This is a genomic window from Streptomyces sp. NPDC001663 (assembly GCF_042893105.1).
Taxonomy (GTDB): domain Bacteria; phylum Actinomycetota; class Actinomycetes; order Streptomycetales; family Streptomycetaceae; genus Streptomyces.
In genome coordinates, this window is sequence record NZ_JBIAUR010000008.1 from 1 (window position 1) to 102,387 (window position 102,387).

Annotated in this window: 96 protein-coding genes and 1 tRNA gene; 41 read left to right on the top strand and 56 right to left on the bottom strand. The window is 70.4% G+C overall.

Annotated elements, in window-relative coordinates; all coding sequences use genetic code 11:
* Positions 1-145 precede the first annotated feature (145 nt).
* A complete protein-coding gene (gene aroQ, locus ACFY1L_RS25150; protein ID WP_266585494.1) occupies positions 146-619 on the bottom strand; it encodes a type II 3-dehydroquinate dehydratase in 474 nt (157 codons plus the stop codon).
* A gap of 102 nt (positions 620-721) precedes the next feature.
* Between aroQ and ACFY1L_RS25155 the strand changes: the two genes are divergently transcribed.
* Both ACFY1L_RS25155 and ACFY1L_RS25160 read left to right on the top strand, forming a co-directional pair.
* Positions 722-1,768, top strand: coding sequence for a S66 peptidase family protein (locus tag ACFY1L_RS25155; protein WP_388828432.1), 1,047 nt, complete (start codon positions 722-724; stop codon positions 1,766-1,768).
* A 62-nt stretch (positions 1,769-1,830) separates the two neighbouring features.
* Positions 1,831-3,135, top strand: coding sequence for an MFS transporter (locus tag ACFY1L_RS25160; protein WP_388828435.1), 1,305 nt, complete (start codon positions 1,831-1,833; stop codon positions 3,133-3,135).
* Here the strand turns inward: ACFY1L_RS25160 and ACFY1L_RS25165 are convergent.
* The 7 genes from ACFY1L_RS25165 to ACFY1L_RS25195 all read right to left on the bottom strand — a co-directional run bounded on the left by ACFY1L_RS25165 (position 3,125) and on the right by ACFY1L_RS25195 (position 11,837).
* Positions 3,125-4,225, bottom strand: a complete 1,101-nt coding sequence (locus ACFY1L_RS25165) for a calcium:proton antiporter (RefSeq protein ID WP_388828438.1) — start codon at positions 4,223-4,225, stop codon at positions 3,125-3,127. The two genes, ACFY1L_RS25160 and ACFY1L_RS25165, sit on opposite strands and share 11 nt — an antisense overlap.
* 61 nt (positions 4,226-4,286) lie before the next feature.
* Positions 4,287-4,589: a hypothetical protein gene (locus ACFY1L_RS25170; RefSeq protein ID WP_388829835.1), complete on the bottom strand. Its 303-nt coding sequence runs from the start codon at positions 4,587-4,589 to the stop codon at positions 4,287-4,289.
* A 140-nt stretch (positions 4,590-4,729) separates the two neighbouring features.
* Positions 4,730-5,731 (bottom strand): TerC/Alx family metal homeostasis membrane protein, encoded by a 1,002-nt coding sequence (locus tag ACFY1L_RS25175; protein ID WP_388828441.1) that lies wholly within the window; start codon positions 5,729-5,731, stop codon positions 4,730-4,732.
* 225 nt (positions 5,732-5,956) lie between these two features.
* Complete coding sequence (locus ACFY1L_RS25180; RefSeq protein WP_388828444.1) at positions 5,957-7,972, bottom strand: TerD family protein; 2,016 nt, start codon at positions 7,970-7,972, stop codon at positions 5,957-5,959.
* A gap of 82 nt (positions 7,973-8,054) precedes the next feature.
* Positions 8,055-8,633 carry a TerD family protein gene (locus ACFY1L_RS25185; RefSeq protein WP_361277645.1) on the bottom strand — a complete coding sequence of 193 codons (579 nt, stop codon included), beginning with the start codon at positions 8,631-8,633 and terminating at the stop codon, positions 8,055-8,057.
* A gap of 161 nt (positions 8,634-8,794) precedes the next feature.
* Entirely contained in the window at positions 8,795-10,930 is a 2,136-nt protein-coding gene (uvrB, locus tag ACFY1L_RS25190; protein WP_388828448.1) for an excinuclease ABC subunit UvrB, read from the bottom strand.
* 40 nt (positions 10,931-10,970) lie between these two features.
* Entirely contained in the window at positions 10,971-11,837 is an 867-nt protein-coding gene (locus tag ACFY1L_RS25195; protein WP_388828451.1) for an MHYT domain-containing protein, read from the bottom strand.
* Between the two features lie 281 nt (positions 11,838-12,118).
* Between ACFY1L_RS25195 and ACFY1L_RS25200 the strand changes: the two genes are divergently transcribed.
* From ACFY1L_RS25200 to fdhA, 3 genes are all read left to right on the top strand, one after another.
* Complete coding sequence (locus tag ACFY1L_RS25200; RefSeq protein WP_388828454.1) at positions 12,119-12,997, top strand: glycerophosphodiester phosphodiesterase; 879 nt, start codon at positions 12,119-12,121, stop codon at positions 12,995-12,997.
* Between the two features lie 46 nt (positions 12,998-13,043).
* Positions 13,044-13,598: a methylated-DNA--[protein]-cysteine S-methyltransferase gene (locus tag ACFY1L_RS25205; RefSeq protein ID WP_388828457.1), complete on the top strand. Its 555-nt coding sequence runs from the start codon at positions 13,044-13,046 to the stop codon at positions 13,596-13,598.
* Positions 13,599-13,710: 112 nt separating this feature from the next.
* Positions 13,711-14,937, top strand: coding sequence for a formaldehyde dehydrogenase, glutathione-independent (fdhA, locus tag ACFY1L_RS25210; protein ID WP_388828460.1), 1,227 nt, complete (start codon positions 13,711-13,713; stop codon positions 14,935-14,937).
* A gap of 109 nt (positions 14,938-15,046) precedes the next feature.
* On the opposite strand, the gene ACFY1L_RS25215 is transcribed toward fdhA, so the two are convergent.
* The gene (locus ACFY1L_RS25215; RefSeq protein ID WP_388828463.1) at positions 15,047-15,475 is read right to left on the bottom strand and encodes a VOC family protein; all 429 of its coding nucleotides are present in this window, start codon (positions 15,473-15,475) and stop codon (positions 15,047-15,049) included.
* Positions 15,476-15,539: 64 nt separating this feature from the next.
* On the bottom strand, positions 15,540-16,334 hold the full coding sequence (locus tag ACFY1L_RS25220) for a methyltransferase (RefSeq protein WP_388828466.1): 795 nt from the start codon (positions 16,332-16,334) through the stop codon (positions 15,540-15,542).
* A gap of 253 nt (positions 16,335-16,587) precedes the next feature.
* Between ACFY1L_RS25220 and ACFY1L_RS25225 the strand changes: the two genes are divergently transcribed.
* Positions 16,588-17,715 (top strand): magnesium and cobalt transport protein CorA, encoded by a 1,128-nt coding sequence (locus tag ACFY1L_RS25225; RefSeq protein ID WP_388828469.1) that lies wholly within the window; start codon positions 16,588-16,590, stop codon positions 17,713-17,715.
* Positions 17,716-17,733: 18 nt separating this feature from the next.
* Here ACFY1L_RS25225 and ACFY1L_RS25230 read toward each other — a convergent pair whose 3' ends face one another.
* From ACFY1L_RS25230 to ACFY1L_RS25240, 3 genes are all read right to left on the bottom strand, one after another.
* Positions 17,734-18,162, bottom strand: a complete 429-nt coding sequence (locus ACFY1L_RS25230) for a CBS domain-containing protein (protein WP_388828472.1) — start codon at positions 18,160-18,162, stop codon at positions 17,734-17,736.
* A gap of 152 nt (positions 18,163-18,314) precedes the next feature.
* Positions 18,315-18,746: a PPOX class F420-dependent oxidoreductase gene (locus ACFY1L_RS25235; RefSeq protein WP_388828475.1), complete on the bottom strand. Its 432-nt coding sequence runs from the start codon at positions 18,744-18,746 to the stop codon at positions 18,315-18,317.
* A 47-nt stretch (positions 18,747-18,793) separates the two neighbouring features.
* The gene (locus ACFY1L_RS25240; protein WP_388828478.1) at positions 18,794-19,435 is read right to left on the bottom strand and encodes a uridine kinase; all 642 of its coding nucleotides are present in this window, start codon (positions 19,433-19,435) and stop codon (positions 18,794-18,796) included.
* Between the two features lie 132 nt (positions 19,436-19,567).
* Here ACFY1L_RS25240 and ACFY1L_RS25245 point away from each other — a divergent pair, with 132 nt between their 5' ends.
* From ACFY1L_RS25245 to ACFY1L_RS25255, 3 genes are all read left to right on the top strand, one after another.
* Entirely contained in the window at positions 19,568-20,263 is a 696-nt protein-coding gene (locus ACFY1L_RS25245; RefSeq protein ID WP_388828481.1) for a DUF2293 domain-containing protein, read from the top strand.
* 270 nt (positions 20,264-20,533) lie between these two features.
* Positions 20,534-21,013, top strand: coding sequence for a DUF1772 domain-containing protein (locus ACFY1L_RS25250; protein ID WP_388828484.1), 480 nt, complete (start codon positions 20,534-20,536; stop codon positions 21,011-21,013).
* Between the two features lie 166 nt (positions 21,014-21,179).
* Complete coding sequence (locus ACFY1L_RS25255; RefSeq protein WP_388828487.1) at positions 21,180-22,667, top strand: glutamate synthase subunit beta; 1,488 nt, start codon at positions 21,180-21,182, stop codon at positions 22,665-22,667.
* A gap of 38 nt (positions 22,668-22,705) precedes the next feature.
* Here ACFY1L_RS25255 and ACFY1L_RS25260 read toward each other — a convergent pair whose 3' ends face one another.
* Complete coding sequence (locus ACFY1L_RS25260) at positions 22,706-23,209, bottom strand: carboxymuconolactone decarboxylase family protein (protein ID WP_388828490.1); 504 nt, start codon at positions 23,207-23,209, stop codon at positions 22,706-22,708.
* A gap of 47 nt (positions 23,210-23,256) precedes the next feature.
* Here ACFY1L_RS25260 and ACFY1L_RS25265 point away from each other — a divergent pair, with 47 nt between their 5' ends.
* On the top strand, positions 23,257-24,696 hold the full coding sequence (locus ACFY1L_RS25265) for a PLP-dependent aminotransferase family protein (protein ID WP_388828493.1): 1,440 nt from the start codon (positions 23,257-23,259) through the stop codon (positions 24,694-24,696).
* Positions 24,697-24,890: 194 nt separating this feature from the next.
* On the opposite strand, the gene ACFY1L_RS25270 is transcribed toward ACFY1L_RS25265, so the two are convergent.
* The 3 genes from ACFY1L_RS25270 to ACFY1L_RS25280 form a co-directional block, all read right to left on the bottom strand.
* Positions 24,891-25,679 (bottom strand): SAM-dependent methyltransferase, encoded by a 789-nt coding sequence (locus tag ACFY1L_RS25270; protein ID WP_388828496.1) that lies wholly within the window; start codon positions 25,677-25,679, stop codon positions 24,891-24,893.
* Between the two features lie 63 nt (positions 25,680-25,742).
* Entirely contained in the window at positions 25,743-25,997 is a 255-nt protein-coding gene (locus tag ACFY1L_RS25275; protein WP_361255959.1) for a DUF397 domain-containing protein, read from the bottom strand.
* Positions 25,998-26,858, bottom strand: a complete 861-nt coding sequence (locus ACFY1L_RS25280) for a helix-turn-helix transcriptional regulator (RefSeq protein ID WP_388828500.1) — start codon at positions 26,856-26,858, stop codon at positions 25,998-26,000. It abuts the gene before it with no gap.
* Between the two features lie 219 nt (positions 26,859-27,077).
* Between ACFY1L_RS25280 and ACFY1L_RS25285 the strand changes: the two genes are divergently transcribed.
* The 3 genes from ACFY1L_RS25285 to ACFY1L_RS25295 all read left to right on the top strand — a co-directional run bounded on the left by ACFY1L_RS25285 (position 27,078) and on the right by ACFY1L_RS25295 (position 30,301).
* Entirely contained in the window at positions 27,078-27,713 is a 636-nt protein-coding gene (locus ACFY1L_RS25285; RefSeq protein WP_388828503.1) for an ATP-binding protein, read from the top strand.
* Positions 27,710-28,144 carry a hypothetical protein gene (locus ACFY1L_RS25290; protein ID WP_388828506.1) on the top strand — a complete coding sequence of 145 codons (435 nt, stop codon included), beginning with the start codon at positions 27,710-27,712 and terminating at the stop codon, positions 28,142-28,144. Before ACFY1L_RS25285 ends, ACFY1L_RS25290 begins: the two co-directional genes overlap by 4 nt.
* A 300-nt stretch (positions 28,145-28,444) precedes the next feature.
* Complete coding sequence (locus ACFY1L_RS25295) at positions 28,445-30,301, top strand: ABC transporter ATP-binding protein (protein WP_388829837.1); 1,857 nt, start codon at positions 28,445-28,447, stop codon at positions 30,299-30,301.
* Positions 30,302-30,340: 39 nt separating this feature from the next.
* Here ACFY1L_RS25295 and ACFY1L_RS25300 read toward each other — a convergent pair whose 3' ends face one another.
* From ACFY1L_RS25300 to ACFY1L_RS25315, 4 genes are all read right to left on the bottom strand, one after another.
* Positions 30,341-30,526: a hypothetical protein gene (locus ACFY1L_RS25300; protein WP_388828509.1), complete on the bottom strand. Its 186-nt coding sequence runs from the start codon at positions 30,524-30,526 to the stop codon at positions 30,341-30,343.
* 206 nt (positions 30,527-30,732) lie between these two features.
* Complete coding sequence (locus tag ACFY1L_RS25305; protein WP_388828512.1) at positions 30,733-31,914, bottom strand: cytochrome P450; 1,182 nt, start codon at positions 31,912-31,914, stop codon at positions 30,733-30,735.
* 15 nt (positions 31,915-31,929) lie between these two features.
* Positions 31,930-32,145: a hypothetical protein gene (locus tag ACFY1L_RS25310; RefSeq protein ID WP_388828515.1), complete on the bottom strand. Its 216-nt coding sequence runs from the start codon at positions 32,143-32,145 to the stop codon at positions 31,930-31,932.
* A gap of 116 nt (positions 32,146-32,261) precedes the next feature.
* Positions 32,262-33,629 (bottom strand): amidohydrolase, encoded by a 1,368-nt coding sequence (locus ACFY1L_RS25315; RefSeq protein ID WP_388828518.1) that lies wholly within the window; start codon positions 33,627-33,629, stop codon positions 32,262-32,264.
* Positions 33,630-33,755: 126 nt separating this feature from the next.
* Between ACFY1L_RS25315 and ACFY1L_RS25320 the strand changes: the two genes are divergently transcribed.
* On the top strand, positions 33,756-34,709 hold the full coding sequence (locus tag ACFY1L_RS25320) for an endonuclease/exonuclease/phosphatase family protein (RefSeq protein ID WP_388828521.1): 954 nt from the start codon (positions 33,756-33,758) through the stop codon (positions 34,707-34,709).
* A gap of 11 nt (positions 34,710-34,720) precedes the next feature.
* Here the strand turns inward: ACFY1L_RS25320 and ACFY1L_RS25325 are convergent, their stop codons facing one another.
* The gene (locus ACFY1L_RS25325) at positions 34,721-35,494 is read right to left on the bottom strand and encodes a class I SAM-dependent methyltransferase (protein ID WP_388828524.1); all 774 of its coding nucleotides are present in this window, start codon (positions 35,492-35,494) and stop codon (positions 34,721-34,723) included.
* Positions 35,495-35,661: 167 nt separating this feature from the next.
* Here ACFY1L_RS25325 and ACFY1L_RS25330 point away from each other — a divergent pair, with 167 nt between their 5' ends.
* Together ACFY1L_RS25330 and ACFY1L_RS25335 are read left to right on the top strand one after the other, a co-directional pair.
* Entirely contained in the window at positions 35,662-36,867 is a 1,206-nt protein-coding gene (locus ACFY1L_RS25330; RefSeq protein WP_388828527.1) for a sensor histidine kinase, read from the top strand.
* Complete coding sequence (locus ACFY1L_RS25335; protein ID WP_388828530.1) at positions 36,864-37,493, top strand: response regulator; 630 nt, start codon at positions 36,864-36,866, stop codon at positions 37,491-37,493. The genes ACFY1L_RS25330 and ACFY1L_RS25335 overlap by 4 nt, the downstream gene beginning before the upstream one ends.
* A gap of 82 nt (positions 37,494-37,575) precedes the next feature.
* Here ACFY1L_RS25335 and ACFY1L_RS25340 read toward each other — a convergent pair whose 3' ends face one another.
* The 5 genes from ACFY1L_RS25340 to ACFY1L_RS25360 form a co-directional block, all read right to left on the bottom strand.
* The gene (locus ACFY1L_RS25340; RefSeq protein ID WP_388828533.1) at positions 37,576-39,444 is read right to left on the bottom strand and encodes an FUSC family protein; all 1,869 of its coding nucleotides are present in this window, start codon (positions 39,442-39,444) and stop codon (positions 37,576-37,578) included.
* A gap of 602 nt (positions 39,445-40,046) precedes the next feature.
* On the bottom strand, positions 40,047-40,778 hold the full coding sequence (locus tag ACFY1L_RS25345) for a hypothetical protein (RefSeq protein ID WP_388828536.1): 732 nt from the start codon (positions 40,776-40,778) through the stop codon (positions 40,047-40,049).
* 41 nt (positions 40,779-40,819) lie between these two features.
* The gene (locus tag ACFY1L_RS25350; protein WP_388828539.1) at positions 40,820-41,608 is read right to left on the bottom strand and encodes a nucleotidyltransferase domain-containing protein; all 789 of its coding nucleotides are present in this window, start codon (positions 41,606-41,608) and stop codon (positions 40,820-40,822) included.
* 49 nt (positions 41,609-41,657) lie between these two features.
* Positions 41,658-42,053 (bottom strand): hypothetical protein, encoded by a 396-nt coding sequence (locus ACFY1L_RS25355; protein WP_388828542.1) that lies wholly within the window; start codon positions 42,051-42,053, stop codon positions 41,658-41,660.
* Positions 42,054-42,056: 3 nt separating this feature from the next.
* Positions 42,057-42,440 (bottom strand): hypothetical protein, encoded by a 384-nt coding sequence (locus ACFY1L_RS25360; RefSeq protein WP_388828545.1) that lies wholly within the window; start codon positions 42,438-42,440, stop codon positions 42,057-42,059.
* 234 nt (positions 42,441-42,674) lie between these two features.
* Here ACFY1L_RS25360 and ACFY1L_RS25365 point away from each other — a divergent pair, with 234 nt between their 5' ends.
* From ACFY1L_RS25365 to ACFY1L_RS25375, 3 genes are all read left to right on the top strand, one after another.
* Positions 42,675-42,947 carry a hypothetical protein gene (locus ACFY1L_RS25365; protein ID WP_388828548.1) on the top strand — a complete coding sequence of 91 codons (273 nt, stop codon included), beginning with the start codon at positions 42,675-42,677 and terminating at the stop codon, positions 42,945-42,947.
* A gap of 100 nt (positions 42,948-43,047) precedes the next feature.
* Positions 43,048-43,455, top strand: a complete 408-nt coding sequence (locus ACFY1L_RS25370) for a RidA family protein (protein WP_388828551.1) — start codon at positions 43,048-43,050, stop codon at positions 43,453-43,455.
* Between the two features lie 60 nt (positions 43,456-43,515).
* Positions 43,516-44,115 carry a gamma carbonic anhydrase family protein gene (locus tag ACFY1L_RS25375; protein WP_388828554.1) on the top strand — a complete coding sequence of 200 codons (600 nt, stop codon included), beginning with the start codon at positions 43,516-43,518 and terminating at the stop codon, positions 44,113-44,115.
* A gap of 58 nt (positions 44,116-44,173) precedes the next feature.
* On the opposite strand, the gene ACFY1L_RS25380 is transcribed toward ACFY1L_RS25375, so the two are convergent.
* Complete coding sequence (locus ACFY1L_RS25380) at positions 44,174-46,843, bottom strand: hypothetical protein (RefSeq protein WP_388828557.1); 2,670 nt, start codon at positions 46,841-46,843, stop codon at positions 44,174-44,176.
* Positions 46,840-48,426, bottom strand: a complete 1,587-nt coding sequence (locus ACFY1L_RS25385) for a hypothetical protein (RefSeq protein ID WP_388828560.1) — start codon at positions 48,424-48,426, stop codon at positions 46,840-46,842. The genes ACFY1L_RS25380 and ACFY1L_RS25385 overlap by 4 nt, the downstream gene beginning before the upstream one ends.
* Before the next feature lie 320 nt (positions 48,427-48,746).
* Between ACFY1L_RS25385 and ACFY1L_RS25390 the strand changes: the two genes are divergently transcribed.
* Positions 48,747-49,160, top strand: coding sequence for a RidA family protein (locus ACFY1L_RS25390; RefSeq protein ID WP_388828563.1), 414 nt, complete (start codon positions 48,747-48,749; stop codon positions 49,158-49,160).
* Positions 49,157-49,633 carry a GNAT family N-acetyltransferase gene (locus ACFY1L_RS25395; RefSeq protein ID WP_388828566.1) on the top strand — a complete coding sequence of 159 codons (477 nt, stop codon included), beginning with the start codon at positions 49,157-49,159 and terminating at the stop codon, positions 49,631-49,633. The genes ACFY1L_RS25390 and ACFY1L_RS25395 overlap by 4 nt, the downstream gene beginning before the upstream one ends.
* On the opposite strand, the gene ACFY1L_RS25400 is transcribed toward ACFY1L_RS25395, so the two are convergent.
* Genes ACFY1L_RS25400 through ACFY1L_RS25410 form a run of 3 tightly spaced genes read right to left on the bottom strand, consistent with a single transcriptional unit; the run spans position 49,630 to position 52,900 of the window.
* Positions 49,630-50,652: an MBL fold metallo-hydrolase gene (locus ACFY1L_RS25400; RefSeq protein ID WP_388828569.1), complete on the bottom strand. Its 1,023-nt coding sequence runs from the start codon at positions 50,650-50,652 to the stop codon at positions 49,630-49,632. The genes ACFY1L_RS25395 and ACFY1L_RS25400 overlap by 4 nt on opposite strands.
* 5 nt (positions 50,653-50,657) lie before the next feature.
* A complete protein-coding gene (locus ACFY1L_RS25405) occupies positions 50,658-51,434 on the bottom strand; it encodes an aspartate/glutamate racemase family protein (protein WP_388828572.1) in 777 nt (258 codons plus the stop codon).
* A gap of 5 nt (positions 51,435-51,439) precedes the next feature.
* Positions 51,440-52,900, bottom strand: a complete 1,461-nt coding sequence (locus ACFY1L_RS25410) for an NCS1 family nucleobase:cation symporter-1 (protein WP_388828575.1) — start codon at positions 52,898-52,900, stop codon at positions 51,440-51,442.
* Between the two features lie 182 nt (positions 52,901-53,082).
* On the opposite strand from ACFY1L_RS25410, the gene ACFY1L_RS25415 reads away from it, so the two are divergent.
* Positions 53,083-53,745, top strand: coding sequence for a GntR family transcriptional regulator (locus ACFY1L_RS25415; RefSeq protein ID WP_388828578.1), 663 nt, complete (start codon positions 53,083-53,085; stop codon positions 53,743-53,745).
* Between the two features lie 14 nt (positions 53,746-53,759).
* Positions 53,760-55,103 (top strand): LamG domain-containing protein, encoded by a 1,344-nt coding sequence (locus tag ACFY1L_RS25420; protein ID WP_388828581.1) that lies wholly within the window; start codon positions 53,760-53,762, stop codon positions 55,101-55,103.
* Positions 55,104-55,131: 28 nt separating this feature from the next.
* Here the strand turns inward: ACFY1L_RS25420 and pip are convergent, their stop codons facing one another.
* A complete protein-coding gene (gene pip, locus ACFY1L_RS25425; protein WP_388828584.1) occupies positions 55,132-56,094 on the bottom strand; it encodes a prolyl aminopeptidase in 963 nt (320 codons plus the stop codon).
* A 37-nt stretch (positions 56,095-56,131) separates the two neighbouring features.
* Positions 56,132-56,836, bottom strand: a complete 705-nt coding sequence (locus tag ACFY1L_RS25430; protein WP_388828587.1) for a uracil-DNA glycosylase — start codon at positions 56,834-56,836, stop codon at positions 56,132-56,134.
* A gap of 38 nt (positions 56,837-56,874) precedes the next feature.
* Between ACFY1L_RS25430 and ACFY1L_RS25435 the strand changes: the two genes are divergently transcribed.
* On the top strand, positions 56,875-57,408 hold the full coding sequence (locus ACFY1L_RS25435) for an RNA-binding S4 domain-containing protein (RefSeq protein ID WP_388828590.1): 534 nt from the start codon (positions 56,875-56,877) through the stop codon (positions 57,406-57,408).
* A gap of 66 nt (positions 57,409-57,474) precedes the next feature.
* On the opposite strand, the gene ACFY1L_RS25440 is transcribed toward ACFY1L_RS25435, so the two are convergent.
* Both ACFY1L_RS25440 and ACFY1L_RS25445 read right to left on the bottom strand, forming a co-directional pair.
* Entirely contained in the window at positions 57,475-57,909 is a 435-nt protein-coding gene (locus ACFY1L_RS25440; RefSeq protein ID WP_388828593.1) for a DoxX family protein, read from the bottom strand.
* A 113-nt stretch (positions 57,910-58,022) separates the two neighbouring features.
* Entirely contained in the window at positions 58,023-58,922 is a 900-nt protein-coding gene (locus ACFY1L_RS25445) for an acyltransferase domain-containing protein (RefSeq protein ID WP_388828596.1), read from the bottom strand.
* A gap of 77 nt (positions 58,923-58,999) precedes the next feature.
* On the opposite strand from ACFY1L_RS25445, the gene ACFY1L_RS25450 reads away from it, so the two are divergent.
* Positions 59,000-59,266, top strand: coding sequence for a DUF6343 family protein (locus ACFY1L_RS25450; protein WP_388828599.1), 267 nt, complete (start codon positions 59,000-59,002; stop codon positions 59,264-59,266).
* 7 nt (positions 59,267-59,273) lie between these two features.
* On the opposite strand, the gene ACFY1L_RS25455 is transcribed toward ACFY1L_RS25450, so the two are convergent.
* The 4 genes from ACFY1L_RS25455 to rpsA all read right to left on the bottom strand — a co-directional run bounded on the left by ACFY1L_RS25455 (position 59,274) and on the right by rpsA (position 62,986).
* Entirely contained in the window at positions 59,274-59,654 is a 381-nt protein-coding gene (locus ACFY1L_RS25455; RefSeq protein ID WP_361256049.1) for a tetratricopeptide repeat protein, read from the bottom strand.
* A gap of 50 nt (positions 59,655-59,704) precedes the next feature.
* Entirely contained in the window at positions 59,705-60,334 is a 630-nt protein-coding gene (coaE, locus tag ACFY1L_RS25460; protein ID WP_388828602.1) for a dephospho-CoA kinase, read from the bottom strand.
* A gap of 45 nt (positions 60,335-60,379) precedes the next feature.
* The gene (locus ACFY1L_RS25465) at positions 60,380-61,318 is read right to left on the bottom strand and encodes a PAC2 family protein (RefSeq protein WP_388828603.1); all 939 of its coding nucleotides are present in this window, start codon (positions 61,316-61,318) and stop codon (positions 60,380-60,382) included.
* Between the two features lie 171 nt (positions 61,319-61,489).
* On the bottom strand, positions 61,490-62,986 hold the full coding sequence (gene rpsA / locus ACFY1L_RS25470; protein WP_388828605.1) for a 30S ribosomal protein S1: 1,497 nt from the start codon (positions 62,984-62,986) through the stop codon (positions 61,490-61,492).
* Positions 62,987-63,369: 383 nt separating this feature from the next.
* Here rpsA and ACFY1L_RS25475 point away from each other — a divergent pair, with 383 nt between their 5' ends.
* Positions 63,370-64,182: a class I SAM-dependent methyltransferase gene (locus ACFY1L_RS25475; RefSeq protein ID WP_388829840.1), complete on the top strand. Its 813-nt coding sequence runs from the start codon at positions 63,370-63,372 to the stop codon at positions 64,180-64,182.
* 4 nt (positions 64,183-64,186) lie between these two features.
* Entirely contained in the window at positions 64,187-66,664 is a 2,478-nt protein-coding gene (gene hrpB / locus ACFY1L_RS25480; protein WP_388828608.1) for an ATP-dependent helicase HrpB, read from the top strand.
* On the opposite strand, the gene ACFY1L_RS25485 is transcribed toward hrpB, so the two are convergent.
* From ACFY1L_RS25485 to ACFY1L_RS25495, 3 genes are all read right to left on the bottom strand, one after another.
* Positions 66,654-67,646, bottom strand: a complete 993-nt coding sequence (locus tag ACFY1L_RS25485; protein WP_388828611.1) for a DUF3068 domain-containing protein — start codon at positions 67,644-67,646, stop codon at positions 66,654-66,656. The two genes, hrpB and ACFY1L_RS25485, sit on opposite strands and share 11 nt — an antisense overlap.
* A gap of 21 nt (positions 67,647-67,667) precedes the next feature.
* A complete protein-coding gene (locus ACFY1L_RS25490; protein WP_361256064.1) occupies positions 67,668-67,802 on the bottom strand; it encodes an SPW_0924 family protein in 135 nt (44 codons plus the stop codon).
* Between the two features lie 159 nt (positions 67,803-67,961).
* On the bottom strand, positions 67,962-69,668 hold the full coding sequence (locus tag ACFY1L_RS25495; protein WP_388828615.1) for a lytic transglycosylase domain-containing protein: 1,707 nt from the start codon (positions 69,666-69,668) through the stop codon (positions 67,962-67,964).
* A gap of 321 nt (positions 69,669-69,989) precedes the next feature.
* Here ACFY1L_RS25495 and ACFY1L_RS25500 point away from each other — a divergent pair, with 321 nt between their 5' ends.
* Complete coding sequence (locus ACFY1L_RS25500; protein ID WP_388828618.1) at positions 69,990-70,847, top strand: DUF4184 family protein; 858 nt, start codon at positions 69,990-69,992, stop codon at positions 70,845-70,847.
* Here ACFY1L_RS25500 and ACFY1L_RS25505 read toward each other — a convergent pair.
* Together ACFY1L_RS25505 and polA are read right to left on the bottom strand one after the other, a co-directional pair.
* On the bottom strand, positions 70,813-71,160 hold the full coding sequence (locus tag ACFY1L_RS25505) for a hypothetical protein (RefSeq protein ID WP_388828621.1): 348 nt from the start codon (positions 71,158-71,160) through the stop codon (positions 70,813-70,815). The two genes, ACFY1L_RS25500 and ACFY1L_RS25505, sit on opposite strands and share 35 nt — an antisense overlap.
* Before the next feature lie 148 nt (positions 71,161-71,308).
* Positions 71,309-74,035: a DNA polymerase I gene (gene polA / locus ACFY1L_RS25510; RefSeq protein WP_388828624.1), complete on the bottom strand. Its 2,727-nt coding sequence runs from the start codon at positions 74,033-74,035 to the stop codon at positions 71,309-71,311.
* 135 nt (positions 74,036-74,170) lie between these two features.
* Here polA and ACFY1L_RS25515 point away from each other — a divergent pair, with 135 nt between their 5' ends.
* The 8 genes from ACFY1L_RS25515 (at position 74,171) to ACFY1L_RS25550 (ending at position 83,751) form a co-directional block, all read left to right on the top strand.
* On the top strand, positions 74,171-76,450 hold the full coding sequence (locus ACFY1L_RS25515) for an FdhF/YdeP family oxidoreductase (RefSeq protein WP_388828627.1): 2,280 nt from the start codon (positions 74,171-74,173) through the stop codon (positions 76,448-76,450).
* A gap of 49 nt (positions 76,451-76,499) precedes the next feature.
* Positions 76,500-76,988, top strand: coding sequence for a PaaI family thioesterase (locus tag ACFY1L_RS25520; RefSeq protein ID WP_388828630.1), 489 nt, complete (start codon positions 76,500-76,502; stop codon positions 76,986-76,988).
* Between the two features lie 175 nt (positions 76,989-77,163).
* Entirely contained in the window at positions 77,164-77,841 is a 678-nt protein-coding gene (locus ACFY1L_RS25525) for a hypothetical protein (RefSeq protein ID WP_388828633.1), read from the top strand.
* A 227-nt stretch (positions 77,842-78,068) separates the two neighbouring features.
* On the top strand, positions 78,069-79,292 hold the full coding sequence (locus tag ACFY1L_RS25530; RefSeq protein ID WP_388829843.1) for a branched-chain amino acid ABC transporter substrate-binding protein: 1,224 nt from the start codon (positions 78,069-78,071) through the stop codon (positions 79,290-79,292).
* A 148-nt stretch (positions 79,293-79,440) separates the two neighbouring features.
* Positions 79,441-80,370, top strand: coding sequence for a branched-chain amino acid ABC transporter permease (locus ACFY1L_RS25535; RefSeq protein WP_388828636.1), 930 nt, complete (start codon positions 79,441-79,443; stop codon positions 80,368-80,370).
* A 5-nt stretch (positions 80,371-80,375) separates the two neighbouring features.
* A complete protein-coding gene (locus ACFY1L_RS25540) occupies positions 80,376-82,187 on the top strand; it encodes a branched-chain amino acid ABC transporter permease (protein WP_388828639.1) in 1,812 nt (603 codons plus the stop codon).
* Between the two features lie 5 nt (positions 82,188-82,192).
* A complete protein-coding gene (locus ACFY1L_RS25545) occupies positions 82,193-83,038 on the top strand; it encodes an ABC transporter ATP-binding protein (RefSeq protein ID WP_388828642.1) in 846 nt (281 codons plus the stop codon).
* The gene (locus ACFY1L_RS25550; protein WP_388828645.1) at positions 83,035-83,751 is read left to right on the top strand and encodes an ABC transporter ATP-binding protein; all 717 of its coding nucleotides are present in this window, start codon (positions 83,035-83,037) and stop codon (positions 83,749-83,751) included. Before ACFY1L_RS25545 ends, ACFY1L_RS25550 begins: the two co-directional genes overlap by 4 nt.
* An 84-nt stretch (positions 83,752-83,835) precedes the next feature.
* Here the strand turns inward: ACFY1L_RS25550 and ACFY1L_RS25555 are convergent, their stop codons facing one another.
* Entirely contained in the window at positions 83,836-84,492 is a 657-nt protein-coding gene (locus ACFY1L_RS25555) for a response regulator (protein ID WP_344403975.1), read from the bottom strand.
* 98 nt (positions 84,493-84,590) lie between these two features.
* Here ACFY1L_RS25555 and ACFY1L_RS25560 point away from each other — a divergent pair.
* Positions 84,591-84,665, top strand: a tRNA-Leu gene (locus ACFY1L_RS25560).
* Positions 84,666-84,771: 106 nt separating this feature from the next.
* Positions 84,772-85,560, top strand: coding sequence for a helix-turn-helix domain-containing protein (locus tag ACFY1L_RS25565; protein ID WP_388828649.1), 789 nt, complete (start codon positions 84,772-84,774; stop codon positions 85,558-85,560).
* Between the two features lie 16 nt (positions 85,561-85,576).
* Here ACFY1L_RS25565 and pyk read toward each other — a convergent pair whose 3' ends face one another.
* Positions 85,577-87,013, bottom strand: coding sequence for a pyruvate kinase (pyk, locus tag ACFY1L_RS25570; RefSeq protein ID WP_388828652.1), 1,437 nt, complete (start codon positions 87,011-87,013; stop codon positions 85,577-85,579).
* 122 nt (positions 87,014-87,135) lie between these two features.
* The gene (locus ACFY1L_RS25575) at positions 87,136-87,852 is read right to left on the bottom strand and encodes an SIMPL domain-containing protein (RefSeq protein ID WP_388828655.1); all 717 of its coding nucleotides are present in this window, start codon (positions 87,850-87,852) and stop codon (positions 87,136-87,138) included.
* A 149-nt stretch (positions 87,853-88,001) separates the two neighbouring features.
* On the opposite strand from ACFY1L_RS25575, the gene ACFY1L_RS25580 reads away from it, so the two are divergent.
* Complete coding sequence (locus tag ACFY1L_RS25580) at positions 88,002-89,807, top strand: bifunctional metallophosphatase/5'-nucleotidase (protein WP_388828658.1); 1,806 nt, start codon at positions 88,002-88,004, stop codon at positions 89,805-89,807.
* On the opposite strand, the gene ACFY1L_RS25585 is transcribed toward ACFY1L_RS25580, so the two are convergent.
* The 7 genes from ACFY1L_RS25585 to ACFY1L_RS25615 form a co-directional block, all read right to left on the bottom strand.
* Positions 89,804-90,955: a GDSL-type esterase/lipase family protein gene (locus ACFY1L_RS25585; RefSeq protein ID WP_388828661.1), complete on the bottom strand. Its 1,152-nt coding sequence runs from the start codon at positions 90,953-90,955 to the stop codon at positions 89,804-89,806. The genes ACFY1L_RS25580 and ACFY1L_RS25585 overlap by 4 nt on opposite strands.
* A 64-nt stretch (positions 90,956-91,019) precedes the next feature.
* Complete coding sequence (locus ACFY1L_RS25590; RefSeq protein WP_388828664.1) at positions 91,020-92,453, bottom strand: lysine N(6)-hydroxylase/L-ornithine N(5)-oxygenase family protein; 1,434 nt, start codon at positions 92,451-92,453, stop codon at positions 91,020-91,022.
* Positions 92,450-93,907: a pyridoxal phosphate-dependent decarboxylase family protein gene (locus tag ACFY1L_RS25595; RefSeq protein ID WP_388828667.1), complete on the bottom strand. Its 1,458-nt coding sequence runs from the start codon at positions 93,905-93,907 to the stop codon at positions 92,450-92,452. Before ACFY1L_RS25595 ends, ACFY1L_RS25590 begins: the two co-directional genes overlap by 4 nt.
* Before the next feature lie 177 nt (positions 93,908-94,084).
* On the bottom strand, positions 94,085-96,571 hold the full coding sequence (pepN, locus tag ACFY1L_RS25600) for an aminopeptidase N (RefSeq protein WP_388828670.1): 2,487 nt from the start codon (positions 96,569-96,571) through the stop codon (positions 94,085-94,087).
* Between the two features lie 56 nt (positions 96,572-96,627).
* Complete coding sequence (locus ACFY1L_RS25605; protein WP_388828673.1) at positions 96,628-97,161, bottom strand: two-component system response regulator; 534 nt, start codon at positions 97,159-97,161, stop codon at positions 96,628-96,630.
* Between the two features lie 142 nt (positions 97,162-97,303).
* Entirely contained in the window at positions 97,304-97,654 is a 351-nt protein-coding gene (locus ACFY1L_RS25610; RefSeq protein WP_388828676.1) for a chorismate mutase, read from the bottom strand.
* A gap of 11 nt (positions 97,655-97,665) precedes the next feature.
* Positions 97,666-98,556 (bottom strand): helix-turn-helix domain-containing protein, encoded by an 891-nt coding sequence (locus ACFY1L_RS25615; protein WP_388828679.1) that lies wholly within the window; start codon positions 98,554-98,556, stop codon positions 97,666-97,668.
* A gap of 104 nt (positions 98,557-98,660) precedes the next feature.
* Here ACFY1L_RS25615 and ACFY1L_RS25620 point away from each other — a divergent pair, with 104 nt between their 5' ends.
* Positions 98,661-100,418: a beta-galactosidase family protein gene (locus ACFY1L_RS25620; protein ID WP_388828682.1), complete on the top strand. Its 1,758-nt coding sequence runs from the start codon at positions 98,661-98,663 to the stop codon at positions 100,416-100,418.
* A 7-nt stretch (positions 100,419-100,425) separates the two neighbouring features.
* On the opposite strand, the gene ACFY1L_RS25625 is transcribed toward ACFY1L_RS25620, so the two are convergent.
* On the bottom strand, positions 100,426-101,220 hold the full coding sequence (locus ACFY1L_RS25625) for a S1 family peptidase (RefSeq protein ID WP_388828685.1): 795 nt from the start codon (positions 101,218-101,220) through the stop codon (positions 100,426-100,428).
* A gap of 165 nt (positions 101,221-101,385) precedes the next feature.
* Between ACFY1L_RS25625 and ACFY1L_RS25630 the strand changes: the two genes are divergently transcribed.
* Positions 101,386-102,279 carry a hypothetical protein gene (locus tag ACFY1L_RS25630; protein WP_388828688.1) on the top strand — a complete coding sequence of 298 codons (894 nt, stop codon included), beginning with the start codon at positions 101,386-101,388 and terminating at the stop codon, positions 102,277-102,279.
* The last annotated feature ends 108 nt before the right edge of the window (positions 102,280-102,387 follow it).

Here is a 102,387-nt window from a genome sequence, read left to right on the forward strand (position 1 = left end):
GCAAAAACGTCCCCTCTGACGTGCACGTCACAGCAGCCTTGAGATGCACTCATCCCCGGCGTGAACGCCGGGGCTTTCTGCAAGAGTCCCGGTAAGAGTCGCGCGCCTGGTCATCGGGGCTTACACACCGCCCCGTCCGCCGGCCCTACGCGTCGGCCTGGGCTGCCCCCGCCAGAGCCGCGACCCGCTCCACGCCGAACACGTACCCCTGCACACCGCACCCCGCGATGACCCCGTCGGCCCGCAAGGAGACGTACGAGTGGTGCCGGAAGGACTCGCGCTGGTGGATGTTGGAGATGTGGACCTCCAACACGGGCAGTCCGTCACAGGTGTTGAGCGCGTCCAGAATCGCGACTGACGTGTGCGAGTAGGCACCGGGGTTGATCACGATCCCGCAGTGGTTCAGCCGCGCCTCGTGGATCCAGTCGACCAACTCGCCCTCGTGGTTGGACTGACGGAAGTCCACCGTGCCCCCGTGCGCGGCAGCCGCCTTGGCGCACAGCGCCTCGACGTCGGCCAGCGTGTCCTTGCCGTAGATCTCCGGCTGACGCTGGCCGAGGAGGTTCAGGTTGGGGCCGTTGAGGATCATGATCGGGGCGTTGGCCAGGGTGCGGGGCACGGTTCCTCCGGTCCGTTCGGGTGGCGCGATCCGTACAGGACCGCTGTTCAGACCCGGTTTATCACGGTGCGCCGAGAGCGCGGCGGCCCGTACCCTCCCGGCATGACGACGATCTCGTACCCGCCCAAGCCGTCGCCCGGGGACCGTATGGCCGTGATCTCGCCCGCGTCCGGCCTGCCCGGGCTCTTCCCGCGCCCCCACGAACTGGGACTGGAGCGCCTGCGCAAGGAGTTCGGCCTCGAACCGGTCGAGTACCCGGCGACCCGCAAGATGGGCGCGACTGCGCAGGAGCGCGCCGACGACATCCACGCCGCGTTCGCCGACCCGGACGTCAAGGCCGTCATGGCGTCGATCGGCGGCGACGACCAGATCACCGTCCTGCCGCTGCTGGACCGGGAGTTGATCCGGGCCAACCCGAAGCCGTTCTTCGGGATGAGCGACAACACGAACCTGCTCATGTATCTGCGCAACACGGGAATCGTCGGCTACCACGGCGCGACCGTGATGACCGCACTGGGCCGCCCGGTCGCCATGCATGAGCTGACCGTCGAGTCCCTGCGGGCTGCGCTGTTCACCTCCGGCGAGTACGAGCTGAAGCCCGCCGAGCGCTGGGGCGACGTCAACCGCGACTGGGCCGACCCGACGACGTTCGACGAGGAGCCGGAGACCAGGCCCGGCAGCGGATGGACGTGGGTGAACCCCGACCGGGTCGTCGAGGGGCGCAGTTGGGGCGGCTGTCTGGAGATCTTGGGCTGGCTCCTGATGGCCGACCGGGAGATCTCGCACGATCTGTCGGAGTACGACGGCTCAGTGCTGCTGCTGGAGACCTCCGAGGAGATGCCCAGCGCCACGGAGGTCTTCCGAATGCTCCGGAACATGGGTGAGCGCGGGCTCCTGCAGCGTTTCTCCGCGTTGCTGATGGGCCGGGCCAAGACCTGGTCCTTCGAGCAGCCCAACAGCCCGGAGGAGGGCGCGCGTTACGCCGCCGAGCAACGCGAGGCCGTACTGCGCGCGATGCGGACGTACGCCCCCGGCACCATGATCGTCTTCGACGTGGACTTCGGGCACACCGATCCGCAACTGGTCATCCCCTACGGCGGCCTCGTCCGCGTCGACGGCCCCGCCCGGCGCATCAGCGTCACGTACTGACGAGACCCGACCGCGCTCACGCGCCCCCGTAACCCGCGGTCACCGTGGGTAGTTGACGCGGCATGCACGACGTACGCACCGTAAGGGCGCCCTCCATGCTGCGGCTCGCGGCCGCCTCGCTCGCCGGGACGGCCATCGAGTTCTACGACTTCTTCGTCTACGGGACCGCGGCAGCGCTGATCCTGGGGCCGCTGTTCTTCCCGACGTTCTCGCCGGTGGCCGGGACGCTGGCCGCCTTCGCGACGTTCGGCGTGGGGTTCGTGGCGCGGCCGCTGGGTTCGGTGCTGTTCGGGCACATCGGGGACCGGCGGGGGCGCCGGCCGGTCCTCGTCGGCTCGTTGCTGCTGACCGGCGCCTCGACGATCGCGGTCGGCTGTGTGCCGACGTACGACTCGATCGGTGTGGTCGCCCCCGTGCTGCTTCTGGTCCTGCGTTTTCTGCAGGGCCTGGGGCTCGGTGGGGAGTGGGGCGGGGCCGTGCTGCTGACCGCGGAGCATGCGCCCGCCGAGCGGCGTGCGCTGTGGTCGAGCTTCCCGCAGGTCGGGCCTGCGCTGGGGTTCCTGCTCGCCAACGGTGTGGTGCTGGCGCTGTCGGCGACGCTGTCCGACGCGCAGTTCGCGCAGTGGGGTTGGCGGGTGCCGTTCTGGTTCGCGGGGGTGCTGGCCGCTGTCGGACTGTGGTTGCGGTCGTCGCTCGCCGAGAGCCCCAGCTTCCTCGAAATCGACGACCACGCGCGCGTGCCGCTGGCCGAGGTCGCACGCGACCACTGGCGCCTCGTCCTGCTGACGGCGGGCGCCCTCTCCATCGGGTATGCGATCTTCTACGCCGTGACGACCTGGTCCCTCGCATACGCGACGGAGCGGCTGGGGGTGAGCCGTACCGTCATGCTGACCTGCATCATGGCGGCCGTGGCGGTGAAGGGCTCGCTGACGCCGTTGGCCGCGCTGCTGGGGGACCGATACGGGCGGCGGCCGATGTGCCTTGCCGGGTGTACTGCCGCGGTCGTGTGGATGCTTCCGACAGTGGCGCTCCTCGCGACCGGTCAGCCGCTGCTGATGTTCGTGGGTTTCCTGGGCGCGCTGCTCGCGTTCGTCACGATGTTCGGGGTGATCGCCGCGTATCTGCCCGAGTTGTACGAGCCTCGGGTGCGCTGTACGGGCGCGGCGGTCGGCTACAACCTCGGCGGGGTCCTCGGGGGTGCGCTCACACCGATCGTGGCGACGGCCCTCGCCGAGCACGGCGGCCGGGTGCCGTGGGGGGTGGGCGTCTATCTGACCGGGATCGCGCTGCTGAGCCTCGGGTGCTTCGCGATGCTGCCCGAGACCCGGCCGGTGACGGTGGTGGTCGCGGAGCCGGTCATGGATTGATCGCCAGCTCCAAGTAGGCCGCGAACAGCACCAGATGGACCCCTCCTTGCAGCGGCGTGGCCCTGCCCGGCACCACGGTCAGGGAGGCCACCACCACGGTCAGCGCGAGCAGCACCATGTGCACCGAGCCGAGTCCGAGGACGAGCGGGCCGGAGAGCCAGATCGAGGCCAGGGCGACCGCGGGGATGGTGAGGCCGATGCTGGCCATGGCGGAGCCGAGGGCGAGGTTCAGGCTGGTCTGCACCCGGTCCCGGCGGGCGGAGCGCAATGCGGCGATGGTCTCCGGGAGCAGCACCAGCAGGGCGATGATCACGCCGACGACGGCGTGAGGCAGTCCGGCGGCCTCCACACCGGACTCGATCGTGGGGGAGACGCCCTTCGCCAGCCCGACCACGCCGATGAGGGCGACGAGGAGCAGACCCAGGCTGATCCGGGCGGTGCGGGCGGTCGGCGCGTCCGCGTGGTCGTCCGCGGCGATGACCTCGCCCTGGCGGGTGATGGGCAGGAAGTAGTCGCGGTGCCGCACGGTCTGGGTCGCGACGAACAGGCCGTAGAGGATCAGCGAGGAGACCGCGGCGAAGGTGAGCTGTACGCCGGAGAACTCCGGGCCCGGCTTGCTCGTCGTGAACGTCGGCAGTACCAGGCTGAGTGTGGCCAGCGTGGCGACCGTCGCGAGGGCGGCGCCGGTGCCTTCGGGGTTGAAGACCGCGAGGCCGTGGCGCAGGGAGGCGACGAGGAGACAGAGGCCGACGATGCCGTTGCAGGTGATCATCACGGCCGCGAAGACGGTGTCCCGGGCCAGGGTCGAGCTCTTGTCCCCGCCGTCTGCCATCAGCGTGACGATCAGGGCGACTTCGATGATCGTGACGGCGACGGCGAGGACGAGCGAGCCGAAGGGCTCGCCGACCCGGTGGGCGACCACCTCGGCATGATGCACGGCGGACAGAACGGCTCCCGCGAGAACCAGTGTCACCAGCGCGACGACCGCCGCGGGCAGGTCTCGTCCCCAGGTGAAGGCCAGCAGGACGAGCGCGAGCACCGGCACGAGGTACGTCCACCGGGTGGTGAGCGACCTGAGCCGAGCGATCATGGAGCGATCCTCGCAGAGGGGTTCGGGCCCCGCACTCCGGCGGCGCGGGGCCCGCGGCGCCTCACTTCAACTCGGTCATCGCCTCTACGTCGCAGTCGACGAAGGACGGCGGCTTTGTACACAGCGCTGCCATCCGCTCGGCGAACTTCGTTGTCTCGGGGTCGTTGCTGTTGGCCATGGCCTCCTCGTAGGAGTTGAACTCGATCACCACGAGGTATCGGTTCGGCTGATTCCTGTCCTTGAGGACGAGACGGTGCGTGGGGCCGCCGCTGCGGCCCGCGAGGCGCTGGTCCGTCTCCTCGGACAGCTGCCGCATCTCGTCGATGCGATCGGTCTCGAAGTCGATGATCTGCACGAACTTCATCGGTGCGTCCACGGATTCCTCCACCCGGCCGTGGCGCTCCCGGGCCGGGAGCGCTCAGCACCCAACGAAGCACCGGGAGCGGGGGGCTGCAATTCATCGTGGGGCACTCCCGGTGCTGGTTGTTTCTACGTCGGTCGCGGTCAGGCCTGGATGCTGTCCTTCGGAGCGCCTTCGCTCTCCGCCTGCGCCGCCTCGGCCTCCGCCTGCTTCTTGGACGCCCTCAGGCTGGTGATGGTGGTGACGATCAGGACCGCGCAGATCACGCCGAGGGAGACCGGGATGGAGATCTCCGGGACGTGCACGCCGGACTCGTGCAACGCGTGCAGCACGAGCTTGACGCCGATGAAGCCCAGGATGATCGACAGGCCGTAGCTGAGGTGGACCAGCTTCTTGAGCAGTCCGCCGATCAGGAAGTACAGCTGGCGAAGACCCATGAGGGCGAAGGCGTTCGCGGTGAACACGATGTACGGGTCCTGGGTCAGGCCGAAGATCGCGGGGATCGAGTCGAGCGCGAACAGGACGTCCGTGGTGCCGATCGCCAGCATCACGACCAGCATCGGGGTCATGACCCGCTTGCCGTTCTGCTGGATCCACAGCTTGGTGCCGTGGTAGCGGTCGGCGACGCCGAAGCGGCGCTCGGCGGCCTTGAGCAGCTTGTTCTCCTCGAACTCCTCGTCCTCCTCGTCGGCCCGGGCCTCCTGGATGAGCTTCCAGGCGGTCCAGATCAGGAACGCGCCGAAGAGGTAGAAGACCCACGCGAAGCTGGCGAGGATCGCGGCGCCCGCGGCGATGAAGATCGCCCGCAGGACCAGGGCTATGAGGACGCCGACGAGCAGCACCCGCTGCTGGTACTGCGAGGGGACCGCGAACTTCGCCATGATCAGGACGAAGACGAAGAGGTTGTCGACGCTCAGTGACTTCTCGGTGATGAAGCCCGCGAAGAACTCGCCGCCGGCCTGGCCGCTTCCGAAGAGGAGCAGCCCGAGCCCGAAGAGCCCGGCGAGGGCGATCCAGACGACCGTCCAGATCCCGGCTTCCTTGATCGAGACGTCGTGCGGCTTGCGGCCGATGAAGAAGTCGACCGCGATCAGGGCGGCAAGGCCCACAATGGTCAGGACCCACAGGGTCGGGGAAACATCCACTGCGCCTCCGGCAGTCGTAACGGCAATGACCAGCGTCGTCGCGCTGCCGGAGGTCTCTTCCACCCACGGTGGGCCGACGCCCCGGGATCAGATCCGATCCGTATTGACGGGCACGCCGCAGTCGACAGGGAGTACTCCCCTCCGTGGGAACAACAGTACCCCAACCACCAAGGAACGGTAAAGCGATTGGCAAAGAAAAGGTCAAAATAGCTGGTCAGAGATGCTTTACCAATGCTTGGTACGGGCTGCTGCCACCTGGGTGAGCACCTGCTGGAGGACCTGACTGCCGGGCGGCACGAGTGACGGCTCGTACGTCCAGGCGTGGCCGACCCACGGATCGGCGAGGTGATCGTCGGGCAGCGGGGTCAGCCGCAGCAGAGAACGCCACAGGGGGTCGAGCAACGGCCCGTAACCGGCGGCCTCCTCGCGGTCCGCGACCATCATCAGGTGCACGCCGACAGCCGGGCCCTCGTCCGCGAGGTAGCGCAGCTGGGTCACGGCCCGGTCGTCGAAGCCGTGCGGGAAGTCGTTGACGATCAGCAGCTGCTCGGCCGTGTCGAGGCCGGGTGGGAGCGCGTCGGCGGCGCCGCCGCGCACCGCCATCTGCACCAGGTCGACGCGCTGGGTGAGCCGGGTCAGGACGTCCGTCACTCCTGCGGCGCCCAGGGCGGGCGGCGTCGCGAGGACGCCGGTCTGCACCAGCGGCGCGAGCGCCTGCACCCCGGAGCCGGCCGGGTCGATGACGTGCACGCTGAACTCGCCCGCCGGATAGACCGCGAGCAGCCGGGCCGCGATCGCCACGGCCGTCGCCATCGCGAGCTGCCCCAGTTCGTGGGCGTCGGCGAACGACTCGTCGACGCTTCCGGTGCGTCCGCTGTCGATCCACAGACCGCGCTCGAGCGGCAGGCGGACCAGCATCGGGATGCGCAGCAGTTCGCTCTCGGGCAGGTAGAGGTCGCCCAGGCGCAGGGCCATCGGGATCTCCATCGGCACCCGGTAGCCGTGCCAGACGGGGTTGTCCCAGCGGGCGTACGCGGGCGGAAGCGCGGGCTCGACGACGTCGGCCTCGGCGGCGAGCTGGGCGAGATCCCGGTCGAGGGCCTCCCTGGCCTGGTCGACGAGCTGTGTGTGCTTGGCGCGGGCCGTCTCGCGCGCGGTGTCGCCCTGCCCGCCGATCCTGCTGCGCGGGTCGGAGAGGACCTGGTCGAGCTCCTTCTCCATGCGCGAGTCGGCGAAGTCGACGGCGCTGCGGTACGCGGACGTGGTGCGGGCCAGGTCCTCGAACATGCCCCAGACCTGGTTGTAGAGCCGCTCCTCCATGGACCAGCCGGTCGCGTCACCCGCGACGGGCCGCGCGGGCTGCCCGGGCGGGGCGGGGGGCGCGGTCGGCGGGGGCGGCGGCGGAGCGGCGTTCTGCCGCCTCGGGTGGCTGTAGTCGATCGGGCCGCCGGCGGTGGACGCGGACGGCTGGGTGACGGCGGAGGGGTCCGCGGGCGCGGGACCTGCGGGGTATCCGGGCTGCGGCAGGCCGGTCCCCGGGGTTCCGTACGGGGAGCCGGGCGGCGGGGACACGGGCCCGGGGCCGCCGTGCGGCGCGGGGCCGCCCTGGTCGGGGCCGGGCGCCGGTGCGGCCGTCTGGCGGGTACGGTCGCCGTCCGCCGTGCGCTGCGGGGGTGCCGGGACCGAGCGGGACAGGCCCTGGGACACCGCCTCGTTGATGCTGCCCGCGAGGTGGTGTGCCTCGGGCAGGCCCTGGTCGGTGAAGAGCTCGGCGAGACCGCCGGCGTACCCCTGGCCGACGGCGCGCACCTTCCAGGCGTCCTGTCGGCGGTAGAGCTCCAGGGCGACGACGGCCGACTCGGCGTCCAGTCCGGTGATCGTGTAGCTGGCGACCTCGGTTCCGTCGAGGCCGGTGACGGCGACGAAGGGGGCGGCCACGGCGCCGAAGCGGACCGGACCCGTCCCCGTGGGCAGGGCGAGCAGCACATTGACGCGGTGCACGGCCTCGGGCATGGCATCGAGGTCCACGGCGAGACGGTGGTCGGCGGCCGCCTGCTTGGAGACCTCGAGCCCGGGCAGGCTGGGCGCGCCGGCGTGGGCCACCCATTCGACGCCGCGGGCCCTGCCGTGCTCGTCGCTGAGCGTGGCCGAGGCCACGATCGGCGTGCCGGCCGAAACCCTGATCTCCAGACGGGCCTGGGAGAGCGGGTGGTTCTGCCCCCGCACCAGCTCGGCCGTCATCGCCCTCGTCCCCCTGTGTCGCCGGTGTGTCGTGTCATGTGCGGCCAGGGCCCGCTTCCGGACGGGCCCCGGCCCGGTTGTCCTACAGGTGCGGCAGGATCGCCGGCATCAGGTCCTGGAAGGTGCGGCCGTTGGCCGGGGTGCCGAGGGCCGTCATCGTCCAGCCAGGGCCCGAGCGGTGCACCTTCGCCATGATCTGGGCCGTGTACTGTCCGCCACCCGCCAGCGTGTAGCGGGCGAGCTCCTGGCCGTTGGTCTCGTCGACCAGGCGACAGAACGCGTTCTGCACCTCCTGGAACGTCTGGCCCGTGAAGGAGTTCACGGTGAAGACGATCTGGTCGATGTGGACCGGGATGCGCGCCAGGTCGACGAGGATCGCCTCGTCGTCGCCACCCTGGCCGACACCGCCGACGAGGTTGTCACCGGTGTGGCGCACGGAGCCGTCGTCGCTCACCAGGTGGCGGAAGAAGACGACGTCGACCGGCTGCTTGTCCGCGAACAGGACGGCGGAGGCATCCAGGTCGATCTCCCGGGTGCGCGAGCCGAACAGGCCGCGCCGGGGAGCCGCCTGCCAGCCGAGACCCATGCGCACCGCCGTCAGGCTGCCTCCGTCGTTCTTCTGCAGACTGATGGCCTGACCCTTGGTCATGTTGACGGTCACGCGCTGATTCCCCTCTCGAACTGTCCCCTGTTGCCGCGGAACCCGCGGTTGACCAGAACCCTACGCAGGGCCACTGACAGTGCCGTACCCCGGCTCGTGCTTTGTGTCGGTCTTGCAACACAGTGCGCATCTGCCGAGGTACGACGGCCGGCCGACAGGGGTCAGGCCAGGCCCGCCTCCCGCATCTGGCGCAGTTCCTTCTTCATCTCGGAGACCTCGTCGCGCAGCCGCGCCGCGATCTCGAACTGGAGGTCCGCGGCGGCGGCGCGCATACGCGCCGTCATCTCCTCGATCTGTTCGGCGAGTTCGGCCGCGGGCCGGTCGGTCGGAACCGTCTCCTTGGCCTTGCCCTTGGCCTTGGCACCGCCGGCCGCCTTTCCGCCGAGGGCGGGCACGGGTGCCTTGGCGCCCTTGCCGTCCTTCAGCTTGCGGTAGCCCGAGCCGAGCAGCTGCTCCGTGTCGACGTCCTCGCGGGCGATCTGCGCGACGATGTCGTTGATCTTCTTGCGGAGCGGCTGGGGGTCGATGCCGTTCGCGGTGTTGTACGCGACCTGCTTCTCCCGGCGGCGGTTGGTCTCCTCGATGGCCTTCTCCATCGCCGGAGTGATCTTGTCGGCGTACATGTGGACCTGGCCGGAGACGTTGCGCGCCGCGCGGCCGATGGTCTGGATCAGGGAGGTGCCGGAGCGCAGGAAGCCCTCCTTGTCGGCGTCGAGGATGGCCACCAGGGACACCTCGGGCAGGTCGAGGCCCTCGCGGAGGAGGTTGATGCCGACGAGGACGTCGAACTCGCCGGAGCGCAGTTCGCGCAGCAACTCGACGCGGCGCAGGGTGTCGACGTCGCTGTGCAGATAGCGGACCTGGATGCCGAGCTCCAGGAAGTAGTCCGTGAGGTCCTCGGCCATCTTCTTGGTGAGCGTGGTGACCAGGACGCGCTCGTCCTTCTCGGTGCGCGTGCGGATCTCGTGCACCAGGTCGTCGATCTGGCCTTCGGTGGGCTTGACCACGACCTCCGGGTCGATCAGGCCGGTGGGACGGATGATCTGCTCCACGGCGCCGTCCGCGCGCGAGAGCTCGTACTTGCCGGGGGTCGCCGACAGATAGACCGTCTGCCCGATGCGCTCCTGGAACTCCTCCCACTTCAGGGGCCGGTTGTCGAGGGCTGAGGGCAGCCGGAAGCCGTGGTCGACGAGGGTGCGCTTGCGGGAGGCGTCGCCCTCGTACATGGCGCCGATCTGCGGGACGGTGTTGTGGGACTCGTCGATGACCAGCAGGAAGTCGTCCGGGAAGTAGTCCAGCAGGGTGTTGGGCGGGGAGCCGGGCGCGCGGCCGTCGAAGTGCATCGAGTAGTTCTCGACGCCGGAGCAGGAGCCGATCTGGCGGAGCATCTCGAGGTCGTACGTCGTGCGCATCCTGAGGCGCTGGGCCTCCAGGAGCTTGCCCTGCTTCTCCAGCTCGGCCAGGCGCTCGCCGAGCTCCTTCTCGATGTCGTTGACGGCCCGCTCCATGCGCTCGGGGCCCGCGACGTAGTGGGAGGCCGGGAAGACGTACAGCTGCTCGTCGTCGCTGATGATCTCGCCGGTGACCGGGTGGAGCGTCGAGAGCGCCTCGATCTCGTCGCCGAACATCTCGATGCGGACGGCGAGTTCCTCGTAGACCGGGAAGATCTCGATGGTGTCGCCGCGGACCCGGAAGGTTCCCCGGGTGAAGGCCAGGTCGTTGCGCGTGTACTGGATGTCGACGAAACGGCGCAGCAGCTGGTCGCGGTCGATCTCGTCGCCGATCTTGAGGGGGACCATGCGGTCCACGTACTCCTGCGGCGTACCGAGGCCGTAGATGCAGGAGACCGAGGCGACCACCACGACGTCGCGGCGGGTGAGCAGCGAGTTGGTCGCGGAGTGGCGCAGGCGCTCGACCTCCTCGTTGATCGAGGAGTCCTTCTCGATGTAGGTGTCCGACTGCGGGACGTAGGCCTCGGGCTGGTAGTAGTCGTAGTACGAGACGAAGTACTCGACCGCGTTGTTCGGCAGCAGCTCGCGGAACTCGTTCGCCAGCTGGGCGGCCAGGGTCTTGTTCGGCGCCATCACGAGTGTCGGGCGCTGGAGCTTCTCGATCATCCACGCGGTGGTGGCGGACTTGCCGGTGCCGGTCGCGCCGAGCAGGACGACGTCCCGCTCGCCTGCCTCGATGCGTTTGGCCAGCTCGGCGATGGCCGTCGGCTGGTCGCCGCTGGGCTGGTAGGGGCTGACGACCTCGAAGGGCGCCACCGTGCGTTCGATGTTGGAAACGGGCCGCATGGAATCAACCGTACGACCCGCCACTGACAACGCGGCCCGATCAGCGATTCTGCGGGGTGCGGGAGCCGCGGCGGCCCGGCTGGCGGGAGGGGCGGAGCGGGGGGCGGCGGGCCGGGTGGTGGACGGCGGGGTGGGCCGGTACGCCCGGCTTCGGCTCGACGGGGGTCCAGTCGGGCTTCCCCATGACCATGAGCGGATCGAACATCACGATCACGGCGGCGATGAGGAGGAAGGCGAGCGGGCCGACCAGCATGGGCCACAGCAGGGCGGCGGGCGAGTCGCCGGAGGTGGGGGCGCCCGTGCCGTGGAGATGGACGCTGAGGGCCGCCATGCCCGTGTAGTGCATGCCGCTGACCGCGAGCCCCATCACGAGGCTCGCGCCCACGCTCCACAGGAACCCTCTGACCTGTCCGGCCGCCCACAGCGCGGCAGTGGCGGCGACCATCGCGATGACGACGGAGACGGCGACGGTGAGCGTGTTGTACTCCAGCTTTCCGTTCAGGTGCATGCCGGCCATGCCCAGGTAGTGCATCGAGGCGATGCCCAGGCCGGTGATCGTGCCGCCGGTGAACAGGGCCGTTCCGGTCGCGCCCTTGTAGCCGACGATGAAGATCCCGACGCCCACCATGACGATCGCGATGCCGAGGCTGGCGAACGTCGTCGGCTTGTCGTAGTGGATCGGCGCTCCTTTGACCGTGAACCCCATCATCGCGACGAAGTGCATGGTCCATATGCCGGAGCCGATCGCCGCCGAGCCCAGGGCGAGCCAGGCGGGGCGCGACGAGTGTGCGACGAGCATCGATCTGGTGGTGCAGCGCAGGCCGAGGGCGCCACCGAGCGAGGCCATGAGATAGGCCACCAGCGGTGTGACGAGTCCGTAGCTGAATCCGTCGACCGTGCCTTGCATGCGCGGCTGCCCTTCCCGCCCTCTTACGTCCCGGAATTCCCTGAAATGCGCCCCCTCCCAGGACCGCCCGAGCGGTCAGGGTTGAGGCAGAGAGTATGACTCCCACCAGAATGGTCGAACGATTTTCCGGCAAAGAAACACGTCGTTGCCCCAGTTGTGCGGCACCCGTGAGCGGACTTGGGCGACTCCGTCCAATGTGTGGCCGTTCTGCGCCCCTCCGTCGTTGACGCTCTGCTGTCACAGTTGATCTGTCCGTGATCGCACGACGTGAGGGAGTACGCATGTACGCGCGCGCACTTGCCGCCATCACGACCGCGCTGCTGGGGACCGCCGCCCTCCTGCTGCCCGGCTCCGCCGCCCGGGCGGGCGACGTCGTCAGCGAGCGGCCGTTGGTCTTCGGTCACCGCGGCGCCTCCGCCTACGCGCCCGAGAACACCCTTGCCGCCATCGACGAGGCGGCCCGGCTGGGCATCGGCTGGGTCGAGAACGACGTCCAGCGCACCAAGGACGGCGAGCTCGTCGTCATCCACGATGACAGTCTGCAGCGCACGACCGACGTCGAGAAGGTCTTCCCCAGCCGGACGTCCTGGAAGGTGAAGGACTTCACCGCGGCCGAGATCGCGCGCCTGGACGCGGGGAGCTGGTTCGGCCCACGGTACGCGGGCACGCGCGTGCCGACGCTGGAGCAGTACATGCACCGGGTCGAGCACAACCACCAGAAGCTGCTCCTGGAGATCAAGAACCCCGAGCTGTACCCGGGTATCGAACGCCAGACCCTGAAGGTCCTGAGCAACGAGGGCTGGCTCGACCGGCAGCACCTGGCCGGCCGGTTGATCGTCCAGAGCTTCAGCGCCAACAGCCTGCGGATCGTCCATGACCTGAAGCCCGCCGTCAGGACGGGTTTCCTCGGTGCGCCGGCCATGTCGGACCTGCCCGAGTACGCGTCCTTCGCCGACGGGATCAATCCCTCCCACAGCTCGGTCTCGACCCGTTACGTCGCCGCGGTCCATGCCTTCACGGGGCCGCACGGCAGGCCGCTGACGGTCTTCACATGGACCGTCGACGACGCGGACACCGCCCGGCAGGCCGCCCGGCGCGGCGTCGACGGCATCATCACCAACAAGCCCGACGTGGTCCGGGCCGCGCTGCAGGCGCCCTGAGGCCCGCTCGCCGGGCGTTGTCAGTGTCGGGTCGTACGGTGGGCGCATGGACAGCCATGGGCAGTACGAACAGCAGGTCGTGTGGGCGGTGGTCGACAGCGGGATCGGTCCGCTGCTGCTGGCCGCGACCCGCGAGGGACTGGTCAACGTCGTGTTCCACGCCACGGACGCGGTGCGCGACAAGGCGCTCGAGCGGCTGGCGTCCCGGCTGGGCTGCGAGCCCGTCGAGGCACCCGACTCGCCGCTGCTGGCCGAGGCGATACGGCAGGTCGAGGCGTACTTTGCGGGTGAGCGACGTGACTTCGAGCTGCCGCTGGACTGGTCGCTGATCTCCGGCTTCAACCGGCAGGTGCTGCGCGAACTGGCGTCCGGCGTGCCGTACGGCGCGGTCGTGGGCTACGGCGACCTGGCCGGGCGGGTGGGCCAGCCGGGTGCGGCCCAGGCGGTGGGGACTGCAATGGGGTCCAATCCGCTGCCGGTGGTGGTGCCCTGCCACCGGGTTGTCGAGAGCGACGGCGGCATCGGCGGGTTCGGGGGCGGGCTGGAGACGAAGCGCAAGCTGCTCGCGCTGGAGGGGGTACTGCCCGAGCCGCTGTTCTGAGCGACAACCACGCGCGCGAAGGGTGGCCGGAAGGGAGCGGCGGTAGCAGACTCCGCCATGCGCACAGCCACTGGCATCCGAAGGCTCGGAGCCGAAGGGACGGCGATCACGCATGAGCGGAAACAGGGCAGTCGCGTATCTCAAGCCGGGCGCGGTGGAAGTGAGGACCATCGACTACCCGACGCTTGAACTCCAGGACGGGCCGGGGGTCGCATCCGAGAACGTCGGCCGCAAGTGCCGGCACGGTGTGATCCTCAAGGTGCTCGCCACCAACATCTGCGGAAGCGACCAGCACATGGTGCGCGGGCGGACGACCGCGCCCGAAGGGCTGGCCCTCGGACACGAGATCACCGGAGAGGTCGTCGAACGGGGTCCGGACGTCGAGTTCATCGACGTCGGCGACATCGTCTCCGTACCGTTCAACATCGCCTGCGGGCGGTGCCGCAACTGCAAGGAGCGCAAGACCGGCATCTGTCTGAACGTCAACCCGGCCCGGCCCGGGGCGGCGTACGGCTATGTCGACATGGGTGGCTGGGTCGGCGGCCAGGCCGAGTACGCCATGGTCCCGTACGCCGACTTCAACCTGCTGAAGTTCCCGGACCGGGACGAGGCGCGCGAGAAGCTGCTCGACCTGACCATGCTGTCGGACATCTTCCCGACCGGCTTCCACGGCGTGGTGAGCTCGGGCGCCGGTGTCGGTTCGACGGTGTACGTCGCCGGGGCCGGCCCGGTCGGTCTGGCTGCGGCCGCGTCGGCGCAGCTGCTGGGTGCGGCCGTGGTCGTCGTCGGCGACCTCAACGCCGAGCGTCTCGCCCAGGCGCGGAGCTTCGGCTGCGAGACGGTCGACATCTCCCAGGGCAGCGTCGAGGACCAGCTCGTGCAGATCCTCGGGGAACCCGAGGTGGACGCGGCGGTCGACGCGGTCGGCTTCGAGGCCCGCGCCCACGGCAAGGACGCCCCCGAGGCGCCCGCTACGGTCCTCAACTCGCTGATGGGCGTCACACGCGCGGGCGGTGCCCTGGGCATCCCCGGGCTGTACGTCACGGACGACCCCGGCGGGATCGACGAGGACGCCAAGTCCGGGACGCTGAAGGTGCGGCTCGGCCTCGGCTGGGCCAAGAGCCACCACTTCACGACCGGGCAGTGCCCGGTGATGAAGTACCACCGCGGCCTGATGATGGCGATCCTGCACGGCCGCGTGCACATCGCCAAGGCGGTCAACGCGACCGTCATCGGCCTGGAGGACGCACCGCGCGGCTACGCCGAGTTCGACCAGGGCGCCAGCCGCAAGTACGTGCTCGACCCGCACGGAGCGCTGAGCGGGGTGAGCCCCGTCTGAGCTCCCGAACAGGAGTGAGCGGGGGTGTGCACAGTGCACCGGGGTGTCCACGCGTACGCGCGCGTGGGCACCCCTTTCTCCGCCCCCGGCGTGCTTTGCACACCTCTGGCTAGTCGTAGTGCCGGGCCTCGAAGACGTTCCCGTCCGGGTCGCGGAAGTAGAAGCTGCGCCTGGCCTTTCCGCGGGCGCCGTAGGAGTCGTACGAGAACTCCGAGACGGGGACGGCGCGTTCCTCGAGCCGGCTGTGCAGGGTGTCGAAGTCGTCGCCGGGCAGGGCGAGGCAGACGTGGTTGACCGGATGGCCCGAGCTGTCGGCGGCGCCGGGGAGCATCTTCATGCTCTCCGCCACGGAGTGGGGCATGAGGTCGAGGATGGTCTCGTCGTTGAGCCGCGCGGAAGGGAAGGAGACCTTCCCCGCGGCGAACTCGGTGACCCTCAGGGGCCGCAGCCCGACCGCCTTCTCGTAGAAGTCGGCCGAGGCGACCGGGTCGTGAACCCACAGGACGACATGATCGAGACGTGTCGTGTTGTCCGTCATACTCCCCAGGCTGGTGTCGTCCGCCCCGGGCCGCAAGGCTTCGGCCGGTCACCGGGACCACCCCCTAGGCCTTGCGCCCCCAGGCCGAGATCATCGGAGCCGTCGCCAGGTCCATCCCCCCGGCCTCGACGTTCGCCAGGTGGCGGTCGATGTCCTCGTCCGTGGCGAGGTCCGCGGCGACGAGCTGGGCGCGGATCTGGCGGACGGTGGCGGACTCGAGGGCGGCGCAGGCCGGGGAGGCGAGCGGGAAGTAGGCGTCGGCCTGCACCTGGCGCAGCCCGGCCTCCCGGAGCAGGCGTGGCACGCGGCGGCCGTAGGAGAGGTCGGCGCCCCGGTCGGCGAGCAGTCGGCGGAAGCCGCTGCGCAGGCGGTTGGCGAGCTGCTGCTCGGCGCCGTGTTCGTCGGGGCAGATCAGGGGCTGGAGGGCGGGGTCGGCGTCCTCGATCAGGATCCGGCCGCCGGGGCGCAGTGCCTTGATCATCGACCGCAACGCCCGTTCGCGGTCCGGCACATGGACGAGGACGAGCCGGGCGTGCACCAGGTCGAAGCCCTCCCCCGGCGGCTCCTCGGCACCCACGTCGTGGACACGCACGTCCACCGGCGGGCGGGCGACAGCGGCGAGCAGAGAGGTGTCGATGTCGGTGGCGACGACCTTTCCGGTCGGACCGACCTTCTTGGCCAGCCAGGACACCACCGAGGTGCCACCCGCGCCGACCTCCCAGCAGCGCCAGCCGGGGCCGACGCCGAAGCCGGCGAGATGGCGGAAGGTCGTGGGGTCGAAGAGGGTGGCGAACGCGTCGAAGCGCTCGTTCGCCTCGCGCTGCCGGTTGTCGAGGAGATACCCGTCGGATCGCGTCATGCCGCGATCATCCCAGTTGCCCGCCTTGTCGGGAGGGGGCGACGCGGCGCCTGCGACGAGACGGCCGGACGCGTCCAATACCGGCGTCCGCGAAGCCCGTCGTCCACAGACGGGAACCAAGCGGAATGCACTGTTCCCACAGGCTCACCTGCCGCTTACGTGGAACTGGCAGACTGATCGGCCAAGGCGCAGCACGCGGCACATCACGCCGGATCATGCGTCAAGCCCGGGAGATCCACGCAAGGAGATCCAGATGTCCATGGCAGGGAATCTGCGGAAGGTCACGAGCCTCGGCAGGGTCGGCGGCCTTCGCAAGGTGGCACGGCTGGCCCGGCGGCGCCCCCGCGTCGACCTGAGCCACCCGGCCAGGTCCCCGCTGGGCTCCTCGGTGGTCAACTGCGTGACGTACCGGGAGGGTGTGCGGGTGCCCGGTGGCAGCGACCTGGTCGACGCCGTGGAGCGGGTGCGCAAGAACGGGGACGGGTTCGTGTGGCTCGGTCTGCACGAACCGACGGACCAGGAGTTCGCGGGCATCGCCGAGCTCTTCGACCTGCATCCGCTGGCGGTCGAGGACGCGGTCGAAGCTCATCAGCGCCCGAAGCTGGAGCGCTACAGCGAGACGTTGTTCGCGGTGTTCAAGACGGTCTGCTACGTCGAGCACGAGCAGCTCACGGCGACGAGCGAGGTGGTGAACACCGGCGAGATCATGGTGTTCGTCGGCGAGGACTTCGTGATCACTGTGCGGCACGGCAGGCACGGCTCGCTGGGCCCGCTGCGCGAGGAGCTTGAGGCCGACCCCCAGCAGCTCGCCAAGGGGCCGGCGGCGGTGCTGCACGCGATCGCGGACCACGTGGTCGACGACTATCTGAACGTCACCGACTCGGTCCAGGCCGACATCGACCAGGTCGAGGCGGACGTGTTCGCGGAGAACGGCGCGCGGGCCGACCCGGGGCGGATCTACCAGATGAAGCGCGAGCTTCTCGAGCTGAAGCGGGCCGTGGTGCCGCTCGCCCGCCCGGTCGAGGACCTCGCGACCCGGCCGATCCGGGTGGTCGACCCGGAGATACAGGCCTACTTCCGCGACGTCCTCGACCACCTGATGCGGGCGAAGGAACAGATCGCCTCCTTCGACGAACTTCTCAACTCGATCCTGCAGGCCCACCTCGCGCAGGTCACGGTCGCGCAGAACGAGGACATGCGGAAGATCACGGCGTGGGCCGCGGTGATCGCCGTCCCGACGATGGTCTGCGGGGTGTACGGCATGAACTTCGATCACATGCCGGAGCTGCACTGGAGGTTCGGCTACCCCCTGGTCATAGGCGTGATATCCGTGGCGTGTCTGGCGCTGTACCGCGGTTTCAGGCGCAACGGCTGGCTGTGACGCGTCGGACCGACCGGTTCAGCGCGTGGTCGTCCTGGCGTAGACGCTGTGGGCGAAGTCGGCGATCTGGTCCTCCGTCAGGTGCCGGGCCAGGTCGGCCTCGCTGATCATGCCGACCAGCCGCTTGTTCTCGATGACGGGGAGCCGGCGGATCTGGTGCTCCTGCATCTCGTGGAGCACGTCGCTGACGTCCGCGCCCGCGTCGATCCAGCGTGGGGTTCCGTGGGCCATCTCACCGGCGGTGACCTTGGCCGGGTCGTGGCCCATGGCCACACAGCCGACGACGATGTCGCGGTCGGTCAGGATGCCGCAGAGCCGCTCGTTCTGGTCGCTGATGGGCAGGGCTCCGACGTTCAGCTCGCGCATCAGCTGGGCCGCGCGGTCCAGCGTCTCGTGGGCGGGGATCCACTGGGCGCCACGGTGCATGATGTCTCCGGCGGTGGTCATGGAGTACCTCCCGGTGCCGGGCGGCCGGCGCGGCGCGGGACGCACCGCTGAAACCGGCGCCCTACATTCTCGCCGCGCGGCACGCGCGATGCACCCGGAACTCGGCGGTAGCAGCGGGCCGCCGGGAGAGTTTCGCTCAGGCGCTCAGGCGCTCAGGCCGAGAACCCCACGATCCTCCGCGGGACGATGCGGATGATCACGCGGACCTCGTCGTCCTTCTCCGCGGGCGGGTCGATGCCGAGGTACTTGTGCGAGAGCTCGTACGGGAGGCGCTTGCCCTCGTCGGGGAGGATCTCGGCGGTGCCGCGGATCTCGACCGAGGTGTAGGGGTTGGCGAGGTCGAAGACCGAGAGGCTGATGCGGGGGTCGCGGCGGAGGTTGCGCACCTTCTGACGTCCGTCGGTGGAGGAGAAGAGCACGGTGTGGCCCTCGCGCTTGATCCAGACCACCGAGTTCTGCGGGGCGCCGTCGGGGCCGAGGGTGGCGACGCTGGCGAAGTTCTTGCCGTCGAGGAGGGCGCGGACCGAGTCGGCGAAGGGGACGGGATCGGCAACGGGGACGGGATTGCTCGAGGAGGTCGTCATGGGGCCAGGCTAACTACATGCACACGCATACAAAAGCGGTATTCCGATCAACCCCTCCACGCCGGGTGACGCGGATCGTCGGTGCGCACCAGGACGTCGGCCGAGCCGGACGGGTCGGTCTCGGCCTCGTAGCGCTCGTAGGCGGGGAGGGTCCAGTGGTCGGACTCGGGGGTGCGGCGGCGCAGGGCGCCGGGTGAGAGGAGGAGATGGACGGTCAGGTCGAAGGGGAACCAGTGGCGCAGCAGGAGGGGGCCGTGCAGCAACAGGAAGCCGCCTGGCGGGAGTGGGACGTAGGGGCTGCGGGTGGCGCGGTCGGTGACCGGGTCCCACAGGTCGGGCAGGACGCGTCCGTCGCCGCCGGGTTCGAGGGGGCCGAACACCTCGCGCCACAGGGCACCGGTGTCCAGCCAGCCGTCGTAATAGGCGTCGACGTCCTGGTGGCCGTACTCCAGACGGAGCGAGGCGGGTCGCAGGAAGCCTTCCGCGCCGACGGTCAGCGAGGGACGGCCGCGTATGCGCAGCGCCTCGGCGACGCGCTCGGCGAGGTCGCCCGGGCGGGCCGCGGGGGCGCCGTCGAAGGCGATGCGGGGCCAGGGGCTGCCGTCGGCCGGCTTCAGGTCGAGCAGACGCTCGGCCAGGAGGTCGCCGAGTCGGTCCCAGGTGATCGCTTCGAGTCGCACACGGCCCATGATGCGTCAGCCCCAGGCCGGGGTGCGCCCCGCCCCGGTGGTGGGGCGCTGCGCGGGAGGAGCGGCAGCCGAGGACGCAGAGGGCGTGATTTCGCGGTAGTCCGGAGTGCCTGCAGGGGGAATGAAACACCTATGGCACGCCTCGCAACTCCCCCGCCGCGCACCGGGATTCTCGTCTTTCAGCCGCTCAAGAGGCGGCACTGCGGGGACTGTCATGCGGGGCCGTTGTCGCTGCTCGTGCTCGAAGAAGGGGCGCCGCGGTGTCTCGACTGTGCCGACCTCGGGCATCTGGTGTTCCTGCCGCGCGGGGACACGGCGCTGACCCGGCGGGCGCGGGAGGAGAGTGCGCTGTCCGCGGTGGTGGTGCGGTTCAACCGGCGCAAGGGGCGTTACGAGCGGCAGGGCGTCCTGGTCGAGGAGGCGGGGCTCGCGCGGGCCGAGGAGCGGTGTCTGGCGGACGCGGAGGCGCGGCGGCGGCGCCGGATGCGGGACGCCCGGCGGCGGGCCGCGGAGGACGTGCGGTTCGCGCAGGCGTTCGCGGCGGAGATACGGCGGCTGTTTCCCGGGTGCCCCGACGAGCGGGCCCGGGCCGTCGCCGGGCACGCGTCCGTGCGAGGCAGCGGGCGAGTGGGACGAAGTGCCGCGGGGCGGGCGTTGTCGGAGACGGCGGTGGTCTCGGCGGTCGTGGCGTCCGTACGGCATCTGGACACGCCGTACGACCAGTTGCTGATGAGCGGGGTGCCACGGCACGAGGCGCGGCGGCGGATCGGGCCGGGGGTGGAGACGGTGCTGCGGGGGTGGCGGGCGGCGGGAGAGGAGGCCGGTTGACGAACGGCGATCGGACGGCGGGCGTCAGCACAGGAGGCCGACCAAAGAAGGGTGATCGGGTGGCAGGTGGCCGGGAAGGGGGCCGGTTGGCGAAGGGGGATCGGGCGGCGGGCTGCGGTCGTACTCGCGGCGGGAGCATGGCGGCCGTCTGGACGCACGCGTATGGGCCCGCGTTCTTCGGCCATGGTCGGTGGGGGCGCCGCGGATTTCACTTGTGGGGACGGGAGGTGCCGGGGAGGATCTCGGCTCGATACGGGGAGTTGACCTGACGTGATCGATGGACCGTACTTCTGGCTGACCGTGTTGGGAGTGCTCGGGACCGGTCTGGTGGCCGGGGTGTTCTGCGGGTTCTCGACGTTCGTGATGAGGGGGCTCTCCGCGCTGCCGCCGGCGCAGGGCGTCGCCGCGATGAACGCGATCAACGTGACCGCGGTGATGCCGGCGTTCATGCTCGTGTTCGTGGGGTCGGCGGTGCTGTGCGCGGTGATAGCCGTGGTGACGTTCGTGCTGTGGCCCGACGACGGGCGGGTGGCGCTGCTGCTGGGCAGCGCGCTGTATCTGTTCGGCTCGTTCGGGGTGACCATGGTGGCGAACGTGCCGCGCAACGACGCGCTGCTGAAACTGGACCCGGGCACCCCGGAGGCCGCCGCGTACTGGCCTGCGTATGTGCGCGAGTGGACGTTCTGGAATCACGTCCGGATGGTCGCCTCGGCCGGTTCGGCGGTGGCGTATGTGCTGGCGCTGACCTGAGAGGGCGCTGAGAGGTTCCGGGTGGGGGCTGGGGGAATCCTGAGAAGAGAGGGCGGAAAGCGCTGTCCGGCCACTCTGCGCAGGTGGCCGAGGCGTCGTATCGTGGCCGAAAGAGTGCCGCCCGATGACGCACGGCTCGTCGTACGCGTAGGCAAGGAAGACGGCCATGGCCGATCCCAAGGGATTCATGACCACGTCTCGCCGGGAGTGGCCTCGCCGTCCGGTCGAGGAGCGGGTCCGGGACTGGGACGAGGTGTACGTCCCCGGGGCGTTGCTGCCCATCATCAACAAGCAGGCCGACCGCTGCATGGACTGCGGCATACCGTTCTGCCACGACGCCTGTCCGCTCGGCAATCTGATCCCCGAGTGGAACGACCTGGTCAGCCGGGACGACTGGCGGCAGGCGGCCGACCGGCTGCATGCGACGAACAACTTCCCCGAGTTCACGGGGCGGTTGTGTCCCGCGCCGTGCGAGGCGGGGTGTGTGCTTGCGATCAACCAGCCGGCGGTCACGATCAAGAACGTCGAGGTGGCCATCGCCGACAAGGCCTGGGAGCTGGGGTTCGCGCCTCCGCGACCGCCGGACCGGCTGTCCGGGCGGACCGTCGCGGTGATCGGGTCGGGGCCGACCGGGCTGGCCGCGGCACAGCAGTTGACCCGGGCGGGGCACACGGTCGCCGTGTACGAGAAGGACGACCGGCTCGGCGGGCTGATGCGGTACGGCATCCCCGAGTTCAAGATGGAGAAGCGCCATCTGGAGCGGCGGATCGAGCAGATGCGGGCCGAGGGGACGAAGTTCCGTACGTCGACAGCGGTCGGACGGGACATCGGGGCGGCGGAGCTGCGGACGCGGTACGACGCCGTGGTGATCGCGACCGGGGCGACGGCGTGGCGTGAACTTCCGGTACCCGGGCGGGAGTTGGCCGGAATACAGCAGGCGATGGAATATCTGCCGCTGGCCAACCGGGTGTGCGAGGGGGACTTGGACAGTTCGCCGATGTCCGCCGCCGGGAAGCACGTCGTCATCGTCGGCGGCGGCGACACGGGGGCGGACTGTCTGGGGACCGCGGTGCGCGAAGGGGCCGCGTCGGTCACGCAGTTGGACATCTACGCCCAGCCCGGCGCCGATCGGGACGAGGATGCCGAGCCCTGGCCGACGTATCCGAAGATCTACCGGCTGTCGGCCGCGCACGAGGAGGCGCGCGACCTGGAGACCGCGCCCGCGGCGGACGCGGACGCGCGGCTGTTCGCGGCGTCCACGCTCCGCTTCACCGGCGACGAGAGCGGGCATGTGCGGTCGTTGCACCTCGTCGAGGTCGACGCGGCCCGGCGGCCGGTGCAGGGCACCGGGCGGACGCTGCCCGCCGACCTCGTGCTGCTCGCGCTCGGTTTCTCGGGACCCGACCGGAAGGACGGGCTGATCGACCAGTTGGGGCTGGCGATGGAGACCCGCGGGACGATCACGCGGGACGCCGGGTTCACGACGAGTGTGCCCGGGGTGTTCGCCGCGGGGGATGCCGCCCGTGGACAGTCGCTGATCGTGTGGGCGATCGCGGAGGGGCGGGCGGTGGCGGCGGCCGTCGACCGTCATCTGACGGGGAGTTCGCGGCTGCCGGCGCCGATCGGACCCTACGACCGGCCGATGACCGTGTAGCCGACGGCAGAACGGGGCGGCCGGGGCGGCGCGTCGGGTCAGCGGCGCCGCTCGTCGGTTCCGGCCACCTTCGCCGTCGACAGGGCCACCCTGTTCCACGTGTTGATCGTGAGGATCAGGGCCAGGACATGGGCCAGTTCCTGCTCGTCGAAGTGGGCGGCCGCCTCGGCGTAGACCTCGTCCGGGACGCCGCCGTCGGCCACCAGTGTCACCGCCTCCGTCAGGGCGAGGGCCGCCTGCTCCTGCTCGGTGAAGAAGTGGCGGGCCTCGCGCCAGACGGCGACCATGTGCAGCCGTTCCTCGCTCTCGCCGGCCTTGCGGGCGTCGCTGGTGTGCATGTGGAGGCAGTACGCGCAGTGGTTGAGGTGCGAGGCGCGGATCTGGATCAGTTCGACGAGGGCCGGGTCGAGGCCCTCGCGGGCGGCGGCGTCGAAGCCGACGAGGGCGCGGAAGACCTTCGGGGCGGACTTCGCGAAGTCCAGGCGGGTCGTCGTCCTGGCGGTCGTGTCCGTCGTCGCGTTCGTGTGCGTGGTCGTTGTCATGTGCTTCAACCTACGGGGCTGAAAGACCCACTGTAGGGTGCATTTCCATGGCGAAATCGTGGGTCAATTCCGCCGAGCGGATCGGGGCCGACCTGCACCTGGAGCTGGCCGGGTCGGGTGGGCGGCGGGCCGCGCTCATCGCGGCGTTGCGGGAGGCCGTGCGCAGTGGGCGGCTCGCTCCCAGCACCCGCCTGCCGCCGTACCGCTCGCTCGCCGCGGACCTCGGCGTGGCTCGCAACACGGTGGCCGACGCGTACGCGGAGCTCGTCGCGGAGGGCTGGCTCACCGCCCGTCAGGGCTCGGGCACCAGAGTCGCGGAACGCACCGAACCGCTGCGACACGCCGCGCGAGCGCCCCGAAAGGCACCTCCACGCGCGCGTGGCCCCCGGCACGATCTGCGCCAGGGCACCCCGGATGCGTCCGCGTTCCCGCGTGCGGCCTGGCTCGCCTCCTACCGGCGGGCCGTTCAGCAGGCGCCCAGCGAGGTGTTCGGGCCCGGCGACCCTGCCGGCCGCGTCGAGCTGCGGGAGGCCCTCACCGAGTACCTGGCACGCGCGCGTGGCGTACGCACCGAGCCGGACCGGATCGTGATCTGCTCCGGCTTCGCACACGCCCTGCGGCTGCTCTTCGGCGGAAAGGACCGGGACCGGGTCCTCGGCGGAACGCTGGCCGTGGAGGCGTACGGACTGCCCTTCCACCGGGAACTGCTGGCCGCCGCGGACGTTCGCACCGTACCGATCCCCCTGGACGAAGACGGCGCCCGCGTCGACCGGTTGGCGCGCGAGCGGGCGGTACTGCTCACGCCCGCGCACCAGTTCCCGACCGGCGGCCCGCTGCACGCCGGCCGCCGCGCCGCCGTGATCGACTGGGCACGCGCGCGTGGCGGCGTGATCCTCGAGGACGACTACGACGGGGAGTTCCGCTACGACCGCAGGCCCGTCGGCGCGGTCCAGGGCCTCGACCCCGAGCGGGTGATCCACATCGGCTCGGTCAGCAAGAGCCTGTCGCCGGCGCTGCGGCTCGGGTGGATGGTCCTGCCGGAGCGGTACGTCGGCGACGTCCTCGCGGCCAAGGGCGAGCGGGAGGCGTGGGCGAGCGTCCTCGACCAGCTGAGTCTCGCGGACTTCATCACCAGTGGGTCGTACGACCGTCATGTGCGGCGCATGCGGCAGCGGTACCGGAGCCGGCGCGACCGGCTCGTCGCCGCGCTCGCCGAGCACGCGCCGCACGTCGAGGTCACCGGGATCGCGGCCGGCCTCCACGCCGTGCTGCGGCTGCCGCCCGGCACCGAGCGGTCCACGGTCCGGGCCGCGGCCTGGCAGGGCATCGCCCTGGACGGCCTCGCCGGCTTCCGTCACCCGGAATCACCGGAGACGGACATGCCGGCCCGCGACGGAATCGTCGTCGGGTATGCGACGCCCTCCGAGCATGCGTACGGGGCGGCACTGGACGCGTTGTGCGAGGTGCTGCCGCCGGGCCCCGTGTAGGCCGCGCTGGGGTCTCCTACAACGGCAGCACGCCGCAGGTCGTCGACCCGCGCCGAGGACCTGAGCGGGGCCCGGCTCGCCGAACCGCCCGAGCAGGTGGGCGGTTCCTGAACGTGGTCGCGCAGGCCTCCGGGCCGGTGTTCGTGGACTGGTCGACGCACCGCGCCGCATGTGGTCCTGGCTCTGAGACCGATCTACGGCTTCCGGGCCACAGCCCCGTAGCCCGGGATCACCCCGTCGTCCTGTCCGGGGACCGGCTCCCCCAGCTCGGGATGCCACAACTGCGGCACCTCGACGCCTGGTTCGACGAGTTCCAGGCCGTCGAAGAACCGGCTGAACTCCTCGCGGGAACGCAGCGCCAGCGTGACGCCGGCGGCCTTGAGCTTCTCGGTCGCCGCCTTGGACTCCTCGGGTGTGAAGTCGGCGGTGGCGTGGCTGGCCACCAGGTAGCTGCCGCTGGGCAGTTCGGACAGCAGCCGGCGGACCAGTTCGTGGGCGCCGTCCTCGTCGGAGACGAAGTGCAGCAGCGCGATGAGGGACAGGGCGACAGGACGACCGAGATCCAGGATCTTCCTGGCGCCTTCGAGGACGGCGTCCGGGTCGCGGACGTCGGCCTGCAGATACTCCGTCACGCCCTCGTCGGTGCCCCGCAGCAGGGCGGCGGCGTGGGCGAGCACGATCGGGTCGTTGTCGCAGTAGACGACCCGGGCGTCGGGCGCGATCTCCTGCGCGATCTGGTGGAGGTTCGGCTCGGTGGGTATGCCGGTGCCGACGTCGAGGAACTGCCGGACGCCCTCCTGGGCCAGCCAGCGGGTGGCCCGATGCATGAACGCCCGGTTGACTCGTGCCATCACCGGCACGCGCGGGTCGAGGGCGAGCATTTGCCTGCCCATCGCCTCGTCGACGGGATAGTTGTCCTTGCCGCCGAGGTACCAGTCGTACATCCGCGCGGGATGCGGCTTGCTGGTGTCGATCTCAACCATTAATCGGGTGCCTATCAATTCAGAACCAAACCAAGGGAGTTGAACGAGCGTCGGACCATCACGTCACGACAGCAGGAAGTCCGCCTCCCCCGCCTTGGCGCCCTCGATGAACGCGGTCATCTCGTCGGTGGTGTAGATCAGCGCCGGCCCGTCCGGGTCGGTGGACTGTCGGACGGCGATGCGGCCGTCGGCGAGCTTCATCGCCTCCAGGCAGTTTCCGCCGTTGCCCCCGCTCCACGGCTTGTGCCAGCCCTCGCTGCCCAACTCCCGCGCGGGCATGCCGTTGTAGACCTGTTTGCGCGGCTTGATGCGTTCCATTCACAGCTCCTTGCGGAGATCCCGGAGGATCTCCTTCGTGCGATGTGCCGTAGCGGCCTGCGCCGCCATGCGGTCCATGACCTCGAGGTGGGTCGCCACCTCGGCGCGCGCGTCCAGGTAGACGGCGCCGGTCAGGTACTCGCTGTAGACCATGTCCGGCAGTTCTGACATGGCAAATCGGAACAGCACGAAGGGCCCGTACGTGCCGGGGTGCGGCCCGTTGGCGAACGGCGCGACCTGCAGGGTCACGTTGGGCAGCTTCGTGGCCTCGAGCAGCCTGTCGATCTGGGCACGCATCACCTCCGGGCCGCCGACCGGGCGGCGCAGCGCTGTCTCGTCCATGACGGCCCAGAAGCGGGGCCCGTTCTGACGGGTGAGCAGTTCCTGGCGTTGTATGCGCAGGGCGACATGGCGCTCGATGTCCTCGGGACTGGTCTGGCCGACCGCGCCCGACAGCAGGACTCCGCGCGCGTAGTCCTCGGTCTGCAGCAGGCCGGGGACGAAGTGGGGGTCGTAGGAGCGGATGAGGGAGGCCGCGCCCTCCAGGCTGACGTACATGGAGAACCAGCCCGGCAGGATGTCGTGGAACCGCTGCCACCAGCCGGGCCTGTTGGCCTCCTCGGCCAGCCGCACGAAGTCCTCGGCCTCCTCCTCGCCGACTCCGTAGGACTTCAGGAGCAGTTGGAGGTACGGGATCTTGAAGGCGACCTCGGCCATCTCCATCCGGCGGACCGTGGCGGGGGCGACGCGGAGGATGCGGGCGGCCTCCTCGCGCTTGAGGCCGGCGCGCTCCCGCAGGTCCAGCAGACGGCGGCCGAGGACGACCTGACCGACCGTCGGCGCGGACCGCGGTTCGCTCACGCTCCACCTCCAACGAAGTCCACAAGCATGCTGACAGCCATACGGCGCCATTCGAAGACCTATTCGAAGATCTGTACGAGTCCGTACGGATCTCCGTTGATCCCAACTGGCGCCGCTCGACGTGCTGTTGCGAGCAGTGTGCCACGGCATTTCACCGCGTCACACAGCACTCTGCATTTTTCAGAGTGACACTTGCCAAGTGTTCACGGCGGGGCGATAGTGGCAAGCGTGATTCCGTCCGCGCCCTTAGGAACAGACGCTGTCGAAGGCCACCGCCATGGCCTCGGCGCAGCCGCGGGAGCAGGCCCCGACCAGGCCGCTGCCGAGCGCCGGTTCCGCTTCGAGCTGGCCGCACATCCGGGCTCTCCCGCGCAGGCCAGACGCCTGGCGAGGGCCCGGCTGGCCGTGTGGTCGGTGTGCGAGGACATCCGCGACACAGCGGCTCTGGTCGTCTCCGAGCTGGTCACCAACGCCCTCGTGCACACGGCGAGCAGCCGCATAGTCTGCGAGCTGCACGACAGCGAGGACCAGGTGCGCATAGCCGTGCGTGACGAGGGCTGCTCGCCGGGTGAGCCCCATCCGTCGCGGGCGCGGCCCGAGGAGGAGCACGGGAGGGGGTTGCTCCTCGTCGACGCGCTCTGTGACGCCTGGGGTGCCCACGAGCACGGCCCCGGTCTGCTGGTCTGGGCGCAGCTGCCGCGCAAGGCGGACACTCCGCGTCACGACTGCGGGCCCTGTAACGACCTGGGCTGGGGAGCCCGTCCGAAGCCCGGCCCTGCCGGTGGTTCGGGCGACGAGGACGAGGCGGAGGCCCGGCACGACTTCGCGGGTGACCGGGACGGGGGGCGGTCGTGAGGAGCGCGCCCGGCGGCCGGGTGCTGAACCTGGACACGCTGGCCCGCCTGCGGCGCGAGCTGCACTCACCGCGCACGGTCCGGCGGCTGCCCGTGCCCGAGGGCATGACGGCCCCGCTGGGCTGCGACGCGGTGGCGGTGCCCGCCCGCTTCGGCCCGCTGGTGCTGCCGCGGCTGCCGCGCGTGGGGTGCGTCTACGCCGACCGGGCGCACTGGTGGTGGCTCGTCCCGTCCGACTCCGACTACGCACTCGAGTGGCCGGCGCCCGCTCAGTACGCCGCCGGGGCGATTGTTCCGGACGCCCCGGCGGTCCCCGACCTCATCCACCGGCCGGCCGGCACCTTCCCGTACACCCCGCCCATCCCGCTGTATCTGGCACTGTGCCGGGTGACCGGGACGACGCCCTCGTGGTCGCGGCCCGTGGTTGCGTAGGCCCTTCGTGGTTGCGTAAACATCGCGCCGTTGCAGGCCCGGTCGCAAGGCGTACGCCCGCGCACTCACCCTGCTCCGACCTGCGCCCTGCCCCCGGGGAGCCCGCCCCGCGATAGTGGCCGTTCGTCGGCATGGAGACGTGCCGACGAGGCGATGCGGGGGCGTTGCGACGCGGATCGGGGGAGGCCGGCGGTGGGGAAATCGCGGGGCTGGGGTGGGCGGGAGAAGAAGGGCGACTCGGGCAGTCCCGAGGTCTCCGAGTCCGAGCAGCTGCTCTTCGGGGGGCCTCTGCGCTACGACATGGGCTGGAACCAGCACACGGACGCGTTCCTGGAGCTGAACTTCCGGGCCATGGTGACGCGGCTGCCGGCCCTGCTGGGGTCGAGTTTCCGGCTGGCCTGGCAGGCCGACCGGCGGGCGGCGCGGATCGTGCTGGCGGCCGAGGCGGGCCGGGGTGTGGCGCAGGCGGTGAGTCTGCTCGCCATGAACAGCGTGCTGGGGCGGCTGATCAGCGGCGGTTCGATCGGGGACCGGCTGCACGGTGCCGTACCGGTACTGGCCGCCTTGGCCGCCGTAGCCCTGGTCGGGGCGCTGCTGCGGGCCGCGTCGACGTATGCGACCGGGCGGCTCGAGCCCAAGGTGGAGCGGGTGGCGACCGAGCTGTATCTGGAGCGGGCGGCGGCCGTGGAACTGGCCGCGATCGAGGACCACGCCTTCCACAAGTTGCTGGACACCGCCCAGTACGGCGCCGGATCGGCGCGCCGGATGATCTCGTACGCCACGCGCGTGGTGAGCGCGCTGATCTCGCTCGTCGCGGCGGCGGGCGTGCTGACCGTGCTGCACCCGGTGCTGCTGCCGCTGCTGGCGACGATGACCCTGCCGACCGCGTGGAGCGCGCTGACGAACGCCCGGCGGCACTACGAGTCCTGGCACACCTGGGTGCAGCATGTGCGCGCGAGCCATCTGCTCAGCAGTCTGCTCACGGAACCGGACGCGGCTCCCGAGATCCGGGTGCACGGCGTCGGCCCCTTCCTGCTGCGGCACTACCGCGCCATGGCGGAGACGGCGGAGGCCGAGCAGGCCCGGCTGGCCCGGCTGGCGGCGCGCACCGGGGTGATCGCGTCGGCCTGGACGGGCCTCGCGACCGTGGCGACGTACGCGACACTCGCCGGGCTGCTGCTCGCCGGGGCGATGGCGCTGTCGGTGGCGGGTACGGCGGTGATCGCGATCCGGACGGGCTCGTCGAGCCTGGACAACCTGGTCGTGGCGGTCAACTCGCTCCACGAGGACGCCCTGTTCGTGGGCGACCTGCAGAAGCTGTACGTCGAGGCGGCCGAGCGGGCGATCCCGGTCGGCGGTGCGGCGCTGCCCGAGGACCCGAGGGAGATCCGCTTCGAGAACGTCACGTTCGGCTACCCGGGCGAGTCCGCGCGCCCGGCCCTGGACGACGTCACCCTCACCATTCCCCTCGGCCGGATCGTGGCGCTGGTCGGCGAGAACGGCTCCGGCAAGACGACCCTGGTCAAGTTGCTGGCGGGCCTGTACAAGCCGGACAGCGGCCGGATCCTGTGGGACGACGTGGACGCGACGACCGCCGACCGGTTCCAACTGGCCGAGCGGGTCGCGATGGTGGCCCAGGACTTCAAGCGCTGGCCCTTCACGGCCCGGGTCAATGTGGCGATCGGCCGCTCCTCCGCGCCCCTCACCGAGGAGCGCATGGGCGCCTCGCTCGCGGAGGCCGGCGCCGGGGACGTGGTGGCCGATCTGCCGCGTGGCCTGGACACCCTGCTGGCCCGCCAGTTCAGCGGCGGGCACGAGCTGTCCGGCGGTCAGTGGCAGCGGCTGGGCATCGCGCGGGCCGCCTACCGGCGGGGCCGGATCCTGGTGGTGGACGAGCCGACGGCGGCGCTGGACGCACGGGCCGAGCTGGAGGTCTTCGAGAAGATCCGCGCTCTGGCCTCGGCCGGTCAGACCGTCATCCTCATCACCCACCGGCTGGCGTCGGTGCGCCACGCGGACCTGGTGCACGTACTCGACCAGGGGCGCCTCGCGGAGACCGGCACCCCGGACGAGCTGCTGGCAAGCGGCGGCATCTATGCGGAGCTGTACTCGCTGCAGGCGGAGCAGTTCACGGCGCCGGTGCCGAAGGCAGGCTGAAGGGGAGTGAATGCCCGCCCCGAGGGCGGGCTCACATCGTCAGGCGACCGCGTCGGCGGTCATGTCGCTGCGGACGACCACCAGGAACGTGTCCGTCGCGAGGTCCATGACGACCTCGGCGGCCAGTCCTTCCAGTCGTCGCGCGTGCGCGAACTCCTCCGCCGGCCACGAGCCTCGCGGCCCACCTGCGGGAAAGCGTTCGAGCACTGTTCGCCCGTTCACCATCTCGCACCTCCAGAAAGCGTCGTCCTTGTAGGAGTTAACGCCTTCCGGGGGTCGAAAGCCTCGCTCAGTTGCGGGACTGAGACGTAGTTGACACTCGTTCAACGCGGAGCGTGAGGATCCGGTCACTTAGTGAAGATCCCTGCCACATTTCGACTACTTTCTGTTTCATTCCTCGTACTCGCCGTGATACCTGCACCTCTCGGCGTTCAGCGGGTCACTGCGTACGCCACCGGCAGCTCGATCAGGCCGCGGGCGCGCAGGGAGCGGCGTCGGCGCAGGTCTCCGTCCGCGAGGGTGAGTTCGGGGAAGCGTTCCAGGAGGGCGGCGACGGCGATCTCGGTCTCGGCGCGGGCCAGGGGTGCGCCCAGGCAGTAGTGGATGCCGTGGCCGAGCGCGAGGTGGCCGGAGGCATCGCGGGTGATGTCGAGGCGGTCGGGGTCGGGGAAGCGGGCCGGGTCCCGGTGGGCGGCGCCCGGGGACACCCAGACCGTCTCGCCGGCGGGGACGGTGACGCCGCCGATGGTCACGTCCTCGACGGGGAAGCGGCGGATCGCGAGCAGGGCGGGACCTTCGTAGCGGAGGAACTCCTCCACGGCGGCGGGGAGTTGCGTCATGTCCTTGCGCAGGGCGGCCAGTTGCTCGGGGTGCTGGAGCAGGGCGAGCACGGCGTTGCCGATGAGCTGGACGGTGTTCTCGTACCCGGCGAAGAGGATGAGGAAGGCCAGCGACATCAGCTCGTCCTCGCTGAGCCGGTCGCCCTCCTCGTGCACCGCGATCAGGTCGGAGAGCAGGTCGTCGGCGGGTTCCCGGCGCTTGTCCGCGAGGAGCCGGGTGAAGTAGCCGAGCATGGCCACGACCGCCTCCTTGGCGGCCTCGGGCGGTGCCGCCGGGTCCGGGGCGACGAGGGTGTCGGTCCAGACGCGGAAGTCCATGCGGTGCCGGTCCGGGATGCCGAGCAGGTCGCAGATGACGGTGATGGGCAGGGGCGCGGCGTAGGCGGCGACCAGGTCGGCGGTGCCGCGCGGGCCGAGGGCGTCGAGGAGTTGGTCGGCGGTGCGGCGGATGGGTGCGCGCAGCTGCTGGATCCTGCGCGAGGTGAAGGCCCGGCCGACCAGGCGGCGGATACGGGTGTGGTCGGGCGGGTCCATGTTGAGGAGGTTGGCGTCGAGCGCGGGCGGCAGGGAGAAGCCCTTGTAGGTGCCCGCCGTGGCATGCCGCTTGTCCAGGGAGAGCCGCGGGTCGGCAAGGGCCGCACGGACGTCGTCGTAGCGGGTGACCAGCCAGGCGGGGGTGCCGTCGGGTCCGCTGATGCGGTGCACGGGCGCGGTGTCGCGCAGGCGCCGGTACACGTCGTACGGGTGGTCGAGGAGGCCGTCGGCGGGATCCATGGGGTCAGCCTAGGGTCACGGGGTGCCCGACTGGGTTATGCCTTGGGCGAGTTGACCGACGACGTCGAGAACTCCTCGTCCGAAGGCGGTGGGGGCGATCAGTATGCCGAAGACCAGCACGATGGCCACGGTCAGCTTCTCGTCGTTCCGGCTGCGGGCCTGAGTACGGCGCCCCAGCCGCAGGACGATGATCACAGCGAGCAGCACCGCGACATCGATCGTCAGCTCCACCGGCCGGCCTCCCGTCGAACGAGTACGTCCCGGCCTTCATGTGTAGCGTGAAACCACTTAGCGCAATGACCCGGTTACCCGGGGTTGGCGGCAAATTGCTTCTCGCGGGCTGGATTTCAGGTCTTGTAATCCTGGATGCGTCGACCATGGCTCCGGTCCAGCAGCGCCGGCATCCGCTCCCCCAACTCCCGTACCACCGCCGGGACATCGAGGGTGAGCAGCTCCCGGTCCCGCATCAGTACCCGCCCGTCGACGATCGTCGTCCGTACGTCGGAGGAGCGGGCGCTGTGGACCAGGGTCGCGGCGAGGTCGTGGACGGGCTGGGTGTGCGGGCCCGTGAGGTCGACGAGGATGATGTCCGCGCGGCGGCCGGGCCGGAGGGCACCGAGGGCGTCGCCGAGGCCGACCGCCCGGGCGCTCTGCAGGGTTGCATGGTGCAGGGCTTGACGGGACGTCAGCCAGCGGGGGTCGCCCGTGGTGGACTTCTGGATGAGGGCGGTGAGCGCCATCGACTCCCATACGTCGAGGGAGTTGTTGGAGGCGGCGCCGTCCGTGGCGAGGCCGACGGGGACGCCGATGTCGTACAGCGCGCGGACCGGCGTGGTCGTGGGCCAGGCGAACTTGAGGTAGCCGCGGGGCGCGGTGGCGACGGCCACGCGGCCTGAGGCGTTCTCGAGAACGGGCAGGTCGCGCTCGACGATGCCGGTGCCGTGGGCGATGAGGACGTCGGTGTCGAGGATGCCGGTGCGCTGCAGTACCTCGATCGGGGTGACGCCGTGGCGGTCGAGGCCGGCTTCGGTCTGGTCGAGGTTCTCGGCGGCGTGGATGTGGACGGCCAGGCCGTGTTCGCGGGCGAGTTCGGCGGTGGCGCTGAGGTCGGCGTCGTCGACGGTGTAGGGCGCGTGCGGGGCGAGGGCGGTGGTGATGCGGCCGTCGGCGCCGTCCCGGTGTCGTAGCGCGAACTCCAGTGATTTCTCCCGGCCTTGAGGGCCCTGGGAGGAGAAGTACGCCTCGCCCAGGTGGGCTCGCAGCCCGCACTCCTCGACCACAGCGGCGACCGCGTCCATGGCGAAGTAGTGGTCGGCGAAGCAGGTGACGCCGCCGCGGATCATCTCGGCGCAGGCCAGTCGCGCGCCCAACTCCACGTCTTTTTCCGTGAGGTTGGACTCGATGGGCCAGACGACGTCGTTGAACCACTCCTCGGTGGGCAGGTCCTCGGCGACGCCGCGCAGCGCGACCATCGGCGCGTGCGTGTGACAGTTGATCAGGCCGGGCATCGCGACCTGGCCGCGGGCGTCGATGCGCTCGGCCGCGGCCAGGTCCGCGACCGCGGCGGCGGCCGTCACCGACTCGACGACCCCGTTCCGTACGACGACGGCCGCGTCCTCCTCGAAGCCGATCCGTTCTTGATCGTCGTGCACGAGGACGGTGCATCCGGTGATGATGAGATCGGCGGGGATGTGATCGGCGGGAGAGTCCGTCATCCCGCCAACGTACGACGCGGTCGTCGGGTCGCGTGCCCCGAACCGCGCATCCTGTCGCGGAATTGGCCGGGCGGGAGCACCCTGGGCTCACTCGGCTCGCGCTACGGCTCTGGAAAGGGGCCCGGCATGCTCCTCGGCACCTGGAACCTGGAGAATCTGTACCGGCCCGGCGGCCCCTTCGGGCCCAAGGACAAGGCCGCCTACGAGACGAAGCTCGCCGCTCTCGCCGCCGTGATCACGGAGCTCGATCCGACGCTGCTCGGTGTGCAGGAGGTCGGGGAGCCCGAGGCGCTGGACGACCTGGTCGGCATGCTGGACGGCGACTGGCACGTGGCGCTGTCCGGCCACCCGGACGGCCGGGGCATCCGGGTCGGCTTCCTCAGCCGGGTACCGGTGGAGGTGCTGGCCGACACTAACGCGTTCCCGGCGAGGCTGCGGCCCGTGCAGGAGGACGACTCCGGTGTCGAGGTGTCGGCGTCCGGACGCGGCTTCCTGGCGGTCGAGGTCGCGGCGGACGCCGGCCCGCTGCGGGTGGCCGTGGCCCACCTGAAGTCGAAGCTCCTGTCGTATCCGGGCGGCCGTTTCTTCCCCCACGACGAGGGCGAGCGGGCCCGCTACGGCGCCTACGCCCTCTACCGGCGGGCCGCCGAGGCGACGACCCTGCGCGCGCTGGCCGACGAGCTGCTGGCCGGGGACGGACGCGAACGGGACGTGGCCGTGCTGGGCGACCTGAACGACGAGGTACAGGCCGCGACCACGCAGATCCTGCTCGGTCCGCCGGGCTCCGAGATCGGCACGCCGGGCTACGACAGACCGGACAAGGGCGACGCCGAGCGGCTGTGGGACGTGGCCCCGCTGATCCCCGCCGAGCAGCGCTACTCCCGCATCAACTCCGGGCGCCGGGAGCTGATCGACCACGTCCTGGTGAGCCACCGCCTGGTCCGCCGGGTTACGGCCGCGGGGACGGGGCTGCCGGGCGACGGGACCCTGCGGCTGCCGTCGGTGGGGCAGGATCCGGACGAGCGGCGGGGCGCGCCGGGGTCGGACCATGCGCCGGTGTGGGTGCGGGTGGGGCCGTAGGCAGCGGGCTCTCAGGGTGCGGTGACCCGGATCTTGGACTGGCCGTGCGGGAGCTCCTCCCAGTCGTCCATGAACCGGGCCCGCAGCCCGTACGTCTCGGCCAGCGCCACGAGGGTCTCGGTGCGGTAGTAGAAGTCCTCCCGCAGCACATGGTGTTCCTCGCCCTCGGTCCGGTCGAAGGTGAAGTCGAACCAGCCGCCCGGTGCGAGCACCCGGCCGACGCCTGCCAGGCACTCCTCGATGACGGGCAGCGGGGAGTGCGAGAAGACGCTGTGTGCGTGTACGACGTCGAAGTGCGCGTCGGGCAGGAAGCGCAGCGTCAGGTCGCGTACGGGAGTCAGCGTGGGGAGCCGTCTCTCCAGGCCCATGTCGACGACGGTGTCCTGCGCGGCGAAGAGGATGTCCGGCGAGATGTCGATGCCGTAGTAGTGGCCGGGCTCCAGGTGACGGATGAACCGCCAGCCGCCGCGCAGGTTGCCGCAGCCGATCTCCAGCATGCGGTGCCCGGGCTTCAGCCCGTGGCCCACGAGGTAGTCGAACTGCATCGCGCCGAGCGCCAGCCAGCGCTCCCGGTTGCGGCTGCCGACCGCCGCGTCCGGGTCGGCGCGGGTGTCGGAGCGCATCACGGCGCGGTAGTAGGAGACGTGGTCCCGGTGGCGGCGGCTCAGCCACATGTCGCGGGCGGCGCGGGCGAGATGACGGGGCACGCGGTCGGGGTGGCGCAGGGCGTAGGCGATGCGGTGGGTGAGGGCGGAGCGGTCGGCGGTGAGGTTCTTGGCGGGCATGGTTCCCGGCCCTTCCGAGGCGGTGTTGTGGGTACTGCTGCCAGCCTCGGTGCGGGAACGCGGTGTCCGGCTCGGCCGATGGGCGCCGCTCACCGCACGGTTCGGGCGATCGCGATGTCAGCCGATCGGTTGATGCGATGCGATCGCGGCCGCGTTAGACACGGAGCATGGACAACACCACCGATCCGGACGAGCGCCGGCTGACCGCGGTCGTGCACGCCGCGTTCTTCCTGCTGCTGTGCTCCTCGTTCGTCCGCTATCTCTCCCGCGACCAGGGCGGTGCGCGGGCCGGATGGGTGGTGGCGTTGTTCGCGGCCTTCGCGGTGCTCTACGTGCTCGGCCACTTCCTCGCCCCGCCCCCGCACGCCGGAACCCCGCCCACCACACGCCATCTGACCTGGCTGGCCTCGGTGTCCGCGGTCTGGGCCGCGCTGCTGGCCCTCGCGCCGAGCGCGACCTGGTGTGCGATGCCGCTGCTGTTCGCCGGCCTGTACGCGCTGCCGCCGAGGATCGCGGTGCCGCTGGCCGCCGTACTCACCGCACTGGTCGTGATCTCCGAAGTACGGGTGGCGGACGGCCCGTTGAACCCGAACATGGTCGTGGCCCCGGTCGCCGTGGCCGCGGTCGCCACCGCCGTCTTCGTCCATCTGCAGCGCCAGGCGACCCGGCAGCGCGCACTGATCGACGACCTGGTCCGCACCCGCCGCGACCTCGCGGCGACCGAACGGCGGGCCGGTGTGCTGGCGGAACGGCAGCGGTTGTCGACGGAGATCCACGACACGCTCGCGCAGAGCCTGTCCAGTCAGCAAATGCTGTTGCAGGCCGCCGAGCGTGTGTGGGAGACCGACCCGGAGGCGGCCCGCGCACACATCCGCAAGGCGGCCGGGATCACCTCCCGAAGCCTCACCGAGGCCCGCCGTTTCGTCCACGACCTGGCCCCGGCCGACCTCGCGGAGCAGTCGCTGCCCGCGGCGCTCAGCGCGCTCGCCGAGCGGGAGAGCGGGCCGGGCCTGACGGTCGACTTCCGGCTCGACGGCGACCCTGGCCGGCTCCCGGAGCGGCTCGAGGCAGCCCTCCTGCGCATCGCCCAGGGCGCGCTGGCCAACGTACGCGAACATGCGGCGGCGACCCGGGCCGCATTGACGCTGACCTGCCTGGAGGACCAGATCTCGCTGGACGTCGCCGACAACGGCCGCGGCTTCGACACGACCGCGCTCCCGACGGAACCGGACCGGACGCGCGGCCACGGGCTGCCGGCCATGCGCATCCGGGCCCGGCAGTCGGGCGGTGCGCTCACGGTGGAGTCGACGCCGGGCGAGGGCACGGTCGTGTCGGCCGCCATCCCACTGGCTGTGCGGGAGGCGGTCTCATGAGTACGCCCGTACGTCTGCTGTTGTGCGACGACCACGCGGTGGTCCGCGCCGGACTGCGTGCATTGCTGTCGAGCGCCGACGGCATCGAGGTGGTCGGCGAGGCGGGCAGCGGCGAGGAGGCACTCGCGACGGCCGCAAGCCTGCGCCCCGACGTGGTGCTGATGGACCTCCAGCTCGGCGAGGGCATGGACGGCGTTACGGCGACCAGGAAGTTGACCGCCGCTGAACCGGCCCCGCGCGTCCTGGTGTTGACGATGTTCGACACCGACGCCGACATCACCCGCGCCATCGAGGCGGGCGCCACGGGGTACCTGCTGAAGGCGGAACGCCCGGACGAGCTCTTCGCGGCGATCCGCAGCGCCGCGTCGGGCCGTACGGCGTTGTCGGCGCCCGTGGCCGATCGCCTGCTGGCCCAGATGCGCAGCCCACGCCCGGCGTTGTCCGACCGCGAGCACGAGATCCTCGGCCAACTCGCCCGCGGCCTGGGCAACCGGGAGATCGCCCGGGCGCTGTTCATCAGCGAGGCGACGGTGAAGACCCATCTCGGGCGAATCTACGGGAAGTTGGGGGTGGAGACGCGGGCGGGGGCGGTGGCTGTGGCCAAGGAGCGGCGGTTGTTGCGGTGAGGGGGCGGTGCGGGGGCGGTGCAGTGCTATGTCACATTGCACTGGATGTGCCATATGACACTGCACTCCACCGAACCACGCGCTATACGGCCAAGGGCAACTCAGGCAGACGCAGCCCCGTCCGCTCGCGGTCCCTCGCCAACTCGTCCAGCAGCTCGGCCAGTTGCTCCCTGTCCCCGGTCGAGAGGTGGCCCGAGTCGTCGAGGTGCACGGCGCAGGCGGTGGTCGCGTCCACGAGCCGTTCCAGGGTGTCCACGACCTCGTCGGCGCCCTCGGAGTGCCGGGCGAGCGCGGGGAGTTCGGCGGCGGCGAGAGCGATGGCGGTACGGGCCTCCGCGAGCGTGCGGTAGGCCTCGCGGCGCAGGGTCCAGCGGGTGGCGCGGGAGTCGGGGGCGGCCATCGGGGCGCGGGATTCACGCAGGACGTGGGCGAGGTAGGCGTGCGCGGCGCTCCCCGCGGCGGTCAGCCGGGCCCGGACTCCCCCGGCCCGCTGCCCCGGCATCGGCAGATGCCCGACGATGAGCACGATCGCGCAGGCGAGCAGCGTCTCGCCGATCCGGCCGGCGGAGGCCTGCGGCTCCCCGCCCACCATCACCAGCGCCAGGACGAGCACGGTGACGACCGCTGTCTGGGCCGCGAAGTGCCGCGTGGCGACGGGGATCAGGGCCCCGCTGACGGCGACGAGCGCGATGAGCCCTTCGGGCCGGGGCAGTACGGCGGCGAAACCGGCGAAGGCGACAGCCCCCAGAACGGTGCCCGCCGCGCGGTTCAACACCCTGGACGCGAGCGGCCCGAGGTCGGGCTTGACCAGGAAGACGGCGGTGGCGGGCAGCCAGTACCAGTGCTCGTGCTGTCCGTACCAGCGGGCGTGGTGCAGGGCCTGGGCCACGGCCGCGCTGGCCCCGAAGCACAGGGCGACGCGGAGGCCGTACTCCCGTCCGCCGACTCCGAAGGCGATGCGGAAGAGGGTCTTCGCCGTACGCCTCCGCGTGTGCAGGTCACCGCCCTTCCCCTGGTCGAAGGCCTCGGCGGCACGCAGCAGGGCGTCGTCGAGGGCGCGCAGGGCGGGCGCGGAACGGTTGGGTGCCGGCAGCGGCCCGGTGTGCGTGTTCTCCCGTACGGCGGCAGCGAGCCGCCGGGGCCCCTCGGCCGCCCGCTCGGTCACGGCCTCCCCGGCCCACGCGAGCGCGGTCGCGGCCTCGGCGAGCGGCAACGCGGCGGCGTACTGCGCGTGCAGCCGCCGCTCGGCGGAGGAGGAGGCGTACCGCCGCAGCCGGGGCCCGGCGAGGGCGTCCTGCGCATGGTCGAGCGCGGCGGTGAGCGCGGCACGGCGGGCGGTGCCCTCGTCCGACCCGGCCGCGTCGAGAAGGTCGGCGATGGCGTCGTAGACCGCCGCCACGGCGTCCCGTTCCCCGTCGAACCGGAAGTCCCCGACGGTGCCGCCGGGGGTGGGCAGCACGAGCCGGAGCGCCAGCAGCCATCCGGCGCCCGCGAGGAAGGCGAGGGCGCGCAGCCAGCCCGCCTCCGGGACCGGCATCCCGGCCCCGATGGCGGAGGCGACTAGCAACTGCGTACCGGCACCGGAGGCGACGGGACCGACAGCACTGATACCGCCGGCGAAGAGCCCGACGCCAGTGAGGAGGAAGGTCAGCGCAACGGCCCCGAGATGTTCACCGGCATACGTCCCGACGAGCATCCCGCCGGCCCCCGCGAGCGCGGGCACCCCGAGCCGTCTGACGGCCGCCCGCCGGCTGCCGGGCCGGTCGTTGATCCCGGCGAGCATGGCGGCGATGGCGGCCACAACGCCCAGTGACGTGCGGTCGAGGAGGACGGCGGCCAGGAGGAGAGGGCCGGCGGCGAGGGCTCCGCGGACGACCGCGCTCCAGGGGACGGGGCCGCGCTGGGCGCGGAGGGCGTGGGCGAGCCAGGGAGGTAGGGCGGGGCGGGACACGGGGCTCCTGTCGTCTCGACGAGGGCGGGGGTGAGCCTTCGGGCGACGGTGGCCGGGCTGTGGGCTGGTGTGGTGCCCACGGTAGATCGCGTACTTGGAGGGATTGGGACGCTCGTATTTCCGCGATGTGACAATCGAAGGGAAAGGCGCGTTCTTTATGAACGCAATCCCGGTACGGCGGCTGCGCGACTGCGGAAACGAAGGCGGACCCGGGGGCGTAGCCTGCCCCCGGGCCCTGTGATGCCGTCCATGTTCACACGCCGGCACGCTTGAGAACCCAGGTCAGTCGTTATGTCGTCGCGTCCTGCCTTTGGACCACCGCACATCGAGCTGTGCGGACCGGACTTGAACCGGCACTTCGACGCGCTGGGGCCTGGGCCCGGTCGATCCGGCGATCGACGGCGAATACTGAGTCTGGAGCGAGAGTCTGAGATTGATCGCGGTCTGCCTCTGCCGATTGGGCTACCGCGGCAAGGGGATTGCTCTTGAATGCCGCGGGGAGGACTCGAACCTCCACTGGAACCGCGCAGTCACGACAAGCTTCAGCTTCAGCTTGCGCTCCTCGCGCACCCCGGTCACAAGGGACCGGGGAGTCTTCGAGGCTACCCGAACAGGTAGCCGAACACAGCGTCCCCGACCCGCTGGTCGACGACGTCGACACCGTTCGCTTCCTCGCGCGCGAACTTCACGGCCTGCTGCAACTTCTCGACGCGGTCGAGTAGTTCATTGACGCGCCGGGCCGGAAGCGCACCGGAGAACTTCACGGTGGTCCAGTACCCGACGGGAATGTCCTCGTAGTACACCTCGACCTGGGCGGGATGCTTCTCGGTCGCCTCCGCCTTCACGTGGTTGCGAGGCACCTTCTTCGTACGAAGCGTCCGCACCGGCTCGGTCTTCCACGCATCGGTGGACGGGTCCTGAACCCAGGACTCGGAGGCGTCGAGGACGGGCAGCTTCCGCACGAAGGTGTTGAGGTCCACGAGCTGCTTCTCGAGGAACAACAGGTACGACACGGGAGCGTCGGCGACCAGCACCCGCCCGTCCACCTTGACGTCCGCGCGGGCGGCACAGTTGGCCCAGTCCTTGGTGGCGGTCACGTCGAACAGCCGGGTCAGGGTAGCCGCGGTCTCCCGCAACACGTTCTCGGCCTGCACCTGAACTCGCGTCGACTCGGGCGGCAGTTGCTCGCCCTCCTCGTCCTTCGGCTGGTACGTACGCGAGATGCCGGCCAGCAATGCGGGCTTCTGCAGCCCGTGGTGAGCGGCCGTCAGGTCCTGGTGGGCCTTGGACTTGATGCCCTTCTCCACTGCGATGATCTGATTGAGTTTCGCCACGTGTTGGACGGTAGCAGTGGGAACTGGGGTAATTCGAAGGATTATTCTCCGATTGCCGAGGGGCCCGGTGGGCAGACCGAGGCGAGCAATGCCTCTGCGTCCGCGACGGCCCGCGCCAACACCTGGGGATCAGCGTCCAGTCGACCGAGCACGGCATCGATCCGCCGCAACCCGGCCCGCTCCAGCAACCGCTTCTCGTTCGTCACCCACTCCCCCCGCGCCGCCAGCACGGCGTGCCCGGTCTGTACGGCGGCCGTGGCGATGGCGCCGACGGCCTCCGTGAGGCGGCCCGCCGGGGCGTGGTTGGCCTTCGCGTAGGCGAGGGTGGCGCGGGCGGTGCCGTGCCAGCGTTCGGCGGCCGAGCGGCGCAGTTTCGTCGGATAGGCGGCCGGGCGCGGGAGTTCTCCTCGTAGCACCTGGTTGATCGCCAGCTCAGCGACCACCAAGTAGCTCGGAATACCCGCCAGATGGAACAACAGCGGCTCCACTCGGAACCGCCCCTCCTCCGCCTCCGCCGACTCGTGCTCCACGACGTCGAGATCGCGGTAGTGCACGTCGACGCGTCGTCCGTCGATCGTCAGCCAGGCGCCTCCGTTGAACACGCCGCCGCCCCAGCCCCCGACCTCGGAGATCTCGCCCTCCCAGCCCACGGCACGGAGGTCGGCGGGGTCGAAGGGACCGCGGTAGTAGATCGCCAAGTCCCAGTCGCTGTCCGGCCGCTGGGTGCCCTGGGCCCGGGAGCCGCCGAGGGCCACGGCCTGGACGGTGGGGAGGACGGCGAGGCGGTCGGCGGTGGAGTCGAGGAAGGCGGAGTCGGTGAGGGCGGGCACGGTTGCGCTCCTGTCAGTCGGAATAGTGCGTGTTCTGTGCGTCTGGACCTCAGCGGAGGAGACGAGCCATGAGCGCCGCGTACGCCTCCGCCGGGGTGTCACCCCCTCCCGCCGCGCAGGGGTTCTCGGCCCAGAACCTCATACAGGGGACGTCCTGCTCGTCCCAGCCCTCCGGGAGATCGTCGAGAGAGCACGGGAACGCGAGCCAGGCACCGGGCTCGTAGGCCCCGCCGTAACGGGACTCGACGACGGTCACGGGATGCAGGGGCGGCACGGGAGTCCGCCCGGGACAGACCACTGCGACGAGGGGTTCGTCGACGGGGACATAGACCTCGGGCCAGTCGACGCCCGTCGACCAGAGCAGGGTGCCCAAAGGGGCGGTGGCGAGGTGATCGACGACGTGGCCTGCGATCTCTTTAGCTTCCGCTTCCGCTTCGGCGGACATCGTTCAGAACTCCCAGAGATTTCGGTGCCGGTGGCGCGTTGGCGGATGGTCCAGCTCTTCGGACGCCAGGAGGAGGGTGCCGGGCGGCGCCGCGCGCAGGTGCTGGCGGGCGGACGTACGGAAGTCCTGGACCGCGGCCCTGGCGGTCGACTCGTACGGCCCGCCCGGCCGCGCGTTCAGTGCACGTGGGTACGTGTACGCGGCGAAACGCCGCACGACGACGGTCGGTACGGGGCGGCGGCCGGCATGCTCGGCACGGGTCAACTCCTTCTGGGAATAACGGAGTTCGCAAATGGCGTGGGCGGTGCAGGCGCCCGGCAGACCCAGCGGCCAGTAGGCGGGGCCGGTGCGGTGTCGGCTGGGGACGTGGTGGACGGTGCGTGACATGGGGGACCTCCGCAGGCCCACCGGACTTTCCGGTGCGGCCCGCTAGGACTCCGCCGCCGTGAAGCGTCCCAGGTGCTTCGTGCGCATGGGAGCAAGGGTGGCCGTCGGGTGCGGGGACTGTCGAACGGTTATCCGCCCCCCTTGGTCTCGGCCTCGGGTGATTGTCAGTGGGGCGCGCTTCAATGGGATGTGTGGTCACAGAGCGTTACGGGGGAGGTAGTGATGGTGAGGCACGTGAGCCATGAGGAGGACGGGCAGCGGTACGTCTCGTTGGCCGGGCTCCGGATGCGGGGGTGGACGGGCGGGTTGGTGCGGCGCCTGCTCGGGGCGCCGGACCGGCTGAGCGTCGATCCTCGCGTCAGGGAGGCGCCGCAGGTGCGTCTGTACCGCCTGGAGCGCGTTGAGGCCGCCGAGCGGTGCGAGGAATTCCGGAGTGCGGCGGAGGTCTCGGAGCGGACCCGGGCCGAGACGATCGACCGATCCCTTCCAGATCGGGGCGGCCCCTGAAGCGGGGGAAATTCGGATGCGCCCCCGGCCGACGGCGCCGAGGATCGGTGGGTTCTCGTGTGTCCAGTCACGGGCGCGTGTCCACCAAGGAGCAGATCTCTTGATACGGCGTGTCACCTCCCCCGCTCTCTTCCCGCCGCCCACCTACTCCCACGCCTCCGTCGTCGAGGCCGGTACGAGACTGGCTTTCCTCGCCGGGTCCGTCCCCCTCGACGCCGACGGGCAGTTGGTCGGGGAGGGCGATCCCGTGCGGCAGGCCGAGCAGGTGCTGGTGAATCTCGAAGAGCAACTGCGCGCCGTCGGCAGCGACTTGGCGCATGTCGTGGCGACCGACGTGTACGTCGTGAGCAGTGACACCGCCGCGCTGTCCGCCGTCTGGGACGTCGTCGAGGCCTCCGGGCTCAGTCTCGGTCCGCACTCCTCGACGCTGATCGGCGTGGCGTGTCTCGGGTACACCGGGCAACTGGTGGAGATTACGGCGACCGCCGTGGTTCCCGAGGTCCAGTAGGGGCGGCGGGCCGCGACGGCCCCGGCAGCCCATACGCCCCAGCCCTCAGGAGGAAACCCCATGTTGATCGAGCACCGCGGCCGGCGCCCCGTCGTCCCCGACTCCGCGTACGTCGCCCCGACGGCCGTCCTGTGCGGTGCCGTGACTCTCGGAGAGCGGGCCCGGGTGCTGCACGGTGCCGTGCTGACCGCCGAGGACGGGGAGATCCGCGTAGGCTCGGACGTCGTCATCATGGAGAACGCTCTGGTGCGCGGGCGGTCCGGGCACCCTGCCTTCATCGGCGACGCCGTACTCGTCGGACCGCACGCCCACGTCAACGGAGCGACCGTCGAGGACGAGGTCTTCGTCGCCACCGGAGCCTCCGTCTTCCCGGGAGCCGTCGCGGGCGCCGGCTCCGAGTTGCGGATCAACAGCGTGCTGCACGTCAACTCCGTGCTGCCGCCCGGCACCGTCGTACCGATCGGCTGGATCGCGGCGGGTGCCCCGACGGCCCGGCTCTTCGCGCCCGGGGAGCACGACGAACTGTGGGCCGTACAGAAGGAGTTGGATTTCCCCGGCACGGTCTACGGCGTCTCGCGCGCCGCCTCCATGCGGGACATCATGGCGCGCCAGGTCGACTTCTACGGCGCCCATCGGCACGACCGGAGCATCGACGGCTGAGCGAACTGAGGGAACTGACGGGATACGCCCTTGCGTACCGAGCCGTCCGCCGAAGCCCTCAGAGCGTGGTGGCGTAATCGGCGGGGAAGAGATCGGCGATGACGCCGCCTTCCGCGAAGAGCGCCTCGAGGGCTCCGTGGGTGAGGGGCTGCGTCGACTCGGCCAACGCCTCACCCATGCCGGGCAGGTAGGCGATCGTCTCATCGGTCACGAACGCCAGGCGCCAGCCGCCGTCGGCGTCGACCAGGACCACGCGGTCGCAACGCCGGTAGTGCCGTACTGCAACGACCAGTTGGGGCACACGCGAGTCGACGAACGGGGCAGTTATGCCGCGGACGTGGAGACGGACCTGGACGGCCCTCGCACCCGGCGGTGCTGCCAGCCTCAGCTCTTCCAGCCCAAACTCTTCAGCTGTGGAGGCGCACCAGAGGTCGTCGTCGATGAAGTCGATGGCGGCGCGGAGCTGATCGTCGGCCTTGTCACGGGTGATGGCTCGCCCGGTCACGGCGGACAGGTAACGGCTTGTCGTCACGGTCGTGTCCAGCAGGCCGTGGGCGAGTGCGGCAGCCAGGACCCGTTGCAAGGCGACGACGCGTTCACGCTGGTACCTTCCCGGCTGTATCACCAGCCAGCACAGAGCCGCGACGGCTTCGGGCAGCCAGGCAGGCAGCCGTTTGAGCATCTGCGTTCGGGTCGGCTCGTCGAGCTGATCGAGCCAGCCGTCGCCCTGGCCGGTCCCTACGAACGGCCGCAGCCACAGCTGCCATATCTCGTCCAGGTCGTCCTCGGTGAGCTCGACTCGCTCCGGGTTGCGGGCCTGGTCGAGGCGGAGGTGAGCGAGGGTGAGGGCCATCGCGGCGAAGTTCTTGGCAGGGGCGAACGGATCGATCCATACAAGGCGCGGATCGGTTTGCGCCGCGGCCCAGCGGCGCAGGACGTTGCGGGCGCGCACGCGAATCCGCGCGGATGGCTTCCAGGACCGTGCCGAACCGTCCTCACCGAGGTCAGGTTTCTCGTGTGTGCGGTCGAGGAGCTGCGCCAGCAGCGAATGCGTATCCGGGCCTGCGGTGGCCGGGGTACGGGCGCGGAGTGCCTCGAGCAGCTCGACGAGCGGTTCGACACCGTCGAGCGTATGGCGCCTCCACATACGGTCGTAGACACTCGCCCGGGGATCACGAGCGAGCTGTTCACGCTCGAGGCGGTCCCACAGGTCGTCATCCGTCTGTTCACCGGGTTCGCCAGCGGCCTCCGTACCGATCCCGGTGGTCGTGACCAGTTCGCTGACATCCATGGCGAGGGTGCGGTGCAGTCGGACGAGCGCCCGACCGAGCGGTGTGTCCAGATCTGCGCCGTGCAGTTCGGAGGGAATGTCAGCGCCGGAGCGGGCCGAGTTCTTGACGAGAGTGGCGGCGAGGGCAGTGGGGTCGTCGACGACGACACGGTTCGACAGGACCTGCTCGTCCGCGTCGAGGAGTTGGACAAGTCGGCCTTCCATCGGCCCGGCGGTCAGCGCATGGCCGTTGTCGTCGGCGATGAGGGGTTGGCGGCATGTGAGGTCGTCGAGCAGCCAGCCGTCGCGCCAGTGTGGCTCGGTCGTGACCTCGATCCGGCCATCGGGAAGCGCGGTGGCGGTGACAAGCTGCACCGCGGGAGGCTCCGGCTCCGGGGAGGTACGGAAGCTGAGGGTCGTCAGAGCCCGGAGGCTGTGTTCCCGGACCGTCGTGCCGGGCGGCACGAAAGCGGCCCGGACCTCGTCGGCATCGAGCGGGGCAAGGACGGCGAGTTCGATGTTGCCCTGGGTGGCGTGGGTCAGTCCGAGCGCGGCGCTCGAGAGGTTCGCCGAGCCGGACAGCAGCCATGCTCGCGGTCCCGCCAATACTCCGATGAGCTTGGCGTGGACGAACTGATCGGGCTCATAAGCAGCCACGGACACCTCGGCGCCGCTCGCCGTGAGCCGGTGGGCGAGCAGTTCACCGTTGACGCTGGTCGACCCGGTGACGAAGAGCTTCACCCTTTCCGGCTTCAGCGCATCGAGCAGGGCTCCTACTGCGACGGCATCGGCGTCGTAGAAGGGAGCGGTAAGCCACAGCTCGTTCACCCCCGCTCCCGGCTCGGCGACAACGGCGCTGAGCTGGTCGGCGATGGGGGTGTCCAGATTGTGCAGCAGCGGCGACGGCACATTCGGGGCGGCCACGGCCGTGGCCGGTATCCGACCCTCGAGGTGCCGGAACCGTGCGGCGAGCGTGGTGTCACCGACTATGCCGACGAGGCGCCGCATCCACGATCGCCACGCGCCGATAGCCGCATCGCCGAGCGGGGTGCCCGACCGGAATGTGCTGAACGTCTCGCGGCCGTCGTCCAGGCCGTCAGCCGACATGTTCCCGGAACCGACCAACAGCGTGGCCCTGCTGCCGGTGACCGCGAGATAGGACTTGGGATGGAATGCGCCGCGGATCCGGACGACTCGCAGAAGCCAACGGCGGTTCACAGGTGTGAGCGTGTCGGCGCGTTCCGCGGGTATGCGGGCGAGGCTCGCGGTGATGCGCCGGTGGTCCGCCAGCACGGCGATGTTGAGCGGCGGATCGCCGAGCCGAGCAAGGAGGAACTCGTTGAACAGTCCGAGATCCATGGTGTACGTCGTGGCCCACAGCGCCTCCGCGCCGCTGGTGAAGAGTTCGACGATGGGCTGGACGGTGGGTGTGGCCGGAACGTTCTGGGTGGTGGTCATCCAAGGACCTCTTCGACGAATCTCTTGCCCCGTGCGGTCAGCGTCGCCGGACGTCTCTCGTCGTCGGCCTCGCTCCACAGGCCGAGGTCCCAAGTGAGGGATGCCAAGGGCGCATTGCGGACGGCTGCCAGCGGGAACCGTCCGACGCCATGGTCGTAGAAGCGCAGCAGGCCATCCTCCCACCGGAAGCGGAAAGTGATCTCCGGCAGCTTCGAGTAAGCGATCCGCTCGTGGACCGGGATGACGAACCGCGACACCAGCCACCACAACGTGTCCACCACCGTGGGGCTTTCGGCCAAGTGGGTGCGCAGGCCTGCGGTGACGGCGGCGATCGAAGGCTGCCATCCCGACCTGATGGCTGCGGCCTTCTGCCAGCCGTCTCCTGTGCGGCCGTCCATTCGACGTGCCAGCTCGAGCAACACGACGAGACCGGAGGTGGCGGTGTCGAGCCGGTCGGTGAGCCGTCGCAGATCATCCAGCGGTGCGGTTGTCACGTTCACGTGCGTGCCGTCGATGTCCGAAACCTCAAGCGTCCCGGCCGCCAACTGGGCGGCGAGGGCAGTGGTCAAGGATGTCGGGTCGAGTTCCGGTTGCCCTGCGGTCAGACCTGCAGCGACCATGCGCGTCTCGTCCCAGGTGAGGCCGCGGCCGAGTTCACGGGTGCGGGCCAGGCCGACTCGGCACAACTCGGACCAGACCGAGCAGAGTGCCTCCTGCCAGACGTCCTTGGCCATCAGCGCGGCCCACTCGCCCGCCACCACGGCGTGGGCGTCGCTGCGCGGCGTCGGGGGCGACCACATCGCGTTCCGGTACGCCGCCTCCGAGGTGACGACGCACGGGTCGGCGTCGAGGAGCGAGAGGTAGTGGCCGACGCTGAGGCGCCGTTGCCGCACTGCTTCGGCGTCCGGAGTGTCCGTGCCGAACAGCGCGGCGTGGACGGCGTCGCGTTCTTGGGGCAGTTCCCTCAGCCGGCACAGGCAGGCGGCCTGGGCATACTCGTCGATCACGTCGGTCGGCAGGTCGTCGGTCGTCCACATGGCGCGCCGGTAGTACGCGGTGTGCTCCACAGCGGACTTGAACGTGTCCGCGAGCCGCCGGGCCCGGTCGGTGTCGTAGAGCACGTCGATGGGGATCGGCCGACCGCCGAGCAGCGTCCCGGCCCTGGCCACGATGCCGAACTCCGCCAGCGGCGAACGGTAGTACAACCCGTAGCCGCCAAAGGGGCTCTCCACCGATTCGCCCCGGGCATAGGGCCCCGGCCCCATCGCCGGGCCGCTCAGTTTGCGTGCTCCTACCGGGCTGGAGCGGCAGTCCCGAGGGCAGTGCAGCACGGCGAGGCCGTACTCCCATTCACGACGTTTGATGAAAGCCGACAGCGTATTGCTGTCGGCGGCGCGGTGGCGGTCCCGGTACTCAGCGAGCAGGAACGCGTGGAACGAGAAGTAGCGGGCTCGCCTCGACAATTCCAGGATTCCGGGGAGCAGGACCGGCAGCAGCCGATCCTGCGTGGTCGTCTGGAGTCCGAGCGGGTCCCGGCCTTCCTTGAGCTTCAGCGAGGCCTCGATCCAAGCGGGTGCAGGCACCCTCGTCCCGGCCGTCCCCAGCCCCTCGGGCTGCAATGTCATTGTTCGCGCCTCCCATCCACTGCCGTACGTGAATAACCCCTCTATGTACGTGAATTGAGCCGCCCTACGCGGATCCCCTCCCCAAAGAGGAGATGCGGATTACCAGTTGCCTACCCGGTGAGAGGAAACAAGGCACATGGTGGCGGAGCGGCTGGCTCCGGTCGAGTGCAAGGTCCGTGCCGGGGCGGCGTACCAGGCGGGTTCGGAAAATCGGATGCGGCAGGGGACGAGGGCTCGGATGATCGGCAGATTGTTCGGTCCCCATTTCAGGAGCTGTCGTGATCCAGCGCGTCACCGCCCCCAGCCTCTTCCCACCGCCCACCTACTCTCACGCCTCCGTCGTCGAGTCCGGCACGAAGCTGGCGTTCCTCGCCGGGTCCGTACCGCTCGACACAGCCGGGAACCTGGTCGGCGAGGGCGATCCCGTGCGCCAGACCGAGCAGGTGCTGGTGAATCTCGTCGAGCAACTGCGGGCGGTAGGGAGCGACTTGGCGCATGTCCTGGCGACCGATGTGTACGTGGTGAGCAGTGAGCCGGCAGTGCTCTCCGCCGTTTGGGGAGTCGTCGAGGCGTCCGGGCTCAGCGTCGGACCGCACTCGTCGACGCTTGTGGGCGTGGCCTGCCTCGGATACACCGGACAGTTGGTGGAGATCACCGCGACCGCGGTCGTTCCGGAGGAGGCACGACCGTGAGTCGCTCCGAAGCCGACGTCACCCTCCGCCGGGCGACCGCGCCCGATGCCGCCGCCGCGGCCGACGTCTGGCTGCGTTCCTTCGCCGCCGCGCTGCCCACGGTCGTCAGTCCCCGGTCCGCCGACGAGGTGCGGGACTACTTCCGGGACGTGGTCGTGCCGTTCCGGGAGACCTGGGTCGCAGATGCCGGGGACGGGGACGGGATCGTCGGGGTCATGGTGCTCAATGACGACGAGCTGTCCCAGCTCTATCTCCACCCCGACTGGCGAGGGTGCGGCATAGGTGATCAATTCGTCGCGCTCGCCAAGGAGCGCAGTCCGGACGGGCTCAGTCTCTGGACCTTCCAGGTCAACAAGCCCGCCCACCGGTTCTACGAGCGACACGGCTTCGTCGCCGCAGAGCGCACGGACGGCAGTGGGAACGAGGAGCGGGAGCCGGATGTGCGGTACGTGTGGCGCCCGCTGATCCCCTAGCCCACGACACTCCCCGAGGCCTCCCCCGCCGGCCCCGGCACGAACGGCCGAGTCCGACCCGGCCCGTGCTGCCGGTACGCCCAGGCCGCCGCCTGTGCCGCCAGGCCCACGAGGTCGGGTTCGGCGCTGTCACCGTCGAGGTGGCGGTACTCGACCGCCGTGAGGATGACGATCCGCTCCCGCAGGCCCAGGTGCTCGTAGAACCCCGAGTCGAGGATGTCCGCCGCGGCCTCGCCCGCCGGGACGCCTGCCGTGTGCCGGGTATGGACGAGGGCTTCGAGTTCGCGCAGATAGGTGACGTAGTCGCGTACGTCCTGCGGGCTCATCAACGCGCCGTGCCCCGGGACGACGACCTCGGGATCGAGCGCGAGGATCGTCTCGCAAGCGGCGGCGATCCGCTCGAGAGGGCCGTCCCAGTGGACGGGGTGGTCCTCGGCGAACAGCACGTCCCCGGCGCAGACGACCCGCTGTGCGGGCAGGTGGACGATGAGGTCGCCGGCCGAGTGCGCCGGGCCCACCTCGATCAGTTCGGCCACGATGTCGCCCACCGTCAGCTCGTACCGGCCGGAGAAGGTGGTGGTGGGCGGGACGGCCTCCACCCCCTCGTACGTGTAGCGGCCGAAGTGCTCGCGCGCGTACCAGCCGAGCGGCTGGTCGGCCGGTGTCTGGTGGGTGAGGAAGTGCATCTGTTGCGGGGAGGGTTCGCGGCAGAGGTGCTCGGCGCTGGCCTTCGTGGCGATGATCTCGGCGCCCGGGAAGCAGCCGTTGCCGAAGGTGTGGTCGCCGTTGACGTGGGTGTTGACGATCATGCGCACGGCGGCGGCGCCCGCGGGCAGCACCGGCCGGGCGGCGGCGATCAGGGCCTCGGTCATGGGCCGGTCGTAGGGGGTGTCGACGAGGGCGGCCCGCTCGCCGGAGGTGATGAGCAGACAGTTCGCGAAGCCCCAGGTGCCCGCGTGGCCCGGTGCCCACAGGTGGAGTCCGTCGGCGACCGGGGTGAGTCCGTCAGGAAGGTTCATGTCGGTCATTGTGGGTGACCGTGATCACGGACCCGGTGGTCGCCCCCCGCAGAACCCGTCTCTCCTTCCGGCCGCCTCCCCCACACCCGTCTCTTCGGCACCGGCTTCGCATAGCTCCCCGCCCGGCTGGTCGTCAGCCCCATGGTCACCAGCGACTCCGCCAGCTTCACGGCCGCCGCGACCCCGTCGACCACCGGCAGCCCGAGCTTCTCCCCCACCGCCCGCTGCAGCCCCGTCATCCCGGCGCACCCGAGCACCAGGACCTCCGCACCGGCCTCCCGCGCCCGTTCGGCGGCCGTCAGAAAGGCCGCCTCCGTGCGGTCGGCGTCGCCCAGGTCGAGGACGCCAAGGCCCGTCCCGACGACGGCGGCGCAGTTGCGCCCCACTCCCGCCAGCTCCAAGCTGTCCTCGATCTGGCCGCGGGACCGCTCCAGGGTGGTGACGACCCCGTAGCGCCGCCCGAGCAGACAGGCCAGATGCGCTGCGGCCTCCGTGATGTCGACCACCGGCACGTCCACCAACTCCCGTACGCCTTCCCGCCCGTGCTCCCCGAAGCCGGCCATGACGACGGCGTCGTACGCGGGACCCTCGTACGTCCGCAGCAGATCGATGACGGCCGCGGCCGACAGATGGCTGTCGAGCCAGCCCTCCGCCGACTCCGGGCCCCACGTCGGGGTCAGCCCGAGCACGGTGGTGCCCGGGCCTGCCGCGGCCCGGGCACCTCGTACGATCTCCTCGGTCATCTCCTGCGTGGTGTTGCAGTTGGTGACGACGATCCGCACGTCCGTCAGACCTCCACAGGGGCGGGAGCGGTTCGCTCGGAGCGGCAGATCACCAGGTACAGGCCGGCCGCCAGCGCCGTGCCGATGAACCAGGAGTACGGGGCCACGTCGCTGAAGGTCTTCACCAGTGCCAGCACCGCCGCGACCGCCGCCGAGGGCAGGAAGGCCGCCAGGGCCTTGGGGTTGACGCCCTTGCGGTAGTAGTAGCGGGAGCCGGGGCGGGCGTCGAAGAGCTCGTCGACGTCGACACGGCCGCGCTTGATCAAGTAGTAGTCGACCATGATCACGCCGAACAGCGGGCCGAGGAAGGCGCCGAGGCCGCCGAGGAAGTAGTTGACGACCGTGGGGTTGGAGAAGAGGTTCCACGGGGTCACGACCAGCGCGGCCACCGTGCTGATCATGCCGCCGACCTTGAAGGTGATCTTCTGCGGCCAGACGTTGGCCAGGTCGTACGCCGGTGAGACGAAGTTGGCGACGATGTTGACGCCCATGGTGGCCACGGCGAAGGTGAAGGCCGCGACGACCAGGACCCAGGTGTTGCCGATCTTCGCGACGAGTTCGGCCGGGTCGGTGATCGCCGTGCCGAACACCTCCAGCGAGCCCGCCGTCACGATCACCGAAACGACCACGAAGGCCGTGGAGTTGATGGGCAGACCCCAGAAGTTGCCGCGCCGCACGGTCTTGTAGTCGGGCGCGAAGCGCGAGAAGTCGCAGAAGTTGAGCATCAGCGTGCCGTACGTGGCCAGAATCAGTCCGATCGCGCCGAACCACTGCCGCCACTGCTCGCCGACCGGGACCGGGTGCGGGGTGGAGGTGAGCGAGATGCTCCAGTCGGCCTTCGCCAGGACCCAGATCGCCAGCGCGATCATCACCAGCCAGATCGCGGGACCGCAGAAGTCCTGGAACTTCCGTACGGACTCCATGCCCTGACTGATGATCAGTGCCTGGATCAGCCACAGCGACACGAAGGACACCCAGCCGAGCGCGTCAAGTCCCAGGAAGGAGTGGGTGGTCCAGGACTTCAGCCCCGGCCAGGCGGCCAGCAGCATCACGTTGACGGCGACCGAGGCCAGATAGGTCTGGATGCCGTACCACATGATGGCGATCACGGCCCGGATGAGGGCCGGGATGTTCGCGCCCCAGACGCCGAAGCTGATGCGGCTGACGACCGGGAAGGGCACCCCGTGGCGCTGGCCGATCTTCCCCATCCAGTTCATGCCGACGTAGATGATCACGAAGCCGACGAGCAGGGACGTGAAGACCTGCCAGACGTTCATGCCGAGGACCAGCAGGCCGGCGGCGAAGGTGTAGTTGCCGAGGTTGTGGACGTCGGACATCCACATGGCGAAGAGGTCGAAGACCTTCCAGTTGCGCTTCTCGGCCGGCGCGAGGTCTTCGTTGGTGAGCCGGGGGTCGGGGACGAACGCTGGTGCGCCGGTGGCTTCGGCGCGGTCGGCGAGGGACACGGGGCCTCCATGGACAGGGGGACGGAGGAGGGCTGCTTCCGGCCATTCGGTAAGCCGTGTTTGGTATACCAAACTGCGGTCATGGTGCCTCCGTCAAGCGTTCTGACCGATGTCGCTGTTGTTAACGCTTCGTAAAACAGCCCCGGAGTCGGAGAAGATGGCCCCATGAGGATGATGGCGGCATGAGCTCCATGACGAAGATCGAACCGCTGGGCGCGGTCCGCGAACGCGTCCTGGCGGGCCTGCGGCAGGAGATCATCGCAGGCAGCCTCCGCCCCGGCGACCGCTTGGTCGAGCGGGAGCTGGCCGACCGCTTCGGGGTCTCCCGGGTGCCGGTCCGCGAGGCGATCCGCGCGCTGGTCGCCGAGGGGTTCGTCCACTTCGAGACCCCGCGCCGGACGGTCGTACGCCGTCTCACCCCGCACGACGTGCAGGAGCTCTTCGAGCTGCGCGAGGCCCTGGAGGTCTACGCCGCCGGGCTCGCCGCCGAGCGCGCGACCCCGGAGGATCTGGCCGAGGTCGAGGAGCTGCTCGGCCTCGCGGCCACCGCGACCGCGGCCGGGGACGCCGAGGTGATCACGGACGTCAACAGCCGGCTGCACGACCGCATCGTGGCGATGGCGGGCAACACACTGCTCACCGAGGCCCTGGAACCGGTCGCCGGCCGACTGCGCTGGATGACCCGGCGGAACGAGGAGTGGCCCCAACTCCTCGTGGAACACCGCGAGTTGTACGAGGCGATCGCCTCCGGCGACCCGGACCGCGCCCGCGCCCACGCACTCGCCCATGTGCGGACCAACTACCGGTCGACGGTGCGGCATCTGTTCGGGGACGCGGAGGATTAGCGGCGGGGGCGGGCATGACGCCGCATCTCGTGGAGGCCGAGCGGATGGTGCGGTACCAGCGGCTGCTGGCGGCCGGGCATCTGCCGACCGGCCTGGTGGGGCATTGGCCGCTGGACGGCACGGGCGCCGACCGCTCCGGCCGGGAGCACCCCGTCGCCCTCGGCCCGGCAGCGGCCTGGACGACCCTGCGGGCAGGCGGCGGGCTGAGCCTCGACGGGACCTCGGGCGCATACGCCGCCACGGCGTCCGTCCTGGACACCACGGCCCCTTTCACGGTCTCGGCGTGGGTGTGCCTGGCGGCCGACGCCGACCCGGCCGCCGGGCACACCGCGGTGAGCCAGGACGGCCCGACGGCCAGCCGGTTCCTGCTGCAGTACGACCCGGCCGTCGGCACCTGGACGTTCGAGCTCGGTGGCGAGGACGGGTCCGGCAAGGCCTCCGCCGTCGCCACGACACGGACCGCACCCGGCGTCCGCACCCATCTGACCGGCGTCCGGGACGCCACGCACATCCGGCTGTACGTGGACGGACAGCCGGCGGGCAGCGCCGCGACCACCCTCTCCCGGGCCTCGACGCAGGGCTTCACCCTCGGCCGCGCCCGCTTCGGCACCACACCCGTCAACCACTTCAAGGGCACGATCGACGACGTACGAACCTACGACCGCGCCCTGACCGCCGACGAGATCGCCCTGGTCAGCGGCCGTACGGCCCGCCGGAGCAACGTCTACCTGACGAACTCGGCGGCGACCCTCACCTGGGGCGCACCGGGCGACCCGGCCGGCTGGATCGCCCGCGCCCGCTGCGCCTCCTTCGTCACCGGGGTCCTGAAGCACACGTACGACTGGGCGACCGACGACTACTTCCGGCGCTGCTTCCGGGCGAGGGGCCCGGAGTCCGCCGGTTACTGCACGGCGTTCAGGCAGGGCACCGCCGGCCCGCGTTTCCGCCGCATCCGCAAGGTCACCGACCTGCTGCCCGGCGACATCATCGCGATCGACTACCGCGGCGCCGACCCCGGCAGCACCGGGCACATCGTGTTCGTCCGCGAGGTCAAGGGCGTGTTCAACGGCACGGCGGACTTCCCCGGCGAGACCCAGTACGCCGTCGAGATCGTCGACTGCACCTCCGACCCGCACGGCGTGTACGGGCTCACCAACTACCCCCGGTACCCCGACACCCGCATCGTGAGCGGCATCGCCGCCGAGAACTTCGAGGGCGTCGGCTTCGGCCACATGATGTTCTACGCCTCCGACGCCACCGGCGAGTTCTCGCGATACCGGTGGAGCGTCAACTCCTCGCGGGCCAGGCGCACTTACGACATCACGCAGCGCCCGGTCGCGGCCGCTCGCGTCGTCTGACGGACCGAACGCCGCGGCGTACGGCCGGTCACCGTCCGGCGTACTTGTCCGTCGCCGCCACCAGCGCCTCGGTCATGTCCGGCGCCCCCGCGTTGTGGCCCACGTCGTCCACGATCACCAACTCGCTGCCCGGCCAGGCGTGATGGAGCCGCCAGACGATGCCGAGGAGGTTGCCGAAGTCGAGGCTGCCCTGGACGAGGGTGCCCGGGATGTCCTTCAGCAGGTGTGCGTCGCGCAGCACGACGCCCTCGTCATTGCCGTCGCCCATGTAGTGGTCGTGGCCGAAGTAGTGGGTGACGGTGCGGGCGAAGCCCATGCGGAACGCAGGGTCCTCGAACCGCTCGACCGACCTCGGCGGCGCGGGAATCGTCGCCGTCTCCCAGTCGGTCCAGGCCCGCGCCGCCCGCGCCCGTACCTCGGGGTCGGGCGACTCGACGAGCCGGTTGTAGGCGAGCGCGAGGTTGCCGTCGCGCTCACCGGCGGGCAGTTCGCCGAGGAACCGCTCGAAGGCCTCCGGGAAGATCTGCCCGAGTCCCCTTGTCAACAAGTCCACTTCGGGATTGGAGCCGGTGGCGACCCCGGTCAGCACCAGCTCGCTCACGGCTGACGGATGCGTCTGCGCGTACCGCAGCCCCAGCACCGATCCCCACGACACGCCCCACACCAGCCACCGCCCGATCCCCAAGTGCCGCCGCAGCAGCTCCAGATCGGCGATGAGGTGAGCGGTCGTATTGACGCTCATGTCGGTGTCGTAGGCGCTCGCGTGCGGAGTGGAGCGTCCGCAGCCGCGCTGGTCGATCAGGACGATCCGGTAGGCGGCCGGGTCGAAGAGACGCCGGAAGTAGGGGTCGCAGCCGGAGCCCGGTCCGCCGTGCAGCACCAGCGCCGGCTTGCCGTGCGGGTTTCCGCAGGTCTCCCAGTACACGCGGTTGCCGTCGCCGACGTCGAGCATGCCGTGGTCGTACGGTTCGATCTGCGGGTATCGGCCCATCCGGGCACCGTAACTTCCGTACGGCCGCGCCGTCGCCTCATTTCCCGGCGGTCCGCACGGGCAACCCGGCCGCCTCGCCCGCCGTCCGCAGCACGTCCCGCAGCATCTCGGGGGTGAGCTTGCCGGTGAAGGTGTTGCGCTGGCTGACGTGGAAGCAGCCGAACAGATCGAGACCGTCGAGCGGCACGCGCGTGCCGTGCGCGAAGACGGGCCGCGGCCGGGGCACCGTCCAGCCCGCCTCGGCGAACGCGGGCAGCGCGGCCTGCCAGCCGAAGGCACCGAGCACGACGACCGCGCGCAGCGTGGGCCGCAGCAGCTTCAGCTCTTGGACCAGCCAGGGCCGGCAGGTGTCCCGCTCGCCCGGGGTGGGCTTGTTCTCGGGCGGGGCGCAGTGCACGGGCGAGGTGACGCGGACGCCGTACAGCTCGAGCCCGTCGTCGGCGGAGACGGAGCTCGGCTGCGACGCCAGCCCCACGTCGTACAGCGCCCGGTACAGCACGTCCCCGGAGCGGTCACCGGTGAACATCCGGCCGGTGCGGTTGCCGCCGTGGGCCGCGGGCGCGAGCCCGACGATCAGCAGCGACGCATCGGCGGGGCCGAACCCGGGCACCGGCCGCGCCCAGTACGTCCAGTCCTGGAAGGCGGCCCGCTTCGCCCGCCCGACCTCCTCACGCCACTCCACGAGCCGAGGACATGCGACGCATCCGGCGATACGGGCGTCAAGATCGGCCAGGCTGTCCATGCCTCAACGGTACGGCCGTGAGAGCTAAGGTCGGAGGCATGGCTTCCGAAGGTGACGAAGAGAAGGCCGGTCAGGGCGCCGCCGAGGCCGGGGCTGCCGAGGCGGGAGCTGTCGAGGCCGTGGACCCTGAGGTCGCCGCCGCGATCGCCGCCGCCGAGGCGGCCGGGCCCGCGGACGGCGGGAGCGTGCGGGTCGACAGCTGGATCTGGGCCGTACGCCTGGTCAAGACCCGCTCGCTCGGCGCCACCGCCTGCAAGGGCGGGCATGTGCGGGTCAACGGCCAGAACGTGAAGCCCTCGCACACCCTCCGCGTCGGCGACGAGGTGCGGCTCAGGCACGAGGGCCGGGAGCGGGTCGTGATCGTCAAGCGCCTGATCCGCAAGCGGGTGGGCGCCCCGGTGGCGGTTCAGTGCTATGTCGACAATTCCCCTCCCCCGCCCCCGCGTGAAGCCGTCGCCCCGATCGGCATCCGCGACCGCGGCACGGGCCGCCCGACCAAGCGCGACCGCCGCGAGCTGGAGCGCCTGCGGGGGCTCATGGAGGGCGGCAGGCCGAAGCCGGGCGGACGATGACATACGGCGGCGGCGCCCGGCCCGGACCTCTCGGTCCCGCCGGGCGCCGTCGCCGTCGCAGGGGCGTCACGCCCGTCGTCGCACCAGTCGCAGCAGATCCGCGTTGGACCCTCGCCGGGCCCAGGCGATGAGGGCCAGTGGCACGATCAGGATCAGCGGGGTCGCGGCGTTCTCGCCGCCGAAGACGATGACCTGCACGAAGAAGGCGCCGACCATCAGGGCGCTCAGCGCGACCGCGGCCACCGACTGCAGCACCGGGATCAACAGGGCCACCGCGCCCGCCAGTTCGAGCGCGCCGATGGTGTACATGCCCGCGCTGCCCCAGCCGATCTTGTCGAAGGCGTCGGCGGCGTAGGAGTTGCCGATCAGCTTGGGCAGGGCGCTGGCGATGCCGTAGAAGAGGGCGAGCAGCACCTGCACGGTGCGCAGGGCGATCCGGGCACGGCCGCCGCGGGCGGAGGAGGAGGCGACGGAGGCGGCGGGGACGGTGGTCTCGGACATGGGGTTCTCCTGTGGTGAGCGGTTCGTCGTGCTGTCACAGGGGTAGACCGGCCGTCGCTGTGGAACTCATCGCCGCCGAGCGGAATTTCGTGGACGTCCTGCCGTGGACCGCCCTACAGCGGAAACCATCCGTGCCCGATGTACCAGTGGCCGCCCGCCCGCAGATGGTCCCCGACCGCCCGCTCCACCGCGCTGCGCCTGGGCAGCGTCTCGACCGGCAACTCCGGGTCCCCGAACACGAATTGCACCGGTTCGGTGTCGGCCGGCTCGGTGTCCGCGCGGGCACCCCGGAAGCGCTCCTGGAAGCGGACGATGTTGGAGTCCGCGGGCAGGTACTGCTTCAACTGCGGGTCCAGCAGCCAGGAATGGCAGAGCGCAGCCCGGTACTTCTCCTCCGGGAAGTACCGCGCGAAGAACTCCGCGGCCAGCGCGAGCGAGCGGTCGCAGGCCCGCGGTGACAGCGGTCCGAGGAAGTCGGGGATGTGGAGGTTGAGACAGGGCGTGCCGGGGGCCGCGTCGAGACCGGCCGCCGCGAGCGTCCGCGCCGTGCGCTGCCCGTGCCGGGCCCGCTCGAACTGCAGCCGCCCCAGCTGGTACAGCTCGCCCCGGAAGTGGTGGACGAGCCACCACGGGGCCTGCACGCCGGCCCGGCCGTAGCGCCTTCGATGGACGGCCATGTTCCGTCCCAGGTCGGCGAGTGTGCGCCGGGCGACGTCGTCCGGGACGCCCCGCGCGCGGTGGTACGCGCGCGTGTACGGCAGCGCGGCCACGAAGACGTACACGGGGAAGCAGCGCTGCAGCGGCCCCGCCGCCCAGTCGAGCTCGGGCAGGTCGACGGGGCTGCCCACCTCCCCCATGTTCTGGACGAGCTCCTCGACCGACCTCTCCAGGACCCGCTTCAGCTCGGGGTCGTCGATGACCCGTCGGCCCATCCGGACGAGTTCGTTGATGTCCTCGTGCGGTACGGCGAGGTCGACCAGCACCTCGGCCAGTTCATCGGCATCCGGCAGCACGCGTTCTCCCCTGGCGAAGACCTCTTTGGTGAACGTCCGTCCCGAAGAGTACGTTGCAAAGAGGAGTAGTGATCCGGATGCGTACGGGCAGTGAGCCAACGACCGCGCGCAGTGCACTGCGGGCGCGCTTCTGGCTGAGCGTGTGGGGGCTGGTCTGGGCGATCTTCGGTACGGCCGCGTTCGCGCTCGCCGGGCGCCCCGGCTGGGCGGCCGCCTGCGGGGTGCTGTGGCTGGTGATCACCGTGGACATGACCGTCATCCTCAAGCACATCCGCGACGGCCCGCACTACCAGCCGGGCCCGGACGTGCCACCGTACCGCCCACCGGAGAGCCGGCCACGCTGACCGGCGCTCACGAGTCGAAGCGTGCCGCCTTCAGATACTGCGGGTTGGGGTCCAGCGCGGCCGCGAGCCTGAAGTGGCGCTTGGCCTGGTCGCGTTCCCCGCGGCGCTCGTAGGTACGGGCGAGCGCGAAGTGTGCGAACGCGTTGTCCGGCTCGCGCTCCAGGACGATGGTGAACTCCAGCTCCGCGGGCCGCAGTTGGGCGGCGGCGAAGAAGGCACGCGCGCGCAGCAGCCGGGCGGCGGTGTTCTCGGGGTGCGCGGCTATGACTGAGTCGAGCAGCTTCACCGCGCCCCGCGGGTCCCGTGCGTTGAGCAGCTGCTCGGCGGCACGGAAGTCGATGACGTTCGTCTCCGGAGTACGTCCGGTCGAACCGCTGGTCTCGGGCACGGCAGAGTCCTTCCCTCACTGGACGGGTTCAACGCCCAAGAAGGGGGCTGCTATTCCTGTGACTGCCGGGACGACTCCGCCTGCGCATGCGCTCTGCGGACGAGATCGGCCCAGACTTCCTTCACTCTGCGCTGCAGTTCTTCCAGCGGTACGTCGTTGTCGATGAGGACGTCGGCGATCTCCCGGCGCTTCTCGCGCGTCGCCTGCGCGGCCATGCGCGCGCGTGCGTCCTCCTCGGTCATGCCGCGCAGCCGTACGAGCCGGTCGAGCTGGGTCTCGGGGCTCGCGTCGACGACGATCACCAGGTCGTAGAGCGGGGCGAGGGAGTTCTCGGCGAGAAGCGGCACGTCGTGCACGACGACCGCGTCCTTCGCGGCGGCCGCCTCGAGCTCGCGGGAGCGGGCGCCGACGAGGGGATGCACGATCGAGTTCAGTACGGCGAGCCTGTCCGGGTCGGCGAAGACGATGGAGCCGAGCTTCGGCCGGTCCAGGCTGCCGTCCGCGGCCAGCACGTCCTCGCCGAAGGCGTCCACGACCGCGGCCAGCCCGGGGGTCCCGGGCGCGACGACCTCGCGCGCGATCCGGTCCGCGTCGATCAGCACGGCCCCGCTCTCGACGAGCAGCCGCGACACTTCGCTCTTGCCGGCACCGATCCCGCCGGTCAGGCCCACCTTCAGCATGAACCGAAGCTTAGGGCCTGACACTGACAGCGGGACCGCCCAAGGTCAGTTGTCGCCTTCCCGCTCCGCCAGGAACCGCTCGAACTCGAGCCCGATCTCGTCCGCCGACGGGATGTCGACGGGCTCGGCGAGCATGTTGCCGCGGGACTCGGCGCCGGCGACGGCGTCGTACTGGTTCTCCAGTCCGGTGACGAGGGAGGTGAGCTCCTCGTCGCCCTCCTGGATCTGGCGGTCGATCTCGGTCTGTGTGCGGTGGGCCTCGGTGCGCAGGGAGTGCGCGATGCCGGGGAGCACCAGACCGGTGGCCGCCGTGATGGCCTCCAGGACGGTGAGCGCCGCGTCCGGGTAGGGGGAGCGGGCGATGTAGTGCGGGACGTGCGCGGCGACGCCGAGGACGTCGTGCCCGGCCTCCATGAGGCGGTACTCGACCAGGGACTCGGCGCTGCCGGGGACCTGGGCCTCGTCGAAGGGGCTGCGGTGGCCCGGCACCAGGTCGTTGCGGTTGCCGTGCGGGGTCAGGCCCACAGGGCGGGTGTGCGGCACGCCCATCGGGATGCCGTGGAAGTTCACGGACAGGCGCACGCCGAGCCGCTCCACGATCTGCCCCACGGCCGCGGCGAAGCGCTCCCACTCCACGTCCGGCTCGGGGCCGGACAGCAGCAGGAAGGGCGCTCCGGTGGCGTCCTGGACGAGCCGCACGTCGATGGTGGGCTCCTCGTACTCGGTCCACCGGTCGCGCTTGAACGTCAGCAGCGGGCGGCGGGCGCGGTAGTCCACGAGCCGGTCGTGGTCGAACCGGGCCACGACCTGGTGGGGCTGCGAGTCGAAGAGCCGCTCGACGATCTGGTCGCCGGTCTCGCCCGCGTCGATGTATCCGTCGAAGTGGTAGAGCATGACAAGGCCGGCCGACTCCTGGGCGAGCGCCATGTCGACGGCGGCCAGGCCCTTCGGCTCCCATGCGTACAAACCCTGCGGATCAAGCACAGTGACCGCTCCTCCTCGTGTTCGTACGTTTCAACGCCCCCTGGACCAGGGGCATTCCCGCTCGGGGCGCTGATCAGGCCTCTCTTACGGCCTTCTCATGGCGAACACGGCTGAGGGGCCGCACCTCGAAAGGTACGGCCCCTCAGTCAGGAGCTACTGCTCAGTGAGCGTTCAGCTCTGGCCACCCGCGAGCTTCTCGCGGAGCGCGGCCAGCGCCTCGTCCGAGGCCAGCGCACCGGAGGTGTCCGCGCCCTCGGAGGAGTACGAACCGCCGGACGCGGCCGGAGCCGCACCCGCGGCGTCGCCGCCCTCGGCCGCGGCAGCGGCGTCGGCCTCGCGGCTCTTGATGACCTGCTGCTGGTGCTGCTCGAAGCGCTGCTGCGCCTCGGCGTACTGGTGCTCCCACGCCTCGCGCTGGGTCTCGTAGCCCTCGAGCCAGTCGTTGGTCTCGGGGTCGAAGCCCTCGGGGTAGATGTAGTTGCCCTGGTCGTCGTACGAGGCAGCCATGCCGTACAGGGTCGGGTCGAACTCGACCGAGGCCGGGTCGGCACCGAAGGACTCGTTGGCCTGCTTCAGCGAGAGGCTGATGCGACGACGCTCGAGGTCGATGTCGATGACCTTGACGAAGATCTCGTCGTTGACCTGGACGACCTGCTCCGGGATCTCCACGTGGCGCTCGGCCAGCTCGGAGATGTGGACCAGACCCTCGATGCCCTCGTCCACGCGGACGAACGCACCGAACGGAACCAGCTTGGTGACCTTGCCGGGCACGACCTGGCCGATCTGGTGCGTGCGGGCGAACTGCTGCCACGGGTCTTCCTGGGTCGCCTTCAGCGACAGGGAGACGCGCTCGCGGTCCATGTCGACGTCGAGGACCTCGACGGTGACTTCCTGGCCGACCTCGACAACCTCGGACGGGTGGTCGATGTGCTTCCAGGACAGCTCGGAGACGTGGACCAGACCGTCGACGCCACCCAGGTCCACGAAGGCACCGAAGTTGACGATCGAGGAGACCACACCGGAGCGGACCTGACCCTTCTGCAGGGTCGTGAGGAACGTCTGGCGGACCTCGGACTGGGTCTGCTCCAGCCAGGCACGGCGGGACAGGACCACGTTGTTGCGGTTCTTGTCCAGCTCGATGATCTTGGCCTCGAGCTCCTTGCCCACGTAGGGCTGGAGGTCGCGAACGCGGCGCATCTCGACCAGGGAGGCCGGGAGGAAGCCACGGAGGCCGATGTCGAGGATGAGACCACCCTTGACGACCTCGATGACGGTACCGGTGACGATGCCGTCCTCTTCCTTGATCTTCTCGATGGTGCCCCAGGCACGCTCGTACTGGGCGCGCTTCTTCGAGAGGATCAGGCGGCCTTCCTTGTCCTCCTTCTGGAGAACAAGGGCCTCGATCTCGTCACCGACGGCGACGACCTCGTTCGGGTCGACGTCGTGCTTGATCGAGAGCTCGCGGCTCGGGATGACACCTTCGGTCTTGTAACCGATGTCGAGCAGGACCTCGTCCCGGTCGACCTTCACGATGACGCCGTCGACGATGTCGCCGTCGTTGAAGTACTTGATCGTCTCGTCGATCGCGGCGAGGAAGGCTTCCTCGTTACCGATGTCGTTGACCGCAACCTGCGGGGTGGTGGCGGTGGTCTCGGTGCTGCTCGTCATGTGGGAAAGGGCTCCGGTACGGACATTGAAGTCGTAGGTACTGCTACGCCGGGAGCCCGTATCGCTCTGAAGAAGCCGGACAGCCAAGGAAGCGCCCCACCGATAAAAACTGGTGATGGCGCCTCGACAACCGAGGGGACATACAACAGATGCGAGCGCAGCCTGCTACGTCTGAGGTGCGCAGGCCCGCAGCGCAACTTGTAGCATACGGGGGCAGCCGGACAGGGTCAATGCGCGAAGGCGCACACCCGGGGCGGATCGCCGCAATCCCGGCACAAGAACTGTCTCACGAGGCCACGCAGGCCCATGAGACCTCTTCCCTGACGCCTCCGAGAGGGCCGACTGCGTCAGCGAGGTGACGGAAGAGTACGACGAGGGAGCCGATCATCCAAGAGCCCGAAGCCTTCGAACCGGAAGCCACCCGGCGCGCGGCCGACGTCGCGGAGAGCGCCCGCGCCAACCGTGGCTGGTGGGACAGGAACGCGGACGAGTACCAGGTCGAGCACGGCACGTTCCTCGGCGACGACCGCTTCGTGTGGGGTCCCGAGGGCCTCGACGAAGTGGAGGCGGAGCTGCTGGGCCGACCGGAGGACCTGAAGGGCAGGGACGTCCTGGAGATCGGTGCGGGCGCGGCGCAGTGCGCGCGCTGGCTGGCCGCCCAGGGCGCCCGCCCGGTCGCCCTGGACATCTCGCACCGCCAGCTCCAGCACGCGCTGCGCATCGGCGGAACGTTCCCCTTGGTGTGCGCCGACGCGGGCGCGCTGCCCTTCGCGGACAGCTCGTTCGACCTGGCGTGCTCGGCGTACGGGGCGCTGCCGTTCGTCGCCGACCCGGTGCGGGTCCTCAGCGAGGTGCGGCGGGTGCTGCATCCGGGCGGCCGTTTCGTCTTCTCGGTCACGCATCCCATCCGCTGGGCCTTCCCCGACGAGCCCGGCCCGGAAGGGCTCAGCATCTCCGCCTCGTACTTCGACCGCACGCCGTACGTCGAGCAGGACGACGAGGGCCGCGCGGTCTACGTGGAGCACCACAGGACGATCGGCGACCGGGTCCGGGACATCGTCGCGTCGGGCTTCCGGCTGGTCGACCTGGTCGAGCCGGAGTGGCCGGCCTGGAACACGTCGGAGTGGGGCGGCTGGTCGCCGTTGCGCGGGAACCTGATCCCGGGGACGGCCATCTTCGTGTGCGTACGAGACTGAGCATGTGATCCGTTACGACGCCCTGGACGCGCTGCCCGTGCGCGGTGCGCTGCCGGCCCTGAACGACGCCCTGGAGGGGCACGGCACGGCCGTGCTCGTGGCGCCTGCGGGCACGGGCAAGACGACGCTGGTGCCGCTGGAGCTGGCCGGGCTGCTCGGGAACGGCCCGGCGCGTCGCGTGGTCGTCGCCGAGCCGCGCCGTATTGCCGCGCGCGCGGCCGCGAGGCGGATGGCGTGGCTGCTGGGCGAGAAGCCCGGCGAGAGCGTCGGGTACACCGTGCGCGGCGAGCGGGTCGTGGGACGGCACGCGCGCGTGGAGGTCGTGACGACCGGTGTGCTGCTGCAGCGGCTGCAGCGGGACCAGGAGCTGGCCGGCGTGGACGTGGTGGTGCTCGACGAGTGCCACGAGCGGCATCTGGACGCCGACACCACGGCGGCCTTCCTGTGGGACGTACGGGAGACCCTGCGGCCGGAGCTGCGACTGGTGGCCGCGTCGGCGACCACGGACGCGCAGGGATGGGCGCGGCTGCTGGGCGGGGCGCCGGTGGTCGAGGCGGAGGGCGTCTCGCATCCGGTGGAGGTGGTCTGGTCGCCTCCCGTACGGCCTGTACGGCCGCCGCACGGCATGCGGGTGGACCCGGCGCTGCTGACGCACGTGGCGTCGACCGTACGGCGGGCGCTGGGCGAGCGGGACGGGGACGTGCTGTGCTTCCTGCCGGGCGTGGGCGAAATCGCGCGCGTGGCGGGGCAATTGGGGGACCTGGGTGATGTCGAGGTGCTCCAGGTGCACGGGCGGGCGCCGGCTGCCGTGCAGGACGCGGTGTCGTCCCCCGGTACCTGTCGCCGGGTGGTGCTGACGACGTCGGTGGCCGAGTCGTCGCTGACGGTTCCGGGTGTGCGGGTCGTCGTCGACTCGGGGCTGGCGCGGGAGCCGCGGGTCGATCACGCGCGCGGGTTGAGCGCGCTGACGACGGTACGGGCCTCGCAGGCCGCCGGACTGCAGCGGGCGGGGCGGGCCGGGCGTGAGGCGCCGGGGGCCGTGTACCGGTGCTGGGCGGAGGCCGAGGACGTGCGTCTGCCGCGCTTCCCGTCGCCGGAGATCAAGGTGGCCGACCTGACCGCGTTCGCCCTGCAGACAGCGTGCTGGGGCGATCCGGACGCGTCCGGACTGGCGCTGCTGGATCCGCCGCCGGGCGGGGCGATGGCGGCGGCGAGGGCGGTATTGACGGCCATCGGGGCGGTGGACTCCGCCGGGCGGGCCACGGAGAGGGGCGTTCGGCTGGCCCGGCTGGGGCTGCATCCGCGGCTGGGGCGGGCGCTGCTGGACACCTCCGGCAGGGGCGCCGAGGTGGTCGCCCTGCTGTCCGAGGAGGCGCCGAGGGGCTACGGGGACGACCTGGCGGCCGCCTTGCGGACTGCCCGGCGTGGCGGGGACGCCTACGCGGGGCGGTGGCGGGCGGAGGTACGGAGGCTGCAGGCGAACAGCGAGAGCGCATCGGCGCACAGCGTGGACGACCACACCGTGGGACTCGTCGCCGCCCTCGCCTTCCCTGAACGCGTCGCCAAGGCCGACGGGGGGTCGTATCTCATGGCCTCCGGCACACGCGCGGAACTCGGCGACGGCAGCCCCTTGCGCGGTGCCCCGTGGATCGCCGTGGCCGTCGCGGATCGGCCCGTCGGCAAGGGGCACGCGCGCGTGCAGCTCGCCGCCGTGGTGGACGAGGACGTGGCCCGGTCGGCGGCGGCCTCGCTGTACTCCGAGGGCCAGGAGGTCCACTGGGCCGACGGGGACGTCGTGGCGCGGCGGGTCGAGCGGCTGGGTGCGATCGAGCTGGCGGTGCGGCCCCTGACGAACGCCGACCCCGCCCTCGTACGCAATGCGCTTGTCGAAGGGCTGCGGCAGGAAGGGCTCGGTCTTCTGCGGTGGACGCCCGACGCCACCGTGCTGCGGCAGCGGCTCTCCTTTCTCCGCCTGCACCTCGGGGAGCCGTGGCCCGATGTGTCCGACGACGCGCTGCACGCGCGCGTGGACGAGTGGCTGGAGCCCGAGTTGGGCCGGGCCCGGCGGCGCGCGGACCTTGCGCGGATCGACGCCGGGCAGGGGCTCGGGCGGCTGCTGCCCTGGGCCTCCGGCGAGGCCGCGCGGCTCGACGAGTTGGCGCCGGAGCGGATCGTCGTACCGAGTGGGTCCAGGATCCGGATCGACTACGGCAATCCCGAACAGCCCGTTCTCGCCGTGAAGTTGCAGGAGATGTTCGGGCTGCACGAGTCGCCCGCCGTCGCGGGGGTGCCGTTGCTGGTGCATCTGCTCTCCCCCGCCGGGCGGCCGGCCGCCGTCACCGCCGACCTCGCCTCCTTCTGGAAGGACGGCTACAAGGGCGTGCGGGCGGAGTTGCGCGGCCGGTATCCGAAGCATCCGTGGCCCGAGGACCCCGCGAGCGCCGAGCCGACGCGGTACACCAACGCGCGGCTCAGGCGCTGACCGGTTCCGGCGTCGAGGACTTGGCCGGCTCCGGGTCGGCCGGGCGGCGGCTGCGGGCCTCCAGCCACAGCGACAGGGCCAGCAGCAGGGCGCCGAGGACCAGGAATCCCCAGGGCAGGTACGACGTCATCAGCAGGACCAGGGTGCGGTTGGACTTGACCAGGTCGACCGTGTGCTCGATGTAGTCCTCGCGCATCTTCACGTGGCCGGCGAAGGCCGTGACCTTGTCGCGGTCGCCGAGCAGGGTGCCGCCGCGGAGTTCCTCCTTGTGGATCTCCTCGCCGTAGACGGGGGCGCCGGTGACCGGCTCGACCCAGAACTTGCGGACCGTGCTGTACCAACGGGTGGTGCCGGTCTTGGCGACCGACTCGGGGGTGATGCCCTTCACCGGCATGGTCTTGGGGAACGCGACCTTGGTCCAGGGGATGGTCTGCTCGAAGTAGTAGACCTTCAGGCCGCGGAAGTTCTGGGTGCCCTTGTAGTGGATGGGGTTGGTGGTGCGGGTCTGCGCGTCGAAGTACTCGTAGTCCCGCTTCTGCGTGAGGAAGGGCCACTTGAACTCGATGCCGGTCCGCTTGACCGGGTCGCCGTCGACCATCTCGCCGGTGGCGTGGACCGGGGCCTGGCTGTGGGCGTCGAAGATGTAGCGCTCGGGGATCTTGGAGACCATCTTGCCGTCGGGGCCCTGGACATAGGAGAGGCCGTCCCAGACGACGACGTCCCGGCCCGCCGTCTCCTCTATCTGCTTCGCGGCCTCCACGTTGCCCTTGAGTGTCTGCACGATGGTCACCTTGGAGACCTTGCGCGCCTTCATCGTGCCATAGTCGAGGAGGGTCGCGCCCTTCGCCTCCAGGACCATGTCCTGGTACTGGTTCGCGGGGATCTTGGCGAGGCGCGGAAAGGCGTACCAGCGCAGCAGCGGGGACAGTGCCGCGAAGAACACGGCGAAGGCGAGCAGGACCAGACTGGCCTTGCGGCGCATCTCGGCCTCCCGGGCGGGCGGTTACGGGTGTGCGGGCACCGTCGTCAGCAGCGGCTTCGGGGACGTCTTGCCGGTCGGCGACCCCATCGCGGTGATCGTGAAAACCAACGCGAACGCGAGGGCGAGACCGGTCGCGGCGGCGATCAGGGCGCGCATGACTGCCTCCCGACGGACGTGGAGCCGACTGGAACTGATACCTCGTCAGGTCCGGCACCGTAGCAACGGGTGGGCGAGATGAGAACACGTTGCACACACAACGACGGCGGCGCCCTCTGCTCGAGAGGACGCCGCCGTCGTACGGGGAACTGACGGAGACTACGCGCTGGGACTTGCCGACGGGCTCGGGCTGGCCGAGGAGTCGGGCGTGTTCACGGTCAGCGGGACGTTGATGGCCGCGCCGCCCGCGGTGGTGATGCGGAGCATGAAGGTGCCGGTGTTGTCGTCGGAGTACAGCTTCGGCAGCGTCAGCAGGCCCTTCGCGTCCGTCTTCAGGCCGGTCAGGGTGCGGACCGTCTTGCCGTCGGCGTCCTTGAAGTACGGGCCCTTGTCGTTCTCGGTGGGGTCGAGCACCGACTTGATCAGGGTGGCGGTGACCGCGACCTTGTCGGCGACGGCGCCCTTGTAGGTGGCCTTCACCTCGACCTGGTCGGCGAACGTGCCGTCCGGGGTGCAGGTCATCGTGGTGTCGCTGGTGCGGACGACGGTGTCGGCGACGCGCTCGGTGACCGTGGCCGTGTAGTCGAGGCCGGTGACCGCGCGGCCCACGACGGTGGCGCGGACGGTGAAGTCGCCGGTCTTCTCGCCCGCTTGCAGGGTGGGCGCGACCGCCACGCCGGAGCTGTTGGTGACGACCGTGGCGACGCTCTCGCCGCCGGTGAAGGTGGTGTCGGTGTCGCCGACGACGGTGAAGCGGACCCTGACCTTGCCGACGGCCTTGCCGGCCTTGGTCTCGGCCTTGGTGCTGATCTTCTTGGTGAACGCGTCGCCGGCCATCGCGGTGAGCTTGGCGGTGCCCGCGTCCTCCAGGTGGTCCACCGTGTCGGTGGGCGTGGGGGACGGACTGCCCGGCGTCGACGGGGTGCTGGGCGTGTCCGACGGCGGCGAACTGGGGCCCGGGGAGCCGGGGGTCGTCGGCGTCTTCGAGGGCGTCGTCGGCGACGGCTTGGGGTTGGCCTTCTCGTCGTCGTCGCTGCGGTTGGAAGGCACGGAGCCGGAGCCGTCCGGGATCTCGTGGGTGCCCTTGCGGTAGTACTCCAGCCACGACAGGACGAGGTTCAGGTAGTCCTGCGAGTTGTTGTAGCTGAGGATCGCGCTGTTGAGGTCGGACTGGTTCGACAGGTCCCAGCCGTTGCGGCACAGGTAGTGGCCGGCGGCGAGGGCGGCGTCGTAGACGTTGTTGGGGTCCTTGACCCCGTCGCCGTTGCCGTCGCGGCCCGCCCACGCCCAGGTGGACGGGATGAACTGCATGGGGCCGACGGCCTGGTCGTAGCTGCTGTTGCCGTCGTACTTGCCGCCGTCGGTGTCCTTGATGAGCGCGAAGCCGTTGCCGTCGAGCTGCGGGCCGAGGATCGGGGAGACGGTGGTGCCGTCCGCGGTGACCCGGCCGCCGCGGGCCTGGCCCGACTCGACCTTGCCGATGGCGGCGAGCAGCTGCCAGGGCAGGTTGCAGCCGGGCTTGGAGGAGCGCAGCTCGGCCTCGGCCTTCTTGTAGGCGTCGAGGACGGTGGCGGGGATGCCGGACTCGGCCTCGCCCTGCGCGACGGGGGTGCCGGTGCCCGTACTCGGCGAGGGGTTGGGGCTGTTGAGCGGCGGCAGGTCCGTGTAGTACGGCGAGTTGCCGGTCGCGGCGCCCGCGTCGGCGGTGGCATCGGGTGAGGACGTGGCGTCCGAGGCGGTCTGTCTGCCGTGGTCGTCGACCGTGACCCCAGGAGCCTGGGACGCGGACAGAGCTGCGACCGCAAGGGCCGCCACGGCGGTGGTTGCCGCTCCCTTGGCCAGCCTGCTGCCGAATTGCGCCGCCATAGAGTGAACCCCTCCCGTGGACGCCCGAGCGCCCGTCTCTGTCTGCCTGCTCGCCTTGTTGTGACGATCGGCCCACGGTGCTGGTTGCCCCCGCGGGGACGCTTTTCGTGTTCTGTTCGCCTGTTCGTCAGTTCGACCGTGCGCCCGGGCACGGCAACTCAGGCGACCCTACGGCAACTTGCTTTCCTGAGGCACCCGTCCGTGCCCGGTTTTCACCGGTTGGCCATGTGCGGTTGGCGCAACAGCCGGGCCCGCATACTGGACCGTAAAACCGATCACCCGGGCCGGCGGTCCGGGCAACGCCCGGCGTGAGGAGCCCCGTTGCCGTTCACCCTGAGCCATGCGGCGGCCGTGCTGCCCGCCGTGCGACCCGACGGAGGCGGCCGAGGTCGGCTGATTCCCGCCGTACTGGTGGCGGGTTCCTTCGCGCCCGACATGACCTATTACGCGGCGAGTGCGGTGTCCGGTGCGATGGAGTTCGGGGACGTCACGCACTCCTTCCCCGGCGTCTTCACGGTCGACGTGCTGGTGGCCTGGGCGTTGGTGGGGCTGTGGCTGCTGGTGCGCGAGCCGGTGGTGGCGCTGCTGCCGCGGTCCTGGCAGGCGCGACCGGCGGCCCTGGTGCGGGGCGGGGCGCCACGCGCGCGCGTACGGCCGTCGCTGGTGGCCCGCTGGTACGTGTCCGCGGCGCTGGGCGCGCTGACGCATGTGGTGTGGGACGCGTTCACGCATCTCGACCGCTGGGGGATGCGGCTGTTTCCCGTACTGGGCCGGGAGGTCGCGGGCTCTCCTTTGTACTGGTACCTGCAGTACGGGGGTTCGGTGGTGGCGGCGGTCGTGATCGCCGTCTGGCTGTGGCGGGCGCTGCGGCACGTGCCGCCGGGCTCCGCCTCGCAGGCGGTCCCCGTGCTGTCGGTGCGGGACCGGTGGTGGGCCGTTGTCGTGGTCGGCGGGTGCGCGGGCGTCGCGGCCGTGGAGCGGGCGACGCACTGGTGGGCCTACTGGGGGTCGACGGCGAAGCCCTGGGAGCTGATCCCGACGGTGTGCTTCGGCGCGGGCGCCGGGCTGGTGCTGGGGCTGCTGCTGTACGCGGTCGGGGTGCGGGTGTGGCGCCCGGTGCCGTCCGCCGGGCCGCCGGAGCGGGTCAGCGCGGGGCGGGGCCGTCCGGCCGGTCGGTGAGAGTGCCGGCGGTCACGACGAACACGGTGACGGTGCGGGCGGGGCGGCTGCGGCGGACGCGGACGAGAAGCCCGGCGAGGTAGCTGCGGCCCAGCCCGGCCCACAGCCGCCAGACGGGCGGCTCACCTGCGCCGGCGAGTCGGCGCCGGAGGTCGGCCGCGGTGCGGCGCAGGACCGTGGTGAGGTCGGTGGGGATGCGGGCGGTGCTTGCGGATGCTGCGAAGACCGGCACCTTTGCGGGTGGCACGGCGGGCGCCACTTCGGCACTCGCCTGCGCTCTCGCCGGTCGGCGGTTGAGCATGCGTATACCCATGCCCGCATCCTTACGGGAGAAGGGGGCGGGGGGCGCTTTTGCGGGGGCCACGTGAGTGACGGTGCCCGGCGGGGCCTGGATCGACGGTTGGGCGGAGGGCTCGTTCTCACCGCCCGGCGAGAACGAGCCTCCGCCCGACCGCTGCAAGCTAGTGCGCCGCCGATTCCCAGTCCGGGCCCGCGCCCACCGAGACGCCCAGGGGAACGTTCAAGTGGACCGCGTCGGACATTTCACGGCGGACGATCTCCTCCGTGGCCGCGCGCTCGCCGGGGGCGATCTCCAGGACGATTTCGTCGTGGACCTGGAGGAGCATCCGGGACTTGAGGGCGGCCTCGGTGAGGGCCTTGTCCACCTTGAGCATGGCGATCTTGACGATGTCCGCCGCGGTGCCCTGGATGGGGGCGTTGAGGGCCATGCGCTCGGCCGCCTCGCGGCGCTGGCGGTTGTCGCTGTTGAGGTCGGGCAGATAGCGGCGGCGGCCGAACAGCGTCGCCGTGTAGCCCGTCGCCCGCGCCTCGTCGACCGCCCGGCGCAGATAGTCCCGTACGCCTCCGAAGCGCTCGAAGTACGCGTCCATCAGGGCCCGCGCCTCGCCCGCCTCGATGTTCAGCTGCTGGGACAGGCCGAATGCCGACAGACCGTACGCCAGGCCGTACGACATCGCCTTGATCTTGCGGCGCATCTCCGCGTCCACCGCGGCGGGCTCCACGGCGAACACCTGGGAGGCCGCGGTGGTGTGCAGGTCCTCGCCGGAGGTGAACGCCTCGATGAGGCCCTCGTCCTCGGAGAGATGGGCCATCACGCGCAGTTCGATCTGGCTGTAGTCGGCGGTCATGAGGGATTCGAAGCCCTCGCCGACGACGAAGCCGCGGCGGATGGCCCGGCCCTCGTCCGTACGGACCGGGATGTTCTGCAGGTTCGGGTCGGTGGAGGACAGCCGGCCCGTCGCGGCGACCGTCTGGTTGAAGGTGGTGTGGATGCGGCCGTCGGTCGCGATCGTCTTGATCAGGCCCTCGACCGTCACACGCAGCTTCGCCTGCTCGCGGTGGCGGAGCATGATCACCGGCAGTTCGTTGTCCGTCTGCGTCGCCAGCCAGGCCAGGGCGTCGGCGTCCGTGGTGTAGCCGGTCTTGGTCTTCTTCGTCTTGGGCAGGCCCAGCTCGCCGAAGAGGACCTCCTGGAGCTGCTTGGGCGAGCCCAGGTTGAACTCGTGCCCCGCCGCCGCGTGCGCCTCCTTCACCGCCTGCTGCACGGCGCCCGCGAACATCTGCTCCATCGCCTCCAGGTGGGCCCGGTCGGCCGCGATGCCGTGCCGCTCCATGCGGGCGAGCAGGGCGGAGGTGGGCAGCTCCATGTCGCCGAGCAGGTCCGCGGCGCCGACCTCCTGGAGGCGGCCGGTGAAGGCCTCGCCCAGGTCGAGGACGGCGCGGGCCTGGATCATCAGGGCCTCGGCCTCGGCGCCGTCGTCCGTACCGAAGGCCAGCTGGCCGTCGGCGGCCGCGGCGGGGGCGAGCTCACGGCCCAGGTACTCCAGGGAGAGCGCATCCAGGTCGAAGGAGCGGCGGCCCGGCTTGACCAGGTAGGCGGCCAGGGCGGTGTCCATGGAGACGCCGGCGACGCTCCAGCCGTGCTCGGCCAAGACGCGCATGGCGCCCTTGGCGTTGTGCAGGACCTTGGGCTTCGCCGCATCGGCGAGCCAGCCCGCGAACGCCGTCTCGTCGGCCTCGTCGAGCTGGGAGGGGTCGAACCAGGCGGCCGCTCCCCCGGCCGCGGCGAGCGCGACCTCGGCGACCGAGCCGGTGCCGAGCGCCCAGGTGTCGACCGTGGCGACACCGAGGGTTTCGGTGCCGTGCTCGGCGAGCCAAGGCGCGAGCTCGCCGGTGCCCAGCACCGCGCCGTCCAGCTCCACACCGTCCGCGACGACCGGGGTCTCCTCGGCCTCCGCCGCGCCCGGGTCGACGGCCAGCAGCCGCTCGCGCAGCGAGGGGTTCCTGATCTCCAGGGTGTCGAGGACCATCGCGAGGCCCTTGCGGTCGTACGGAGCGCGCTCGAGGTCGGCGACCGTCTTGGGCAGCTCGACCGTGCGCACCATCTCGGTCAGGCGGCGGTTGAGCTTGACGGCCTCCAGGTGGTCGCGCAGGTTCTGCCCGGCCTTGCCCTTGACCTCCTCGACACGCTCGACGAGCTCCGCGAACGAACCGAACTGGTTGATCCACTTCGCGGCCGTCTTCTCACCCACGCCCGGGATGCCCGGCAGGTTGTCGGACGGGTCGCCGCGCAGGGCCGCGAAGTCGGGGTACTGCGCGGGCGTCAACCCGTACTTCTCGAAGACCTTCTCCGGTGTGAACCGGGTCAGCTCGGAGACGCCCTTCGTCGGGTACAGCACCGTCGTGTTCTCGGTGACCAGCTGGAAGGAGTCGCGGTCGCCGGTGACGATCAGCACCTCGAAGCCCTCGGCCTCGGCCTGTGTGGCGAGCGTGGCGATGACGTCGTCCGCCTCGAAGCCGTCGACCGCGAACCGCGAGACGGCCATCGTGTCGAGGAGCTCGCCGATCAGCTCGACCTGGCCCTTGAACTCGTCCGGGGTCTTGGAGCGGTTCGCCTTGTACTCCGTGAACTCCTCGGAGCGCCAGGTCTTGCGGGAGACGTCGAAGGCCACCGCGAAGTGCGTGGGCTCCTCGTCGCGCAGGGTGTTGGCCAGCATCGACGCGAAGCCGTAGATCGCGTTCGTCGGCTGGCCCGTCGCCGTCGTGAAGTTCTCCGCGGGCAGCGCGAAGAACGCGCGATAGGCCAGCGAGTGCCCGTCCATGAGCATGAGGCGGGGCCGCTTGCCGCCGGAGGTCGTCTCGGTCTTCTTCGATGCTGTCTCTGCCACGTCCCCGATCCTGCCATGAGCCACTGACAGTCGGACCTCTCACGCCCTGGCACCCTCGCTGTCACCGGCGCGTGCGAGGATCGAAGACATAGCTCGCACGTGTAGGTGAAGCGTGTATGTGAAGGAGAGTGCGCGATGGCGACGAAGCCGCCCAAGGGCGATCCGGTTCAGGACGCGCCGCAGGTCGCCGAGCCGCAGCACGCGGCGGCGGGACTGCCGGCCATCGGGCACACCCTGCGCATCGCCCAGCAGCAGATGGGCGTGAAGCGCACCATGCTGACGCTGCTGAGCGTGAACCAGAAGGACGGCTTCGACTGCCCGGGCTGCGCCTGGCCGGAGCCGGACCACCGGCACAAGGCGGAGTTCTGCGAGAACGGCGCGAAGGCGGTGGCCGAGGAGGCCACCCTGCGCCGGGTCACCCCGGAGTTCTTCGCCGCGCACTCCGTCGCCGACCTCGCGACCAGGAGCGGCTACTGGCTGGGCCAGCAGGGGCGCCTCACGCACCCCATGCATCTCCCCGAAGGGGGCACCCACTACGAGCCGGTGACCTGGGAGCGCGCCTTCGACATCGTCGCCGAGGAGATCGCCGCCCTCGGCTCCCCCGACGAGGCCCTCTTCTACACCTCGGGGCGCACCAGCAACGAAGCGGCCTTCCTCTACCAGCTGTTCGCGCGGCAGCTCGGCACGAACAACCTGCCCGACTGCTCCAACATGTGCCACGAGTCGTCCGGTTCCGCACTGAACGAGACGATCGGCATCGGCAAGGGCAGCGTCCTGCTCGAGGACCTCTACAAGGCCGACCTGATCATCGTCGCCGGCCAGAACCCGGGCACCAACCACCCGCGCATGCTCTCCGCCCTGGAGAAGGCGAAGGCGGGCGGCGCCAAGGTCATCAGCGTCAACCCGCTGCCCGAGGCCGGCCTGGAGCGCTTCAAGAACCCGCAGACCCCGCAGGGCATGCTCAAGGGCACCGCGCTCAACGACCTGTTCCTGCAGATCCGCATCGGCGGCGACCAGGCCCTCTTCCGCCTCCTCAACAAGCTGATCCTCGAGACCGAGGGCGCCGTCGACGAGGAGTTCGTCCGCGAACACACCCACGGCTACGAGGAGTTCGCCGAGGCCGCCCGCGCCGCCGACTGGGACGAGACGCTCACCGCGACCGGACTGTCCCAAAAGGAGATCGAGGAAGCACTGCGCATGGTGCTCGCCTCGAAGCGCACCATCGTGTGCTGGGCGATGGGCCTGACCCAGCACAAGCACTCCGTGCCGACCATCCGCGAGGTGGTCAACTTCCTTCTGCTGCGCGGCAACATCGGCCGCCCGGGCGCCGGCGTGTGCCCGGTGCGCGGCCACTCGAACGTGCAGGGCGACCGCACCATGGGCATCTTCGAACGCCCCGCGCCCGCCTTCCTGGACGCCCTGGAGAAGGAGTTCGGCTTCGCGCCGCCGCGCGAGCACGGCTACGACGTCGTCCAGGCCATCCGCGCCCTGCGCGACGGCAAGGCGAAGGTCTTCTTCGCCATGGGCGGCAACTTCGTCTCCGCCTCCCCCGACACGGAGGTCACCGAGGCAGCCATGCGGCGTGCCCGGCTGACCGTGCATGTGTCGACCAAGCTGAACCGCTCGCACGCCGTCACGGGCGCGCGTGCCCTGATCCTGCCCACCCTCGGCCGCACCGAGCGCGATCTCCAGGGCAGCGGCGAGCAGTTCGTGACCGTCGAGGACTCCATGGGCATGGTGCACGCCTCCCGCGGCCGCCTGGAGCCCGCCAGCACCCACCTGCTGTCCGAACCGGCCATCGTCTGCCGCCTGGCACGCCGCGTGCTCGGCGCGGAGAACACCGTGCCGTGGGAGGAGTTCGAGAAGGACTACGCCACCGTCCGCGACCGCATCGCCCGCGTCGTCCCCGGCTTCGAGGACTTCAACACGCGCGTGGCCCACCCCGGCGGCTTCGCCCTCCCGCACGCCCCGCGCGACGAGCGCCGCTTCCCGACGGCCACCGGCAAGGCCAACTTCACCGCCGCGCCCGTCGAGTACCCGCAGCTGCCCGAGGGCCGCCTGCTGCTGCAGACGCTGCGCTCGCACGACCAGTACAACACCACGATCTACGGCCTCGACGACCGCTACCGGGGCATCCGGAACGGCCGCCGGGTCGTCATGGTCAACCCCGAGGACGCGCGGCGGCTCGGGGTCGCCGACGGGTCGTACGTCGACCTGGTCGGCGAGTGGAAGGACGGCGTCGAGCGGCGTGCGCCCGGCTTCCGCGTCGTGCACTACCCGACGGCGCGGGGCTGCGCGGCCGCCTACTACCCGGAGACCAACGTCCTGGTCCCCCTGGACGCCACCGCCGACACCAGCAACACCCCGGCCAGCAAGTCCGTCGTCGTACGTCTGGAACAATCGGCCACCGACTGAGCGTTTGCTCAGTCAGGCTGTGCTGATCAAGACGAACGGAGCCGGGCCCATGGGCGAGCACCAGCATGTGAAGTTCCCGCAGGAGGTCATCGACGAGTACGCCGCACTCGGCGTCGACCTCCCGGCCCTGTTCTCCGCGGGGCACCTCGGGACGCGCATGGGCGTGGAGATAGTCGAGGCCTCCGCGGACCGCGTCGTCGGCACCATGCCGGTGGAGGGCAACACCCAGCCCTACGGCCTGCTGCACGGCGGCGCCTCCGCCGTCCTCGCCGAGACCCTCGGCTCCGTCGGCTCCATGCTGCACGGCGGCAGCTCGAAGATCGCCGTCGGCGTCGACCTGAACTGCACCCACCACCGCGGCGTGCGCTCCGGCCTGGTCACCGGCGTGGCCACCCCCGTCCACCGCGGGCGCTCGACGGCGACGTACGAGATAGTGATCAGCGACGAGCAGGGCCGACGCGTGTGCAGCGCACGGCTGACCTGCCTGCTCAGGGACGTCAGGCCCGGCGACGGAGCACACCTGAGCACCACCGGCTGACCGCAGCTGTGCAGCCGCCCGAGCGGGCTCTGGTGCGTGCAGCCGCAAGGAGTGCGCGCCAGGGCCCGCGACGCCGGGCTGATCCGAAAGACAGGGCCCTGAGCCACGGGCTCACCACCGGCATCTTTCCCGGTCCGGCCCCCGCCGCCTACCGTTTCCCCATGAGGCTGCGGTCATGAGCGGCATCGGCCCCGTCGAACCCGTCGACTCGGCCGAGGCGAACGAGAGTTACGACGTCATCGGCACCGACGCGCCGCGCCCCACCGACCGGCTCGCCCACCGCTGGCGCACCCTGTCGCCCAGGGCCCGCAGGACCACCCTCGCGGCGGGCGTGATCGCCGCAAGCACCCTGGGAATCCTGCTCGTCCCACCCGCCGGCAGCCCCGACAACGCCGTGCCGCCCGACCCGATGCCCTGGCCCGCCAACGTCACCGGCTGGCGCTACGTCGGACTCGCAGAATCCCTCAACTCCCATACCACCAGGGGCTTTTTCCGCTTCGCCGTCACCGTCGACAGCGGACCGCCCGTCACCCTCACCGTCACCAGTGCCGCCTTCGCCGGACTCACCGCGCACGCCACACCGCAGCGCTACTTCACCGTCCACGCGGGGATAACCCGCCGGGTCACCGTCGAGATTTCCGTATCCGACTGTTCCGGCCTGCCGCTGAAAGCGGACCTCCCCTTTCTCGACGTAACGCTGCGTAACACGCGCGCAATACAGCACCACAGTTTCATCTTCGACGGCACCTACGCCCGCGACCTTTCCCAGCTCCTTCACGCCGCCTGCGACGGCCCGACCGCGCGACCGGGCCCACTGCCAACCGGAAGTGCGGGTTCTCAGAATGCGGACTGAACGGAAATTCCGCCAAAACGGCTGAGAGCCCCCATCGCCCGAGGCCTTCCTCCACCACGTCATAACAAGAAAGTCACAAGCCAGCTCACGGCGATGCCCCTGCCTACAGACCGGGCTTAGAGTCACGGCCAGTCACCGCTCCATCGGGAGTTCGGTACACGTGGCACCAACCACCCCCACCGGGGACGACGTGCCTGCGGAAAGGACTGATTGTGCGACAGCGTTCCTTGGTGATACTTACCTCCGTTCTAGCGACCGGAGCTCTGACACTCACCGCTTGCGGCTCCCGGGACGACGACGGCGGCAAGAGCGGCGACAGCGGCTCCAGCACCACCTTCACCATTGGTGTCGACGCCCCGCTGTCCGGTGAGAACTCCACCACCGGTCTCGGCATCCAGTACGGCGTCCAGGTCGCCGTCGACGACGCCAACAAGAACAACTGGGTCCCCGGCGTCAAGTTCAAGGTCGAGGCCCTCGACGACAAGGCGCAGCCGGCCACCGGCCAGCAGAACGCCACCAAGCTCGTCGGCGACAAGAACGTCGTCGGCACCGTCGGCCCCCTGAACTCCGGCGTCGCCCAGTCGATGCAGCAGGTGTTCGCCTCCGCCAACATGGTCGAGATCTCCCCCTCGAACACCAACCCCGAGCTGACCCAGGGCAAGAACTGGCAGACGGACAAGAAGCGGCCGTACAAGACGTACTTCCGCACCGCCACCACCGACGAGCTGCAGGGCAGCTTCGCCGCCGACTACGCGTACAACGGCCTCAAGAAGAAGAAGGCCTTCGTCGTCGACGACAAGCAGACCTACGGCGCCGGCCTCGCCAAGATCTTCGGCGAGAAGTTCAAGGGCCTCGGCGGCAAGGTCGTCCAGACCGACCACGTCAACACCGGCGACAAGGACTTCGGTTCCCTCGTCACCAAGATCAAGAGCTCCGGCGCCGACCTGGTCTACTACGGCGGCCAGTACGACGAGTCCTCGCTGATCACCAAGCAGCTCAAGGACGCCGGCGTCAAGGTCCCGCTGTTCGGCGGTGACGGCATGTACGCCACCACCTACATCGACGTCGCCGGCAAGGCCGCCGAGGGCGACCTCGTCACCTCCGTCGGTGTCCCGGTCGACACCCTGCCGGCCGCCAAGGCGTTCATCGAGACCTACAAGGCCAAGGGCTACAAGGGCGACTACGGCGCCTACGGCGGTTACTCCTACGACGCCGCCACCGCCATCATCAAGGCCGTGAAGGCCGCCAAGGACGCCAACGGCGGCAAGCTGCCCAGCGACATCAACGACCTGCGCTCCAAGGTCGTCACCGAGGTCGGCAAGTCCGACTTCGAGGGCATCACCGGCAAGGTCTCCTTCGACCAGTACGGCGACACCGGCAACAAGCAGCTCACCGTTTACCAGGTCGAAAACGGCAAGTGGAAGGCTGTGAAGACGGGCACCGCCAGCTGACCCCTCAGCCCCAGCAAGACCGCACCACGGGCCGCGCGGAAGGAGGATCCCGACCGCGCGGCCCGTTTCCACACCCCGACCTTGCACACGACCAGTGCACACACCCACGACTCTGTGTGCACACAACCAGCGACATGGAGGCCATGCGGTGCACACTCTGCCGCAGCAGCTGGCCAACGGGCTGCTTCTAGGCTCGATGTACGGGCTGATCGCCATCGGCTACACGATGGTGTACGGCATCGTCCAGCTCATCAACTTCGCGCACGGCGAGATCTTCATGACCGGGGCCTTCGGCGCCCTCACGGTCTACTTCTACATCCTGCCCGACGGCACCCCCATGGCCGCCGCCATCCCCCTGATGCTGCTCGGCGGCGCAATCGTCGCCGTCCTCATCGCGGTCGGAGCGGAACGGTTCGCCTACCGGCCCCTGCGCGGAGCACCACGCCTGGCACCGCTCATCACCGCCATCGGCCTCTCCCTGGCCCTCCAGGAAGCCGTCCGCAACTTCTACCCCGGCGCGGACAAGGCCCGCTCCTTCCCCGGCCTCGACACCACCCACGACATCGGCTCCGTCACCATCAAGGACGCCGACATCTTCCTCATCCTCGCCGCGATCATCTGCATGTCCGCCCTCGCCTGGTTCGTCCGCAAGAGCCGCACCGGCCGCGCCATGCAGGCCACCGCCCAAGACCCCGACACCGCGCAGCTCATGGGCATCGACACCAACCGCATCATCGTCATCGCCTTCGCCATCGGCGGCTTCTTCGCCGCCGTCGCCGCGCTCTCCTTCGGCCTCAAGTACGGCAGCATCGACTACCGCATGGGCTTCCTGATGGGCCTCAAGGCCTTCACCGCGGCCGTCCTCGGCGGCATCGGCAACATCTACGGCGCGATGCTCGGCGGCGTCGTCCTCGGCATCGCCGAGACCCTCGCCTCCGCCTACATCAACAACATCCCCGGCATGCAGCAACTCGGCGGCCAGAGCTGGGCCAACGTCTGGGCCTTCGTACTCCTCATCCTCGTGCTCCTGTTCAGGCCACAGGGCCTGCTCGGCGAGCGCGTCGCGGACAGGGCGTGAGAAACATGACCGAGACGACCAAGACCCCCGCCACCCCGCCCGCGGACGCCGTCCCGACGCCCGCCCTGCGCGGCCTCATACCGCTGCCCCTCGCAACCGCCCGCGCCCTGCTGCTCATCGGCGGCATAGCCACCGCGGTCTCCACGTTCCTCGCCTGGACCTGGACGGCCGAGTTCCCCGGCGACCTCACCGTCACCGGCTACCCCGGCGGCCTGCAGTGGCTGACCTTCATCGCCGGCGCCCTCACCGCCCTGTTCGCCCTCGCCTCCTACGAAGTCCGCGGCCTGCGCTGGCTCCTGCCCGCCCGCAACAACGCGCCCCTCGTACTCACGGCCGTCGGCGGCCTCGCCGTCACCTGGTTCACCGCCATCGAGATCGCCGCCAAACTCGGCGGCCTCGCCAACTGGGAACCCGGCATGTGGGTGGCCGTCATCGCCTCCCTCATCCCCGTCCTCGGCGCCCTCGCCCTCCCCGAACAGGCAGGCGAGACCACCAAGGAAACCCTCAAGGCCTACATCGCCAAGCCCGACCGCATCCCCCCGGCCCAGCCGGCCTCCCCGTGGGTCCAGCGCGCCGCGATCACCGTGGCCAGCATCATCGGCCTCGCGGTCTTCACCTACGGCATCGACACCGAGTACGGCGAGCTGTTCATCGGCTTCCTCATCGTCGTCGTCTTCGCCGTCTGGGCCCTGCACACCGCCGGTCTCCTCGACCGGTTCTCCCAACTGGTCGCCGCCAACCGCAGCTTCACGCTCGCCATGGGCTTCCTCGCGGCCATCGCCTTCCCCTTCACCCAGACCGACGACCACTACGCCAACATCGGCGTCAACATCCTCATCTTCGGCACCGTCGCCCTGGGCCTGAACATCGTCGTCGGCCTCGCCGGCCTCCTCGACCTCGGATACGTCGCCTTCCTCGGCGTCGGCGCCTACACCGCCGCCCTGGTCTCCGGCTCCGAGTTCTCCAAGTTCTCCGGCGTCCAGTTCCCCTTCTGGGCCGCCGCCCTCAGCGGCGCCGCAGCCTCGCTGATCTTCGGCGTCCTCATCGGCGCCCCCACCCTGCGACTGCGCGGCGACTACCTCGCCATCGTCACCCTCGGCTTCGGAGAGATCTTCCGCATCGCCGTCAACAACATGGACGGCGACTCCGGCCCCGACCTCACCAACGGCCCCAACGGCATCCCCTCCATCCCCGACCTGAACCTCCTCGGCTTCAACTTCGGGCAACCGCACGACATCGGCGGATTCACCCTCGGCCGCTTCGCCAACTACTACCTGCTGATGGTCCTGATCATGGCCCTCGTGGTCCTGGTCTACACCCGCGCCGCAGACTCCCGCATCGGCCGCTCCTGGATCGCCATCCGCGAAGACGAGACCGCCGCCACCGCCATGGGCATCAACGGCTTCCGCGTCAAGCTCATCGCCTTCGCCCTCGGCGCCTCCCTCGCAGGCCTCGCCGGCACGGTCAGCGCCCACGTGACCTACAGCGTGGTCCCCAACCCCTACCAGTTCGCCGGCTCCACCCCGCCCAACTCGGCCTTCCTCCTGGCCGCCGTCGTCCTCGGCGGCATGGGCACGGTCGCAGGCCCCATCCTCGGCGCAGCACTGCTCTACCTCCTCCCGGAGAAGCTCGACTTCCTCCAGGACAAGTCGCTGCTCGCCTTCGGCATCGCGCTCATCCTCCTGATGCGCTTCCGCCCCGAGGGCATCATCGCCAACCGCCGCCGCCAACTCGAATTCCACGAGACCGGCCAACTCGACGTACCAGACACCGAGACGCTGACCGACGAACCGGCCGTCACCAAGGCAGGGGCGTAAGAACCATGACGACACCTGTACTCGAAGCCCGCGACGTCACCATGCGCTTCGGCGGCCTCACCGCCGTACGGTCGGTCGACTTCACCGTCAACACCGGCGAGATCGTCGGCCTCATCGGCCCCAACGGCGCCGGCAAGACCACCTTCTTCAACTGCCTGACCGGCCTGTACATCCCCACCGAGGGCACCGTCTCCTACAAGGGCACGGTCCTGCCCCCCAAACCGCACCTGGTCACGCAGGCAGGCATCGCCCGCACGTTCCAGAACATCCGCCTCTTCGCCAACATGACGGTCCTCGAGAACGTCCTCGTCGGCCGCCACACCCGCACCAAGGAAGGCCTCTGGTCGGCCCTCCTGCGCGGCCCCGGCTTCAAGAAGGCGGAGAAGGCCAGCGAAGAACGCGCCATGGAACTCCTGGAGTTCATAGGCCTCGCCCACAAGCGCGACCACCTGGCACGCAACCTGCCGTACGGCGAGCAGCGCAAGCTCGAGATCGCGCGCGCCCTGGCGTCCGAACCGGGCCTGCTCCTGCTGGACGAGCCGACCGCCGGCATGAACCCCCAAGAGACGCGCGCCACCGAAGAGCTGGTCTTCGCCATCCGCGACAAGGGCATCGCCGTCCTCGTCATCGAGCACGACATGCGCTTCATCTTCAACCTCTGCGACCGCGTCGCCGTCCTCGTCCAGGGCGAAAAACTCGTAGAAGGCACCTCAGAGGTCGTCCAGGCCGACGAACGCGTCATCGCCGCCTACCTCGGCGAACCCTTCGAGGGCGACCCCGGAGAGGCCGAGGCGGCCGAGGTCGCCGCCGCTGAGAGCGCGCCCAGCACCACCAAGGGAGAAGCCCAGTGACCGCACTTCTCGAGGTCGAAGACCTCCGGGTCGCCTACGGCAAGATCGAAGCCGTCAAAGGCATCTCCTTCAAGGTCGAAGCCGGCCAGGTCGTCACCCTCATCGGCACCAACGGCGCCGGCAAGACCACGACCCTGCGCACCCTCTCCGGCCTGCTCAAGCCCAGCTCCGGCAAGATCACATTCGACGGCAAGCCGCTCAGCGGCGTCCCCGCCCACAAGATCGTCGCCATGGGCCTCGCCCACTCCCCCGAAGGCCGGCACATCTTCCCCCGCCTGACCATCGAGGAGAACCTCCACCTCGGCGCCTTCCTCCGCAAGGACAAGGAAGGCATCGAGAAGGACATCCAGCGCGCCTACGACCTCTTCCCGATCCTCGGCGAACGACGCAGGCAGGCCGCGGGCACCCTCTCCGGCGGCGAACAGCAGATGCTGGCCATGGGGCGCGCCCTCATGTCCCAGCCGAAGCTCCTCATGCTCGACGAACCCTCCATGGGCCTCTCGCCGATCATGATGCAGAAGATCATGTCCACGATCGTCGAGCTGAAGTCCCAGGGCACGACGATCCTGCTGGTCGAGCAGAACGCCCAGGCCGCCCTGTCCCTGGCCGACCACGGCCACGTCATGGAGGTCGGCAACGTCGTCCTGTCCGGCACCGGCCAGGACCTCCTGCACGACGAATCGGTACGGAAGGCATACCTCGGCGAGGACTGAGGTTCCGCTTTTCTCCGTGGTACGACCGAGGCCCGCGCCCCTGATCCAGGGACGCGGGCCTCGGTCTTGCTCCGGCGCTTCGGGTCAGCCCTTGGCCGCCTTCTTCTCGTCGGCGTCCTGAATAACCGCCTCCGCGACCTGCTGCATCGACATCCGACGGTCCATGGAAGTCTTCTGGATCCACCGGAACGCGGCCGGCTCCGTCAGCCCGTACTCGGTCTGCAGGATCGACTTCGCCCGGTCGACCAGCTTGCGCGTCTCCAGCCGGAGCGTGAGGTCGGCGACCTCCTTCTCCAGCTCCTTCAGCTCGGTGAACCGGGATACGGCCATCTCGATCGCCGGAACGACGTCACTCTTGCTGAACGGCTTCACCAGGTACGCCATGGCACCGGCGTCCCGGGCACGCTCGACGAGGTCGCGCTGCGAGAAGGCGGTGAGCATGAGAACGGGGGCGATGCGCTCCTCGGCGATCTTCTCGGCGGCGGAGATACCGTCCAGCTTGGGCATCTTCACGTCGAGGATGACGAGGTCCGGCTGGTGCTCACGGGCGAGCTCGATGGCCTGCTCACCGTCACCGGCCTCGCCGACGACGCTGTAGCCCTCTTCCTCGAGCATCTCTTTGAGGTCGAGCCGGATCAGGGCCTCGTCCTCGGCGATGACGACACGGGTCGTCAGCGGAGGCACGTGCGACTTGTCGTCGTCGGGCGCGTCTACGGGCTGGGGCGACTCGGGGGCGGTCACGGGGGCTCCTCGTTCAGGGCAGGGTGCTGCTGACAAGAGACTACCTAGCTGCGGTAAGGTGGGTGCGCGAGGGGTTGCAGTTCCCCTTCCTTTCTAAGGCCCCAGTACTCCAACCGGTTAGAGAGGCCGCTCTCAAACAGCGGACAGTGTGGGTTCGAATCCCACCTGGGGCACTTTTCCTTGAATTCCAAGGTTGCCGTCAGAAAGCGGATGTTCCCATTCTCGTGAACATCCGCTTTTTGCTGCACGTCGCCCGGGTCGCTCACACAGAGTGTCCACATGATCTTCCACGGAACTGAAGTTCGACAGCAGGCACTGACGCTGCTCCGCAACGGCGCAAGGAACGCGGAAGTCGCTCGCAGGTTCAACGTCCCCTCCGGCACCATCGCCTACTGGAAGCACCTGGATCGAGCGAAACGCGGCGAGTGCACCGGGAAGCACGATCCGAAGTGCCCCAGGTGCGATGACCGACACCTCGACTCAGCCGCGTACAGCTACTTGCTCGGCCTCTACCTGGGCGACGGCCACATCAGCCGCTACTCCGCACATCGTGTCCCGAACCTGATGATCACCTGCGCCGAGTCATGGCCCGGACTCATGGACGAATGTGAGGAGGCCATGCGCACGGTGTTCCCCGACAACGCCGTCTGCCGCGTCCGCAAAACCGGCTGCCGCAACGTGAAGGTCTACTCGAAGCACCTGCACTGCCTGTTCCCCCAACACGGCCCCGGCCGGAAGCACGAGCGCTCCATCGTCCTCGAACCCTGGCAGCAGGAAATCGTCGACGCCCACCCCTGGGAATTCATCCGCGGCCTCATCCACTCCGACGGCTGCCGCATCACCAACTGGACGACCCGCCTCGTAGCCGGAGAGCGCAAGCGCTACGAATACCCGCGGTACTTCTTCACCAACGTCTCGGACGACATCCGGCGGCTCTACACCGACACCCTCGACAAGCTCGGCATCAAGTGGACGCACTGCACCCGTAACGGAAACCCGTACAACATCTCCGTGGCCAAGAAGGCCTCAGTCGCCCTCCTGGACACCCACGTAGGCCCCAAGCACTAGCCCCCACCCCAGCAACCTACTTGGGACTGTCGTCCTCGCCGACGTGATGCACCCGCACCATGTTCGTGGACCCCGCCACCCCAGGCGGCGACCCCGCCGTGATCACCACCACGTCGCCCTTCTCGCAGCGGCCGTACTTCAACAGCAGCTCGTCCACCTGGTCGACCATCGCGTCCGTCGAGTCCACGTGCGGGCCCAGGAACGTCTCCACGCCCCACGTCAGGCTGAGTTGGGAGCGGGTGGCCGGCTCGGGGGTGAACGCCATGAGCGGGATCGGGGAGCGGTAGCGGGAGAGGCGGCGGGCAGTGTCGCCGGACTGGGTGAAGGCGACCAGGAATTTCGCGCCGAGGAAGTCGCCCATTTCCGCCGCCGCGCGGGCCACGGCGCCGCCCTGGGTGCGGGGCTTGTTGCGTTCGGTCAGGGGCGGGAGGCCTTTCGCGAGGATGTCCTCCTCCGCGGCCTCGACGATCTTCGCCATCGTGCGGACCGTCTCGATGGGGTACTTGCCGACGCTGGTCTCGCCGGACAGCATCACCGCGTCCGTGCCGTCGATCACCGCGTTGGCGACATCGCTGGCCTCCGCGCGGGTGGGGCGCGAGTTGTCGATCATCGAGTCGAGCATCTGCGTGGCCACGATGACCGGCTTGGCGTTTCGCTTCGCCAGCTTGACGGCTCGCTTCTGGACGATCGGGACCTGTTCGAGGGGCATTTCCACGCCGAGGTCTCCGCGGGCGACCATGATGCCGTCGAAGGCGGCCACGATGTCGTCGATCGCGTCGACGGCCTGCGGTTTCTCCACCTTGGCGATGACGGGCAGCCGGCGCCCCTCCTGGTCCATGATGCGGTGGACGTCCTCGATGTCGCGGCCGCTGCGGACGAAGGACAGGGCGATGACGTCGAAGCCCGTGCGCAGGGCCCAGCGCAGGTCGTCCTCGTCCTTGGAGGAGAGGGCGGGGACGGAGACAGCGACGCCCGGGAGGTTCAGGCCTTTGTGGTCGGAGATCATGCCGCCTTCGACCACTCTTGTGTGGACGCGGGGGCTGTCGACGGCGGTGACCTCGAGGCAGACCTTGCCGTCGTCGACGAGGATGCGTTCGCCGGTGGTGACGTCGGCGGCCAGTCCTGGGTATGTCGTCCCGCAGGTGTGGCGGTCGCCCTCGGCGCCCTCTTCCACGGTGATGGTGAAGGTGTCGCCGCGTTCAAGGAGTACGGGGCCTTCGGTGAAGTGGCCGAGTCGGATCTTCGGGCCCTGAAGGTCGGCGAGGAGTCCGACGCTGCGGCCGGTTTCGTCGGCGGCCTTTCGTACGCGCTGGTAGCGCTCCTCGTGTTCGGCGTGGGAGCCGTGGCTGAGGTTGAAGCGGGCGACGTCCATTCCGGCTTCGACCAGGGCTTTGATCTGGTCGTACGAGTCCGTGGCGGGGCCCAGAGTGCAGACGATTTTTGCTCGGCGCATGGTTTGAGCCTAGGCCTTACCGGTGGGTAGAGAATTGGGCGTGCATGACCACTCAACAACCTTTGAGTGAAGGGGTGTTGACAAGTATTGAATTGTGCAGTGCTGCGCTCTGATGAGCATTTCTACAGTTGTGGCGGGGCCATGGTGAATCGGGCGTTGACCGCGGCGTGGACGGTTTGGCGTTGGGGTTCGAGGTCGAGGGGTGCTGCCGCGGTGTCCTCGGCGGCTGCGCCGTAGGCCATGGAGCGCATGCGGCCGCGGGGCTGGGGGTAGGGTTCGGCGTTCTCGGCGCCGATGTCGGCCAGTTCCACCAGGGCGGCCAGCGAGGTGCCGAGTGCTTCGGCGTATTCCCTGGCCCGCTGTACCGCTTCCTTCACGGCCTGCTGTCGCGCTTGGCGGTGGGCGGGTGAGTCGGGGCGCAGGGCCCAGAAGGGGCCGTCCACCCGTGTCAGCTCCAAGTCGGCCAGTCGGGTGGTGAGTTCGCCGAGGGCCGTGAAGTCCGTCAGTTCGGCGGTGATGTGGACGCGGCCGTGGTAGGCGTGGATGCGTTCGCCGCGGCTCTTTTCCTTGAGTTCGGGGCTGATGGAGAAGGCGCCTGTTTCGAGGTGTTCCACTGCGTCGCCGTAGGTCTTGACGAGGTCCAGGGCGGTTGCGTTGCGGCGGGTGAGGTCGTCGAGGGCGGCGCGGCGGTCCTTGCCGCGGGAGGCGACGGTGATGCCGATGCGGGCGATCTCGGGGTCGACCTCGAGGTGGGCCTCGCCGCGGACGGCGATGCGGGGGGCGTCGGGGGTGCCGTAGGGAACGGCGGGGCGGTGGTCGTCCGTGGCGGGGGTGGTCATACGCCCCACTCTGGCATGTCTTGGCTGGTTACGGGCCTGGGATGCGCAGGTTGGGTCATCAGATCGCAACCTGCGAGACCTGTTGCTGCTTGCCATGCCCGGGTCAGAATCTACGCGCGTTGTTGACCATTCGCCGAGGAGATCGAGACATGCCCTTGAACCGTCGGAAGTTTCTGAAGAAGTCGGCCGCGACCGGAGCGGGGGTGGCGATCGCGAGTGCGGCGGCGGCTCCGGCGGCGCAGGCGGCGGAGAGCGCGGCGGCGAAGAAGCCCGCCAAGCGGTACTCGCTGACCGTGATGGGCACGACCGACCTGCACGGGCATGTCTTCAACTGGGACTACTTCAAGAACGCGGAGTACTCCGACAAGGCCGGCAACGCGCAGGGCCTGTCCCGTATCTCGACGCTGGTGAACCAGGTGCGTGCGGAGAAGGGCCGCTGCAACACGCTGCTGCTGGACGCGGGCGACACGATCCAGGGCACCCCGCTGACGTACTACTACGCGAAGGTGGACCCGATCACCGCGAAGGGTGGTCCGGTGCACCCGATGGCGCAGGCGATGAACGCGATCGGGTACGACGCGGCGGCGCTGGGCAACCACGAGTTCAACTACGGCATCGAGACGCTGCGGAAGTTCGAGGAGCAGCTGCACTTTCCGCTGCTGGGTGCGAACGCGCTGGACGCGAAGACGCAGAAGCCGGCTTTCCCGCCGTACTTCATCAAGAAGTTCCGGGTGCCGGGCCTGCCGCCGGTGAAGGTCGCCGTCCTCGGTCTCACCAACCCCGGTATCGCGATCTGGGACAAGGCGTATGTGCAGGGGAAGTTGGAGTTCCCCGGTCTGGAGGAGCAGGCCGCGAAGTGGGTGCCGAAGCTGAAGTCGATGGGCGCGGACGTGGTGGTCGTCTCGGCGCACTCCGGTTCGTCGGGTACGTCGTCGTACGGTGACCAGTTGCCGTATGTGGAGAACTCGGCGGCGCTGGTGGCGCAGCAGGTGCCGGACATCGACGCGGTTCTGGTCGGTCATGCGCATGTGGAGATCCCGGAGTTGAAGGTCACCAACGCCAAGACCGGGAAGACGGTGGTGCTGTCGGAGCCGCTGGCGTACGCGGAGCGGCTGTCGCTGTTCGACATCGAGCTGGTCTTCGTGAAGGGCCGGTGGACGGTGGAGTCGGTGTCGTCGAAGGTGCTGAACTCCAACACGGTCGCCGACGACCCGAAGATCACCAAGCTGCTCGGCGACGAGCACGCGAAGGTCGTCGAGTACGTCAACCAGGTCGTCGGTACGGCGACCCAGACGCTGACGACGGTCGAGGCGCGGTACAAGGACGCGCCGATCATCGACCTGATCACGAAGGTGCAGGAGGACGTCGTCAAGGCGGCGCTGGCGAGCACCTCGTATGCCTCGCTGCCGGTGATCGCGCAGGCTTCGCCGTTCTCGCGGACCTCGGAGATCCCGGCCGGCGATGTGACCATCCGGGATCTGTCCAGCCTGTACGTGTACGACAACACGCTGGTCGCCAAGCTGCTGACGGGTGCTCAGATCCGGGCGTACCTGGAGTACTCGGCGGAGTACTTCGTGCAGACGGCGGCGGGCGCGGCGGTCGACGTGGAGAAGCTGACCAATGCGAACAGCCGCCCGGACTACAACTACGACTATGTGTCGGGGCTGTCGTACGAGATCGACATCGCCCAGGCGGCGGGTTCGCGGATCAGGAACCTGACGTACAACGGTGCCGCGCTGGACGACGCGCAGCAGTTCGTGTTCGCGGTGAACAACTACCGTGCCAACGGCGGCGGTGCGTTCCCGCATGTGGCGTCCGCGACCGAGCTGTGGTCGGAGTCGACGGAGATCCGTACGCGGATCGCGGAGTGGGTGACGGCGAAGGGTGTGCTGGACCCGAAGGACTTCGCGTCGGTGGACTGGAAGCTGACCCGCGAGGGCACGCCGGTGTTCTAGAGGTCCAGCAGGGTTACGTCGATGGCGTCGGCGATGGCTTTCGCGCCGGCGTCGTTGACGTGGAGGCCGTCGCCGCTGTTGAACTCGGCGCGGATCCGGGCGGGTCGGTCCGGGTCGGCGACGGCGGCGGCGATGTCGACGACGGCGTCGAAGGGGTGGTCGGGGCCGCGGAGCCAGGTGTTGACCTGGCGGCGTACGGCTTGGCCCTCGGGGGTGTCGACGCCGTCGTAGACGGTGCCTTCGTACGGGCCGAGGGTGCCGCCGATGGCGATGAGTCCGGCGGCGTGGATGCGGTCGGCGAGGGTGGTGAGGCCGGCGATCAGGTCGTCGGCGCTCGGAATGTCGGTCGGGGGTTCGGGGTACGACTGCGCGCCGGGCAGGCCGATGTCGTTGAGGCCGATGTGGATGAGGACGTGGCTGACGCCGGGGACGGCGAGGACGTCGCGGTCGAGGCGGGCCAGGAGGTGTTCGCCGACCTCGTCGGTGAGCAGGCGGTTGCCGGAGATGCCCTGGTTGACGATCCAGCCGCGGGTGAGGCGGCGGCCGAGCCGGGCGGGGAAGCTGTTGTCGGCGCCGGGGGTGGTGAAGGCGCCCTCCACCCAGGAGTCTCCGAACGCGACGGCGATGTGGGTGCCGAGCGGGGCGAGGACGTCGACGCCGGTGAGGTAGTGCCCGGTGGGCAGTTCCTCGGCGTCCTCGAGGACTTCGGCGGAGAGCTGGTCGCCGGGGACGGCGTGCCCGATGTCGTAGGGGACCGCGGTGTATGTGCTCGGGCCGGTGTCGTCCGGCAGGTGAAGGCTGACCGTGAGCTCCTCCCCCGCGCTCACGGGCAGTTCGACCGGGTCGCTGACGATGTCCTCGCCGACCGGGACGGTGATGGTCTCGGAGCCGCTGAAGCGCAGGGGTGTGTCGCTGCCGGGGTCGATGCCGCTGCCGCGGGTGCGTACCGCGAGGTGGGCGCCGCCGATGTGGAGGGGTTCCTTGCCGTAGCGGTTGCTGAGCCGGATGCGCAGTGCCTCGCCGCCTCCTGCCAGGCGCAGGGACTGGCGGACGGTCCGGTCGGTGAAGCCGCGGGGTTCGAAGAGGTGGAAGGCCTCGTGGGGGTTGATGACGGCGGAACGGTGGGCTGCGATCCAGGTCGTGGTCATGGCGTGCCCAACGCCGCCGCCGTCGGAGTTCTTCCGTCCTTTCCGATTTCTTACCGCCCGTTTCTCACCGCCCGTCGACGAGCGGGGTGAGCAGTTGTGCCGGGCGGGCCTGGGGGACCTGGGGGTGGTGGTCGAGGCCGAAGGTGGTGAAGGCGGTCCGGTAGGGCAGGGGGTAAGTCTCCTTGCCGGTCAGGGAGTTGAGGATGGTCGCGCTGCGCCAGGCGGCGAGGCCGAGGTCGGGGGTGCCGACGCCGTGGGTGTGGCGTTCGGCGTTCTGGACGTAGACATGGCAGTCGGAGCCGGTGATGGAGGGGTCGAGGACGAGGCGGAACTGCTCGTCGACGCGGAGGCGCTCGCGGCTGTCGCGGCGCAGGTAGGGGGCGAGGCCGGCGAGGATGCGGTGGAGGGGGCGTTCGCGGTAGCCGGTGGCGAGGACGACGGCGTCGGTGGTGAGGCGGGAGCGGGCGTTCTGCTGGATGTGCTCCAGGTGCAGCTCGATCCTGGTCGTCGCGATGCGGCCCGCCGTGCGGACGCGGACGCCGGGGGTGAGGACGGTGTCGGGCCAACCGCCGTGCAGGGTGCGGCCGTAGAGCTCGTCGTGGATGGCGGCGATGGTGTCGGCGTCGATGCCCTTGTGGAGCTGCCACTGGCTGGTGACGAGGCGGTCGCGGACGCCTTCGGGCAGGGCGTGGAAGTAGCGGGTGTAGTCGGGGGTGAAGTGTTCGAGGCCGAGTTTTGAGTACTCCATGGGCGCGAAGGCCTCGGTGCGGCCGAGCCAGTGGAGTTTCTCGCGGCCGGCGGGGCGGGCGCGCAGCAGGTCGAGGAAGATTTCGGCGCCGGACTGGCCGGAGCCGATGACGGTGACGTGGTCGGCGGCGAGGATCGTGTCGCGGTGGGCGAGGTAGTCGGCGGCGTGGACGACGGGTACGCCGGGGGCCTCGACGAGGGGTTTGAGGGGGTCGGGGACGTAGGGCTCGGTGCCGATGCCGAGGACGATGTTCCTGGTGTACGTACGGCCGAGGGCTTCGGCTTCGCCGTCGGTGTCGATCTGGGTGAAGTCGACTTCGAAGACGTCGCGTTCGGGGTTCCAGCGGACGGCGTCGACCTGGTGGCCGAAGTGGAGTCCGGGGAGGTGGCCTGCGACCCAGCGGCAGTAGGCGTCGTACTCGGCGCGCTGGATGTGGAAGCGCTCGGCGAAGTAGAAGGGGAAGAGGCGGTCGCGGGCCTTGAGGTAGTTGAGGAAGGACCAGGGGCTGGCGGGGTCGGCGAGGGTCACCAGGTCGGCGAGGAAGGGGACTTGGATGCGGGCGCCGTCGATGAGGAGGCCGCGGTGCCAGTCGAAGGCGGGGCGCTGGTCGTAGAAGACGCTGTCGAGTTCGGCGAGGGGGTGGGCGAGGGCGGCGAGGGAGAGGTTGAAGGGTCCGATGCCGATGCCGACGAGGTCGCGGGGTGCGTCGGGCTCGTGGTGCGGGGGGTGGGGGGCGGGGGTGGTGGTCATCGGGGGGTGGTTCCTTCCGCGGGTTCTTCGACGGCGTGTGCGAGGTGTTGTTCGGCGGCCTTTTCGACGAGTTGGAGGAGGGCGGCCAGGTCGTCGGGGCGGGTGGCGGGGTTGAGCAGGGTGGCTTTGAGCCAGAGGCGGCCGTCGAGGCGGGCGCGGCCGAGGACGGCGCGGCCCTGGTCGAGGAGTTTTCGGCGTAGGGCGGCGACGTCGCCGTCGGTGGCGTGGGCGGGCCGGAACAGGACCGTGCTGATGGTGGGCCGGTCGTAGAGCTCGAAGCCCGGGTGGTCGCGGACGAGGGCGGCGAACTCCCGTGCCCGGTCGCAGACTTGGTCGACGAGTGCGCCGAGGCCGGCCCGGCCGAGGGTCTTGAGGGTGACGGCGATCTTGAGGACGTCGGGGCGGCGGGTGGTGCGCAGGGAGCGGCCGAGGAGGTCGGGGAGGCCGGCTTCGGTGTCGTCGTCGGCGTTGAGGTAGTCGGCGCGTTGGTGGAGGGCCGCGAGGTCGCGGGGGTGGCGTACGGCGAGGAGGCCTGCGGCGACCGGCTGCCAGCCGAGTTTGTGCAGGTCGAGGGTGACGGTGTGGGCGGTTTCGAGGCCGGTGAGCAGGTCGCGCCGGCGGTCGCTGAACAGGAGGCCTCCGCCGTAGGCGGCGTCGATGTGCAGCCGGGCGCGGTGGGCGGTGCACAGGCCGGCGATCTCGGGGAGGGGGTCGATGAGTCCGGCGTCGGTGGTGCCCGCGGTGGCGGCGACGAGGTGGGGGCCGGGCAGTTCGGTGAGGGCGGCGTCGAGGGCGGCGGGGTCGAGGGTGCCGGCGGGGGCGGGCACGATCACGGGGTCGGGCAGGCCGAGGAGCCAGGCGGCGCGGGGCAGTGAGTGGTGGGCGTTGGCTCCGCAGACGAGGCGGACGCCGGCGCCGAGTGTCTCGCGGGCGAGCAGCAGGGCGAGTTGGTTGGATTCGGTGCCGCCGGTGGTGATCAGGGCGTCGGCGGCACCGGCTTCCCGGGCGAGTGCCCGGGTGACGAGGGCTTCGAGTTCGGAGGCGGCCGGGGCCTGGTCCCAGGAGTCGAGGGACGGGTTGAGGACGCTGGCGGCGAGATCCGCGGCGGCGGCGACGGCCAGCGGCGGGCAGTGCAGATGGGCGGCGCACAGCGGGTCGGCGGGGTCGGCGGCGCCTGCGGCGAGCGCGTGCACGAGGGCGCGCAGGGCGTCGGGGTCGCCCTCCTGGGGCAGTACGTCGCCCGCGGCGGCCCGTACGTGTGCGGCGACGGCGTCCGGTCCGCCGGCGGGCAGGGGTCCCCCGCGTGCGTGCGCGCCGTCGCCGAGCGCGTCGAGCACGGTGTCGAGCAACGGCCGCAGTGCGTTCGGGCCTTCGGGGCCGGAGGCCAGAGCGTGTGCCGGGCGTCGGCGGGCGGGCGCCACTTCCGACGCAGGCTCCGGGGGAGGCGTGCTCATGGGGCTCCTCCTGGGCGCGGGGCAGGGGGAGTTCCAGCTTGTACGCGGTTGCGTCGACGCGCCCTAAAAGCCCAACGATCGGAACCCGAAAGGGGGTACGTCCGTGCGGGAAAACCTGTTGGGTGAGTGATCCCGGGTGCCTCTGCGTCCCGGGATCACTTCTGACACCGGTGTTGTCTACGCCTCCCGGACCCGCAACGCCCGTACCAGGTCGTCGAGTTCGTCGGCCAGCCTGCGGCGCAGGGCCGGGATCGGGTCGGCGTCGCTGAGGCAGGCCTCGCCCAGGCGGAGCGTCTCGGCGTCGACGGCGTGCGCCGGGAAGGCCCAGCGGCCGGCGGCTGCGGCGATGGCGGGTCCGCGGCGGGCGGCGACGGCGACCGCGTCCTCGTAGTAGCGCGGGACGTACTCGCTCACGAGGTCGGCCTGTTCGGGCTGCCAGAAGCCCTGGGCGGTGGCGGTGAACAGGTAGTTGGACAGGTCGTCGCCGCCGAACATGGCCGCCCAGGCCTTCTCCTTGGCCTCCGCGTCGGGCAGGGCGGCGCGGCAGCGGGCGGCGCCCTCCTGGCCGGTGGCGGAGGGGTCGCGGTCCAGTTCGGTGGCGATGGCGGCCTCGTCGGTGGCGCCGAGGACGGCGAGGCGGGCGAGGACGCGCCAGCGCAGGTCGGGGTCGAGTTCGGGGCCGCCGGGGACGGTGCCGTCGGCGAGCCAGCCGGCGATGGCGTCGGGCTGGGAGGCGACGGTGATGAAGTGGCGTACGGCGATCAGGCGCAGGCCGGGGTTGTCGCCGTCCTCGGTGCGCCGGATGAGGTCGCGGCAGAGGGAGGAGAGGGTGGTCAGGGCCGCCGGGCGCTGCTCGGGGGTGAGGTAGCGGTCGGCGACCTGGGCGCCGGCGAAGGCGAGGACGCCCTGGACGAGGGCGAGGTCGGTCTCGTGCGGGAGGTGGGCGCGGGCGGTCTCCAGGTAGGCGGTGGGCGGGAGTTCGCCGTCGCGTACGGCGTCGCGCAGGGCGTTCCACACGACCGCGCGTGTGAGGGGCTCGGGCAGGCCGGAGAGGTTGGCGCGGATGGTTTCGAAGGACTCGGGGTCGAAGCGGACCTTGGCGTAGGTGAGGTCGCCGTCGTTGAGCAGGAGCAGCGCGGGGCGCTTGCCGAGGGGCTGGGGCCCGGTCTGCGGGATGTCGAGGTCGAGGCGTTCGCGCAGGGTGAGGTGGCGGCCCTCGTCGGCGACGTCCCGGTCGTAGAGGCCGACGGCGATGCGGTGGGGGCGGCTGCCGGTGTGCTCGACGGTCAGCGAGCAGGTGCCGTCCTCGCCGGCGGAGACGACGGGTGCCAGGGTGTCGACGCCGGTGGTGCGCAGCCAGGTGTCGGCCCAGGCGTGGACGTCGCGCTCGGTGGCGGAGGCGAGGGAGTCGATGAAGTCGGCGAGGGTGGCGTTGGCGAACCTGTGGCGGGCGAAGTGGGTGTTGATGCCGGCGAGGAAGTCCTTCTCGCCGAGCCAGGCCACGAGTTGGCGTAGTGCGGAGGCGCCCTTGGCGTAGGAGATGCCGTCGAAGTTGAGGAGGGCGGAGGCCGTGTCCTCGACGTTCTCGGGGGCCACGGGGTGGGTGGACGGGCGCTGGTCGGCGTCGTAGCCCCAGGCCTTGCGGGTGACGCCGAACTCGACCCACGGTTCGCTGAAGCGGGTCGCTTCCAGGGTGGTCTGGTAGCCCATGTACTCGGCGAAGGACTCGTTCAGCCAGATGTCGTCCCACCAGCGCAGCGTGACGAGGTCGCCGAACCACATGTGGGCCATCTCGTGGGCGATGACCATGGCGCGGGTCTGGCGCTCGGTGTCGGTGACGGCGGAGCGGTAGACGAACTCGTCGCGGAAGGTGACCAGGCCGGGGTTCTCCATGGCGCCGGCGTTGAACTCGGGGACGAACGCCTGGTCGTAGGAGTCGAAGGGGTAGGGCTCCTCGAACTTCTCGTGGTAGCGGTCGTAGCACTGCCTGGTGATCTCGAAGAGTTCGTCGGCGTCCGCGTCCAGGTGGGGGGCGAGGGAGCGGCGGCAGTGCAGGCCGAAGGGCAGGCCGCGGTGTTCGGTGCGCACGGAGTGCCAGGGGCCGGCGGCGACGGCGACGAGGTAGGTGGAGATCAGCGGGGTGGGGGCGGCCCGCCAGCGGCCCTCGCCGAGCTGCTCGGTGATGCTGTTGGCGAGGACCCTCCAGCCTTCGGGGGCGGTGACGCTGAGGTCGAAGACGGCCTTGAGGTCGGGCTGGTCGAAGGCGGCGAAGACGCGCTGGACGTCCTCCATGAACAGCTGGGTGTAGACGTAGGCCTCGCCGTCGGTGGGGTCGGTGAAGCGGTGCATGCCCTCGCCGGTACGGGAGTAGCGCATGGACGCGTCGATGCGCAGTTCGTGCTCGCCGGCGGTGAGGTGCTTGAGGGGCAGCCGGTTTCCGTCGAGGGTCTCCGGGTCGAGGGGGTGTCCGTCGAGCGTGGCGGAGCGCAGCTCGGCGGGCTTGAGCTCGACGAAGGTGTCCGCGTCCGTGCGGGCGGTGAAGCGGATGACGGTGCTGGATTCGAAGGTCTCGTCGCCGGTGGTGAGATCGAGTTCGATCACGTAGCGGTGGACGTCGAGGAGCTTGGCACGGGTCTGCGCTTCGTCGCGCGTCAGTACGGACATGCAGGTAATGCTGCCCGATGGCACCGACAAGGCACAGGGGCGGACCGGTACGCGGCCTATGTCCGGCCCTGTTCGAGCTCCCCGTTGTGCGCCCGGGGCGCGCGCTGGACGGGCACGCGGGCGTCCGGATGGGTGACGGGGCCGTCGGCGTCGGGCTGTTCCTTGACGAGGGCGCGCAGCTCGCGGATCTCCTGCTCCAGGGCGAGGGCGCGGCGGTGGGCGTCGTACAGGTAGCGGACCTTGGTGCGCAGCGCCCAGGGGTCGACGGGTTTCATGACGAGGTCGGCGACGCCGAGCCGGAAGGCGGTGGAGGTCAGTTCGTGGTCCGCGCCGAATCCGGTGAGCAGGATGACCGGGATGTGCTGGGTCTGCTCCACGCGGCGCATGTAGCGCACCACCTCCAGGCCGCTGACGCCGGGCATGCGGACGTCGAGCAGGAGGAGGCCGACCTGCCCGCGGAGCACCTGCTTGAGGGCCTCGTCGCCGCTGGTGGCGCGGCCGAGGAGGTAGCCCAGCGGGGCCAGTGCGCTCTCCAGCGCATACAGCGTGTCCTCGTGGTCGTCGACGATGAGGATCTTGGCATCCGGCATGGCCCGACGTCCCTCCCGCGTGGGACAACCAGCTTAATGACCGAAGCGCTGACGGGTTGTGCTCGTCAGCTGACAAGGAGTGCACAGCGCAGCATGCCTCCCGCGGGCTCTCCTGTCACGTCCTCTGCGGGATCCTCCGAGGTCAATTGGCCGTTTTTGTGGAGCCGTTGACGGCGTCGTCCGCGATGCGCTCGTGGTGGCGGATCACTTCGGCGATGATGAAATTCAGGAACTTCTCAGCGAACGCCGGGTCCAGCTTGGCGTTTTCGGCGAGGGAGCGCAGACGCTCGATCTGGCGGGCCTCGCGGGCCGGGTCGGCGGGCGGCAGCTGGTGTGCGGCCTTGAGGTGGCCGACCTGCTGGGTTGCCTTGAAGCGTTCGGCGAGCATGTGGACGACGGCGGCGTCGATGTTGTCGATGCTGTCGCGCAGCCGGGCGAGTTCCTGGCGGACCGCGGGGTCGACGTCACCGGTCGTGTTGTTGCTGGTGGTCATGGACGCCCAGCCTACGTGGCGGGGGTGCGCTCGATCATGGGTGGATCGTCCGGATCGGGGACCTGGTTGCTCCAGCCGCCGGGGACGGCGCGGTACTGCTGGGCGCGGAAGCGGACGGGCGGCATGCCGACGCGGCGGGTGAACAGGCGGGAGAAGTAGGCCGGATCGTCGTAGCCGACGCGGCGGGCGACGGCGGCGACGGGCAGTTCGGTGGCGGCGAGGAGTTCCTTGGCGCGGCCGAGGCGGATGCCCAGCAGGTAGTCCTTGGGGCTGCAGCTCGCGCCGCGGCGGACGGCGGTGCGCAGTTCCGCGGGGGTCATGCCGTGCCGGGCGGCGTGGTCGGCGACCGACAGCGGCAGGCACGCGTCTCGGGCGAGGGCCTTGAGGACCGGGTCGCCGTCGGGGGCGAGGTCGGCTCTGGCGCGGCGCAGGGCGACGAGGAGTTCATGGACGGCGGCGCCGGTCTCCACCTCCAGCAGCGGGTTGCCGCGGCGGGCGGCGCGCGCGATGCGTCCGATGACGCCGCGCGGGCCCGTGGCGTCCGAGAGGGGCACGACGGGGCGGTCCGGTTCGATGTAGCCGAGTTCGGTGTACGTGGCGGTGGCGGGCCCGGTGAAGTCCACGAACCCCTCGTCCCAGCCGCCGTCGGGGTCGGGTGCGTAGTGGTGCGGCACTCCGGGGGTGAGCCACAGCAGTGCGGGCGCGGTGACGGTCGTACGGCGGCCGTCGGGGCTCAGGTACCAGCCGCTGCCCGCGTTGATGACGACGGCGACGTGGTGGTCGAGGGTGCGGGGGCCGACGGTGGGCAGGGCGCCGTACTGCAGGCCGACGCCGAGGCAGACGAGGCCGAGCCGGTGGTGGGCCGGGCCGGGCGTGAAGAACCGCATCCAGGTGTGGTACATCCGCGCGCTCCTCCCTGCGTGGCCTCGGCCGGTTCGTTTTTCGTCCAAGCAGCGCCGATCTTTGTCCATGGACGGTGATCACCGCCAGAGGCGAGGCTTGCCGCATGAGCGAGTTCACGGTGGGCGAGAGGGACTTCCTGCTGGACGGGCGGCCGGTGCGGCTGCTGTCCGGCGCGCTGCACTACTTCCGGGTGCACGAGGAGCAGTGGGGCCACCGGCTGGCGATGCTGCGGGCGATGGGCCTCAACTGCGTGGAGACGTACGTGCCGTGGAACCTCCACGAGCCGAGGCCGGGTATCTACGACGACGTACGGGCCCTCGGCCGCTTCCTGGACGCGGCGCGTGAGGCGGGCCTGTGGGCGATCGTGCGTCCTGGGCCGTACATCTGCGCCGAGTGGGAGAACGGCGGGCTGCCGCACTGGCTGACCGGCGAGCTGGGCACGCGCGCGCGTACGCGTGACGAGCGGTTCCTGGAGCACCTGGGGCGCTGGTTCGGCGCGCTGCTGCCCCAGGTCGTGGACCGGCAGATCGACCGCGGCGGCCCGGTGATCATGGTGCAGGTCGAGAACGAGTACGGCAGCTACGGCTCGGACGCCGAGTATCTGCGCCTCCTCGCCGAACTGCTGCGTGAGAAGGGCGTCATCGTCCCGCTGGTCACCTCGGACGGCCCCGAGGACCACATGCTCACCGGCGGCTCGATCCCGGGCGTCCTCGCCACCGTGAACTTCGGCTCCCGCGCGCGCGAGGCGTTCGAGGTGCTGCGCCGGCACCGGGCGGACGGGCCGCTGATGTGCATGGAGTTCTGGTGCGGCTGGTTCGACCACTGGGGCGGCGAGCACATCACCCGCGACGCCCAGGACGCCGCGGCCGCGCTGCGGGAGATCCTGGAGTGCGGCGCCTCCGTCAACCTGTACATGGCGCACGGCGGCACCAACTTCGCCGGCTGGGCGGGCGCCAACCGGGGCGGCGGCGCCCAGCACGAGGGGCCGCTGCAGCCCGACGTGACGTCGTACGACTACGACGCCCCGATCGACGAGTTCGGAAATCCAACGGACAAGTTCTGGCGGCTGCGCGAGGTGCTCGCCGAGTTCGCGGACGGTCCGCTGCCCGAACCGCCGCCCGCACCCGCGCGGTTGGGCACGCCGGCCGAGGTGCGCCTGATGGGCTGGGCGCCCCTGGGCGTCGTACTGGAGACGCGGGGCGGCCCGGAGACGTCGGCTCCCGTGCCGCCCACCTTCGAGGAACTGGACGTGGACCGCGGGCTCGTGCGGTACGAGGTGACGGTGCCCGGCCCGCGGCAGCCCTACCCGCTGATCGCGCGCGGGCTGCGGGACCTGGCGGTGGTGTACGTCGACGGGCAGCGGGCCGGGGTGCTCACCGAGGAGGACCAGCAGCTGAAGGAGCCGGTCGCCGGGCACGCGCGCGTGGAGCTGTGGGTGGAGTCCCTGGGGAGGGTCAACTACGGGCCGCGCAGCGGCGAACCCAAGGGCATCACCGGGGGCCTGCTGCACGAGCGGCAGTATCTGCACGACGTACGCGCGCGTGGGCTGCGCCTGGACGCGCTGGACGACATCGGGGACATCACCCTGCAGCCGCTCGCCGAGGACGGCGCCCCGGGGCTGTACCGGGGCACCGTCGCCGTGCACGGCGCCGGGGACGCGCTGCTCGAACTGCCGGGCTGGACCCGGGGATTCGCCTGGATCAACGGGTTCGGCCTGGGCCGCTACTGGTCCGTGGGCCCGCAGCGCTCCCTGTACGTGCCCGGCCCGGTACTGCGGGAGGGCGAGAACGAGGTGTGGCTGCTGGAGCTCGAGGGGGCGCCCCCGGCCGGGGCGGAGGCGCTGAGTCTGCGCGGGGTCTAGGCGGCGTCTAGAGGGCGGACGCCGCCCGGGATATGACGCTCGCGAAGGTGCTGACCTGGGTGTAGATGCCGGGCACGCCCGGGCGTGCACAGCCGTCGCCCCAGCTGACGATGCCGACCTGGATCCAGCGGTCGGCGTCGTCCTTGCGGAACATGGGGCCGCCGGAGTCGCCCTGGCACGTGTCGACGCCGCCCTGCGGGTAGCCGGCGCACAGTTCGTCCTTCGGCGTCAGCCGGTTGCCGTAGTGCCACTTGCACTGGCTGTCGGGAACGTAGGGGACGGTGGCCTTGAGCAGCTTGTTCGAGCCGGTGCCGCCGTCCTCCTTGGTGTCGCCCCAGCCGGCGACGGTGAAGACGCCCCGGTTGTAGCGCGTGTTCGTGGCGATCTTCAGGGTAGGCAGGTTGATCGGGCGGGCGAGCTTGATCAGCGCCCAGTCCTTGCCGGTGCCGTCGTAGCCGGGGGCCTGCTTGACCTTGGTCGACCGCACCTTGATCGCGGAGGAGGAGTTGAGTTCGTTGACACCCGCGGTGACGGTGATGCGGGTGTTGTTGCCGGAGCCGCGCACGCAGTGGGCGGCGGTCAGCACGACATCCTTCTTGTAGAGCGCGCCGCCGCAGCCCATGGAGAGATGGACCATGAACGGGAACTCGTTCTGCGCGGCGGGCGTTCCTCCTACGACGGGCACGGGCGCGGCCTGGGCGGTGACGGGCTCGAGGCTCGCGACGGCGAGGGCGACGGCACCGGCGGCCGCGACTCGCTTCACCGCCGTCAGACCGCGTCTCCGAGGGGCGATATGGGTCAACGGATGTCCTTTCGTGGGGGGGGGTCGGCGGCCCGCAGTATGAAGATCAAGCGGCGTGCATGACAAGGACAGATCTCACGCCGGGGCCGTGGAACCCGACCAGGGAAAATCCGCTCACCTCCCCGTAGAGTGGAATCGGGTTCAGGGCGTCTTGGGGGTTCGGGCGTGGCGAACGGCGGACCGGTCGAGCACGGCTACCCACACCTGGAGACGGTGCGGGCCGCCATCACCGCGCTCTACAAACGGTTGTCGTACGACACCATCCAGACGTTCGCGACCAGCGTGGCGCCCGCGGACGTGGCGTTCTGCGACACCGACGACCTCTATCTGGGCGCCCAGCGGGTGGCCCAAGAGCTCGTCCGCCACTACCGCCTCCCGGACGCCCGTCTGGTCGTCAGTTTCCGCGAGATGGCACATGCCGCGAACGTCGAACTCGCCGCGGGCCCCGAGTACTTCGTCGAACTGAACGACCGCTTCCGCACCCACCGCCGCGACATCGGTGCCGCGCTGGCCCACGAGGTCATGCACGTCTATCTGCACCGCCTGGACCTGTCCTTCCCCGGCACCCGCGACAACGAGATCCTCACGGACACGGCGACGACGTACCTCGGCGCGGGCTGGCTCCTCCTGGACGCGTTCCGGGAGGACGCGGCGTCGTCCCAGAAGCTGGGCTATCTCACCCCGGAGGAATTCGGCTACGTCCTGGCCAAACGCGCGCTGGTCTTCGACGAGGACCCTGCCGTCTGGTTCACCAGCCCGCAGGCCTACACGGCGTATGTGAAGGGCATGGCCCAGGCCCGCCAGGACGAGCAGCAGCCCCCGCTCACGGCGGCGGGCTGGGCGGGCCGCCGCCGCTACGCCCACGACCGCCGCCACGCCGAGGACACCCACGCCGCGTCCCGCCCGGGGGCGCCGTACACGTTCACGCCCGACGGCCGGGGTCCCCTGCGGGTGTCGTTCCCCTGCCCGACCTGCCATCAGCGGATCAGGGTGCCGGTACGGGGGCGCGTTCGCGCGCGGTGCGGGTTGTGCCGGACGGTGCTGGAGTGCGACACGTAGGTTTCGAGGTACCCGGCGTTGAAGCGGGGGGGGGGGCTGGGGGGGGGGGGGGCCCCCCCCCCCCCCCCCCCCCCCCCCCCCCCCCCCCCCCCCCACACACCCCCCCCG

What these genes read in the sequence shown, in the direction of transcription:
- ACFY1L_RS25155 (WP_388828432.1), top strand. Translation starts at nt 722, where the DNA reads ATGACGACGATCTCGTACCCGCCCAAGCCGTCGCCCGGGGACCGTATG.
- ACFY1L_RS25160 (WP_388828435.1), top strand. Translation starts at nt 1,831, where the DNA reads ATGCACGACGTACGCACCGTAAGGGCGCCCTCCATGCTGCGGCTCGCG.
- ACFY1L_RS25165 (WP_388828438.1), bottom strand. Translation starts at nt 4,225, where the DNA reads ATGATCGCTCGGCTCAGGTCGCTCACCACCCGGTGGACGTACCTCGTG.
- ACFY1L_RS25170 (WP_388829835.1), bottom strand. Translation starts at nt 4,589, where the DNA reads ATGAAGTTCGTGCAGATCATCGACTTCGAGACCGATCGCATCGACGAG.
- ACFY1L_RS25180 (WP_388828444.1), bottom strand. Translation starts at nt 7,972, where the DNA reads ATGACGGCCGAGCTGGTGCGGGGGCAGAACCACCCGCTCTCCCAGGCC.
- uvrB (WP_388828448.1), bottom strand. Translation starts at nt 10,930, where the DNA reads ATGCGGCCCGTTTCCAACATCGAACGCACGGTGGCGCCCTTCGAGGTC.
- ACFY1L_RS25195 (WP_388828451.1), bottom strand. Translation starts at nt 11,837, where the DNA reads ATGCAAGGCACGGTCGACGGATTCAGCTACGGACTCGTCACACCGCTG.
- ACFY1L_RS25200 (WP_388828454.1), top strand. Translation starts at nt 12,119, where the DNA reads ATGTACGCGCGCGCACTTGCCGCCATCACGACCGCGCTGCTGGGGACC.
- ACFY1L_RS25205 (WP_388828457.1), top strand. Translation starts at nt 13,044, where the DNA reads ATGGACAGCCATGGGCAGTACGAACAGCAGGTCGTGTGGGCGGTGGTC.
- fdhA (WP_388828460.1), top strand. Translation starts at nt 13,711, where the DNA reads ATGAGCGGAAACAGGGCAGTCGCGTATCTCAAGCCGGGCGCGGTGGAA.
- ACFY1L_RS25215 (WP_388828463.1), bottom strand. Translation starts at nt 15,475, where the DNA reads ATGACGGACAACACGACACGTCTCGATCATGTCGTCCTGTGGGTTCAC.
- ACFY1L_RS25220 (WP_388828466.1), bottom strand. Translation starts at nt 16,334, where the DNA reads ATGACGCGATCCGACGGGTATCTCCTCGACAACCGGCAGCGCGAGGCG.
- ACFY1L_RS25225 (WP_388828469.1), top strand. Translation starts at nt 16,588, where the DNA reads ATGTCCATGGCAGGGAATCTGCGGAAGGTCACGAGCCTCGGCAGGGTC.
- ACFY1L_RS25230 (WP_388828472.1), bottom strand. Translation starts at nt 18,162, where the DNA reads ATGACCACCGCCGGAGACATCATGCACCGTGGCGCCCAGTGGATCCCC.
- ACFY1L_RS25235 (WP_388828475.1), bottom strand. Translation starts at nt 18,746, where the DNA reads ATGACGACCTCCTCGAGCAATCCCGTCCCCGTTGCCGATCCCGTCCCC.
- ACFY1L_RS25240 (WP_388828478.1), bottom strand. Translation starts at nt 19,435, where the DNA reads ATGGGCCGTGTGCGACTCGAAGCGATCACCTGGGACCGACTCGGCGAC.
- ACFY1L_RS25245 (WP_388828481.1), top strand. Translation starts at nt 19,568, where the DNA reads ATGGCACGCCTCGCAACTCCCCCGCCGCGCACCGGGATTCTCGTCTTT.
- ACFY1L_RS25255 (WP_388828487.1), top strand. Translation starts at nt 21,180, where the DNA reads ATGGCCGATCCCAAGGGATTCATGACCACGTCTCGCCGGGAGTGGCCT.
- ACFY1L_RS25260 (WP_388828490.1), bottom strand. Translation starts at nt 23,209, where the DNA reads ATGACAACGACCACGCACACGAACGCGACGACGGACACGACCGCCAGG.
- ACFY1L_RS25265 (WP_388828493.1), top strand. Translation starts at nt 23,257, where the DNA reads ATGGCGAAATCGTGGGTCAATTCCGCCGAGCGGATCGGGGCCGACCTG.
- ACFY1L_RS25270 (WP_388828496.1), bottom strand. Translation starts at nt 25,679, where the DNA reads ATGGTTGAGATCGACACCAGCAAGCCGCATCCCGCGCGGATGTACGAC.
- ACFY1L_RS25275 (WP_361255959.1), bottom strand. Translation starts at nt 25,997, where the DNA reads ATGGAACGCATCAAGCCGCGCAAACAGGTCTACAACGGCATGCCCGCG.
- ACFY1L_RS25295 (WP_388829837.1), top strand. Translation starts at nt 28,445, where the DNA reads ATGGGCTGGAACCAGCACACGGACGCGTTCCTGGAGCTGAACTTCCGG.
- ACFY1L_RS25300 (WP_388828509.1), bottom strand. Translation starts at nt 30,526, where the DNA reads ATGGTGAACGGGCGAACAGTGCTCGAACGCTTTCCCGCAGGTGGGCCG.
- ACFY1L_RS25305 (WP_388828512.1), bottom strand. Translation starts at nt 31,914, where the DNA reads ATGGATCCCGCCGACGGCCTCCTCGACCACCCGTACGACGTGTACCGG.
- ACFY1L_RS25315 (WP_388828518.1), bottom strand. Translation starts at nt 33,629, where the DNA reads ATGACGGACTCTCCCGCCGATCACATCCCCGCCGATCTCATCATCACC.
- ACFY1L_RS25320 (WP_388828521.1), top strand. Translation starts at nt 33,756, where the DNA reads ATGCTCCTCGGCACCTGGAACCTGGAGAATCTGTACCGGCCCGGCGGC.
- ACFY1L_RS25325 (WP_388828524.1), bottom strand. Translation starts at nt 35,494, where the DNA reads ATGCCCGCCAAGAACCTCACCGCCGACCGCTCCGCCCTCACCCACCGC.
- ACFY1L_RS25330 (WP_388828527.1), top strand. Translation starts at nt 35,662, where the DNA reads ATGGACAACACCACCGATCCGGACGAGCGCCGGCTGACCGCGGTCGTG.
- ACFY1L_RS25335 (WP_388828530.1), top strand. Translation starts at nt 36,864, where the DNA reads ATGAGTACGCCCGTACGTCTGCTGTTGTGCGACGACCACGCGGTGGTC.
- ACFY1L_RS25355 (WP_388828542.1), bottom strand. Translation starts at nt 42,053, where the DNA reads ATGTCCGCCGAAGCGGAAGCGGAAGCTAAAGAGATCGCAGGCCACGTC.
- ACFY1L_RS25360 (WP_388828545.1), bottom strand. Translation starts at nt 42,440, where the DNA reads ATGTCACGCACCGTCCACCACGTCCCCAGCCGACACCGCACCGGCCCC.
- ACFY1L_RS25375 (WP_388828554.1), top strand. Translation starts at nt 43,516, where the DNA reads ATGTTGATCGAGCACCGCGGCCGGCGCCCCGTCGTCCCCGACTCCGCG.
- ACFY1L_RS25380 (WP_388828557.1), bottom strand. Translation starts at nt 46,843, where the DNA reads ATGACCACCACCCAGAACGTTCCGGCCACACCCACCGTCCAGCCCATC.
- ACFY1L_RS25400 (WP_388828569.1), bottom strand. Translation starts at nt 50,652, where the DNA reads ATGAACCTTCCTGACGGACTCACCCCGGTCGCCGACGGACTCCACCTG.
- ACFY1L_RS25415 (WP_388828578.1), top strand. Translation starts at nt 53,083, where the DNA reads ATGAGCTCCATGACGAAGATCGAACCGCTGGGCGCGGTCCGCGAACGC.
- ACFY1L_RS25420 (WP_388828581.1), top strand. Translation starts at nt 53,760, where the DNA reads ATGACGCCGCATCTCGTGGAGGCCGAGCGGATGGTGCGGTACCAGCGG.
- pip (WP_388828584.1), bottom strand. Translation starts at nt 56,094, where the DNA reads ATGGGCCGATACCCGCAGATCGAACCGTACGACCACGGCATGCTCGAC.
- ACFY1L_RS25430 (WP_388828587.1), bottom strand. Translation starts at nt 56,836, where the DNA reads ATGGACAGCCTGGCCGATCTTGACGCCCGTATCGCCGGATGCGTCGCA.
- ACFY1L_RS25435 (WP_388828590.1), top strand. Translation starts at nt 56,875, where the DNA reads ATGGCTTCCGAAGGTGACGAAGAGAAGGCCGGTCAGGGCGCCGCCGAG.
- ACFY1L_RS25440 (WP_388828593.1), bottom strand. Translation starts at nt 57,909, where the DNA reads ATGTCCGAGACCACCGTCCCCGCCGCCTCCGTCGCCTCCTCCTCCGCC.
- ACFY1L_RS25450 (WP_388828599.1), top strand. Translation starts at nt 59,000, where the DNA reads ATGCGTACGGGCAGTGAGCCAACGACCGCGCGCAGTGCACTGCGGGCG.
- coaE (WP_388828602.1), bottom strand. Translation starts at nt 60,334, where the DNA reads ATGCTGAAGGTGGGCCTGACCGGCGGGATCGGTGCCGGCAAGAGCGAA.
- rpsA (WP_388828605.1), bottom strand. Translation starts at nt 62,986, where the DNA reads ATGACGAGCAGCACCGAGACCACCGCCACCACCCCGCAGGTTGCGGTC.
- ACFY1L_RS25485 (WP_388828611.1), bottom strand. Translation starts at nt 67,646, where the DNA reads ATGCGCCGCAAGGCCAGTCTGGTCCTGCTCGCCTTCGCCGTGTTCTTC.
- ACFY1L_RS25490 (WP_361256064.1), bottom strand. Translation starts at nt 67,802, where the DNA reads ATGCGCGCCCTGATCGCCGCCGCGACCGGTCTCGCCCTCGCGTTCGCG.
- ACFY1L_RS25495 (WP_388828615.1), bottom strand. Translation starts at nt 69,668, where the DNA reads ATGGCGGCGCAATTCGGCAGCAGGCTGGCCAAGGGAGCGGCAACCACC.
- ACFY1L_RS25505 (WP_388828621.1), bottom strand. Translation starts at nt 71,160, where the DNA reads ATGGGTATACGCATGCTCAACCGCCGACCGGCGAGAGCGCAGGCGAGT.
- ACFY1L_RS25515 (WP_388828627.1), top strand. Translation starts at nt 74,171, where the DNA reads ATGGCGACGAAGCCGCCCAAGGGCGATCCGGTTCAGGACGCGCCGCAG.
- ACFY1L_RS25520 (WP_388828630.1), top strand. Translation starts at nt 76,500, where the DNA reads ATGGGCGAGCACCAGCATGTGAAGTTCCCGCAGGAGGTCATCGACGAG.
- ACFY1L_RS25525 (WP_388828633.1), top strand. Translation starts at nt 77,164, where the DNA reads ATGAGCGGCATCGGCCCCGTCGAACCCGTCGACTCGGCCGAGGCGAAC.
- ACFY1L_RS25540 (WP_388828639.1), top strand. Translation starts at nt 80,376, where the DNA reads ATGACCGAGACGACCAAGACCCCCGCCACCCCGCCCGCGGACGCCGTC.
- ACFY1L_RS25545 (WP_388828642.1), top strand. Translation starts at nt 82,193, where the DNA reads ATGACGACACCTGTACTCGAAGCCCGCGACGTCACCATGCGCTTCGGC.
- ACFY1L_RS25565 (WP_388828649.1), top strand. Translation starts at nt 84,772, where the DNA reads ATGATCTTCCACGGAACTGAAGTTCGACAGCAGGCACTGACGCTGCTC.
- pyk (WP_388828652.1), bottom strand. Translation starts at nt 87,013, where the DNA reads ATGCGCCGAGCAAAAATCGTCTGCACTCTGGGCCCCGCCACGGACTCG.
- ACFY1L_RS25575 (WP_388828655.1), bottom strand. Translation starts at nt 87,852, where the DNA reads ATGACCACCCCCGCCACGGACGACCACCGCCCCGCCGTTCCCTACGGC.
- ACFY1L_RS25580 (WP_388828658.1), top strand. Translation starts at nt 88,002, where the DNA reads ATGCCCTTGAACCGTCGGAAGTTTCTGAAGAAGTCGGCCGCGACCGGA.
- ACFY1L_RS25585 (WP_388828661.1), bottom strand. Translation starts at nt 90,955, where the DNA reads ATGACCACGACCTGGATCGCAGCCCACCGTTCCGCCGTCATCAACCCC.
- ACFY1L_RS25590 (WP_388828664.1), bottom strand. Translation starts at nt 92,453, where the DNA reads ATGACCACCACCCCCGCCCCCCACCCCCCGCACCACGAGCCCGACGCA.
- ACFY1L_RS25595 (WP_388828667.1), bottom strand. Translation starts at nt 93,907, where the DNA reads ATGAGCACGCCTCCCCCGGAGCCTGCGTCGGAAGTGGCGCCCGCCCGC.
- pepN (WP_388828670.1), bottom strand. Translation starts at nt 96,571, where the DNA reads ATGTCCGTACTGACGCGCGACGAAGCGCAGACCCGTGCCAAGCTCCTC.
- ACFY1L_RS25605 (WP_388828673.1), bottom strand. Translation starts at nt 97,161, where the DNA reads ATGCCGGATGCCAAGATCCTCATCGTCGACGACCACGAGGACACGCTG.
- ACFY1L_RS25610 (WP_388828676.1), bottom strand. Translation starts at nt 97,654, where the DNA reads ATGACCACCAGCAACAACACGACCGGTGACGTCGACCCCGCGGTCCGC.
- ACFY1L_RS25615 (WP_388828679.1), bottom strand. Translation starts at nt 98,556, where the DNA reads ATGTACCACACCTGGATGCGGTTCTTCACGCCCGGCCCGGCCCACCAC.
- ACFY1L_RS25620 (WP_388828682.1), top strand. Translation starts at nt 98,661, where the DNA reads ATGAGCGAGTTCACGGTGGGCGAGAGGGACTTCCTGCTGGACGGGCGG.